93 protein-coding genes, 8 tRNA genes, 1 pseudogene and 1 riboswitch are annotated in these 105,380 nt (G+C 74.0%); of the genes and pseudogenes, 42 read left to right on the top strand and 60 right to left on the bottom strand.

The window, feature by feature from the left end:
- Nucleotides 1-114: 114 nt before the first annotated feature.
- The gene (locus tag ABZ495_RS19790; RefSeq protein ID WP_329488994.1) at nt 115-474 is read right to left on the bottom strand and encodes a helix-turn-helix domain-containing protein; all 360 of its coding nucleotides are present in this window, start codon (nt 472-474) and stop codon (nt 115-117) included.
- A gap of 97 nt (nt 475-571) precedes the next feature.
- Here ABZ495_RS19790 and ABZ495_RS19785 point away from each other — a divergent pair, with 97 nt between their 5' ends.
- On the top strand, nt 572-1,474 hold the full coding sequence (locus ABZ495_RS19785; protein ID WP_359837172.1) for an NAD(P)-binding domain-containing protein: 903 nt from the start codon (nt 572-574) through the stop codon (nt 1,472-1,474).
- 34 nt (nt 1,475-1,508) lie between these two features.
- Here ABZ495_RS19785 and ABZ495_RS19780 read toward each other — a convergent pair whose 3' ends face one another.
- Nucleotides 1,509-2,564 carry an aldo/keto reductase gene (locus ABZ495_RS19780; protein ID WP_359837170.1) on the bottom strand — a complete coding sequence of 352 codons (1,056 nt, stop codon included), beginning with the start codon at nt 2,562-2,564 and terminating at the stop codon, nt 1,509-1,511.
- 404 nt (nt 2,565-2,968) lie between these two features.
- Here ABZ495_RS19780 and ABZ495_RS19775 point away from each other — a divergent pair, with 404 nt between their 5' ends.
- Nucleotides 2,969-3,919: a class I SAM-dependent methyltransferase gene (locus ABZ495_RS19775; protein ID WP_359837168.1), complete on the top strand. Its 951-nt coding sequence runs from the start codon at nt 2,969-2,971 to the stop codon at nt 3,917-3,919.
- 44 nt (nt 3,920-3,963) lie between these two features.
- Here ABZ495_RS19775 and ABZ495_RS19770 read toward each other — a convergent pair whose 3' ends face one another.
- Both ABZ495_RS19770 and ABZ495_RS19765 read right to left on the bottom strand, forming a co-directional pair.
- Nucleotides 3,964-4,284 (bottom strand): multidrug efflux SMR transporter, encoded by a 321-nt coding sequence (locus ABZ495_RS19770; RefSeq protein WP_359805496.1) that lies wholly within the window; start codon nt 4,282-4,284, stop codon nt 3,964-3,966.
- Between the two features lie 62 nt (nt 4,285-4,346).
- Nucleotides 4,347-4,757, bottom strand: a complete 411-nt coding sequence (locus ABZ495_RS19765; protein WP_329488999.1) for a multidrug efflux SMR transporter — start codon at nt 4,755-4,757, stop codon at nt 4,347-4,349.
- A 186-nt stretch (nt 4,758-4,943) separates the two neighbouring features.
- Between ABZ495_RS19765 and ABZ495_RS19760 the strand changes: the two genes are divergently transcribed.
- Together ABZ495_RS19760 and cutA are read left to right on the top strand one after the other, a co-directional pair.
- Nucleotides 4,944-5,351, top strand: coding sequence for a MarR family transcriptional regulator (locus tag ABZ495_RS19760; protein ID WP_329492191.1), 408 nt, complete (start codon nt 4,944-4,946; stop codon nt 5,349-5,351).
- 247 nt (nt 5,352-5,598) lie between these two features.
- Nucleotides 5,599-5,928 (top strand): divalent-cation tolerance protein CutA, encoded by a 330-nt coding sequence (cutA, locus tag ABZ495_RS19755; RefSeq protein WP_359837166.1) that lies wholly within the window; start codon nt 5,599-5,601, stop codon nt 5,926-5,928.
- 71 nt (nt 5,929-5,999) lie between these two features.
- Here cutA and metG read toward each other — a convergent pair whose 3' ends face one another.
- From metG to ABZ495_RS19690, 13 genes are all read right to left on the bottom strand, one after another.
- Nucleotides 6,000-7,730, bottom strand: coding sequence for a methionine--tRNA ligase (metG, locus tag ABZ495_RS19750; RefSeq protein WP_359837164.1), 1,731 nt, complete (start codon nt 7,728-7,730; stop codon nt 6,000-6,002).
- Nucleotides 7,731-7,940: 210 nt separating this feature from the next.
- Nucleotides 7,941-9,116 (bottom strand): damage-control phosphatase ARMT1 family protein, encoded by a 1,176-nt coding sequence (locus tag ABZ495_RS19745; RefSeq protein ID WP_359837163.1) that lies wholly within the window; start codon nt 9,114-9,116, stop codon nt 7,941-7,943.
- Nucleotides 9,117-9,140: 24 nt separating this feature from the next.
- Entirely contained in the window at nt 9,141-9,344 is a 204-nt protein-coding gene (locus ABZ495_RS19740) for a hypothetical protein (RefSeq protein ID WP_359805503.1), read from the bottom strand.
- A 284-nt stretch (nt 9,345-9,628) separates the two neighbouring features.
- Entirely contained in the window at nt 9,629-10,093 is a 465-nt protein-coding gene (locus tag ABZ495_RS19735; RefSeq protein WP_359805505.1) for a GNAT family N-acetyltransferase, read from the bottom strand.
- Nucleotides 10,090-10,935 carry a hypothetical protein gene (locus tag ABZ495_RS19730; RefSeq protein ID WP_359805508.1) on the bottom strand — a complete coding sequence of 282 codons (846 nt, stop codon included), beginning with the start codon at nt 10,933-10,935 and terminating at the stop codon, nt 10,090-10,092. The genes ABZ495_RS19735 and ABZ495_RS19730 overlap by 4 nt, the downstream gene beginning before the upstream one ends.
- Before the next feature lie 252 nt (nt 10,936-11,187).
- A complete protein-coding gene (locus ABZ495_RS19725) occupies nt 11,188-12,282 on the bottom strand; it encodes a methyltransferase domain-containing protein (protein ID WP_359805510.1) in 1,095 nt (364 codons plus the stop codon).
- Nucleotides 12,283-12,290: 8 nt separating this feature from the next.
- Nucleotides 12,291-13,235: an ATP-grasp ribosomal peptide maturase gene (gene tgmB, locus ABZ495_RS19720; RefSeq protein WP_359805512.1), complete on the bottom strand. Its 945-nt coding sequence runs from the start codon at nt 13,233-13,235 to the stop codon at nt 12,291-12,293.
- 26 nt (nt 13,236-13,261) lie between these two features.
- Nucleotides 13,262-13,444 carry a hypothetical protein gene (locus ABZ495_RS19715; RefSeq protein WP_359837161.1) on the bottom strand — a complete coding sequence of 61 codons (183 nt, stop codon included), beginning with the start codon at nt 13,442-13,444 and terminating at the stop codon, nt 13,262-13,264.
- A gap of 174 nt (nt 13,445-13,618) precedes the next feature.
- Nucleotides 13,619-14,449, bottom strand: coding sequence for a helix-turn-helix transcriptional regulator (locus ABZ495_RS19710; RefSeq protein ID WP_359805517.1), 831 nt, complete (start codon nt 14,447-14,449; stop codon nt 13,619-13,621).
- The gene (locus ABZ495_RS19705) at nt 14,446-14,967 is read right to left on the bottom strand and encodes a DUF6879 family protein (protein ID WP_359805519.1); all 522 of its coding nucleotides are present in this window, start codon (nt 14,965-14,967) and stop codon (nt 14,446-14,448) included. Before ABZ495_RS19705 ends, ABZ495_RS19710 begins: the two co-directional genes overlap by 4 nt.
- Nucleotides 14,968-15,395: 428 nt before the next feature.
- On the bottom strand, nt 15,396-15,584 hold the full coding sequence (locus ABZ495_RS19700; RefSeq protein WP_359805521.1) for a DUF397 domain-containing protein: 189 nt from the start codon (nt 15,582-15,584) through the stop codon (nt 15,396-15,398).
- A gap of 77 nt (nt 15,585-15,661) precedes the next feature.
- Nucleotides 15,662-15,853 carry a DUF397 domain-containing protein gene (locus ABZ495_RS19695; RefSeq protein WP_359805524.1) on the bottom strand — a complete coding sequence of 64 codons (192 nt, stop codon included), beginning with the start codon at nt 15,851-15,853 and terminating at the stop codon, nt 15,662-15,664.
- Nucleotides 15,854-15,859: 6 nt separating this feature from the next.
- Nucleotides 15,860-16,714, bottom strand: coding sequence for a helix-turn-helix transcriptional regulator (locus ABZ495_RS19690; protein ID WP_359837159.1), 855 nt, complete (start codon nt 16,712-16,714; stop codon nt 15,860-15,862).
- Between the two features lie 309 nt (nt 16,715-17,023).
- Here ABZ495_RS19690 and ABZ495_RS19685 point away from each other — a divergent pair, with 309 nt between their 5' ends.
- Nucleotides 17,024-17,440, top strand: coding sequence for an ATP-binding protein (locus ABZ495_RS19685; RefSeq protein WP_329489008.1), 417 nt, complete (start codon nt 17,024-17,026; stop codon nt 17,438-17,440).
- 76 nt (nt 17,441-17,516) lie between these two features.
- Here ABZ495_RS19685 and ABZ495_RS19680 read toward each other — a convergent pair whose 3' ends face one another.
- Together ABZ495_RS19680 and ABZ495_RS19675 are read right to left on the bottom strand one after the other, a co-directional pair.
- Nucleotides 17,517-18,119 carry a GNAT family protein gene (locus tag ABZ495_RS19680; protein ID WP_359805530.1) on the bottom strand — a complete coding sequence of 201 codons (603 nt, stop codon included), beginning with the start codon at nt 18,117-18,119 and terminating at the stop codon, nt 17,517-17,519.
- 122 nt (nt 18,120-18,241) lie between these two features.
- Nucleotides 18,242-19,525 carry an adenylosuccinate synthase gene (locus ABZ495_RS19675; RefSeq protein ID WP_359805533.1) on the bottom strand — a complete coding sequence of 428 codons (1,284 nt, stop codon included), beginning with the start codon at nt 19,523-19,525 and terminating at the stop codon, nt 18,242-18,244.
- Between the two features lie 126 nt (nt 19,526-19,651).
- On the opposite strand from ABZ495_RS19675, the gene ABZ495_RS19670 reads away from it, so the two are divergent.
- The 3 genes from ABZ495_RS19670 to purM all read left to right on the top strand — a co-directional run bounded on the left by ABZ495_RS19670 (nt 19,652) and on the right by purM (nt 23,608).
- A complete protein-coding gene (locus tag ABZ495_RS19670; protein WP_359837156.1) occupies nt 19,652-20,500 on the top strand; it encodes a diacylglycerol kinase in 849 nt (282 codons plus the stop codon).
- A 360-nt stretch (nt 20,501-20,860) separates the two neighbouring features.
- A complete protein-coding gene (gene purF / locus ABZ495_RS19665; RefSeq protein WP_329489013.1) occupies nt 20,861-22,444 on the top strand; it encodes an amidophosphoribosyltransferase in 1,584 nt (527 codons plus the stop codon).
- Nucleotides 22,445-22,522: 78 nt separating this feature from the next.
- Nucleotides 22,523-23,608, top strand: a complete 1,086-nt coding sequence (gene purM / locus ABZ495_RS19660) for a phosphoribosylformylglycinamidine cyclo-ligase (RefSeq protein WP_359837154.1) — start codon at nt 22,523-22,525, stop codon at nt 23,606-23,608.
- Between the two features lie 168 nt (nt 23,609-23,776).
- Here purM and ABZ495_RS19655 read toward each other — a convergent pair whose 3' ends face one another.
- Nucleotides 23,777-24,034 carry a DUF3073 domain-containing protein gene (locus ABZ495_RS19655; RefSeq protein ID WP_329489015.1) on the bottom strand — a complete coding sequence of 86 codons (258 nt, stop codon included), beginning with the start codon at nt 24,032-24,034 and terminating at the stop codon, nt 23,777-23,779.
- A gap of 471 nt (nt 24,035-24,505) precedes the next feature.
- On the bottom strand, nt 24,506-25,624 hold the full coding sequence (locus ABZ495_RS19650) for a Glu/Leu/Phe/Val dehydrogenase dimerization domain-containing protein (protein WP_359837179.1): 1,119 nt from the start codon (nt 25,622-25,624) through the stop codon (nt 24,506-24,508).
- Nucleotides 25,625-25,885: 261 nt separating this feature from the next.
- On the opposite strand from ABZ495_RS19650, the gene ABZ495_RS19645 reads away from it, so the two are divergent.
- Entirely contained in the window at nt 25,886-26,866 is a 981-nt protein-coding gene (locus ABZ495_RS19645; protein ID WP_359805538.1) for a hypothetical protein, read from the top strand.
- A gap of 615 nt (nt 26,867-27,481) precedes the next feature.
- Nucleotides 27,482-27,688 (top strand): developmental transcriptional regulator BldC, encoded by a 207-nt coding sequence (gene bldC, locus ABZ495_RS19640; protein WP_014137253.1) that lies wholly within the window; start codon nt 27,482-27,484, stop codon nt 27,686-27,688.
- Nucleotides 27,689-28,047: 359 nt separating this feature from the next.
- On the opposite strand, the gene ABZ495_RS19635 is transcribed toward bldC, so the two are convergent.
- From ABZ495_RS19635 to ABZ495_RS19625, 3 genes are all read right to left on the bottom strand, one after another.
- Nucleotides 28,048-28,121 (bottom strand) — tRNA-Asp (locus ABZ495_RS19635).
- A gap of 106 nt (nt 28,122-28,227) precedes the next feature.
- The gene (hrpA, locus tag ABZ495_RS19630) at nt 28,228-32,163 is read right to left on the bottom strand and encodes an ATP-dependent RNA helicase HrpA (RefSeq protein ID WP_359837177.1); all 3,936 of its coding nucleotides are present in this window, start codon (nt 32,161-32,163) and stop codon (nt 28,228-28,230) included.
- A 250-nt stretch (nt 32,164-32,413) separates the two neighbouring features.
- Nucleotides 32,414-33,385, bottom strand: coding sequence for a LysR family transcriptional regulator (locus ABZ495_RS19625; protein ID WP_359837152.1), 972 nt, complete (start codon nt 33,383-33,385; stop codon nt 32,414-32,416).
- Between the two features lie 182 nt (nt 33,386-33,567).
- On the opposite strand from ABZ495_RS19625, the gene ABZ495_RS19620 reads away from it, so the two are divergent.
- The 3 genes from ABZ495_RS19620 to ABZ495_RS19610 all read left to right on the top strand — a co-directional run bounded on the left by ABZ495_RS19620 (nt 33,568) and on the right by ABZ495_RS19610 (nt 37,693).
- Nucleotides 33,568-34,488 carry a zinc-binding dehydrogenase gene (locus ABZ495_RS19620; protein ID WP_359805543.1) on the top strand — a complete coding sequence of 307 codons (921 nt, stop codon included), beginning with the start codon at nt 33,568-33,570 and terminating at the stop codon, nt 34,486-34,488.
- A 98-nt stretch (nt 34,489-34,586) separates the two neighbouring features.
- Nucleotides 34,587-35,672 (top strand): alpha/beta fold hydrolase, encoded by a 1,086-nt coding sequence (locus ABZ495_RS19615; RefSeq protein ID WP_359837150.1) that lies wholly within the window; start codon nt 34,587-34,589, stop codon nt 35,670-35,672.
- Between the two features lie 710 nt (nt 35,673-36,382).
- Nucleotides 36,383-37,693 (top strand): hypothetical protein, encoded by a 1,311-nt coding sequence (locus ABZ495_RS19610; protein WP_359837148.1) that lies wholly within the window; start codon nt 36,383-36,385, stop codon nt 37,691-37,693.
- A 55-nt stretch (nt 37,694-37,748) separates the two neighbouring features.
- Here the strand turns inward: ABZ495_RS19610 and ABZ495_RS19605 are convergent, their stop codons facing one another.
- Both ABZ495_RS19605 and ABZ495_RS19600 read right to left on the bottom strand, forming a co-directional pair.
- On the bottom strand, nt 37,749-38,456 hold the full coding sequence (locus ABZ495_RS19605; protein WP_329489021.1) for a response regulator transcription factor: 708 nt from the start codon (nt 38,454-38,456) through the stop codon (nt 37,749-37,751).
- A complete protein-coding gene (locus ABZ495_RS19600; protein ID WP_359837146.1) occupies nt 38,453-39,742 on the bottom strand; it encodes a sensor histidine kinase in 1,290 nt (429 codons plus the stop codon). Before ABZ495_RS19600 ends, ABZ495_RS19605 begins: the two co-directional genes overlap by 4 nt.
- 266 nt (nt 39,743-40,008) lie before the next feature.
- Here ABZ495_RS19600 and ABZ495_RS19595 point away from each other — a divergent pair, with 266 nt between their 5' ends.
- The gene (locus ABZ495_RS19595) at nt 40,009-42,219 is read left to right on the top strand and encodes an MMPL family transporter (protein WP_359805552.1); all 2,211 of its coding nucleotides are present in this window, start codon (nt 40,009-40,011) and stop codon (nt 42,217-42,219) included.
- Nucleotides 42,220-42,400: 181 nt separating this feature from the next.
- On the opposite strand, the gene ABZ495_RS19590 is transcribed toward ABZ495_RS19595, so the two are convergent.
- The 4 genes from ABZ495_RS19590 to ABZ495_RS19575 form a co-directional block, all read right to left on the bottom strand.
- Nucleotides 42,401-42,474: transfer RNA gene (locus ABZ495_RS19590), tRNA-Phe, on the bottom strand.
- Nucleotides 42,475-42,501: 27 nt separating this feature from the next.
- Nucleotides 42,502-42,575: transfer RNA gene (locus ABZ495_RS19585), tRNA-Asp, on the bottom strand.
- A gap of 56 nt (nt 42,576-42,631) precedes the next feature.
- Nucleotides 42,632-42,704: transfer RNA gene (locus ABZ495_RS19580), tRNA-Glu, on the bottom strand.
- Between the two features lie 113 nt (nt 42,705-42,817).
- Nucleotides 42,818-43,159 carry a metallopeptidase family protein gene (locus tag ABZ495_RS19575; RefSeq protein ID WP_329489024.1) on the bottom strand — a complete coding sequence of 114 codons (342 nt, stop codon included), beginning with the start codon at nt 43,157-43,159 and terminating at the stop codon, nt 42,818-42,820.
- A 70-nt stretch (nt 43,160-43,229) separates the two neighbouring features.
- Here ABZ495_RS19575 and ABZ495_RS19570 point away from each other — a divergent pair, with 70 nt between their 5' ends.
- From ABZ495_RS19570 to ABZ495_RS19550, 5 genes are all read left to right on the top strand, one after another.
- Entirely contained in the window at nt 43,230-43,706 is a 477-nt protein-coding gene (locus ABZ495_RS19570) for a CrcB family protein (protein WP_359837144.1), read from the top strand.
- A 58-nt stretch (nt 43,707-43,764) separates the two neighbouring features.
- Nucleotides 43,765-44,139 carry a fluoride efflux transporter CrcB gene (crcB, locus tag ABZ495_RS19565; RefSeq protein WP_359837142.1) on the top strand — a complete coding sequence of 125 codons (375 nt, stop codon included), beginning with the start codon at nt 43,765-43,767 and terminating at the stop codon, nt 44,137-44,139.
- A 267-nt stretch (nt 44,140-44,406) separates the two neighbouring features.
- Entirely contained in the window at nt 44,407-45,228 is an 822-nt protein-coding gene (locus ABZ495_RS19560; protein WP_359837139.1) for a hypothetical protein, read from the top strand.
- Nucleotides 45,229-45,423: 195 nt separating this feature from the next.
- Entirely contained in the window at nt 45,424-47,793 is a 2,370-nt protein-coding gene (locus ABZ495_RS19555) for a DEAD/DEAH box helicase (protein ID WP_359837137.1), read from the top strand.
- 155 nt (nt 47,794-47,948) lie between these two features.
- Nucleotides 47,949-48,797: a TIGR02452 family protein gene (locus tag ABZ495_RS19550; protein ID WP_352291193.1), complete on the top strand. Its 849-nt coding sequence runs from the start codon at nt 47,949-47,951 to the stop codon at nt 48,795-48,797.
- A gap of 34 nt (nt 48,798-48,831) precedes the next feature.
- On the opposite strand, the gene ABZ495_RS19545 is transcribed toward ABZ495_RS19550, so the two are convergent.
- A complete protein-coding gene (locus tag ABZ495_RS19545) occupies nt 48,832-49,167 on the bottom strand; it encodes a hypothetical protein (RefSeq protein ID WP_359837136.1) in 336 nt (111 codons plus the stop codon).
- 159 nt (nt 49,168-49,326) lie between these two features.
- Nucleotides 49,327-50,448 carry a hypothetical protein gene (locus tag ABZ495_RS19540; RefSeq protein ID WP_359837134.1) on the bottom strand — a complete coding sequence of 374 codons (1,122 nt, stop codon included), beginning with the start codon at nt 50,446-50,448 and terminating at the stop codon, nt 49,327-49,329.
- A gap of 139 nt (nt 50,449-50,587) precedes the next feature.
- On the opposite strand from ABZ495_RS19540, the gene ABZ495_RS19535 reads away from it, so the two are divergent.
- Complete coding sequence (locus tag ABZ495_RS19535; RefSeq protein ID WP_359805566.1) at nt 50,588-51,034, top strand: RICIN domain-containing protein; 447 nt, start codon at nt 50,588-50,590, stop codon at nt 51,032-51,034.
- 42 nt (nt 51,035-51,076) lie between these two features.
- Here the strand turns inward: ABZ495_RS19535 and ABZ495_RS19530 are convergent, their stop codons facing one another.
- Together ABZ495_RS19530 and ABZ495_RS19525 are read right to left on the bottom strand one after the other, a co-directional pair.
- Complete coding sequence (locus tag ABZ495_RS19530) at nt 51,077-51,805, bottom strand: tyrosine-protein phosphatase (protein WP_359837132.1); 729 nt, start codon at nt 51,803-51,805, stop codon at nt 51,077-51,079.
- 56 nt (nt 51,806-51,861) lie between these two features.
- The gene (locus tag ABZ495_RS19525) at nt 51,862-52,641 is read right to left on the bottom strand and encodes an SDR family oxidoreductase (RefSeq protein WP_359837130.1); all 780 of its coding nucleotides are present in this window, start codon (nt 52,639-52,641) and stop codon (nt 51,862-51,864) included.
- 127 nt (nt 52,642-52,768) lie between these two features.
- Between ABZ495_RS19525 and ABZ495_RS19520 the strand changes: the two genes are divergently transcribed.
- The 9 genes from ABZ495_RS19520 (at nt 52,769) to ABZ495_RS19480 (ending at nt 63,029) form a co-directional block, all read left to right on the top strand.
- Nucleotides 52,769-53,503, top strand: a complete 735-nt coding sequence (locus tag ABZ495_RS19520) for a nucleotidyltransferase domain-containing protein (protein ID WP_359837128.1) — start codon at nt 52,769-52,771, stop codon at nt 53,501-53,503.
- A gap of 87 nt (nt 53,504-53,590) precedes the next feature.
- A tRNA-Lys gene (locus ABZ495_RS19515) sits at nt 53,591-53,663 on the top strand.
- Between the two features lie 436 nt (nt 53,664-54,099).
- A complete protein-coding gene (locus ABZ495_RS19510) occupies nt 54,100-55,866 on the top strand; it encodes an LCP family protein (protein WP_359837126.1) in 1,767 nt (588 codons plus the stop codon).
- 236 nt (nt 55,867-56,102) lie between these two features.
- Nucleotides 56,103-56,888 carry a VOC family protein gene (locus ABZ495_RS19505; protein ID WP_329489037.1) on the top strand — a complete coding sequence of 262 codons (786 nt, stop codon included), beginning with the start codon at nt 56,103-56,105 and terminating at the stop codon, nt 56,886-56,888.
- Between the two features lie 156 nt (nt 56,889-57,044).
- Nucleotides 57,045-57,794, top strand: coding sequence for a beta-phosphoglucomutase family hydrolase (locus ABZ495_RS19500; protein WP_329489038.1), 750 nt, complete (start codon nt 57,045-57,047; stop codon nt 57,792-57,794).
- On the top strand, nt 57,791-60,199 hold the full coding sequence (locus tag ABZ495_RS19495) for a glycosyl hydrolase family 65 protein (protein ID WP_359837124.1): 2,409 nt from the start codon (nt 57,791-57,793) through the stop codon (nt 60,197-60,199). The genes ABZ495_RS19500 and ABZ495_RS19495 overlap by 4 nt, the downstream gene beginning before the upstream one ends.
- 111 nt (nt 60,200-60,310) lie before the next feature.
- Nucleotides 60,311-62,044 (top strand): pyruvate dehydrogenase, encoded by a 1,734-nt coding sequence (locus tag ABZ495_RS19490; protein WP_329489040.1) that lies wholly within the window; start codon nt 60,311-60,313, stop codon nt 62,042-62,044.
- Between the two features lie 92 nt (nt 62,045-62,136).
- Nucleotides 62,137-62,772, top strand: a complete 636-nt coding sequence (locus tag ABZ495_RS19485; protein WP_359805705.1) for an XRE family transcriptional regulator — start codon at nt 62,137-62,139, stop codon at nt 62,770-62,772.
- Nucleotides 62,773-62,804: 32 nt separating this feature from the next.
- Nucleotides 62,805-63,029, top strand: coding sequence for a DUF6126 family protein (locus ABZ495_RS19480; RefSeq protein ID WP_359805706.1), 225 nt, complete (start codon nt 62,805-62,807; stop codon nt 63,027-63,029).
- A 40-nt stretch (nt 63,030-63,069) separates the two neighbouring features.
- On the opposite strand, the gene ABZ495_RS19475 is transcribed toward ABZ495_RS19480, so the two are convergent.
- Both ABZ495_RS19475 and ABZ495_RS19470 read right to left on the bottom strand, forming a co-directional pair.
- A complete protein-coding gene (locus ABZ495_RS19475) occupies nt 63,070-64,518 on the bottom strand; it encodes a PLP-dependent aminotransferase family protein (RefSeq protein ID WP_359837122.1) in 1,449 nt (482 codons plus the stop codon).
- 135 nt (nt 64,519-64,653) lie between these two features.
- A complete protein-coding gene (locus ABZ495_RS19470) occupies nt 64,654-65,115 on the bottom strand; it encodes a carboxymuconolactone decarboxylase family protein (protein ID WP_359837121.1) in 462 nt (153 codons plus the stop codon).
- A 99-nt stretch (nt 65,116-65,214) separates the two neighbouring features.
- Here ABZ495_RS19470 and ABZ495_RS19465 point away from each other — a divergent pair, with 99 nt between their 5' ends.
- Nucleotides 65,215-66,120 (top strand): sigma-70 family RNA polymerase sigma factor, encoded by a 906-nt coding sequence (locus tag ABZ495_RS19465; protein WP_329489044.1) that lies wholly within the window; start codon nt 65,215-65,217, stop codon nt 66,118-66,120.
- A 291-nt stretch (nt 66,121-66,411) separates the two neighbouring features.
- Nucleotides 66,412-66,942, top strand: coding sequence for a hypothetical protein (locus ABZ495_RS19460; RefSeq protein WP_352291178.1), 531 nt, complete (start codon nt 66,412-66,414; stop codon nt 66,940-66,942).
- A 49-nt stretch (nt 66,943-66,991) separates the two neighbouring features.
- On the opposite strand, the gene ABZ495_RS19455 is transcribed toward ABZ495_RS19460, so the two are convergent.
- Nucleotides 66,992-67,813 (bottom strand): NRDE family protein, encoded by an 822-nt coding sequence (locus ABZ495_RS19455; protein ID WP_359805714.1) that lies wholly within the window; start codon nt 67,811-67,813, stop codon nt 66,992-66,994.
- Nucleotides 67,814-68,044: 231 nt separating this feature from the next.
- Here ABZ495_RS19455 and ABZ495_RS19450 point away from each other — a divergent pair, with 231 nt between their 5' ends.
- Nucleotides 68,045-68,518 (top strand): carboxymuconolactone decarboxylase family protein, encoded by a 474-nt coding sequence (locus ABZ495_RS19450; RefSeq protein WP_359837119.1) that lies wholly within the window; start codon nt 68,045-68,047, stop codon nt 68,516-68,518.
- Nucleotides 68,519-68,528: 10 nt separating this feature from the next.
- Nucleotides 68,529-69,341, top strand: coding sequence for an isocitrate lyase/phosphoenolpyruvate mutase family protein (locus ABZ495_RS19445; protein WP_359837116.1), 813 nt, complete (start codon nt 68,529-68,531; stop codon nt 69,339-69,341).
- Between the two features lie 179 nt (nt 69,342-69,520).
- Here ABZ495_RS19445 and ABZ495_RS19440 read toward each other — a convergent pair whose 3' ends face one another.
- The 11 genes from ABZ495_RS19440 to ABZ495_RS19390 form a co-directional block, all read right to left on the bottom strand.
- The gene (locus ABZ495_RS19440) at nt 69,521-69,778 is read right to left on the bottom strand and encodes a hypothetical protein (RefSeq protein ID WP_359805719.1); all 258 of its coding nucleotides are present in this window, start codon (nt 69,776-69,778) and stop codon (nt 69,521-69,523) included.
- Between the two features lie 44 nt (nt 69,779-69,822).
- Nucleotides 69,823-70,929 carry a cytochrome P450 gene (locus ABZ495_RS19435; protein ID WP_359837114.1) on the bottom strand — a complete coding sequence of 369 codons (1,107 nt, stop codon included), beginning with the start codon at nt 70,927-70,929 and terminating at the stop codon, nt 69,823-69,825.
- Nucleotides 70,893-72,389 carry a cytochrome P450 gene (locus ABZ495_RS19430; protein WP_359837112.1) on the bottom strand — a complete coding sequence of 499 codons (1,497 nt, stop codon included), beginning with the start codon at nt 72,387-72,389 and terminating at the stop codon, nt 70,893-70,895. The genes ABZ495_RS19435 and ABZ495_RS19430 overlap by 37 nt, the downstream gene beginning before the upstream one ends.
- Nucleotides 72,386-73,018, bottom strand: a complete 633-nt coding sequence (locus ABZ495_RS19425) for an ATP/GTP-binding protein (RefSeq protein ID WP_329489052.1) — start codon at nt 73,016-73,018, stop codon at nt 72,386-72,388. The genes ABZ495_RS19430 and ABZ495_RS19425 overlap by 4 nt, the downstream gene beginning before the upstream one ends.
- Nucleotides 72,996-73,343 (bottom strand): DUF742 domain-containing protein, encoded by a 348-nt coding sequence (locus ABZ495_RS19420; protein ID WP_329489053.1) that lies wholly within the window; start codon nt 73,341-73,343, stop codon nt 72,996-72,998. The genes ABZ495_RS19425 and ABZ495_RS19420 overlap by 23 nt, the downstream gene beginning before the upstream one ends.
- Nucleotides 73,340-73,753, bottom strand: a complete 414-nt coding sequence (locus ABZ495_RS19415; RefSeq protein ID WP_329489055.1) for a roadblock/LC7 domain-containing protein — start codon at nt 73,751-73,753, stop codon at nt 73,340-73,342. The genes ABZ495_RS19420 and ABZ495_RS19415 overlap by 4 nt, the downstream gene beginning before the upstream one ends.
- A complete protein-coding gene (locus ABZ495_RS19410) occupies nt 73,737-75,017 on the bottom strand; it encodes a sensor histidine kinase (protein WP_359837175.1) in 1,281 nt (426 codons plus the stop codon). Before ABZ495_RS19410 ends, ABZ495_RS19415 begins: the two co-directional genes overlap by 17 nt.
- Before the next feature lie 161 nt (nt 75,018-75,178).
- Nucleotides 75,179-77,455, bottom strand: a complete 2,277-nt coding sequence (locus ABZ495_RS19405; RefSeq protein WP_359837110.1) for a SpoIIE family protein phosphatase — start codon at nt 77,453-77,455, stop codon at nt 75,179-75,181.
- Between the two features lie 242 nt (nt 77,456-77,697).
- Complete coding sequence (locus tag ABZ495_RS19400; protein ID WP_359837108.1) at nt 77,698-78,267, bottom strand: WHG domain-containing protein; 570 nt, start codon at nt 78,265-78,267, stop codon at nt 77,698-77,700.
- 63 nt (nt 78,268-78,330) lie between these two features.
- Complete coding sequence (locus ABZ495_RS19395) at nt 78,331-79,158, bottom strand: alpha/beta hydrolase (protein ID WP_359805735.1); 828 nt, start codon at nt 79,156-79,158, stop codon at nt 78,331-78,333.
- 123 nt (nt 79,159-79,281) lie between these two features.
- The gene (locus ABZ495_RS19390; RefSeq protein WP_329489059.1) at nt 79,282-79,572 is read right to left on the bottom strand and encodes a YiaA/YiaB family inner membrane protein; all 291 of its coding nucleotides are present in this window, start codon (nt 79,570-79,572) and stop codon (nt 79,282-79,284) included.
- A 244-nt stretch (nt 79,573-79,816) separates the two neighbouring features.
- A riboswitch (cyclic di-AMP (ydaO/yuaA leader) is annotated at nt 79,817-79,975 on the top strand.
- A 12-nt stretch (nt 79,976-79,987) separates the two neighbouring features.
- Between ABZ495_RS19390 and ABZ495_RS19385 the strand changes: the two genes are divergently transcribed.
- Nucleotides 79,988-80,848, top strand: a complete 861-nt coding sequence (locus ABZ495_RS19385) for a M23 family metallopeptidase (RefSeq protein ID WP_359805738.1) — start codon at nt 79,988-79,990, stop codon at nt 80,846-80,848.
- A gap of 71 nt (nt 80,849-80,919) precedes the next feature.
- Here ABZ495_RS19385 and ABZ495_RS19380 read toward each other — a convergent pair whose 3' ends face one another.
- Entirely contained in the window at nt 80,920-81,909 is a 990-nt protein-coding gene (locus tag ABZ495_RS19380) for a hypothetical protein (RefSeq protein WP_359837106.1), read from the bottom strand.
- Between the two features lie 42 nt (nt 81,910-81,951).
- On the opposite strand from ABZ495_RS19380, the gene ABZ495_RS19375 reads away from it, so the two are divergent.
- From ABZ495_RS19375 to ABZ495_RS19365, 3 genes are all read left to right on the top strand, one after another.
- Entirely contained in the window at nt 81,952-82,524 is a 573-nt protein-coding gene (locus ABZ495_RS19375) for a GNAT family protein (protein WP_359837104.1), read from the top strand.
- Between the two features lie 101 nt (nt 82,525-82,625).
- Nucleotides 82,626-83,339, top strand: coding sequence for a sensor domain-containing protein (locus tag ABZ495_RS19370; protein WP_359837102.1), 714 nt, complete (start codon nt 82,626-82,628; stop codon nt 83,337-83,339).
- Between the two features lie 98 nt (nt 83,340-83,437).
- Complete coding sequence (locus ABZ495_RS19365) at nt 83,438-84,160, top strand: class I SAM-dependent methyltransferase (RefSeq protein WP_359837099.1); 723 nt, start codon at nt 83,438-83,440, stop codon at nt 84,158-84,160.
- Here the strand turns inward: ABZ495_RS19365 and ABZ495_RS19360 are convergent.
- The 9 genes from ABZ495_RS19360 to ABZ495_RS19320 form a co-directional block, all read right to left on the bottom strand.
- Nucleotides 84,157-85,236, bottom strand: a complete 1,080-nt coding sequence (locus tag ABZ495_RS19360) for a hypothetical protein (RefSeq protein WP_359837097.1) — start codon at nt 85,234-85,236, stop codon at nt 84,157-84,159. The two genes, ABZ495_RS19365 and ABZ495_RS19360, sit on opposite strands and share 4 nt — an antisense overlap.
- A 587-nt stretch (nt 85,237-85,823) precedes the next feature.
- Nucleotides 85,824-85,897, bottom strand: a tRNA-Met gene (locus tag ABZ495_RS19355).
- A gap of 128 nt (nt 85,898-86,025) precedes the next feature.
- Nucleotides 86,026-86,099, bottom strand: a tRNA-Met gene (locus tag ABZ495_RS19350).
- A gap of 50 nt (nt 86,100-86,149) precedes the next feature.
- Nucleotides 86,150-87,427: a PrsW family intramembrane metalloprotease gene (locus ABZ495_RS19345; RefSeq protein WP_359805752.1), complete on the bottom strand. Its 1,278-nt coding sequence runs from the start codon at nt 87,425-87,427 to the stop codon at nt 86,150-86,152.
- 128 nt (nt 87,428-87,555) lie between these two features.
- The gene (gene trmB / locus ABZ495_RS19340) at nt 87,556-88,386 is read right to left on the bottom strand and encodes a tRNA (guanosine(46)-N7)-methyltransferase TrmB (protein WP_359837094.1); all 831 of its coding nucleotides are present in this window, start codon (nt 88,384-88,386) and stop codon (nt 87,556-87,558) included.
- 137 nt (nt 88,387-88,523) lie between these two features.
- Nucleotides 88,524-89,759 carry an L-2-hydroxyglutarate oxidase gene (gene lhgO / locus ABZ495_RS19335; RefSeq protein ID WP_359837092.1) on the bottom strand — a complete coding sequence of 412 codons (1,236 nt, stop codon included), beginning with the start codon at nt 89,757-89,759 and terminating at the stop codon, nt 88,524-88,526.
- Between the two features lie 71 nt (nt 89,760-89,830).
- Nucleotides 89,831-91,420 (bottom strand): TROVE domain-containing protein, encoded by a 1,590-nt coding sequence (locus tag ABZ495_RS19330; protein WP_359837091.1) that lies wholly within the window; start codon nt 91,418-91,420, stop codon nt 89,831-89,833.
- Nucleotides 91,421-91,836: 416 nt separating this feature from the next.
- Nucleotides 91,837-91,898, bottom strand: a tRNA-Ser gene (locus tag ABZ495_RS19325).
- A 67-nt stretch (nt 91,899-91,965) separates the two neighbouring features.
- Complete coding sequence (locus tag ABZ495_RS19320) at nt 91,966-93,393, bottom strand: MFS transporter (RefSeq protein ID WP_329489072.1); 1,428 nt, start codon at nt 93,391-93,393, stop codon at nt 91,966-91,968.
- Between the two features lie 739 nt (nt 93,394-94,132).
- Here ABZ495_RS19320 and ABZ495_RS19315 point away from each other — a divergent pair.
- The 3 genes from ABZ495_RS19315 to ABZ495_RS19305 all read left to right on the top strand — a co-directional run bounded on the left by ABZ495_RS19315 (nt 94,133) and on the right by ABZ495_RS19305 (nt 97,896).
- Entirely contained in the window at nt 94,133-96,304 is a 2,172-nt protein-coding gene (locus ABZ495_RS19315) for an asparagine synthase-related protein (RefSeq protein WP_359837089.1), read from the top strand.
- Between the two features lie 147 nt (nt 96,305-96,451).
- The gene (locus ABZ495_RS19310; RefSeq protein ID WP_329489074.1) at nt 96,452-96,973 is read left to right on the top strand and encodes a universal stress protein; all 522 of its coding nucleotides are present in this window, start codon (nt 96,452-96,454) and stop codon (nt 96,971-96,973) included.
- A gap of 218 nt (nt 96,974-97,191) precedes the next feature.
- Complete coding sequence (locus tag ABZ495_RS19305; RefSeq protein ID WP_329489075.1) at nt 97,192-97,896, top strand: DsbA family oxidoreductase; 705 nt, start codon at nt 97,192-97,194, stop codon at nt 97,894-97,896.
- Nucleotides 97,897-97,937: 41 nt separating this feature from the next.
- Here the strand turns inward: ABZ495_RS19305 and ABZ495_RS19300 are convergent, their stop codons facing one another.
- Both ABZ495_RS19300 and ABZ495_RS19295 read right to left on the bottom strand, forming a co-directional pair.
- Nucleotides 97,938-100,196, bottom strand: coding sequence for a sigma-70 family RNA polymerase sigma factor (locus tag ABZ495_RS19300; RefSeq protein WP_359805763.1), 2,259 nt, complete (start codon nt 100,194-100,196; stop codon nt 97,938-97,940).
- 334 nt (nt 100,197-100,530) lie between these two features.
- Nucleotides 100,531-101,448 (bottom strand): helix-turn-helix domain-containing protein, encoded by a 918-nt coding sequence (locus tag ABZ495_RS19295; RefSeq protein ID WP_359837087.1) that lies wholly within the window; start codon nt 101,446-101,448, stop codon nt 100,531-100,533.
- Nucleotides 101,449-102,047: 599 nt separating this feature from the next.
- On the opposite strand from ABZ495_RS19295, the gene ABZ495_RS19290 reads away from it, so the two are divergent.
- Entirely contained in the window at nt 102,048-103,415 is a 1,368-nt protein-coding gene (locus tag ABZ495_RS19290; RefSeq protein ID WP_359837173.1) for an FAD-dependent oxidoreductase, read from the top strand.
- A gap of 171 nt (nt 103,416-103,586) precedes the next feature.
- Nucleotides 103,587-104,930: pseudogene (locus ABZ495_RS19285) on the top strand (PP2C family protein-serine/threonine phosphatase); the annotation flags it as partial.
- Nucleotides 104,931-105,380: the final 450 nt, after the last annotated feature.

The following is a 105,380-nucleotide window of genomic DNA, read 5'->3' as shown; positions in this document are numbered from 1 at the left end:
GACCCGCGCGCCGTTCGACCCGCGCGCCGTTCGACCCGCGCGCCGTTCGACCCGCGCGCCGTTCGACCCGCGCGCCGTTCGACCCGCGCCGTACGGGCCCGCGCCGTCCGGGCCCTACGCGGCTCCCCCGCCGGGGTGCGGGGCCCCGCCGAGGACGTGCTCGCGGCCCCAGGCCCCCAGCGGTGCCAGCGCGGCGTTGAGCCGCGCCCCGACCGGCGTCAGCGAGTACTCGACGCGCGGCGGCACCTCGTCGTACGCCTCACGGCGCACGATTCCGTCGGCCTCCAACTCGCGCAGATGGGCGGCGAGCACCTTCTCGGTGATCCCCGGCACCAGGCGGCGCAGCTCGCCGAAGCGGCGGTTCGGCCGCTCGTCCAGCGCCCAGAGGATCAGTACCTTCCACTTGCCGCCGATCACGTCCATCGCCGCGTCGATCCCGCAGACGTACCCGCCCGGCCTCGGCACCGTCGCCATGCCCACCCCTTCCGACCTGCTCGCTCACCCCAGGGTAACCACCCACTTCGAGGTGCGTACTTGTCCGCCGGTGGCCCGGGCGACGAGCCTGATCGGCATGGCAGAGAACAGCGTTGACCCCGTGTCGAAGTCCACCCCCGCTCCCTCCCTCACCCTGCTCGGCCTCGGCGCGATGGGCACCGCGCTGGCCCGGACCTGGCTCGCCGCCGGGCATCCGCTGACCGTCTGGAACCGCACCGCCGCGCGGGCCGAACCGCTCGCCGCCCTGGGCGCCACCGTCGCCGCCACCCCCGCCGAGGCGGTCGCGGCCAACCGCCTGGTGGTCGTCTGCCTGCTCGACGACGCCTCCGTCGAGGCGGCGCTGGACGGCGTCGACCTGGCCGGCCGGGACGTGGTCGACCTCGTCACCGGCACCCCCGGCCTGGCCCGCGCCCGCGCCGCGTGGGTCGAGCAGCGCGGCGGCCGCTACCTGGACGGCGGGATCATGGCCGTCCCGCCGATGATCGGCGTTCCCGAAGCCGGTCCGTACGTCTTCTACAGCGGCTCGCAGGCGCTGTTCGAGGAGCACCGCGACACCCTGTCCGTCCCGGCCGGCACCCGCTTCGTCGGGGCGGACGCCGGGTTCGCCGCCCTGTACGACGTGGCGCTGCTGAGTGCCATGTACGGCATGTTCGCCGGGGTGGCGCACGCCTTCGCGCTGATCGGCGGGGAGGCGGTGGCCCCGAGCGACCTCGCGCCGCTGCTGACCTCCTGGCTCCGGGCGATGGCCGGCTCGGTGGCGCGGACCGCCCTGCAGCTGGAGAGCGGTGACTACACCGTGGGCGTGGTCTCCAACCTCGCGATGCAGGTCGCCGGCACGCCCACCTTCCTGCGCACCGCCGAGGAGCAGGGTGTCAGCGCCGAGCTGCTCGCCCCGTACTTCGCGCTGATGGCCCGCCGGCTCGCGGAGGGCGCCGGGGCGGAGGACCTGACCGGCGTGGTCGACCTGCTGCGCCGGTAGGCGGAGCGGGCGGGCGGGCCGGCGCTCGCCGCCCTCAGCCCGCCGCGCGGTCGGTCGCGGGGCGCCGGCGCAGCGCCGCGTCGGTGAGGGCGGGCGGCTGCCAGACGCCGTCCGGGTGGTAGACGTTCGTGCCGGGCGCCACGATGGCGTCGATCCGGTCGAGGGCGGCGTCGTCCAGGGTGAGGTCGGCGCCCTTGAGGGCCGCCGCCAGCTGCTCCCCGGTGCGCGGGCCGATGATCACCGAGGTGACGGCCGGGTGCGCCAGCGGGAAGGCGAGGGCCAGTTCGGGCAGGGTGCGGCCGAGGTCCTCGGCGAGCGCGGTCAGCTCCTCGACGGCGTCCAGCTTGGCCACGTTGACCGGCAGCGCGGGGTCGAAGCGGCCCGGGTGGAGGGCGGCCCGGCCGGTGCCGAGGTCGATCGGGAGGCCCTTGCGGTAGCGGCCGGTGAGGAAGCCGGAGGCGAGCGGGCTCCAGGTCAGCGCGCCCATGCCGAGCCGCTGGACGGTTGGCAGCACGTCCCGCTCGATGCCCCGGGCGAGCAGCGAGTACGGCGGCTGCTCGGTGCGGAAGCGGGGCAGGCCGCGCCGCTCGGCGACGTGGTACGCCTCGACGATCTCCGCGGCGGGGAAGGTCGAGCAGCCGAAGGCGCGGATCTTGCCGGCCGTGACGAGGTCGCCGAGTGCGGAGAGGGTCTCCTCGATGTCGGTGGTGTGGTCGGGCCGGTGGACCTGGTAGAGGTCGATCCGGTCGGTGCGCAGCCGGCGCAGGCTCTCCTCCACCTCGTGGATGATCCAGCGCCGCGAGTTGCCGCCCCGGTTGCGGCCCTCGCCCATCGGGAAGTGCACCTTGGTGGCGAGGACGACGTCGTCGCGGTTGCCGCGGCTCTGCAACGCCTTGCCGACGATCTCCTCGGACTCGCCCGCCGAGTACATGTCGGCGGTGTCGACGAAGTTGATGCCCTGGTCGAGGGCGGTGTGGATGATGCGGACGCAGTCGTCGTGGTCGGGGTTGCCGACCGCTCCGAACATCATGGTGCCGAGGCAGTAGGCGCTGACCTCGATGCCGGTGCCGCCGAGGATGCGGTAGCGCATGGTGCTGGTCCCCCTGCTGTGGTGGGTGGCCGTCCCCGGCCGGGAGCCGGGTCGCTCGCCCCCGACGGTAGATCTTGGAGTGCACTCCAGGGCAAGGGGCGGCGGCGTCCCGTCGGTGACCGGCTCCGGCGTGACCCCGGTGGTCGCCGCGCGTTCGTCCGGTGTCGCACCGGGGACCGGTCGGGGCACGGTTTGCGGAACCGGCAACAAAGCTTGCCGATGATGCGGGGCTCGTCGCAGGCTGGCGGTGCCGGAGACCGCACCGCCGGGGGCCGCCGCCGGGGCCCGCCACCGGGGCCCGCCACCGGACCCGCTGCCGGGCTCGCCGGACCCGCCGCCGCGCGGTGAAGCCGCCGGTCCGGATGCCGACGCCGAAGCCGCCACCGACCTGAACGGAGCACCCCATGCACCGCCCGCACCACCACGACGCCGCCGCTCCCGCCCCCGCTCCCGAGTCGGCGAACGCCGACGCGCACGGCCATGGCCACAGCCACGATCACGGCCACCACGGCTCCGGGTCCGAGCCGGACTGGGCGGCGCTCGTCACCTACCTGGAGCGCGAGGGCGAGTTGAACACCCCCGCGTTCGTCGGGGCCGCCGGGTGGCTGGGCGAGCTGATGGACGGCATCCCCGTGGGGCGGGTGCTCGACATCGGCAGCGGTCCGGGGGTCGTCGCGACCGTGCTCGCCGATGCCTTCCCGGCCGCCGAGGTGGTCGCCGTCGACCAGTCCGCCGCCCTGCTGGAGCGCGCGGTGGCCCGTTCGTCCGGCCGTGTCACCGCCCGGCAGGCCGAGCTGCCCGCCGAGTTCGGCGGGCTGGGCACGGCCGATCTGATCTGGTCCTCCCAGGCGATCCACCATCTCGGCGACCAGCAGGCGGCGTTGACCGAGCTGGCCGGTTCGCTGCGTCCGGGCGGTCTGCTCGCCGTCGCCGAGCGCGGCCTGCCGCTGCGCTTCCTGCCGCGTGACCTCGGCCTCGGCCGCCCCGGCCTGCAGGCCCGGTTGGACGCGGCCCATGAGGACGTCTTCGCCGCCATGCGCGCCCAACTCCCGGGCTCCGTCGCGGAGGTGGAGGACTGGCCGGGCATGCTGTCCCGCGCGGGCCTCACCCCGGCCGGCTCGCGCACCTTCCTGGTGGAGTGGCCGGCCCCGCTCACCGCCCCGGGGCGCGAGCACCTGTACGCCCATCTGGTGCGCCGCCGCGCCCAGGTGGACGCGGGCCTGGACGCGGAGGACCTGGCCACTCTGGACGCCCTGCTCGACCGCGAGGCGCCGACCGGCATCCTGAACCGCCCCGACGCCTTCTACCTCACCGCCATCACCGTCCACGCCGCCCGGGCGACCGGCACGGCCTGACGGGGACCGCCCGGCGGGCGCGCGGACGGCGCGCCCGCCGCCGGTCAGAGGCCGGAGGCCAGCTTCAGGGTGACGGCGCCGGCGATGATCGCGGCGAAGGAGAGCAGCTTGGGGAGCGTGATCCGCTCCTTGTAGAGCACGGCGCCGAAGACGACCGTGCCGATCGAGCCGAGGCCGGTCCAGATGGTGTAGCCGACGCTGACGTCCAGCGTCCTGAGCGCCAGGCTGAGTGTGAAGATGCCGCCCGCGGCGGCCACCAGGGTGAGGACGGACGGCCAGAGCTTGGTGAAGCCGTGGGTGGCGTTGGTGCCGAGGGCGAAGGCGATCTCGAAGACGACGGCGATCGCGAGGAAGATCCAGGCCATGACGGTGGGCTCCTTGGGTGGTGGGGCGGCGGGGGAGGGCGGGGTCGGTCGGCTGCGCGGGATCAGGCGGTGGCCGGCCGCTCGGCCTTCCCGGTCGGCCGGTCGCTGCCTCCGGTCGGCTGCCCGGCGCTCCCCGCCGGCTGCTCCGCGCCGCCGGGGCGGTCGGAGAGCTTGAGGCCGAGCACCCCGCCGATGATCAGGACGAAGGCCGCCGCCTTCCCGGGGTTCATCGACTCGTGGAAGATCACCGAGCCGAGGACGACGGTGCCGACCGAGCCGATCCCGGTCCACACCGTGTAGCCGACCCCGACGTCCAGGGTCTTCAGGGCGAGGCTGAGGAAGAAGATCCCGCCCGCCGCCGCCCCGGCGGTCAGCAGGGAGGGGCCCAGCACGGTGAAGCCGTGGGTGGCGTTGGTCGCGAGGGCGAAGACGACCTCGAAGAGCGAGGCGATCAGCAGGTAGATCCAGGCCATGGGAGAACCCCCGGGTTCGTCGCGGGTAAGTGATTGCATGTATGTGCAAATTGATGTCGACTGGGCAAGAGCATGCATGTACAAGTAACCTGTGTCAATCCGCCCCGTCTGTGCCAGGAGCAGCCCATGGACCCGGAACCCAGCCCCACCAGCGGCGACCCGGACGCCGGGCCGTCGGATTCCCGGATGTGGAGCCGGCTCACCGCCCTCCACGCCCATGTCGAGGGCCGGCTCGCCACCGCCCTCCAGCGCCGGCACGGGCTCGGCCTGTCCGAGTACCGCGCCCTCGGCTTCCTCTCCGAGGCCCCCAAGGGCGAGCTGCGCATGCAGGACCTCGCCGCCGTCCTCGGCCTCAACCAGAGTTCGGTCACCCGACTGGTCGCCCGCCTCCACACCGCGGACTTCACCTACCGGGACCTCTGTCCGGACGACAAGCGCGGCGTCTACACGGTGATCACCGCCGCCGGCCGCGCCCGTCATCAGGAGGCCCGCGCCACCTACGAGGAGACCCTCGGCGCCGCCCTGGACGAGGAGGCCGCCGCCGCCCCCGACCTCGCCCCGCTCCTCGGTACGGCCCGCCGCTCCCTCGGCTGAGCGCACCACCCGGCCGCTCCCGCACCTTCACCCCGCTCGCCCCCGCGCACAGGAAGTCGACCCGGCCGACTTCCTGCGCGGCCCGGTGCCGAATGCCGGGTACGACGGTGCCGAACGCCGGGCGGCCCGGTGCCGAATGCCGGGTACGACGGTGCCGAACGCCGGGTACGACGGTGCCGAACGCCGGGCGCGACGGTGCCGCACGCCGCGCGGCCCGGTGCCGAACGCCGGGCGGTACGGTCGCCGCATGGCAGCTTCGAACCCCGATGTCGTCGTGGTCACCACCACCCACGACGACGAGTCCAAGGCCCGCGCCCTGGCCGCCGCCGCGGTGCGCGAGCGGCTGGCCGCGTGCGCGCAGCTCTACCCGGTCCGGTCGGTCTACCGCTGGGACGGCGAGGTGCGGGAGAGCGCCGAGTGGTGCGTCGACCTCAAGACCCGCGCCGGGCTCACCGCCCGGCTCACCGCGTTCATCACCGAGCACCACGACTACGACACCCCCGAGGTCGTCGCCGTCCCGGTGGTCTCCGGCAGCGGCGACTACCTCGCCTGGGTGGCCGCCGAAACGGGCCCCTGACCGGCCGTCCTCGCAGGAGCGGCCCCCGTCGCCGACCGGGTGACGGGGGCCACCGCGCCTACGGTGTGCCGCTACTCACCGCCGCCGAAGCGGGCGGTCCAGGCGGCCAGGTCCTCTTCGGTGATCTTGGCGAACAGCACCGGCGGCACGGTGAACGCGGTGCCCGCCGGCACGAAGTCCAGCGCGCGCGCCTCCTCGGCGCTCACCCACGCCCGGGTGCGGGTCGGGGCGTCGTCCGCGAGCGCGAACGCCTCGCGCATGGCCTGCGCCGCCGCCGGGATGAACGGCTCGGAGACGACGGCGTAGAGGTGGATCAGGTTCATCGCCGTCCGCAGGGTCAGCGCGGCGGCCTCGGGGTCGGTCTTCACCTGGAGCCAGGGCGCCTTCTCGTCCAGGTAGGCGTTGCCGGCGCTCCACAGCGTGCGCAGGCTCTGCGCGGCCTTGCGGAAGTTCAGCGCCTCCAGCTGGGTCTCGTACTCGGCCAGCAGGTCGGCGATCTGCGCGCCCAGCCGCTGCTCCGCCTCGCCCGCCGCGTGCCCGGCCGGGACGTCGTCGCCGAACCGCTTGCGGCTGAAGGAGAGCACGCGGTTCACGAAGTTGCCGAGGGTGTCGGCGAGGTCCTTGTTGACGACCGAGGAGAAGAGGTCCCAGGTGAAGCTGGAGTCGTCCGACTCGGGGGCGTGCGCCATCAGGAAGTAGCGCCAGTAGTCGGCCGGCAGCAGCTCCAGCGCGACATCGGTGAAGATGCCCCGCTTCTGGCTGGTCGAGAACTTGCCGCCGTAGTACGTCAGCCAGTTGAAGGCCTTGACGTAGTCGACCTTCTTCCACGGCTTGCGCGAGCCGAGCAGGGTGGCCGGGAACATCACCGTGTGGAACGGGACGTTGTCCTTGGCCATGAACTCCGTGTACCGGACGGTGTCGTCGGCCTCGTACCACCAGGACTTCCAGTCCCGGGTCTCGCCGCCGGCCGCCGAGTCCGCCCACTCCTTGGTCGCGCCGATGTACTCGATCGGGGCGTCGAACCAGACGTAGAAGACCTTGCCCGCGGCCGCCAGCTCCGGCCACACGTCGGCCGGCACCGGAACGCCCCACTCCAGGTCACGGGTGATGGCGCGGTCCTGCAGCCCCTCGGTCAGCCACTTGCGGGCGATCGAGGACGCCAGGACGGGCCACTGGTCGCCGTGCGCGTCGACCCACTCCTCGACCTGGTCGGTCAGCTTCGACTGGAGCAGGAAGAGGTGCTTCGTCTCGCGCACCTCCAGGTCCGAGCTGCCGCTGATCGCCGAGCGCGGCTCCAGCAGGTCCGTCGGGTCGAGCACCCGGGTGCAGTTCTCGCACTGGTCGCCGCGCGCCTTGTCGTAGCCGCAGTGCGGGCAGGTGCCGACGATGTACCGGTCCGGCAGGAACCGCCCGTCGGTGACCGAGTACACCTGGCGGATCGCCCGCTCCTCGATGAACCCGTTGGCGTGCAGCTCGCGGGCGATCTCCTGGGTGATCTCCCGGTTCTGCTGCGAGGAGCTGCGCCCGAAGTGGTCGAACGACAGCCGGAACCCGTCGTAGACGGCCTTCTGCTGGTCGTGCGCCTGCGCGCAGAACTCGGCGACCGGCAGCCCGGCCTCCTGCGCGGCCAGCTCGGCCGGCGTCCCGTGCTCGTCGGTGGCGCAGATGTACAGCACCTCGTGCCCGCGCTGGCGCAGGTACCGGGAGTAGACGTCCGCCGGGAGCATGGACCCGACCATGTTGCCCAGGTGCTTGATCCCGTTGATGTACGGAAGGGCGCTGGTGATCAGGTGCCGAGCCATCCTCGGATGCTCCAATTTCTCCCGCACGCACCCCAGCCCGGAGTGCCGTGACAGGCGCAGGGTCTGGGGGCCGCAACGGAGTCCCGGCACGCGCGGCCGGACTCCGGGCTGCCACACAGAGCGAAGGTCCACTGTGGGCGTGCGCAGTGTATCGAAGCCCGGGCGGCCTCCTCCCGCCCTTTTCACCGCTCGGACGGCGCGTGGTCGCCGTCAGCCCGCGGCCGCCCGGCGGTGCACCTGGACGACCGCGTGCCGGCCGGTCGTGCGCCACGGAGCGCCGGTGGCCTCCAACCGGGCGAGGGTGGCGGGTTCGACGCCGACGACCACGTCCGACTTGAGGGTCCGCAGCGCCGCGACGGAGGACGGGAAGTGCGCCACCGCCGCCGCGAACGGGGTGGTCGGCGGCCAGAGCCGGTCGCCCACCAGGCGGCGGTAGTTGAGGTCGCCCTTGAAGACCGTCATGGCCGCCCCGGCGAACTCCGCCCGGAGGCCGGCGGGCAGGTCGTGGAAGGTCAGCGGCGCGCAGAAGAACGCGTCGGCGCGGACGGTGAGTTCACCCGTGCCGAGGGCCCGCCACAGCCGCCGGCCGATCGCCGCCGCCCGGGGCGTGGGCGCCGCCCGCAGGCGCTCGACGGTGGCGAGCAGGTCGGCCGGGGTCGCGTCCGACACGAAGTACGGCCGGGGCTTCACGTACAGCGCCACCTCGGCGGCCAGGCCGTCGTCGAGCAGGTGGTCGATCAGCACCAGGTCCGGCAGCAGCTCCCGGCCGGCGTTGTCCGCGACGACGCAGACCCGGCCGCCGCGGGTCCGCTCCAGCTCGGTCCAGAACAGTGCGCTGTCGTCGGCGACCAGCCCGGCGACGGGGCCGTCGTCGGCCGCCGTCAGCCCGAAGCTCAGGTCCGCGCGGTTGCCCCACAGGGCCGACGTCACCAGGGCGCGCGCCCGCTGCCGGGGTGGCAGTTCGCCCAGCGGCTCCAGCGCGGCCAGCTCGTCGTCCACCGCCGGGCCCGCCAGTTCGGCGGCCTTGAACGGGCCGAACGGGTCGATGCCCTGCCAGGCCCCGGGGCGGAAGTAGCCGGTGGCGTCGAGCAGACGGTGGTAGAACCAGTTCTCCGCCCACAGGAACGGCGCCTCGCCCCACGGCCGGCCCCAGAGCCCCTCGCCCCACGCCAGCCACCGCTCCCGGTCGTGGACGCCCGCGCCCGGCGGCGTCAGGACGCCCGCGGTGCTCTCCACCAGCAGCCGCTCCACCGCCGCCCGCTCGCCGGGACCGTACGGCAGCGCGTCGAGGACCTGGCCCAGGAGCTTCGGGTGGCGCTCGTGGAACACGCTCCAGGGGAAGGAGCCGGGGACGTCACTGCGGATCAGGGGCGCGCTGGTCGGCACGGGCGGCTCGTCTCTGTCGGTCGGTCAGCGCCACCCGGTCCGGTGGGCGATCCAGGTCCGTCCGACCGCCGCCATGCGGGCCTGGTAGTCGCGCAGGTACGGCACACCGGGCGGGGCCGGGAGGCGGGAGTTGCGCTCCCAGTATCCGGCCTGGGCGACCGCGAACGAGGTGACCGCCTCCGGCGGGGCGCCGTGCCAGGAGGCGGCGCGCCCGACCCTACGCCGCACCCGTAACCGGTTCCACCGACTTCTCAGCGATCGCGGGCGGAGGAGGCGACGGGCCTGGTCGCGTGCTCGACGCACCCTGCCGGTCCGCCCCCCAGCCGCCCCGGAGCATCCGGGGCGGCTGGACGAACACGCCGCACAGGAAGTGGACGACCCGCCCCTTTCCACCCTGCAACGGCCGAGCGTAGAAACCGAGTCGGCCTGACCTCCATCACCTGGACGGCCACCTCGGTCCCGCTCGACCTCCGGCACCCACGCCTCAGAGGGTCCGGCCACCTCGTGGCTGGTCACGGCCGAGACAACCGCACTTCGTAATACTCGAATCCGCCCTCGGCCCCTGTAAGGGAGAACCCGGCCTTGGTCAGTACGAGGCCGGAGACCGTGTTGTCCCGGTGATGCTTGGCTCGCACGACCGGAAGGCGTAGAGAGCCGAAGGCCATGACCAGGAGGCGGGTTGCCGCCTCGGTGGCGTAGCCCTGGCCCCAGGCATCCGGTTGCAGGATGTAGCTCAGTGTCCCGGCGTCACGGGCTATGCCCAGCTTGGCGATGCCCACCAGGCTGCCGGCCGCTTCGATGCCTAGGACGTAGTGCGTCCGAGGGGACTGTCCGGCCGTCACCACGGCTCGGCTGACATAGATCCCGGCTTCACGCTCACTCATGGGGCTTCGGGCCAGATACCTGACCGACTCGGGGCGGTAGATCTGCCGGAGAGCCTGCTCGTCTCCGGCCCGCAGCTCCCGCAGCCGGATCACGTGATCACCGCCGCCAAGGCGTCACCGAGGTCGGCGGCGGTCGGCCGATCAGCCGGCCCGGAGAGCAGCACGGGGCGGAGCACGTCCTGAAACTCCGGCCATGGCGTCGCCGGGGCAAGAGACAGCTTGCCCGTGGCGATGGCGTCGCGCAGCCCCTCGGGTCCGGCCTCCTTTCGCTCGATTCCGGCCGCCTGGTAGTCGAGCGGCCAGTCGCCGGTTACGCAGGTCCAGAGCACTCCCGCCAGGGCATACACCTCTGCGGCCGATGACGTTTTGACCGGCTGCGGCCCGGTGGAGATCCAGGCGGCCAGCTCCGGTGCCGTCAGGTGCACCATGGCCCCCTGGAAGGAGGTCCAGGGCGTTCTCCCTTCCTGCCATGACCAGGCGAAGTCGACCAGCTTCACCCCGCTGTCGGTGTGGATGCCGTGCGACGGCTGCAAATCGCCGTGCACCCAGCCGGCGGCGTGGAGGCCGGCGACCGAGCGACATAGATCGACTGCTCCGGCGAGCGCGATCGGACGGCCAGCAGCGCCTTCTCGGGCGGCTCGGAAGACCTCCCAGGTAGATCGCCCGGCCAGCCACGGCGTGACGAACCAAACGGCCTCACCAGCTCCCCCTGCTGTGACCGTGTAGCCGGGAAGCTGATCCAGAACCGACGCCTCGCGCGCTGTCACCTCTGCGGCCTCCCCGGTCCCGAGCTTGATGGCGACAGCAGCCATGGGGCCGGTGGCTTTCCAGACGGCAGAGCCGCGTCGGTCGGTGATCTCCTTCAGCTCGACCGGCCCGCACACAACTTCCGCGGCCCTTAGGGCTTCCGGGGGGCAGTAGGTGTACGTGCCCATGCTCGTACTGCCTTCCACTCAGAGGGAATGTGTGTGAACACGTCCCGCCCGTCGTCGGCGGCCAGCGCCGCCGCGCGACCTGGAGTGCCACGGACGAGTCGAGCACCGGGCGTCTGCACTCCCTGTACGGGCGGCCGGGATCTCGCTCCAGAAGGTGAGAAGAGATCGTTCGGGCGCACTGCGCCCCCGTAAGTTCAGGTGCTCCAGCCGAGCGAGCCTAGGCCGAGCCCTGGAACCGCCTCCACCGACTTCTCAGAGCACCCAACGGGACACCGAGCCGTCCGGGGCGGCGTACCGGACGATCTGGCCCTCGACGCCGACCTCGATGGTGAGCCACTCCCGCCGGGGACGGTTCCGGCGGAGCCACTCGCGGTGGGCGGTCTCGACGACCTCCCAGAGGTCGCGCGGGCCCGCGACCGTCACGGTGGACGAGCCGTCGGAGTGGTCGCGCACCAGTGCGGTTGAGCCATCGGCGGAATCGTGAAGCCTGCCCGCCTGCCGGACGACGTTCGGCGGCAGGTGGAGAGAGGCCCAGAAGGAGAAGCCGTAATCGTTGAGGGCACGGCTTCCGACCGATGTGGTTCGCTGCGCCGCCTCGATGCTCTCAGGGACGTCCGATGGGGCGGCAGCCCCCGACCGCAGGGGCATGAACGCGGCGGGCGCGGCCAGGAAGCGGCCCACCGCACGCCCGTCAGGCAGCTTGGTCAGGCAGGCGACGGCGCCGCCGTCCAGCGCGCCGCCGATCGGAGCGACGACGATTCCGCCGGGCGCGCACTGGTCCAGCCACGCCTGCGGGATGCGCCGGACGGAGCAGGTGGCGACGATCCGGTCGAACGGGGCGCCGCCGGGGTGCCCGGCGGCGCCGTCGGCGGCGCGGATGGTCGGTTCGAATCCGACGTCGCGTAGGCGCGTCCGGGCTGCCGCGACCAACTGCTCGGTACAGTCGACGGTGGTGACGTTCGCCGCGCCGGCGAGATGGCAGAGCAGCGCGGCGTTGTAGCCGGTACCGGTGCCGATCTCCAGTACTCGGTCGCCCGTGCGGACATCTAGGGCGTCGAGCATGTCGGCCATCAGACTCGGCAGTGTCGATGAGGACGTCGCTGCCCCGATGGCCTCGTCCACCTCGGTGACCAGCACCCGGTTCGCGTAGACCTCGCACAGCCAGGCCTCACCGTCCGCACTCGTGAGGCGAGCCGCGCGGTCGGAGGAAAGGACCGCTGGCACGAACGGGTGCCGAGGCACGTTCAGGAACGCTTCCACCACGCGGGAGGAGAGGATGGCACTGCCGCGCTCGATGTCGGAGACGAGTTCGAGGCGGGCGCGGAGGAGTCGCGTCTCGGCCGCCACGGCTTCGGTCATGCATCGGCTCCTTGCAGGTAGTCGCAGATGGCAGCGGTGATGGGCAGACCGGTCGCCTGCTCGATGAACCCGTACTGTCCGTTGGGATTCACCTCAAGAAATGTCCATCTGCCCGACGGTGTGACGACGAAGTCGAACGCGCCGTAGGGAAGGCCCAGGCGTCCGAGCATCCGTTGAACTCCCTGTGCCACAGCAGTTGGTGGCTCACAGGCACGATAGGAAAGACTGTCGTAGTCGCTGCGCCAGTCGGTGTGGGCGGCGGCTGATCCGGCATGGATTTCGACGGTGAACAGCCGACCTCCGATGGCCGTCAGCCGCACCTCGTACGCCTTGGGCACCCACTCCTGGAACAGGTGGGCCGTGGTGGCGATGGACGGGTGCCCGGCGTCGCCGGGCCGGAGCACGCTCGCGTAGACCGCCACCGACCGCCCGTCGATCGTTCCCCGGATGGGCGCGAACGGTTTGTAGATGACCGGCGCCGCTATCGCGTCTGCGAACTCCCGCGCGGCGTCAGGACTGTTGGTGATCAGCGTCCGGGGCACGTGCAGTCCGCATTCGGCCGCGATTCTGAGTTGGAGCGGCTTGTACTCGGCGTCCGAAGCCCGGCCCGGCGGCGGCAGCCACCGGGCCGGAAGCGCAGCCAGCAGGCCGCCGAACCCGCGCCCGGCCTCTGCCACGGCGACCGCGCGAGACTCCGGAGGCATGTCTTCGGGAAACCTGGAGGGCGTTGGACGGCGATAGTAGACGGCCTGGACAGTGGTGAGGTCCAGTGTGCGGCGGCCTGTGGCGAGCGTGCCACGCCAGCCTTCCCCGTCGAGGCCGGCTGCCAGCGCCAGCCTCGACGGGAACCAAGCCGTGTCGGCCCGGAAGACGGGCACCGCCCGCCGGTTCAGCTCCTCGATCACCAGGTCGGCCGTCGGGTCGAATGCGCCTGTGATCACCAGGACGGATCCGGGAGTCGGCCTCATCAGTCGTTGCTGCTTCCCGGGTCGTCCGGCGCGTCCAGCTGCCCGGTCGGCTGGGTGGGCCCGAAGGTCTTCGGAGGAGTGCTGGTCATGTAGACGCCGGGCGGCAGCCCCTCGTACGTGCAGGTCTGCGACTCCTCGTCGTACGCGATGTCGCTCGGCAGGATCCCCCCGGCTCCGGTCACCGGAGTGAGGAAGCGGAACGCGAACGGATCGGCCGACCCACGCAGGTCGTCCAGTACAGGCAAACACAGCTCGGGCAGACTGAGAACTTCGGTGGACACTGGTTCTCCCCTCTCTTAAAACACTCGAAATTCCATCGGGTGGGAGACCAATTTAGGAAGTATTGGCGGGCCCGTCTAGCCGCTTTCCTGTTGCTGCAAGAAATCGTCTCGCATGCCCTCGATCATGTGGCGCATGCCGTCGCCGGTGACCGCCAGGCGTTCGAATTCGGTAAACTTCTTGACGTACTGCTCGACGTCTCTCGGATCGCTGGTGCTGATCTCTGCATGGGCGATCTCCACGATCACCAGACGCTTGTCGAACATGACGAATGAGCAGGTTGGAATCTCCGTCTTCGGAGCTGACTGAGGCACCACACCGATCGTGACATTCGGCATCCTCGACATGGTGGCCAGTTTATCCAGCTGTGCCGCCATCATGGTCGGTCGGACGAGTTCCCAGCGGAGCGCCGACTCCGTGATCAGGAACTGAAAAGAATGCTGCTGGTCGTAGAGAGCTTCCTGCCTGCGAAGTCGCGCGCCGATCATCTTCTCAAGCGCCTCGTCGGACAACTCCGAGTTCTGCTGGACAGCGCGCACATATTCTGCGGGCTGGAGCAGACCTGGGATGCAGGACGCCTGGAAGACTCTCAGGCATCGGGTCTGTGCCTCTATCGCCCGGATGTCTTCCTGATGTTTGTGCAGGCCGATTCGACGATATATACGCCAGGCTGTCGCCTCTGTGGCGACAGCCCGTGCAGCGTCGGTCAACTGGGCCTTGATGTCCTCAGGTACATCCATGGCAGTCAGGATGCGCTCGACATCCATGATGCTGGGTGCGAGGTGCCCGTTCTCGATCTTGCTGAGCTTGCTCGGAGACATGGCAGCACTGCGGGCAACTGCTTTGGCCTCTCTCCCGCCGGCCTGCCGCAGTTCCCGCAGTGCCTTCCCGAGGTCCGTGCTGTTCACTCGCTGCCGTACCGCTCCCACCACTCGGCGAATGGCACCGCTTGACCGAGCGCAATGTCACGGAGCTGGAGCCACTCGGCCACACTCGGCTGCTTCTCGGCGCCGATGAAGGAGCCGCCATCGCCGTACTGCATCGTCACCACAATGGACTCGTCGAATGCCCAGTAGTCCGGAACCCCTTCGAGTGGATTAGGTTTGTCGGTGACGTCGAGGATGAAGAACTCCTCGCCGGCTGTGGCGTTCTTCCGGTATCCCCAACCGAGTTCGAATCGAAGATACGGTGTCAAGGGGCGTGAAAGGACGTGGACCCGATACATGCGCTTGCCGTTGTTGACGCCGGATCGCACCTCCTCCACCCATTCCTGGTTGTAGTCGGCGGGCTGAGGTTCGCCCGCCAGGAAGGCCCGGATGCTCTCGGCGTTCGACGACTTGGTGTAGTCGTCGAACGTTTCCAGTCGGAAGGCTTCCCTCTGGTAATCAGAGAAGAGGCGCTCGAACTCTTCATCCGAGATTCTCACTGGCGATCCTCCGAAGCAGGGAAGCAGGGATGCGGACAGCCGTCTCTCCGACAGGGAGTCGGATAGTGCTCAACGCCTCCGTGTCGGTCACCAGGTAGCCCTGCACGATCAGGTCTCCTGTACCGTCCACGGCGTACACGGTAGGGCAGGTGCCCTTCTCGCACTCACCAGCGAGTCGCGTCAGCTTCACCATCGTTCCTCTCCTGGCGGCCGGTGTGTCGGTTCGATGCTCCCGACACTTTGATGGCGCAGTCAAGAAGCGGTAGTTGAGAGAACAGGAAACCCGTGCGCGACCGCCTTGAAATGTCGAACGGCTGCCCGAAATAGCCTTGAGTGGAGGCAAGTCGGTCTGTACACCGGGTTCTGTCCCCCGAACGACGGACCCTGGTGGCCCCCTTGCGCGGCGCGGGGGCCACCGGGGTGGGACGTCAGGCGACGAAGTGATCGAACTCGCCGGCCTTCACGCCGAGGAGGAAGGCGGCCCACTTGCGGGGGGTGGTGCGGACGATGATGTCGCCGGTGTCGGGATCGCGGATCTCGACCATGTCGTCGACGGTGCGGACTTCCAGGGACTCGTGGGCCTCGCCGCCGAGGGAGGCCTTCTTCCAGTCGTTCATGCTCCTCAACCCTTCAGATCGGTGGACTTGACCCGGCGGCCCCTCGCGGCCTGCGAGGGGCCGCCGGAACGATTCCGCTAGGCGCCGAAGTGGTCGAACTCGCCGCGCTTGACGCCTTCGAGCCAGAGGGCGAACTTCCTGGGCGTGGTGACGACGATCGAGTCGGGGTCGTCGGACTCGCGGATCTCGATCAGGCCGTTGCCTGTCACGCGGACCTCGACACACTGGTTGCTGTTCCCGCTTGCGGAGGACTTCTGCCAGTCGCTCATGGCCCGCTAGCCCTTCAGGTCGGTCATTATGTGGCGGATGAACTCGCTGGTCTCCGACGGGCCGAGCGCGATGGTCTCGGATTCGGCGACGATGGCGCGGTACGAGTCCAACTCTGCCTCCGCGTGAATGAATTGCGGACCCTGTGTGAGGTCGATCTGTACCGTGTCCAGTTCGGGTACCGCGCCCTGCGCGAAGAACAGGTCCTCGCCCGATCCGGGGTAGGTGTCGACGCTGAAGGGGATCGCCCGGATGGTGATTCCGGGGCGGTCGGCGTCAGCGAGCAGCCTCGCGAGCTGGCCGCGGAGGACAGCGGGCCCGCCGAACTGCATCCGGAGAGCGGCCTCATGGATGAAGGCGGTGAACGGGCTGGCACCGTCGGCGAGGATCCGCTGGCGCTGGGCGCGGAAGGCCGTCCGTACCTCGGCGTCGTGGGGGGGAAGTGGCGGACGGAGCCGGGTGAACATGGCGGCGGAGTATCGGTCGGTCTGAAGCAGTCCTGGAATCGAGACCGTGTTCAGCACCAGCAAGGACTCGGCGTGGTGCTCAAGTTCGGCGATGTCGAGCATGCCATTGGGTACCCGGCCGCGGAAGCTGTGCCACCAGTGCCTGCCGCGATCGTGGGTCATCAGCGTCAATGCCTCAATGAGCGCGGTGTTGCTGCACTTGCTGTTGGCAGCCCAGGAGTTGAGGCGGTCCGCGCTGATCCCGGACTTGCCGTTCTCTATCTGGGAGATCTTGGGTACGTCGGTGCCGAGGGCTGCTGCCATGGCTTTGGGGGTCATGCCCGCGTGCTCGCGCATCTTGCGCAACTCGATTCCGAGCCGCTGCTGGCGCACGGTCGGGGACAGGCGGGGTGGCACGCTTTTCTCCCCTCGGTCGCTGCTTCCGGTGCAGTCTGCCGCCCCACTCTCAGCGGGTCCACCTGTGGGGATGTCGGGCCAAGGAGGGTCCCTCGTTGGAGTGAAGAGAGCGAGCTTCAGTAGCAAATCTTGACCCTCTGAGCCTACCTTCACTCCTACAGGGCCTGACGAACCAACAGGAACCCCGAAGTGCACCCCGGGTGGGCGTGCAGGCTGCCGACGCCTGCCCTCCTCATCGTCGGCGGGGGCAAGCCACGGGGGGTGGCCCTCTCCTCCGCACCCTCACCTCAACTGGACTGGAGACAGTCGATGTTGCTCCCGCTCCTTCGCCCGCCGGCCTCCGACCCGGCTGTCGAGTTCAGGCTCGACCTCTTCCCGCCGGCCCTGCCGGAGATCGTCGGGGCGCTCCGCCGCCTCCTGCGCGACACCCTCCGCAGCATCGGCCTCGACTCCGACGCCCCCTGCCTCGTCCTCTCCGAGCTGGTCACCAATGCCCTGGTCCACGGTGACGGCCCGCCGACCGTCGTGCTCGAACTCCGGTGCGGCAGGCTCTACATCGCCGTCTCGGATGCCTCCGCCGCCCCCGTCGTCCGCCCGGATCCGAACGACTCCCGTACAAGCGGACGGGGGCTTGACCTCGTGGCCGGGCTTGCCGATGAGTGGGGTGTGAAACTCATCGGGTCGTACGGCAAAGCGGTGTGGGCCGTGGTGGCGGTCGGCGGCTGATGGGCGTCGTCCTGCTGGCCGGACTGCTGGCGTCGGTGCTCTTCGTCGGCGTCGTCGCGCAGCTCATCGCGCACCGTCAGCCGCGGGAAAGGCGCTCCACCAGGCGGGACTTGGCCGCCGGCCACTCGTCCGCCAGCATCGAGAAGTAGGCGCTGTCGCGCCAGACCCCGTTGGCCCGCAGCTTCTCCCGGCGGTGAATGCCCTCGTACTGGGCCCCCAGCCGCAGGATCGCGTTGCGGGAGCGGTCGTTGAGCGCGTCCGTCTTCCAGAACACCCGGCCCATGCCCAGGTCCTCGAAGGCGTGGACGAGCAGCAGCAGCTTGGCCTCGGTGTTGATCGCCGTCCGCCAGGCCGACCGGGCGTACCAGGTGCCGCCGATCTCGACCAGCTCGTTCTGGGCGCTGAAGTCGTAGTACCCGGTGATGCCGACGGCCCGCTCGCTCGCGAGGTCGATCACGGCGAACTTCACGGCGGTGCCGGCCGCCACCTCGGCCAGGCGGACGTCGAGGACCTCGCCCAGCTCCTCCTCCGTCGTCGGCGGGTGGAACGGGATCCAGCGCCAGACGTCCGGATCGGGGCCGACGGTGGCCCACAGGTCGGACGCGTGGTCCCGGCTCAGCGGCTCCAGGCGGACGTGGCGGCCGGTCAGGGTGACGGGGGCAGGCAGTTTCGCAGTCATGATCCCGAAAGTAGCCAAACTCTGCACTAGATGCAAGAGATTATTGCACTAGTGCAGATCGGAAATGCCAAGAAGAAGGCCCTGCGGGACGCAGTGTCCCGCAGGGCCTCACATGCTCAGGCTCAGACGAACGAGTTGATCTGGATCGTCTCGTACCGGCCCGGGCCGACGCCGATGGCGGAGATCGGGGCGCCCGACATCTCCTCCAGCGCCTTCACGTAGGCCTGCGCGTTCTTCGGCAGGTCGGCGAAGGTCTGGGCCTTGCTGAGGTCCTCGGTCCAGCCCGGCAGCGTCTCGTAGATCGGCTTGGCGTGGTGGAAGTCGGACTGGTTGTACGGGAGCTCCTCGACGCGCTTGCCGTCGATCTCGTACGCGACGCAGACCGGGATCTGCTCCCAGCCGGTCAGCACGTCCAGCTTGGTGAGGAAGAAGTCGGTCAGGCCGTTGACCCGGGTCGCGTAGCGCGCGATCACGGCGTCGAACCAGCCACAGCGCCGGTCGCGGCCGGTGGTCACACCGCGCTCGCCGCCGATCCGGCGCAGCGCCTCGCCGTCGGCGTCCAGCAGCTCGGTCGGGAACGGGCCCGAGCCGACGCGGGTGGTGTACGCCTTCAGGATGCCGATGACCCGGTCGATCTTGGTCGGACCGATGCCGGCGCCGGTGCAGGCACCGCCGGCGGTCGGGTTCGACGAGGTCACGAAGGGGTACGTGCCGTGGTCGACGTCGAGCAGGGTGCCCTGGCCGCCCTCCAGCAGGACGACCTTGTTGGCCTTCAGCGCCTCGTCGAGCACCAGGGTGGTGTCGGCCAGGAACGGCTTGATCTTGTCCGCGTAGCCGAGGTACTCCTCCAGGACCAGCTCGGCCGGGATGGCGCGGCGGTTGTAGAGCTTCACCAGCAGCTGGTTCTTGTCGTGCAGCGCGGCTTCGATCTTCTGCTGCAGGATCGACTCGTCGAAGAGGTCCTGGACCCGGATGCCGACGCGGTTGATCTTGTCCGCGTAGGTCGGGCCGATGCCGCGGCCGGTGGTGCCGATCCGGCGCTTGCCGAGGAAGCGCTCGGTGACCTTGTCCAGGGTGCGGTGGTACGGCGTGATCAGGTGGGCGTTGCCCGAGATCAGCAGCTTGGAGGTGTCGATGCCGCGCTCGTTCAGCCCGCTGAGCTCGGAGAGCAGCACGCCCGGGTCGATGACGACGCCGTTGCCGATCACCGGCGTCACATTCGGGCTGAGGATGCCGGAAGGCAGCAGGTGCAGGGCATACTTCTGGTCGCCGATGACCACCGTGTGACCGGCGTTGTTGCCGCCCTGGTAGCGAACGACGTAGTCGACGGAGCCGCCGAGGAGGTCGGTCGCCTTCCCCTTGCCCTCGTCCCCCCACTGAGCGCCAACGAGCACGAGTGCCGGCACAGGCGTACACCCCTTCCGGTTGGGGCATCCTGCGAAGGCCGCAGTCTGCCCCGAGATAGACGAAGCCCCTGGCGCAATAGCGCAAGGGGCTCTTGCACCGAGAGATTACCTGAGGAAGGACCGGTCGTGTCGTCCCTGTCCACGCCCGCAACCGGCGGCCCCGAACCGCTCCTCCTGCTCCTCGACCCGGCGGCCCGGCAGACCGACGGCGAGTCGGTGCGGATCGCGAGGGACGTCCTGTGCGGAGGGGCGGACGCCAAGGTGGCCTACCCGGAGAGCCCTTCCGAACTCGACCGGGTGCTTTCGCACCGGGGCCGCCGCCGACCGGTGGTGATCGGCTCCGACCTGGCGATGCAACGGGTGCTCCAAGCCCTCTACCGCCAGCGTGAGCTGGGTGCGGACCCGGTCGGCATGGTCCCGGTGGGCCGGGCCGACGAGCTGGTGGCGGCCCGCGCGCTCGGTGTGCCGGGCGAGCCGGTGCCGGCCGCGCGGGCGGTGCTCGGCGGCGTGCCGCGCAAGCTGGACCTGCTGGTGGACGACGGTGGCGGAGTGGCGCTCGGCACGGTGCGGATCTCCGGCAGCGGAGCGCGCCGGATAGCGGGCCGTACGGGTGGCTGGCGTTCGCTATGGGCGAAACTGGCTGCGGCCGAGCAGGGGACCTCACTCACGGTCGAGGCCGGCCGGGGCGAGCACAGCGCGCTGCTCCGGGTCGAGGCGGACGGTCGGCTGCTGGCCGACGTCCACCAGCCGGTCCGGGTGGTCGAGGTGACCCTGCCGGGCGGGGCGGCGATCGGCGGCGTGATGGAGATCGTGGTCCGCACGCCCGGCGCACTCGTGCGCGCCCGGGCGGCGACCCTCGCGGTGACGGGGCGCGGGTTCGGCTACGAGGCGGACGGCCAGCCGGTGGGTCCGGTCCGGGACCGGACCTGGACGGTGCACCCGGGCGCCTGGGGGCTCCTGCTCCCGAGCACCTGAGGCCGGGGGAGGCCAGGGGAGAGCCGAACCGCGGACTGAACCGCGGACTGAACCGAGGCCCGAAGGGGTCGAAGCGGAGGGCCGAAGACGGCCCCGCGAGGCCCGGCGGCCCCGCCCGGCCCCCGTCGGCCCCTGGGTGAGCAGGCTCACGTTGCCCGCCGTTAACCTCCGGGCCGTCCGCGGGCGGAAAGGCCCCAACGGGCGCGACCCACAAGGCCAAGCGCCCCTCGACCGAATTCCGCGCCCTCGAAATCCGCCCCCGGTAAGGGGTTTTGTCTACGCGCGTTGCCGAGCGATCGCCCAAGAATCCGCGCCGCCCTGGTTCCGGAAGCCTGTGCCAACTGCCCTAGACTCGAAGGCGTGCCACGTGGTGACGGAAGACTCAACCACGATCTTCTTCCCGGCGAGAAAGGCCCCCAGGACGCTTGCGGCGTCTTCGGTGTCTGGGCTCCCGGCGAGGAGGTCGCCAAGCTCACGTTCTTCGGCCTTTACGCCCTGCAGCACCGCGGTCAGGAATCCGCGGGCATCGCAGTGAGCAACGGCTCCCAGATTCTCGTCTTCAAGGACATGGGACTCGTCTCCCAGGTCTTCGACGAGGCCTCCCTGGGGTCGTTGCACGGGCATATCGCCGTCGGACACGCCCGCTACTCGACCACCGGTTCCTCGGTCTGGGAGAACGCCCAGCCGACCTTCCGCGCGACCGTTCACGGTTCGCTGGCCCTCGGGCACAACGGAAACCTGGTGAACACCGCCGAACTGGCGGCCATGGTCGCCGAACTGCCCGGTGAGGAGCACGTCTCCCGCTCGGGCCGGTCCGCCGCGACCAACGACACCGACCTGGTGACCGCCCTCCTCGCGGGCCACCCGGACCTCTCCATCGAGGAGACGGCCAAGCTCGTCCTGCCCAAGGTCAAGGGCGCGTTCTCGCTCGTCTTCATGGACGAGCACACGCTCTACGCCGCCCGCGACCCGCAGGGCATCCGCCCGCTGGTGCTCGGCCGGCTGGAGCGCGGCTGGGTGGTCGCCTCCGAGACGGCGGCGCTGGACATCTGCGGCGCCTCCTTCATCCGCGAGGTCGAGCCCGGCGAACTCATCGCCATCGACGAGAACGGCATGCGGACCTCCCGCTTCGCCGAGGCCAAGCCCAAGGGCTGCGTCTTCGAGTACGTCTACCTGGCCCGCCCCGACACCTCCATCGCCGGCCGCAACGTGCACCTCTCCCGCGTGGAGATGGGTCGCAGGCTGGCCGCCGAGGCGCCCGTCGAGGCCGACCTGGTGATAGCGACCCCGGAGTCCGGCACCCCGGCCGCCATCGGCTACGCCGAGGCCAGCGGGATCCCGTACGGCTCGGGCCTGGTGAAGAACGCCTACGTGGGCCGCACCTTCATCCAGCCCAGCCAGACCATCCGCCAGCTCGGCATCCGGCTGAAGCTCAACCCGCTGCGCGAGGTCATCCAGGGCAAGCGCCTGGTGGTCGTGGACGACTCGATCGTCCGCGGCAACACCCAGCGCGCGCTGGTGAAGATGCTCCGCGAGGCCGGCGCGGCCGAGGTCCACATCCGGATCTCCTCGCCGCCGGTCAAGTGGCCCTGCTTCTTCGGCATCGACTTCGCCACCCGCGCGGAGCTGATCGCCAACGGCATGACCATCGAGGAGATCGGCCGCACGCTCGGTGCGGACTCGCTCTCCTACATCTCGATCGACGGCATGATCGAGGCCACCAAGCAGCCGAAGGACCGGCTCTGCCGGGCCTGCTTCGACGGCGAGTACCCGATGGAGCTGCCCGACCCGGCGCTGCTCGGGAAGCTCCTGCTGGAGGCCGAGATCAAGGGCGGCCAGCAGCCGCCCGCGGTCCGCGGCAAGCCGACCAGCGGCAGCGACCTGGACGGCGTCCAGTCCCTGCTCGGCGGAGCGGGCGCGGCCGACGCCCTGCGCCGCCCGTAACGACCTGACGGTGGGGTCCCGGAACCCGGGGCCCCACCGCTGTTCCAACCCCCACTGACCCGAAAGGGCCGCACCGCAGTGACCACGAACCAGAACGGCGCCACCTACGCCGCCGCCGGCGTCGACATCGAGGCGGGCGACCGCGCCGTCGAGCTCATGAAGCAGTGGGTGAAGAAGGCCAGCCGCCCCGAGGTGGTCGGCGGCATCGGCGGTTTCGCCGGGCTCTTCGACGCGTCCGCCTTCAAGCGCTACGAGCGGCCGCTGCTGGCCTCGGCCACCGACGGCGTGGGGACGAAGGTCGCCATCGCCGCCGCCATGGACAAGCACGACACCATCGGCCACGACCTGGTCGGCATGGTGGTGGACGACCTGGTGGTCTGCGGCGCCGAGCCGCTGTTCATGACCGACTACATCTGCGTCGGCAAGGTCGTGCCGGAGCGGGTCGCCGCGATCGTCAAGGGCATCGCGGAGGGCTGCGCGCTGGCCGGCTGCGCCCTGGTCGGCGGCGAGACGGCCGAGCACCCGGGCCTGCTCGGCCCGGACGAGTACGACGTGGCGGGCGCCGGCACCGGTGTGGTCGAGGCGGACGCCCTGCTGGGCGCCGACCGCGTCCGCGCGGGCGACGTGGTGATCGCGATGGCCGCCTCCGGCCTGCACTCCAACGGCTACTCGCTGGTGCGCCACGTGCTGCTGAACGAGGCTGGCTGGAAGCTGGACCGCAAGGTCGAGGAGTTCGGCCGCACGCTCGGCGAGGAGCTGCTGGAGCCGACCCGGATCTACTCGCTGGACTGCCTGGCGCTCACCCGGGCCACCGAGGTGCACGCCTTCTCGCACGTGACCGGCGGCGGCCTGGCGGCCAACCTGGCACGGGTGATCCCGGACGGCCTGCACGCCCGCCTGGACCGCGGTACCTGGACGCCGCTGCCGGTGTTCCAGACCGTCGCCGAGGTCGGCAAGGTGGCCACCCTGGAGATCGAGAAGACCCTGAACATGGGCGTCGGCATGGTCGCGGTCGTCCCGCCGCACTCGGTGGACGTCGTGCTGTCGATCCTGGAGGACCGCGGCGTCGAGTCCTGGCTGCTCGGCGACATCGTCGAGCGCTCCGGCGAGCACGCGGGCGGCGCGGCGCTCTACAACGCCTACGAGGCCTTCACCGCGGGCTGAGCGGCATGACGAAGGGCCCCTTCCGGCGGGAGACCGCGGGAGGGGCCCTTCACGTGTCTGGAGAGCCGTGACGGGACCGATGGAGTCGGCGCGGAGCGCCCGCACTCGGGGAACGCCGAAAACCGGCCCGGCGCTCTGGGCGCGCGGGCCGGTCAGGCCAGACTGTGACTACGCGCGGCGGCGGGCCTGCGAAGGCCCGGTCCCCGACGTGCTGTCATCGTCCTCGTCGTCGTCGGCGTACCGAGCCGCGTATTCCGCGTAGGGGTCGTCGTCCTCTTCTTCCTCGATCGGCTCAGGCTCGATCGAGGCGGTAGAGGGCGATACGCCCAGCTCGTTGGACAGACGATTGGCGTCGAACCCGCCGCTGTTGTACTTCAGCTCGCGGGCGACCTTCGTCTGCTTGGCCTTGGCCCGGCCGCGCCCCATGGGTCGACCCCCTCAACGATGGGGCTCACGGCCCCGAGTCTGACACGTGTTCATGATCAAGAGCGGCCTGCCCGAATGGGGAGAACCGTCCCTTGGAGCATTAACGGTACCTGTTTCTGCCGCTGGACGGTACGTCGTCGGTGTGACGTGGCGCGCACCGGCCGCACCCAAGACCAGGTCTTCCCAGGTCACGGGAGGTTTTGCGGCAGTTTGCGCGCTGTCCGGAGGTAGCTGAGGTCCGTCGTTCCGGGATCGATTATCCCCCCAAGGGGGGTGGTGGATCACCCGATCGGGCGCAGAAGTGAGAATCCGGTTCCACATCGTGATGCGCGCGGGACGAGTCGGCCCGGGCCCCCGCGGCGGGGCCGGGAGGGCCCTCGGGGCCCCGCGGCGGGCCGGAGACGGAGGAGCCGCCCCCCGGCGCGTCACGGACTCCGCGACGCGCCGGGGAGCGGCTCCGGCCGCTCGGGGTCAGCCCCGGCGGGCACCCGGCAGCAGCACCGAGCGGAGCGCGCTGATCTCGCGCATCCGCTTCTCGGCGAGCCGGTCGGCGGCGACGGCCGGCGGCACGCCGTCGGCGGCGGCCCGGGTGAAGATCTCCAGGGTGGTGTCGAAGATCCGGGTGGCCTTGTTCTTGGCCCGGTCGAAGTTGAAGCCCTCGATCTCGTCGGCGACCTGGATCACGCCACCGGAGTTCACCAGGTAGTCCGGGGCGTAGAGGATGCCGCGGTCGGCCAGGTCCTTCTCGACGCCGGGGTGGGCGAGCTGGTTGTTGGCCGCGCCGCACACGACGGAGGTGCCGAACTCGCCGAGGGCGCCCACGGTGTCGTCGGTGAGGGCGCCGCCGAGGGCGCAGGGGGCGTAGACGTCCAGCTTGCTCTGGAGCAGGGCGGCGCTGTCGGCCACCACCTCGACCTCCGGGTGAGCGGCGCGCACGCGGTTCACGGCGGCCTCGGAGACGTCGGTGATGACGACGGTGGCGCCGTCCGCGACCAGGTGGCCGACCAGGTAGTGGCCGACCTTGCCGACGCCGGCCACACCGACCCGCTTGCCGCGCAGGGTGGGCTGGCCCCAGCGGGCCTGGGCGCTGGCGCGCATGCCCTGGAAGACGCCGAAGGCGGTCAGGATGGAGGAGTCGCCGGCGCCGCCGTTCTCGGGCGAGCGGCCGGTGACGAACCCGGTCTCGCGGGCGATGACGTCCATGTCCTGCACGTAGGTGCCGACGTCGCAGGCGGTGATGTAGCGCCCGCGCAGGGACTCGACGAAGCGGCCGTAGGCCCGCAGCATCGCCTCGTTCTTGTCCTTGTTCGGGTCGCCGATGATGACGGCCTTGCCGCCGCCGAGGTCGAGCCCGGCCAGCGCGTTCTTGTACGACATGCCGCGCGAGAGGTTCAGCGCGTCCTCCAGGGCCGCTTCCTCCGAGGCGTACGGGAAGAAGCGGGTGCCGCCGAGGGCCGGGCCCAGGGCGGTGGAGTGGATGGCGATGATGGCCTTGAGGCCGGAGCTGCGGTCGTGGCAGAGGACGACCTGCTCGTGGCCGTCGCCGGGAGCGGCGCCGTCCTGTTCGGTACGGAAGATCCTGCTGAGCACTCCGGGTGCGGGGTACGCGGCGGATGCGGTCTGTACGTCGGTCACTGTGGTGACTCCAGTATCCGAGGCCCGCTGCTGTGGTGCGGGCGCCTAAGGCGAAGCGTAGTCGCACGGTCGTCCTCGATCTGCCCTCTTGTACGAGCTTGCGCGGGTTGTCCGCGTACTGAGACGGGGGCGGGCGGAGCGCGTTCCCCAACGGCTCCCGGCCGAAGGCCTCCCGGGCGGGGGCCGGTGCGTGCGACGATGCAGAACGTGACCGTCGTGCGCACTTCCGTACTGCCGCCCTACGCCGCCCACCTGCGGGTCTACGAGCCGCTGGCCGCCTACCCGGAGCCCGAGCGCGCGCGCTGGCAGGCCTACGCCGCGGCGCACGGGCCGGATGCCGCGGAGGCCGGCCGTCCGGTCGCGGTGGCGGCGCTGGAGGAGCAGCGGGCGGCACTGGCGGAGCTGGTCGGCCGCACCCCCCGCGCCCTGCCGGAGCGGGAGAGCGAGCGGGCCTTCGTGCGGTCGGTGGACGGGGTGCTGTACGTCTGCCCCTGGGCGACCCGGCTGCGCACCTGGCAGGCGCTGGACGAACTGCGGGCGGCGGCGCCGGTGGCGCTGCTGGACACCGCGCTGCCGCCGGCCACCCGGGCGGCCGCCGAGGCGGACCGGGAGCGCTGGCGGGCCGAGCACCCGGACGCCCGGCCGTGGATCGTGACCAGCCGATGGGAGGTGCCGGTGCGCTGGTTCCTGCCGTTCGGGGAGGAGGACCGCTGCTTCGTGCCGGCGGGCGGCCCGGGCGGGACGGGCGATCAGGAGCCGGCCGGGGGCGCGGCGGAGCCCGGTGGCGCGGCCGGGCGGCCGGGTGCGGCCTCGGCGGGCGGCGCCGGGTTCGACCGCGGGGAGAAGGGGGAGCAGGCGGCGCTGTTCTACCTGACGCCGATGGCGCAGGCGCGCCGCCGGGTGGCCCGGGCCTACCGGGCGCTGCGCGAGGCCGTGCCGGAGGGGGACCTGGTGCGCGGGGCGGAGCTGGTGGGGCGGTGGCTGGAGGAGTTCCACCCGCGTTCCCTGGTGGAGCTGGACTACGGGGGGCTGGTGCACCTGCTGGGGCCGGAGCAGTTGCTGGCGGACCGTTCGGCGGGGGAGCTGGAGGACGGGCTGCGGGCGCTGCGGGCCGGCGAGGCGGCGGAGGCGCTGCGGGTGTACGAGGAACTGACGGTGCGCTGGCGGCGGGTCCTGGCACTGCGGTACGCGAACTGAGTCAGCGGGTAGGGGAGGGGGGTCGGTCCGCCCCGGGGGAGGCGTCGGAGGGCCGCGGGGAGGGGTGCGGGGAGGGGTGCGCGGTGCCGCGTGGGCCCGGTCGACGGGGCGTCAGTGCTGGCGGGGCGGGGTGTCGGTGGTACTTGTAAGACTGGAAGAGTCCTACGGCCCGAGCCGTATGACCAAGGTCCTGGTTCGGGTCAATAGCTATCGAACGTGACACTACTCACCGTTGACGCGAACTTACCCCTATGTGCAAAAATGGGACAACCAGCCCAACTTCACATGAGCGTGCCCACTTTTGGGTGGTTCTGGAACCGATGCGTACCTTGCGAGGAAACAGCGGGTCTGGTCTCCTCGTAACCGGATGTCACTATAAGGTGACTGCCCGTTATGGGGTGGTCCATCGCCATCCGTCAGCCTTGAACCCGTGAGGGGTCAATTTTGGCGGTTTGGTCGATAGGGCTGGACGGATGGTGTAGTTGTAGACACCAGGACAAGCCGTTCGTCCTATAACCGACTCGGCCCGTCTATGCCATTTCGGGCATCGCGGGCCAAGGTGCAGAATTTGAAGGATAGAACCGCCCTGGTTCGGTTCTCCCGAGGAGGCCGCTCATGACCGCTCGTACCCCTGATGCTGAACCCCTGCTGACGCCGGCAGAGGTCGCCACCATGTTCCGCGTGGACCCGAAGACGGTTACCCGCTGGGCCAAGGCAGGCAAGCTCACGTCCATTCGCACGCTTGGCGGGCACCGTCGTTACCGCGAGGCGGAGGTGCGCGCCCTGCTGGCCGGTATTCCCGCCCAGCGAACCGAGGCCTGATAGGCCGAAGGCTCTTTCAAAGGGGCTGCTTACCGGACTCCGCCGGGTCCGGTAAGCAGCCCCTTTGCATGCCCGCGGGCGCTCCCGGAGATCGTGCCGGGCGGCCGGAATGTTGAACTCCGGATAACGATTTGAGGCACCTGGGGCGGGGGGGATATACAGTTCATAGCTGTGCAATTTTACATATTAAATCGGCACCCCTGGGGAAGGGGTGCCATGTGTCCGGTCTCGGGAAAAGATAAGTGACGACGATCACGCGGGTCGTTGCTTGTGGTCTAGACCTAGTCCGGGGTAGGGATCCCTCCCGGGGCAAACGCGAGAGGCCCGGAACCAAACGGTTCCGGGCCTCTCGGCTACGGCGATCCTGACGGGACTTGAACCCGCGACCTCCACCTTGACAGGGTGGCGAGCTAACCAACTGCTCCACAGGACCAGAGTGTTCTGATCTTGTTCACTCGCTTTGCTGCGCTGCGAACAAGACAGACTGTAGCCCATGGTGGGCCCCCAGGTCGAACTGGCTCCTGAGGGCCCCTCCCAGCTCAGAGCGTGGCCCTGGCCGCCTCCATCGCCTTGGAGATCCGCTTCTCCGAGACCGGGGTCGGCGTACCCAGTGACTGGGCGAAGAAGCTGACCCGCAGCTCCTCGATCATCCAGCGGATCGCCAGCACCGCCGGGGACGGCTGCTGCCCGGCCGGCACGGCCGCCAGCAGCTCCCCGTACTCCTGCTGCACCTGCTGCACCTTCAGCAGCTGCTGGGCGTCCCGCTGCGGGTGGTTGGGCAGCGCCTCCAGCCGGCGGTCCACCGCCAGCAGGTAGCGCTTGAGGTCCGGCAGCCGCTGCCAGCCGGCCTCGGTGACGAACCCCGGGTGCACCAGCGAGGCCAGGTGCAGCCGGATGTCGTTGACCGCCGTCAGCAGCACCGGGCTGCTCACCGCCTTCAGCCGGGTCGAGGCCCGGTGGAAGGCGATCAGCGCGGTGGCCGTCTTCAGCGTGGTGTCCGCCGACAGTTCGTAGAGGTCGGTGCGGACCTTCTCGTGCAGCTTGCCGAAGGCGGCCTCGTCCCAGGCCGGCCCGCCGGCCGAGGTCATCAGCCGGTCGGTGGCGCAGGCCACCACGTCCTCGAACAGGGCCGGGATCGACCCGTGCGGGTTGTACGACAGGGCGAGCTTCGCCTGGTTGCCCAGCCGCCCCTGGATCGACTTGGCGGGCGAGTTGGTGGTCAGCATCAGCAGCCGCCGGGTGCCCTCCCACATCGCCTGGGCCTGCGCCTGCGGGGTGTCGAAGAGCTTGATCCCGACCGTGTCCCGCTCGTCCACCAGGGCCGGGTAGGCGCGCAGCGAATGGCCGCGCGAGCGCTGCTCGAAGGTGCGCTGGAGCACCGGCAGCGAGGCCGGCCAGGCGGTCAGCCCGGACTGCTCGATGCCCTGGCCCGAGGCGGCCGAGGAGAGGGTCTCCTTGAGCTTGGGCTTCAGCTGCAGCCGGAGGTCCTCCAGGTCCTTGGACTCGGCGAGCTTCTTGCGGCCGTCGACCACCCGGAAGGTGACCTTGAGGTGGTCCGGCACCCGCTCGTCGTCCCAGGCCTCCGGCGGGACGGTGATCGCCGTCATCCGCTTCAGGACGTGCTCCAGGGTGGGCAGCAGGGGCTCCTGGCGGTCCTTCACCTGGCGCAGGGCCGCCTTGGCGTAGTCCGGGGCCGGGACGAAGTTGCGGCGGATCGCCTTCGGCAGCGCCCGGATGTAGGCGGTGACCAGCTCCTCGCGCAGGCCGGGGATCTGCCAGTCGAAGCCCTCGGCGGTGACCTGGTTGAGCACCGGGAGCGGGATGTGGACGGTCACGCCGTCCGCGTCGCTGCCCGGCTCGAACTGGTAGGTCAGCTTGAAGCGGAGCTTGCCCTGCTGCCAGTAGTCCGGGTAGTCCGCCTCGGTGACGCCGTCCGCCGAGTCGTTGATCAGCATCGACTTCTCGAAGCTGAGCAGGTCCGGCTGGTCGTGCCGGGTCTTCTTCCACCAGGAGTCGAAGTGCCGGGTGGAGACGATGTCCTCGGGCAGCCGGCTGTCGTAGAAGTCGAACAGGGTCTGGTCGTCGACCATGATGTCCCGGCGGCGGGCCCGGTTCTCCAGCTCCTCGACCTCGCTGAGCAGCTTGCGGTTCTCGGCGAAGAAGCGGTGGTGGGTCTCCCAGTCGCCCTCGACCAGGGCGTTGCGGATGAACAGCTCGCGGCAGAGCTCCGCGTCGATCCGGCCGTAGTTGACCTTGCGCTGGGCGACGATCGGCATCCCGTAGAGGGTCACCTTCTCGTAGGCCAGCACCGCGCCGGCCTTCTTCTCCCAGTGCGGCTCGCTGTAGCTGCGCTTGATCAGGTGGCCGGCCAGCGGCTCCACCCACTCGGGCTCGATCTTCGCGTTGATCCGCGCCCAGAGCCGGGACGTCTCGACCAGCTCGGCGGACATCACCCAGCGCGGCGGCTTCTTGAACAGGCCGGAGCCGGGGAAGACCGCGAACCGGGCGCCGCGGGCGCCGCCGTACTCGCGCTTCTCGACGTCGTAGAGGCCCAGGTGCGAGAGCAGGCCGGCCAGCAGCGACTGGTGGATCCGGTCGGCGTCCGGTTCGGCGTCGGGATGGGGCTCCTCGATGGTGACGCCGAGCTGTTTGGCGACCGTGCGGAGCTGCGAGTAGATGTCCTGCCACTCCCGTATCCGCAGGTAGTTGAGGAACTCGGCCTTGCACATCCGGCGGAAGGCCGAGGAGGAGAGCTCCTTCTGCTGCTCCCGCACGTAGCGCCACATGGCGAGGTAGGAGAGGAAGTCGGAGGTCTCGGACTGGAAGCGGCGGTGCCGGTCGTCGGCGGCCTGGCGCTTCTCGGTGGGGCGTTCGCGCGGGTCCTGGATGGAGAGCGCGGCGGCGATCACCATGACGTCGCGGACACAGCCGTTCTTGTCGGCCTCCAGGACCATCCGGGCCATCCGCGGGTCCACCGGGAGCTGCGCCAGCTGGCGGCCGAGCGGGGTGAGGCGCTTGCGGACGTCCTTCTCGTCGGGGTCGAGGGCGCCGAGTTCGTGGAGGAGGTTGACGCCGTCCTTGATGTTGCGGGAGTCCGGCGGGTCCAGGAACGGGAAGGCGGCGATGTCGCCGAGACCGGCGGCGGTCATCTGGAGGATGACCGAGGCCAGGTTGGTGCGCAGGATCTCGGCGTCGGTGAACTCGGGGCGGGAGAGGAAGTCCTCCTCCGAGTACAGCCGGATGCAGATGCCGTCCGAGGTACGGCCGCAGCGGCCCTTGCGCTGGTTGGCGCTGGCCTGGCTGATCGCCTCGATCGGCAGCCGCTGCACCTTGGTGCGGTGGCTGTAGCGGGAGATGCGCGCGGTGCCCGGGTCGATCACGTACTTGATGCCCGGGACGGTGAGGCTGGTCTCGGCGACGTTGGTCGCCAGGACGATCCGGCGGGAGCTGGAGCGCTGGAAGACCTTGTGCTGCTCCGCCGAACTCAGCCGCGCGTAGAGCGGGAGGACCTCGGTGAACTTCAGCTTCAGCTTGTTGAGGGCGTCGGCGGTGTCGCGGATCTCGCGCTCGCCGGAGAGGAAGACCAGGATGTCGCCGGGGCCCTCGGCCTGGAGCTCCTCGGCGGCCTCGCAGATCGCCTGGATCTGGTCGCGGTCCCGGTCGGCGTCGCTGGGGCCGTGGTCGCCGTCCGCGTCGTCGGCGTCCTCGACGATCGGCCGGTAGCGGACCTCGACCGGGTAGGTGCGGCCGGAGACCTCGACGATCGGGGCGTCGCCGAAGTGGTGGGCGAAGCGCTCGGGGTCGATGGTCGCCGAGGTGATGACGACCTTGAGGTCGGGCCGGCGGGGCAGCAGCTGCTTGATGTAGCCGAGGATGAAGTCGATGTTGAGGCTGCGCTCGTGCGCCTCGTCGATGATCAGGGTGTCGTACTGGCGCAGCTCACGGTCGGTCTGGATCTCGGCGAGCAGGATGCCGTCGGTCATCAGCTTGACCAGGGTGTCCGGGCCGACCTGGTCGGTGAACCGGACCTTCCAGCCGACCGCCTCGCCGAGCGGCGTGCGCATCTCCTCCGCGACGCGCTCGGCCACCGTCCGGGCGGCGATCCGGCGGGGCTGGGTGTGCCCGACCAGGCCGCGGACCCCGCGGCCCAGCTCCAGACAGATCTTCGGGATCTGGGTGGTCTTGCCGGAGCCGGTCTCACCCGCCACGATCACCACCTGGTGGTCGCGGATGGCGGCGAGGATCTCGTCCTTCTTCTGGCTGACCGGCAGCTCGGCGGGATAGGTGATCTCGGGGACGGCGGCCCGGCGCTGCGCGACCAGCAGCTCGGCGCGCTCGACGTCGCGGGCGATCTCGGCGGCGACCTTCTGCCGGGCCTCGGGCTTGCGGACCCTCCGGGCGCCCTCCAGCCGCCGCCCGATCCGCACCTGGTCGCGCAGGGTCAGTTCGGGCAGACGGGCGGCCAGCTCGCCGATACCGGGGCCGCCGCCCTCCGTGGACGCGTCGGCGGACTGGACTGCGGGAGAACTCACTGCGGGCATCCCTCTAGGTTCGCAAGGAGATGCGGCGGCGCGCACCTCGGTTTTCGAGCCCCTCCAGTGTCACAGCCGCCACGGCCTCCGGGCGAACCCCGCCCGGGGCGGCGCCCGGAGAACCGCGGCGGACCGGGGCGGCGGTCGGTGCTCCGGGCGCCGGGGGCGCCGAGGACGGCCCGCCCGGAGGCCGTCAGCCCTCCAGGGCCGCCGCGTCCGGGCCGGGCAGCCAGTCACGGGCCGGGTCGTACTCCAGCCAGCGGCTGCGCCGGGCCGCCTCGGTGAACGCCCCGAGCAGCGGGTCCAGCCGGGCCGCCGGTTCGTCGCCGTCGCGCCAGAGCAGCGACCAGGCGTAGAGCGGGGTGGGGTCGACCAGCGGGACGGTCCGGATGCCGGGGCGGCCGGGGCCGCCCGCGGGGCCGGGCAGCGGGCAGTCGGCGGGGAGCAGCGAGAAGCAGGACGGGTCGGTGCGGATCCGTTCGGCGAAGCTCTCCAGGCCCAGATTGGTCGAGCCGGCCCGCTCCGCGATGCCGAAGCGGTCCGCGAACCGGGTCAGGAAGTCCAGCCGGTCCACCGCGGCCGGGTAGCGCAGCACGCCGGAGCGCAGGTCCTCCGGGCGCAGCACGCCGCGGTCGGCCAGCGGGTGGTCGGTGCTCAGCAGCACGTCCACCGGCTCCAGCCGGACCAGCCGGTGCGCCAGCCCCGCGTCCCGGCCGTCGGGCAGCGGGTGCACCCGGCCGAAGCCCGCGTCCGACTCGCCGCGCAGCAGGGCCGCCGCCACCGAGGGGAGGTCCCTCCCCGGGACGGGCTCCACCTCCAGCCCGGGCACCCCGTCGACGGCCCGGGCGACCGTCCGCATCGGCGCGTACAGGTGCCCCCAGACGTCGACGCGCAGCGGGCGCCGGGTACGGGCCACCGCCGCCACGGCGCGGTCGCCCTGGGCGAGCAGCCGCCGGGCGGGCTCCAGGAACCGGTGCCCGGCCCCGGTGAGCCCGACGCCGCGCGGGTCGCGGTCGAGCAGCCGGGCGCCGAGCGCCGTCTCCAGCCGGGCGATCCGCTTGGACAGGGCCTGCTGGCTGATCGCCAGCCGGGCGGCGGCGCGGCCGAAGTGCAGTTCCTCGGCCGCCGTGGTGAAGGCGCGGACCTGGGAGAGATCGAGATCCATGGCCGCCCACCCTAGGGCCTCCCCGGCCTGCCCACGGCCTGCCGCTGCCCGGAGGGCGCCGACAACGGTCGGTTGTCGGGATCGCCGGGCGGTTGTTGGACCGGCTCCGGGCGGTCGCGGTCTGCTGGGACCACGAGCTCGGCCGGACCGGCCGGCGAGGGGGAGACGGAGGGCCGAGGGCCATGAGGGCGCTGACACCGACCGGACGGGCGGACGCGACGGTGGCGTTCGCGGAGGTGACGCAGCCGCGACCGGGACCGGGCGAGGCCCTGGTGAAGGTCGAGGCGTTCGCGGTGAACCGCGGCGAGACGTTCCAGCTGGAGGCGCCCCGGCCGGGCTGGCGCCCCGGCAAGGACATCGCGGGCCTGGTCGTGCAGGCCGCCGCCGACGGCTCCGGGCCGGCCGTCTGCCGCCGCGTCGTCGGCCACCCGCCGGCCGGCGGCTGGGCCGAGTACGTGTGCGTGCCGGTCGGCTCGCTCGCCGAGATCCCGGACGGGCTGGACGCCGTCCGCGCCGCCGCCCTGCCGCTGGCCGGTCTCACCGCGCTGCGGCTGCTGCGCACCGCCGGTGCGCTGGCCGGCCGCCGGGTGCTGCTCACCGGCGCCTCCGGGGGCGTCGGCCACTACGTCACCGAGCTGGCCTCGGCGGCGGGTGCGGAGCTGACCGCGGTCACCGCCTCGGCGGAGCGCGGGCGGCGGCTGGTCGAGCTGGGTGCGGCGGAGGTGGTCCACTCGGTGGGCGCGGCCCGCGGCCCGTACGACCTGGTGCTGGAGTCGACGGGCGGCGCCGACCTGCCGCTCGCGCTCGCCCGGCTGGCCCGCCGGGGCACGCTGATCTGGTTCGGCCAGGCCTCCCGGACCCCGGTGACGCTCGACTTCTTCGACTTCTTCGCCGGGCCGGAGTCCGCCACGCTCCGGCACTTCCACTACACGGACTCCGACGTACCCGACGGTGAGGACCTCGCCACCCTGGTCCGCCTGGTGGGGGAGGGGCGGCTGACCCCGGAGGTCGGCCGGGTCGCGCCCTGGACGCGGACCGCCGCCGTGCTCACCGATCTGCGGGAGCGGCGGATCCGGGGCAAGGCCGTCCTCACCCTGCCCTGAGCGCCCTGAGCGCCCTGAGCGCGCCCCGAGAGCCCTGACCGCCCGTCCTGACTCCGCCCGACCGTGCACCACCGACCATGAGATGAGCGTGCTCCCCGATGACCGGCTCCCCCGACCTGTCCTTCCTCGACCACCCCGACCTGCCGGCCGCCCTCGTCGAGGAGAACCGCCCGCGGGCCACCGGCGCCGGCCTGGACCCGCACGAGTACACCCGGGTCACCTCGGCGCTGCGCTCCGCACAGGAGTGGCCCGAGGCGTTCCGGGCGGCCGGCCGGCGGCACCGCGCCGCCGCCGACCGCGCCGCCACCGAGGGCCGGTCGGTCTCGGCCGGCGAGGCCTACCGGTGGGCCGCCCGCTGGTTCCACTTCGCCGGCCTGCTCCCGCACCCCGACCGCGCGGCGGCCGGCGCGACCGCCACCGAGGCGGACGAGGCGATGCGGGCCGCGCTGGCCCACCTCGAACCGACGGCCGAGCGGATCGAGGGCGAGTCCTTCGTGGGCTGGCTCCGCCGCCCGGCCGGGCCCGGCCCCGCACCGCTGGTGATCGTCGTCCCGGGGATGGACTCCGGCAAGGAGGAGTTCCACGCGGTCGCCGAGGCGCTGCTGGCGCGCGGTACGGCCGTCCTCGCCCTGGACGGCCCGGGGCAGGGCGTCCTGGCCGGGGCCGCCGCACCGGAGCCGGACTACCACCGGGTGGTCGGCCGGGCGATCGACGCGGTCACCGGCCGGGAGGGCGTGGACACCGGGCGGATCGGCGTGACCGGGCTCAGCCTGGGCGGCTACTACGCGGCGGTGACGGCCGCCCGCGAACCGCGGATCCGGGCGGCCGCCGTGGTCAGCGGCCCCTGGCGGCTGGACTGGGACGCCCTGGTCCCGTTCGTCACCGCGACCCTGATCCAGCGCTGCGGGAGCACCGACGCGGCCCGGGCCTTCGCCCGCCGGGTCGACCTGACCGCCCTGGCCCCGGAGATCACCGTCCCGCTGCTGGTCGTCGAGGGCGGCGAGGACCGGATCCCCGGTGTCACCAACGCCGAGGCACTGGCCCACCGGGCACCCCGGGGCGAACTCCTGCACGTCCCGCACGGCAACCACCTGCTCGGCAACGCCCTCGCCGACTGGCTCCCCGCCACCGCGGACTGGCTCACCACGGAGCTGACCCGTCCGACGGAGACCCGGACAGCCTGACGGGCGGCGCGGGCCCCGGCGCCGGGGCCCGCTCAGTACGGCAGCAGGTCGCCCGTGACTAGGTCGAAGCCGAAGGGCTCGGGGATGTGCAGCGTCTCACCGGCTCCAGCGGGGCGTGCGCGTCGAACTGGCGGCGGATCAGCAGCAGGTTCCGCTGGTGGATGCCCGAGCGGCCGACCGTCATCACGATGGTGTCACCGGAGAGTTCGACCTTGAAGCCTGCGGGCTTCGTCGAGGAGGGCGAAACGCGTCGGGTTCATGGGTGCGGTCTCCTGGAGTGTGCCGGGCAGCCTCCTCAGGCTAGTTCCCGGAGCGTCGGGCGGTGGCGCCGTGCGGGCGGTGGTGCCTTGCGGGCGGTGGGTGTCGGGTGGGCCGTGGCCCGGTGGGGTGGGGCCGGTCGCTCGGGGCGTCGCGTGCTCCGGACGCCGATCGGCCGGGGCCGTCGAAGGGCCGTTGACCTGCGGTGGAACCGGTGGAGCGGGACGGCCCGAAGATTCTTCGAATCCACCTGCAACCCGGGCGGGGGTCACACGTCTAGTTCAGTGAGAGACACGGAAGGTGGGCCACCTTCCGAAGGCGGGGGGATCCTTCGCCCGTGACCCGGTGGTTCACCGGCCCCGTCCCGGCCACTCACTCACACATCCAGTCTTCGCCGGCGTCGCCGGGCCTGTCCTCGGCATGCCCGCAACCGGCACGTTCCAGGGGGAACCATGTCCAGCACCGCCCGCGTCAGCCGTTCGCGCCGCACCGCCGCCGTCGCCGCCACGCTCGCAGTCGTCGCACTCGGCGGCTCGCTGGCCCTGCCGACGCAGGCGTTCGCCGACGAGGTGAAGGGCGCGAAGCTGTCGGTCCAGGCGCCGGCGTCGGTCGGCTTCGCCGGGCAGCCGGTCGCGTTCACCGAGACCATCACCAACACCGGCGAGAAGACCACCGACTTCCTGCTCGAACTGGGCACCACCAGCGACCTCGGCACCCCCTCGGACGCCATCACCATCGACTACCGGAACCCCACGACCGGCAGCTGGGAGTCCGTCCCGCTGTCGTTCCAGTCCGGCCCCGGGTCGGCCAGCTACGAGGGCAGCGTGCCCGGCATCACCGTCGCGGCCGGCCGGACGGTCACCGTGGACCTGCGCATCGGCGCGCCCATGGGTCTGCCGCACCACGGGGCGTCCAACGGCGGCTTCGACTCCATCGGCCTGCGCTCCGTCGTGACCGCGCCCGGCGGCTGGGTCACGCTCGCCGAGCAGACCAGGACGATCGGGGTCGACTCCATCCGCACCTCCCTCGCCTCCGTCCCCGACACCGCGGTCGCCGGCGGTGCGCCGATCGAGTTCGACGCCGTCCTCACCAATGCCACCGCGTCGGGCTACGTCAACCTCGGCAACGTGCTCTTCAGTGACCCCCACGCCACCGTTCAGATCCGCAAGGCCGACGGCACCTGGGACACCCTCGCCAAGGTCGCCGGCGGAGTCGGCGACGAACTGTCCGGCGTCTACCTCCAGGGCCGCGACTCCGGCATCGCCGCCGGCCGGACCGAGACCACCCGGGTGCGGGTCGCCTACGACGTGAACACCCCGCTCGGGGCCACCCGGCTCAGCCCCTGCCTCTTCGTCAACGAGGGCGACACCCCGTTCGAGGGCACCACCATGTGCGAGACGGGCAGCACCGTCACCGTCCTCGCACCGGCCCCGACGCCGACCGCGGCGCCCACCACGGCGAAGCCCGCCGCAGCGAAGCCGGCCACGAGGAAGCCCACCGCCCCGGCCGCGGTCAAGCCCGCCGCCGAGGTCAAGCCGGCCGCCGCCCCCGCCGCCCCGGCCCCGGCCGCCGCCCCCGCGGTCGCCGCCCCGGCCCCGCAGGCCCCCGCCCCCGCCGCGGCCGCCCCGGCCGCCCAGACCACCGGTGAACTCGCCGCCACCGGCTCCGGGTCCGGCACCGCCCCCGCGATCGCCGCCGCCGTCCTCGCCACCCTCGGCGCCGGCGCCGTCCTCCTCGGCCGCCGCCTGCGCCGCCGCTCCTGAGGCGTCGACGCGCCGGTGCCTCCCCGACCCGCGGCCGGGGAGGCACCCGCGCGTGCTACCCGGGCTGGTCCCCGGCCGTCGCCCGCGCGGTGACCAGTCCGGACTCGTAGGCCGCGATGACCGCCTGGGCGCGGTCCCGGACGGCGAGCTTGTCGAAGATGCTGGTGATGTAGTTCTTGACCGTGGAGACGCTGATGTCCAGCGCGCGGGAGATCCCGCCGTTGTCGAGGCCGGTGGCCATCAGGCGCCACACCTCGACCTCGCGCGGGGTCAGGTCGCCCAGACCGGTGGGCGCCGGCTGCGGACCGCCGGGGGCCCGGACGTAGGTGGAGATCAGCCGGGTGAGCAGGCGCGGCGCGACGGCGGCCTCGCCCGCGTGGACGGTGTGGATCGCCGCGGCGAGGTCCTCCGGGGAGCTGTCCTTGGGCAGGAACCCGTAGGCGCCGGCGCGCAGGGCGCCCACCACGTACTCGTCGAGGTCGAAGGTGCTGAGGGCCAGGACGCGGCAGCCGGGCACGGTGGCGGCGAGTTCGCCGGTCGCGCCGACCCCGTCGAGGACGGGCATCCGGATGTCCATCACCACGACGTCCGGGCGCAGCCGTTGGGCGAGGGTGACGGCCTCGGCGCCGTTCTCGGCCTCCCCCACCACCTCGAAGGACGGGTCGGGGGAGAGGATCAGTGACAGGCCGCGCCGGACCAGCGGCTGGTCGTCCACGATCAGCACCCTGATCCTCGGCGGTGTCGTCGGCCCCGTCCCGGTCATCGGTACGCCCCTTCCTGTCGGACGGCCGCCCCGGCCGTCCGGTCCGTGTCAGCCGTGTCGGCCGTGTCAGCTGTGTCGGCCGCTTCGGCCGCGTCGGCCGTGTCGTTGCCGGTCAGCGGCAGGTCGGCCAGCACCGCGAAGCCGCCGCCGGCCTGCGGACCGACGGTGAGGGTGCCGCCGTGCAGGGCGACCCGCTCGCGCATGCCGATCAGGCCGTAACCGCCCGGACCCGTCGCCGGCGTCCGCTCCGCCGGCGCAGCGCCCCCGCCGTCGTCCCGCACCTCGACGGTGACCCCGTCCCGGCGGTACGTCAGGTGCACGGAGGCACGGGCCGGCCCGGCGTACTTGCGGGTGTTGGTGAGGGCCTCCTGGACGATCCGGAACACCGTGAGGCCGACGGTCGGCGGCAGCGGACGCTGCGGCCCGCGGACGACGAACTCGGTCGGCAGCCCGCCGAGCCGGGCCTCGCCCACCAGGCGGTCGAGGTCGTCGGCGCCGGGCTGGGGCGGCGACGGCGCGGCCTCCGGTTCGTCGCCGGCCCGCAGCACGTCGAGCAGCTGGCGCATCTCGCGCAGCGCGAGCCGCCCGGAGGACTCCAGGGTGACCAGGGCCTCCCGGACCACCTCCGGACGGCCGAGGTTGGCCCGGGCGCCACCGGCCATCAGCTGCATGGTGGTGATGTGGTGGGCCACGATGTCGTGCAGCTCCCGGGCGATGCGGCGCCGTTCGTCCGCCACCGCGCGGTCGGCGAGGAGCTGCCGGTTGGCCGCCACCTGCTGCTGCCACTGGTTCACCGCCAGCGCGGTGCCGACCACGATCAGGGTGGAGAGGACCGCGCTGACGGTGGCCTCCCAGGTCGGCGTCCGGCCGTGGCTCTGGCTCAGCAGCGTCAGCGTCACCGTCGCGGCGGCCGCGACCGCCGTCACCCGGCCGGTGCAGGCCCGGGCCGCCGAGAACAGGGCGACCACCAGCACGGACCCGAAGTGGACGGGCAGTGAGGCCGTCAGGGAGGAGGCCGCGTCGAGCACCAGGACGGCGGTCAGCACCGCCCCCGGGTGGCTGCGCCGGGCGAGCAGCGGCAGGGCCGCCAGCGCGACGAGGAGGAACCCGAGCACGCTCACGGCGTGCCGGCCGTCGGGGTAGGCGAAGAACACGTAGCTGAGCAGGTTCATCGCGCAGGCCCCGCCGGTCACCAGCGCGTCGTTGCGGGTCCACGGCGGCTCGAAGCCGTCGGCGTCCAGCGGCTCCCGGGCATCGCCGGTCCCGCTCCGTCGGTTCCTGGGCATCTGGGTACTCCCCCTGCGTCCGGCCTCCTGTCCCCCCCGACAGCCTCGCACAGCCGCCGCCGTGCGCGGACCCGCCCGACGGCCGGGGACGGGGCCCTGACCAGGACCAGGGTCCTGGGTGCGGGCCCGGGCGGGAGCGCGGGCCCCGGTGCGGATCATCCGCCGCCACGACGCCCGGAGGGCCCGCGCGGTGATGGTCTTGAGACCGGTCGGGGAGTCCGTCCCCGGCAGGCATCCGCACTCAAGTCCGTCCGTCGGAGGACATCGTGATCCGCGCCCTGACCGGGTACTCCACCAGACATCCCTGGAAGGTCGTCGCCCTCTGGGGCGTGCTGGCCGTCGTCCTGACCGCCCTGGCCCCGATGCTGATGTCCCGCGTCACGCAGAGCCAGACCGCCGACTTCCTGCCCCGCAGCTACGACTCGGCCGCCGCGATGCGGATCGCCGAGGAGCAGTTCGGGCTGAACCCCGACGCCACCGTCGTCACGGTGCTGGTCGCCCGGTCCGACGGCAAGGCCCTCAGCGCGGCGGACCAGACGCGGGTCGAGGCCGAGGCGGAGAAGCTGGGCAAGCGGCGGGTCGCCATGCCCAGGGCGGACGACGAGCCGACGTTCCTGCTCCCCGACCGTTCCCAGACGCCCCGGATCGCCCCGGCGATGGTGGCGCCCGACCGGAGCTTCGAGCTGCTCTCGGTCGAGCTGGTCGGGAACGCCGCCGACCAGGGCGTCCAGGGCGTCTACCGGGCCTTCCGGGACGGCACCCGGACGCAGTTCGCCGAGGCGGGGATGCGCACCGGCTTCACCGGCGGCCTCGCCGACGCCGTCGACTCCGCCGACTCCCACAAGACCGCGTCCACGGTCGGGGGCGCCGTGGTGATGGGGCTCATCGTCCTGCTCAACGTGCTGGTGTTCCGCAGCGCGCTGGCCGCGGTGCTGCCGCTGCTCGCGGTCGCGCTGATCGGCGGCGTGGCGGGCGGGGCCGTCGCGGGGGCCGCCCTGCTCACCGGGCTCAAGCTGGACGCGGGCACCCCGGGGCTGATCAGCGTCGTCCTGCTCGGCATCGGCATCGACTACATGCTGTTCCTGCTGTTCCGCTTCCGCGAGCACCTGCGCGCCCGGCCCGAGCAGCCGGCCCGGGAGGCGGCCGCGCAGGTCTCCGCCCGGGTGGGTACCGCGATCACCTCGGCGGCGCTGACCATCGTGGCCGCGTTCGCCACGTTGGGCCTGGCCACCTTCGGGCAGTTCCGCTCGATGGGCCCCGCGATAGCCGTCGCGGTCCTGGTGATGCTGCTGGGCAGCCTCACCCTGCTGCCGGCGCTGCTCGCCGTCGCCGGGCGCAAGATGTTCTGGCCCTCCAAGGCGCTGCTCCGCGAGCCGCGCGACCGCCGCGCCGCCCGCTTCGGCGAACTGGTCGCCCGGCGGCCGCTGCTGATGCTGGCCGCCTCCGTCACGCTGCTCGCCGCACTGGCGGCCGGGACGATCGGCCTGCGGATGGACTACGGCCGGGGCGACTCCGGCCCGCAGACCGCGGCGGCGGCCACCGCGGTCGAGATCTCCCACGCGCTGCCGGCCGGCGTGTCGGACCCGACGAGCGTCTACGTCACCGTCACGGACGGGGGCACCCTCAGCACGGACCGGCTGACCGGCCTCTCCGGGGCCCTCGCCCGGGTCGACGGCGTGGGCCAGGTCGCGGCCACCGTGCTGAACCAGGACCACCGCGCCGCCCGGATCGACCTCTACCCGACCGTCGACCCGCAGAGCCCGGAGGCCCGTGACCTGGCCTCCGGCCCGATCCGGGCCGCGGTCGCCCAGCACACGCCCGCCGGGACGACGGCCCACGTCGGCGGCACACCGGCGATCTTCGCCGACGTCTCGGCCGCCGTCGACCACGACCTCAGGATCGTCTTCCCGGTCGCGGCCGCGCTGATCGCGCTGATCCTGCTGCTGCTCCTGCGCAGCCTGCTCGCCCCGGTGGTCCTGATGCTCTCGGTCGGCCTCGGTTTCGTCGCCACCCTCGGCGCGGCGACCCTGCTCTTCCAGCACGCCCTCGGCGAGCCGGGCATCAGCTTCACCCTCCCCCTGGTGCTGTTCCTGTTCGTGGTGGCACTGGGCACCGACTACAACATCCTGATCACGGACCGGATCCGCGAGGAGATGCAGCGCCCGGGCCCGGCCCGGGGCGCCGTGGCCCGAGCGGTCCGGCACACCACACCCGCCATCGCGATGGCCGGACTGGTGCTCGCCGGCTCCTTCGCCACCCTCGCCACCACCCCGGGCAGCGAACAGGTCGCCTTCGCGATGGCGCTCGGCATCATGCTCTCGGCACTCGTGCTGTCCCTGGTCCTGGTCCCCGCCCTGGCCGCCCTCCTGGGCCGCTCCCTCTGGTGGCCGGTCCGGCCCCGCCCCGCGGCGGTCGCCCACCCCCGGCACGCGGCGGCCGGCGCCGCGCGGGAACCCGAGCGGATCTCGGCCTACTGAGGCCCCTCGCGGCCGGGAGCCGGAGGACCGGCGCGCACACCGCCCAGCACACCGCCGACGGGGCGGGAACTCGGATCGAGTACCCGCCCCGCCGGCGTGCCCCGGCGCCCGGTGGACGCGGCAGGCACGCAAAAGGCCCCGGAGAGCGAACTCTCCGGGGCCTTTCTGCTGTTCGCAACTGTGGCCAGGGCCGGGGTCGAACCGGCGACCTTCCGCTTTTCAGGCGGACGCTCGTACCAACTGAGCTACCTGGCCGTACTGCACCGTCTCTTGCGAGACGAGCGATCCCGACGGGACTTGAACCCGCGACCTCCACCTTGACAGGGTGGCGAGCTAACCAACTGCTCCACGGGACCTGGTGTGGATTGCTCCACATAGGTCTTGCGCACTGCACTTTACTACGGTACTGCTGTGCCCCCAACGGGATTCGAACCCGTGCTACCGCCTTGAAAGGGCGGCGTCCTGGGCCACTAGACGATGAGGGCTTGCGGCCTGTCCGGCTGTTTCCAGCGTTCGGGGACGTCGAGAAGCATATGGGATGTCGGGCGGATCGCCAAAACGACTTCGGCCCGGCCGGGTGGCGGGCCCGGCGGGCCGGTCAGGACCAGCCGAGCTCGTCGAGCTCGTGGTCGTCGAAGCCGAAGTGGTGGGCGACCTCGTGGATGACCGTGGTGCGGACCTCCTCGACCGCCTGCTCGTGGGTCTCGCAGTGCCGCAGGGTCGGGCCCCGGTAGATGATGATCCGGTCGGGGAGCACGCCGGCGTACCACTCGCCGCGCTCGGTGAGCGGGGTGCCCTCGTAGAGGCCGAGGAGCTCCGGGTCGGCGGGGTCGGGCTCCTCCTCGACGAACACCGCGACGTTGTCCATCATGGCCGCGAGTTTCGGGGGGATCCGGTCGAGGGCGTCGCTGACGAGCGTCTCGAAGTCTTCCCGGGTCATCTCCACCGGATCATTGTCGGGTCTGCGGTGACGGTGTGCCAGGCGGTGGGGGCCGGTGTTTCATGGGCCCATGACGACATCGGAGAGCGGGGCGGGCGCGGCGGCCGACGCGGTGCCCCCGCGCCGGGAGCCGGTGCTGCGCGGGCAGGGGCCCGCGGTGGCGGCGGTCGCGCTGGGCGGCGCGATCGGGGCGTCGGCGCGGTACGGGGCCGGCCTGCTCTGGCCGACCGGGCCGGCCGGCTTCCCGTGGACCACGCTGGTCGTGAACGGGACCGGCTGCGCGGTGATCGGGGTCTTCCTGGTGGTGGTCACCGAGGGGCGGCCCGCGCACCCGTTGCTCCGGCCGTTCTTCGGCACGGGGGTGCTGGGCGGGTTCACCACCTTCTCCACGTACGCGCTGGACATCCGGCAGCTGCTGGCGCACGGGCGGCCCGGGGCCGGGGCGGCCTACCTGGGGCTGACGCTGCTGGTGGCGCTGGCCGCGGTCCGGGTGGCGGCGGGGATGACGCGCCGTCTGCTCCCGGGCACAGTCCGGAGGCCGGGTTGAGGCGGTCGGCGGGGTCGGCCGGGGCGCCCGCCGTTCAGGCGGCGGAGGGGGCGGGGCGGTGAACTGGTTGCTGGTGGTGGCCGGGGCGGTGGTCGGCGCGCCGCTGCGGTACCTGACCGACCGGGCGGTGCGGGCCCGGCACGACTCGGCGTTCCCGTGGGGCACCTTCACCGTGAACGTGGCCGGCTGCCTGGTGCTCGGGCTGGTGACCGGGGCGGTGGCGGCCGGCGCGGCCTCCTCGCACCTCCAACTCCTGCTCGGGACGGGCTTCTGCGGGGCGCTGACGACCTATTCGACCTTCTCCTGGGAGACCCTGCGGCTGGCCGAGGGCGCGGCCGGACGGTACGCGCTGGCCAACGTGGCGGGCAGCGTGGCGGCGGGGCTCGCCGCGGTGTACGCGGGGGCGGAGGCGGCCTCGGCGCTCTGGGGCTGAGCGGGCCGGGCGGGTCCGGGCGGGCCGGGCGGGTCCGGCGCGGTGGTCGGGGCTTCCGCCGGCGCTCGTACCGGTGTTCGGCGCTGTGGCGAGCGCCGTGGTGAGCGCCGGGGTTCGCGCCGGTGGTGTTGCGCCGGGTGGATGGCGCCGGGCGCTTCCTGTCGGGCGGCCCGTGTCCCGGTGCCCGGGGCGCGCGTTGGGCACCGAAAGTGCCGCGCGCGACGGCGGCGGCCCGGGCCCGGGTGGGGCAGTGGAAGAGGGAGCTCGGTGGCGGCGATGCGTTCGGTGCGCGAGGTGGGTGCTCAGGAGGAACGTTCGGCCGGTCGGGCGCCGGTGGTCCGTCCGGCGGTCGACCGGCCGGTCGTGGTGCGGGCCGTGGTGGTCCGGCAGGCGCCGGAGCGCAAGCCCAGGGCGGTGGCGGTGCGCGACGGTGTGGTGCGCGCGGCGGCGGTACTGGCGGTGGCCGGGTTGGGCCTGACCGGGTGCATGTCGGTCGGACCGGGCGCGGACGAGAAGCACGGCACCGTCCCGGTCGGGCAGGCCGGGACGGTGGGCAAGCCCGCGGGCGGCGCGTCGGCCACGCCGGCCGGCGTCCGCCAGGGTGGCGCGTCCGGGCGGCCGGAGCGTTCCGGGAGCGCGCAGCCCGGGGGCACGCCGGGAGCGGGCCAGACCGCGGCGGCGGGCGGGGCGTCCTCGGGCGCGAACGGTGCGGCCGCCGGTGCGGAGGAGGCCCCGGGAGCCGTCCCCGGGCAGGACGCGCCGGGCGCGAACGGTGATGCCGGGGGCGTGAACGCCAGTAGCGCACCCCAACCGGGTACCTCGGTCGGCGGGACGGCGGCCGGTACGGGTGGCACAGGCGGTGCGGGGGCGGCCGGAGGCGCCGGCAGCGGCGGTTCCACCGGCGGCACCGGGGACGGGCGCTCCGGCGGCGGCGCCGCGACCCCGCCGGCGGCGAGCCCGACCGTCCGGCCGTCGGCCTCCCCCGATCCGAGCCCGGTCACCCCCGCCCCGCCCGTCACGCCGGCGCCCGAGCCCACGCCCGGCAACTCCGGATCTTCGGCCCCGAGCGCCGCTTCGGGCGGCCACTAGCGCGCTGGCCAGTGCATTTGCCTTTGATCCCGAGGTTCCCCTATGGTGGTAGATCGTTCGTTTGATTCATTTGACTGGCGCCCTAATTCCCATCTGGCGCCCTTGGCGCGTACCGGCGATCCGTGGCTGACCGCATAGAGGCGGTTGTGAAACAGAACCCGGACTTTGGCGCGTGCCACTTCCGGAAGGTTTTGCATGTCTCTCGTTGACGACGCCCGCTTCGCCATGCCCGCGAGCGAGTCCGCCGCCGATGTCACCCTCGTCGATGCCCCCGAGGTCGAGCTGTTCGACGCCGACCAGGACATCGACCCCACCGCCGACCAGGACGCCGCCGACGAGGCCGCGACCGAGGAGAGCGCCGAGGCCGCCGAGCCCACCATCACCTTCGGCGACCTGGGCCTGCACGACGACGTCGTGCGCGCCCTCGCCAAGCGCGGTGTCACCACCCCGTTCCCGATCCAGGCCGCGACCATCCCGGACGCGCTGGCCGGCAAGGACGTGCTGGGCCGCGGCCGTACCGGCTCCGGCAAGACCCTCAGCTTCGGCCTGCCGCTGCTGACCCGCCTCGCCGGCGGCGAGCGCACCAAGCCCAAGCACCCGCGCGGCCTGATCCTCGTCCCGACCCGCGAGCTGGCCATGCAGGTCGCCGACGCGCTGGAGCCGTTCGGCTCGGTGCTCGGCCTCAAGCTCAAGGTCGTCTGCGGCGGCACCTCGATGTCGAACCAGATCTACGCGCTGGAGCGCGGCGTCGACGTCCTCGTCGCCACCCCCGGCCGCCTGCGCGACCTGCTGAACCGCGGCAGCGCCAAGCTGGGCGAGGTCAAGACCGTCGTGCTCGACGAGGCCGACCAGATGGCCGACATGGGCTTCCTGCCCGAGGTCACCGAGATCCTCGACCAGGTGCCGGCCGGCGGCCAGCGCCTGCTGTTCTCCGCCACCCTGGAGAACGAGATCGACAGCCTGGTCAAGCGCTACCTGAAGAACCCGGTCACCCACGAGGTCGACCCGTCGGCCGGCGCGGTCACCACCATGACCCACCACATCCTCGTGGTGAAGCCCAAGGACAAGGCGCCGATCACCAACGCGATCGCCGCCCGCAAGGGCCGCACGATCATCTTCGTCCGCACCCAGATGGGCGCCGACCGCGTCGCCGAGCAGCTCATCGAGGCCGGCGTGAAGGCCGACGCGCTGCACGGCGGCATGACCCAGGGCGCCCGTACCCGCGTCCTCGGCGACTTCAAGGACGGCTACGTCAACGTCGTCGTCGCGACCGACGTCGCCGCCCGCGGCATCCACGTCGACGGCATCGACCTGGTCCTGAACGTGGACCCGGCCGGTGACCACAAGGACTACCTGCACCGCTCCGGCCGCACCGCCCGCGCCGGCCGCTCCGGCGCCGTCGTCACCCTGGTGCTGCCGCACCAGCGCCGTGGCGTGTTCCGCCTGATGGAGGACGCGGGCGTCGACGCCTCGCGCCACATCCTCGACCACGCCTTCGACGCCGAGGTCGCCAAGATCACCGGCGCCCGTTCGCTGATCGAGGTCCAGGCCGAGAGCGCCGCCGGCATCGCCGGTGCCGCCGAGCGCGAGCTCGCCGACATGACCCGCCAGCTGGAGCGCGCGCAGCGCCGCGCCACCGAGCTGCGCGAGGAGGCCGACCGCCTGGCCGCCCGCGCCGCGCGCGAGCGGGCCGACCTGGGCATCGAGGACGAGGCGCCCGCCGCCGAGGCCGAGACCGCCGAGACCGCCGAGACCGCCGAGACCGCCGAGGTTCCCGCGGAGACGGCCGCCCCGGCCGCCGCCGTGACCGAGGAGCGGGCCCCGTCCTACCGCGAGGCGCGCACCGAGCGCACCGAGCGCCCGGCGTACAACCGTGACCGTGACGACCGCGGTGGCCGTTCCTTCGGTGACCGTGACAACCGCGGCGGTGGCTTCAACCGTGACCGCGACGACCGCGGCGGCCGCTCCGGTGGCTTCAACCGTGACGACCGTGGCGGCCGTTCCTTCGGTGACCGTGACAACCGTGGCGGTGGCTCCGGTGGGTTCAACCGTGACGACCGCGGTGGCCGTTCCTTCGGTGACCGTGACAACCGCGGCGGTGGCTTCAACCGTGACCGCGACGACCGCGGCGGCCGCTCCGGTGGCTTCAACCGTGACGACCGTGGCGGCCGTTCCTTCGGTGACCGTGACAACCGTGGCGGTGGCTCCGGTGGGTTCAACCGTGACGACCGCGGTGGCCGTTCCTTCGGTGACCGTGACAACCGCGGCGGTGGCTCCGGTGGCTTCAACCGTGACCGCGACGACCGCGGCGGCCGCTCCTTCGGCGACCGTCCGGCCCGCACCTTCGGTGACCGCCCGGCCTTCGGCCGCGACCGCGACGAGCGTGGCGCCGCCGGCAGCAGCAGCCGTCCGTTCTCCCGCCGTGACGACCACCGCTCCGGTGGCCGCCCGCAGGCCTCCGGCGGCTTCAACCGTGACCGCGGCGACGACCGCGGTGGCCGCTCCGGCGGCTTCAACTCCGGTGGCTTCAACCGCGACGACCGCAAGCCGCGCTGGAAGAACTGACCCCGCGTAGCGCATCCGCGCCGACGCCCGACGGGCCCGCTCCACTTCGGTGGGGCGGGCCCGTCCGCGTTCCCCCGCCCGCCGGTCGCCGCGTTGTTCTGCCGGTGAGAATAACCTGTGGCGCGCGGGCGGCCCCGTCCCTTACGGTCACGGACATGAGCAGCAGACTGCATGGCGTGGCGGTGGTGAACGAGGAGATCGCCGAGCGGGGGAGCTACCGGGCAGCCGGGGGCGAGCTCGTCCAGGTGACGGAGCGACTGGCGGCGGCCAGGGCGGGGACGGTGTCGTACCGGCCGCAGACGCTGGACGAGCTACTGCGGGCGGCGGCGCCCGGGCCCGGTCCGGCCCCGGCGGCGTCGGGAGCGGCGGCCGTCGAGGTGACGGCCGAGGGCAGCATCGCGGCCGCCCGGCGCCTGGTGGCGGCCGGGGCGGGCCGGGTCGGGGTGCTCAACTTCGCCTCGGCGCGCAACCCGGGCGGCGGCTATCTGCGCGGCGCCCGGGCCCAGGAGGAGGACCTCTGCCGCAGCGCCCTGCTGTACACCTGCCTGCGCGAGGCCCCGGACTACTACGCGGCGCACCGCGCCAGTGACGACCTGCGGTACAGCCACCGGGTGATCGTCTCGCCCGACGTGCCGGTGATCCGGGGCGGGGACGGCGAGCTGCTGGCAGAGCCCTACCCGGTGACGTTCCTGACCTCGCCGGCGCCCAACGCCGGCCAGTTGGCACGGCGTTCGGCGGAGGTGGACGTCCGGGGGGTGCTCGCCGAGCGGGCGGTCCGGGTGCTCGCGGCGGCGGCCCGGCACGAGGTGCGCGCGCTGGTGCTGGGGGCCTGGGGCTGCGGGGTGTTCGGCAACGACCCGGCACAGGTGGCGGAGGCCTTCGAGGGGGCGCTGGCGCAGTACGGCGCGGCCTTCGAGCGGGTCGTGTTCGCGGTCTGGGACCGCACGCCCGTCTCGCCGAACAGGGCCGCTTTCGAGGCCAGGTTCGGCGCGGTGGCCGGCTGACGGGCGGTCGCCACCGGGGGCCGGGCAGGCCGGCTCAGCTCCGGCGGGCGCCCAGCACGCTCGCGGCGGTCGAGGCGGCGGCGACCACGCCGGTGACGGCGAGGACGGACGGCCAGGCGCCGATCCCCTTCGCCAGCGGATGCGAGCCGCCGAAGGCCGCCACGTAGAGGCCGGTCAGGGCGGCGGCGGTGGCCGCGCCCGAGCTGCGGTGCCACTGCGCGGCGGCGCCCGCCCCGGCCACGGCCAGGACGGCACCGCCCAGTTCGCGCCGGCCGGTCCACCGGGCGACGCCGTAGCCGCCGACCAGGCCGCTCGCCGCGGTCAGCGCGGCGGGCGCGGCGGTCGAGAGCACGTTCGGGATCCTCGCCATCGTCGACTCCACTCCTCGGCATCCTCGGATCGTCCGACCCTAACCCGCCGGACTCCCGGCCCCGCCTCCAACCCGGCCCGGCTCCGACCCGGTCCGCCTCCGACCCGGCCCGGCTTCGGGCCGACGGGCGCCCCCTACCGGGTGGGGCCGCCCGAACGGCTACCGGAAGGCCTCCTCGAACGGCAGTGCCCGCGCCGCCCGGGCGAGCCGGTCCGCGGCCTCGGCCGGTGCCAGCACCCGCTCCAGCCGGAGATCCCCCGGCACCTGCTGGATGTACCGGCCCGCCGACCAACTGCGCTCGTACGCCTGCGGCTCCAGCACCAGGGTGCGGAAGCCGTCCACCACCGGGATGTCGCTCGGCGTGCCCTCGTTCCAGATCCACGTCCCGTCGGGCGCGACCAGGTTGAACGAGCCGTACGCGGTGACCCGGCGGCGCCCGTCCAGCTCCTCGGTCCGGCTGAGCGCGACGGCCTCCGGGTCCGGCGGGGAGCCGGGCAGGTGTCCGCCGCCGATCAGCACGTCGGCGAGCAGCGTGTGCAACTGGAAGTTGTCGGTCAGACCGTCCATCCGCAGCAGGTAGCCGGTACCGCTCGGGCGGTCCAGCACCAGCAGCGGCTCGTCGTCGAGCGTCTTCGCCAGGTAGGTCAGGCCCTTGAGGTCGTGCTGCCCCTCGCCGTAGCGGTCGATCAGTTCGAGCAGGACGTCTGTCACGCCGTCGGCCCGGGCCGCGGTGCGGACGGCCGCATGGGTGCAGACCGCGAACGAGGCCATCTGCCACAGGTGGAGCGTCCACCAGCCGATCACCGCCCGGTGGGCGTGCCACTCGGCCAGCCGGTCCGGGTCCTCGATCCGGGCGTGCGCCAGGGCCGGGTCGTCCTCGTCCGGGTCGGGCAGGTCGCCGCCGCCGGTCTCGGCCCAGCGCTCGACCAGCAGCAGCGCGCCGCTCAGCGCTCCGCGCAGGCCCGCCAGCACCTGTCCGGCGCAGGCCACCGGGTCGGCGCCGCGCTCGACGCAGGCGCCCACCATCATCGCCAGCCGCGCCCGGGGGAACGGCGGCAGCTCCGGGAGCAGCGCCGCCAGCCGGGGGCCGACCGCCGCCGACTCGGCCTCGCCGGCCGGGCCCAGCAGCCCGCCGAGCCGTTGGAACGCGGCCGCCACCCGCTCGTCGTCGCCGGCCGCGACGGCCGCCTCCAGTTCGGCCGTCGCCCGGTCGAGGGCGGGTTGCTGACGGTCCGACGGATCCGGGGAGCCGTCGTGCGGGGGAATGCGGTCGGACACCATTCGCCGCAGCATAGGCGCCCGCCCGGCGGTGGCCCGCTACCGGGGGGCGACGATCCGCCCACCGGCCCGGTCGGCCGTCGGGACTGCCCGGCCGAGCCGTCGGGCACGGGGGCGGCCGCCCCGGTGAGAGACTGCCGGCGTGACTGACCACGTGATCACGGACGGCCTCTACCGGGTGCGCAACGTCGGCAGCGGGCTGCTGCTGGAGGTCGCCGACGGGAGCCGCCGCAGCGGTGCCAAGGTCGTCCTCGGAGCGGAGAGCGGCTCCGAGGCCCAGCTCTGGCGGTTCGGCGCCGTCCACCCGGGTGGCGCCCTGTACCACGTCGAGAACGCCGCCAGCGGGAAGCGCCTGGACGTCACCGGTGCCTCGCCGGAGGACGGCGTCCTGATCCAGCAGTGGTCGCCCAACGCCTTCGGGGCGCAGGAATGGCTCCTCGAACACCACCTCGACGCTCCGGGCACCTACACCCTGACCAGCTTCATCAGCGGCAAGCCGCTCACCGCCACCACCCCCGGCAGTCCGGTCGAACAGCGCGAGGACGACGACTCGCCCGCGCAGTGGTGGCGCCTGGAGCGCCAGAGGTAGGGGGTGCCCCGCGGGCCGCGGCGGGGCGGCCCGCGGGCCCGGTCAGGCCGAGAGGTTGGTCCGGAGGGCGGTCAGCTCCTCGTCGGTGGTGCCGTGGGCGCGCAGGTAGTCGGCGACGGAGCCGTGCCGGGCCCGGATCCAGCTGAGGGACGAGGCCAGGAGCGGGGTGGAGATCGGGCGGGAGACGCGTTCGGTGCCGGTCTCGTCGAGGTAGGGGGTCGGGCCGTCGAGCAGGCCGAGGCCGGCGTTGGAGAGCAGGAAGTCGGCCATCAGCTCGGCGTCGGAGGCGCCCAGCAGGGACTGCACGACCGCGATGGTCAGACCGGTGCGGTCCTTGCCGACGGCGCAGTGCACGACGGCCGGTACGCCGCCGGGGATACCGAGCCGGCGGATCGCGGCGACCAGCGAGGGGCCGGCGGTCTCGGCCATGAAGGGGTAGAGCTCGGCCTGGTCCTCGGGCCACGGACGGTCGATGTCCTCGCGGTTCGCCGGGAGGGTGGGGAGGCTGAGCGCCTCGTGGTCGAGCCCGAACCGCAGGTCGGGCCAGGTCGCCAGCTCGAAGGGGCTGCGCAGGTCGATCACGGTGCGCAGGCCGAGGTCCTTGAGCCGCTGGGCGCCCTCCGGCGTGAGGTTGTGGAAGGAGCCGGAGCGGTAGAGCACGCCCGTGCGCAGGGCACCGACGCCCCCGGCGTCGCGGAAGTTGCGCACACCGGGGATGTCGAGGAACGCGGACGGCAGGTCGGGTTCACGGTCCGGCAGGTCGTCGGTCATGGCCTCCACCGTACGGGCGGGAGAGGCGGCCGGGGAAGGAAACGGACGGCGTCGTCTCAGCGGCCGCCGGAGACGTCCAGGAAGGTGCCCGTGCTGTACGAGGCGGCGGGGGAGAGCAGGTAGAGGATCGCCTCGGCGACCTCCTCCGGCCGTCCGCCCCGCCGCATCGGCAGCCCGGGCGCGACCCGGTCCACCCGGCCGGGCTCACCGCCCAGGGCGTGGATGTCGGTGTGGATAAGGCCGGGGCGCACGGCGTTGACCCGGATGCCCTCGGCGGCGACCTCCAAGGCGAGTCCGCGGGTCATCGAGTCGACGGCGCCCTTGGCGGCCGCGTAGTCCACGTACTCGTTCGGCGAGCCGAGCCGGGAGGCGGCGGAGGAGACGTTGACGATGGCGCCGCCGCGCCCGCCGTACCGGGTGGACATCCGGCGGACGGCCTGCTTCGCGCAGAGGAACGGGCCGGTGATGTTGGAGGCCCAGATCCGGTTCAGCCGGTCCTCGTCGATCTCCTCCAGCCGGCACTGCTTCTCCAGCGTGCCGGCGTTGTTCACCAGGGCGGTGAGCAGGCCCAGTTCGGCGTCCACGGTGGCGAACAGCCGCTCCACCTCGGCGGTCCGGGTGACGTCGGCCCGGACGGCGAGAGCGGTACCGCCCCCGGCCCGGACGGCGTCCACCACGGCGGTGGCGGCGGCCTCGTCGGCGCGGTAGTTGACGCAGACCCGGTAGCCGCGCCGCCCGGCCAGCAGGGCGGTGGCCGCGCCGATGCCGCGCCCGGCACCGGTGACCAGGAGGACCTCGGGGCGGTCGGCGGCGGCGGGAGGAAGGGAGGAGTCCATGGTCCGCACGCTACCCCGGTGGCCGGCGGGAGCGGCCGACACCGGTTCGGTGCACCGGAATTCGTTCGCCCCGAGCGGCCCGGGCGGGGCACACTCCTCGGACCGCCGCGACCCCCGAGGAGACCTCATGCCCCCCGCACCCGGCACCGTCCTGCTCGCGGGCGTGGTCGGCTCGACCGCGTACGGCTTCGCGCACGCCGGCTCGGACGTCGACCGGCTCGGCCTGTTCGCCGCGCCGACCGAGGACTTCCACGGCCTGCACCGCCCGGCGGAGTCCCAGGTCACCACCGAGCCCGACACCACCCTGCACGAGGCCGCCAAGTGGTGCCGCCTGGCGCTCACCTGCAACCCGACCGCCTCCGAACTGGTCTGGCTGCCGGCGGACCTGTACGAAGTGCGCAGCCCGCTGGGCGAGGAGCTGATCGCGATCCGCGGCTCCTTCCTGAGCGCCCCGGCCGTCCGGAACTCCTATCTCGGCTACGCCGACCAGCAGTTCCGCAAGCTGCTCGGCCGCGACACGGCGGACCCGGCCGGTCTCCGCCGGGCCGCCAAGCACGCCCGCCACCTGGTCCGGCTCACCGAGCAGGGCGTCCGGCTCCACGAGACGGGCGAGAACGTCGTCCGGCTGCCCGACCCGGAGCGGGTGCGCGCGCTCGGCGACCGCATCGCCGAACACCCCGCCGCCGCCGAGCCGCTGCTCGCCGCCGCCGCCGAACGCTTCGCCCGCCCCGGCGCCCTCCCCCCGGCGCCGGACCCGCGCCCCGCCGAGGCCTGGCTCCGCCGCGTCCGCGCCGCCCACTACGCCCCGCCCGCCCAGGACACCCCGCCCGTCCGCACCCCACCCGTCCCGGCCGCCCGCTGAGCCCGGCGCGTCCGCACAATCCACTGGCGGAGGCGTGGGCGCCAACGGGTAGGATCGCCCTGGCCCGCCCCGCACGGGGCGGCCGACGGGCCGCTAGCTCAATTGGCAGAGCTGCGGACTTTTAATCCGTAGGTTCAGGGTTCGAGCCCCTGGCGGCCCACCCGTGAAGGCCCCGGTCAGACACCGTCTGACCGGGGCCTTTCGGGATTCCGGCAGCGGGCCGCCGGGCGGACGGGGCGGCTCGCCGCCCGGTGCGCGGGTGAGTGTGCGTCAGGGGTTCGCGGTCCAGCGCGGACGGCTGGTGGGGGTCGGGCGTTCGGCCGAAGTGCCGTGGGGGCCGGGGGAGATGGGGGTGGGGTCCTGGCCGGGGGACGGGGGCGGGCGAGGCGGCTGGAATAATACGACCGGCTTGTATGCTCCGACAGGGGCTTGTGGTGCCTGCGGGGGCTCCGGGGGACGGGGTGGGAAGGGTCGCGGGGGCGTTCGTCGGTCATTACGACCTTCGTATGTGCAACCTGGGGGCGGCCCGGACCGTCCTTCTTGTATGCGGAGTGCCCGGTCGTGGGGCGTCGCGTCGGCCGGTGAAAGGTACACGGATGTCAGGTCAGTGGGGCGAGGGCCCGGCTCGTGGTGACGACGCGCCCGGCGCGCTCACGGCCGAGGGCGGCGACGGCGGGGTGCCGCAGCCGCGGGCCGGGGGCCGGGCGCAGGCGCGGCGCGCGGCGCAGGGCAAGGGGGGCCGGGCGGCCGGCGCGGCCGGTGCCGGTGGGGCCGCGGCCGGCGGTGGCCGGGCGGCGGCCCGCAACAGCCGCAAGCCGAAGAAGAACGTGAAGAAGATCGTCGCCTGGTCGGCGGCCGGTGTGCTGGTGCTGATGGCCGGCGCGGGCGGCGCGATCTACCTCAAGCTCAACGCCAACATCAAGACCTTCGACGCGGACGCGATAGCCGGCGACCGGCCGCCGGAGGCGCAGCCCGACGCGGACGGCAACAAGCCGGTCAACGTCCTGCTGATCGGCTCGGACAGCCGCGGCAAGAACAACGCCGACCTGGGCGGCGGCGAGGACGGCGGCGCCCGCTCGGACACCACGATCCTGCTGCACGTCTACGCGGACCACAAGCACGCCGTCGGGATCTCCATCCCCCGCAACGCCATGGTGGCGATCCCGTCCTGCAAGCTCCCGGACGGCAAGTGGACCAAGGCCGCCACCAGCGACCTGTTCAACGCGGCGTTCTCGAAGGGCGAGAGCGACGACGGCAACCCCGCCTGCACCCAGAACACGGTGGAGAAGCTCACCGGCATCCGGGTGGACCACACCATCGTGGTGGACTTCCAGGGCTTCTCCGCGATGACGAAGGCCGTCAACGGGGTCGACGTCTGCCTGCCGAAGCCGATCTACGAGAACGACATCAACCCCAAGCTCCCCAAGAAGGGCGCCGTCGTCCTGCCCCAGGGCAAGCAGAAGGTCGAGGGCCAGCAGGCGCTGAACTTCGTCCGGCTGCGGTACGGCATCGGGGACGGCTCCGACATCGGCCGGATGAAGCGGCAGCAGGCCTTCCTCGGCTCGCTCGCCTCCAGCATCAAGAGCCAGGGCCTCAACCCCACCACGCTGCTCCCGCTCGCGGACGCCGCCACCAAGTCGATGACCGTGGACCCGGGCCTCGGCTCCGCCGACAAGCTGCTCTCCTTCGGCCTCTCGCTGAAGAACATCGACATGCACGAGCTCAAGTTCGTGACGCTGCCCTGGCGCTACCGCACCCAGGACAAGAACATCGACATCATCCAGCCGGACGCCAACAAGCTCTGGGACGCCCTCAAGGCCGACCGGACCATCGACGGTCAGAACGCCACCGGCCAGCAGACCGACGCGCCGGCCGCACCGACCGACGCCGGCTCGCCGAGCGCTCCGGCGGCGCCGACCACGCCGCCCGCCGCGGCCTCCGACCCGGGCAACGCCGCGGTCAAGGTGTCCGTCTACAACGGCACCACCACCACCGGGCTGGACGGCAAGGCGAGCGAGGCGCTCAAGGCGGCCAAGTTCACCGCCACCAAGGCCGGCCCGGCGGCCAGCACCAAGTACGCGACCACGATGATCGAGTACGGCTCCGGGCAGAAGGCCAACGCCGAGAAGGTCGCCGAGCTGTTCCCGGGGGCCACCGTCGAGGCGGCCAAGTCGGCCGGCATCACCGTGATCGTCGGCAAGGACTTCGCGGCGGCGAACGGCGGTGGCGCGGCCGCCCCCGGTACCGCCGCGGCCCCCGGCGCCGCGGCCGCCCCCTCGGTGCCGGCCCCGCTGCCCACCAGCGTGACCAACGACGCCCGCTCGGCGGACGAGGACATCTGCGCCGACGTCTCCTACGGCTGACCCGACCGGCGGGAGAGCGCCCGCGGCGGCCCCGTCCGCCGCCCGCGTCCGGGCCGCCCGCCGGGTCGCCGTCCGGTGGCGGGATCGCGGTGGCCCGGTGAAGGTGGGCGGTGTACCGCCCGCCGGTCGCGCCGCCGCCCGGGCCTCCGCCCGCGTCGCGGCCCGGGGCCCGGGCCCCGGGCACCCCGGCCGGTCGTGGCGGAGGACGAGGAACCCGTACTCCCGGAGGCCCAGCAATGCCCGAAGTGACCGCTCCGTACGCGCCCGGCACCCCGTGCTGGATCGACCTGATGGCGAGCGACCAGCAGGCCGCCCTCGACTTCTACCGCGACCTGTTCGGCTGGCAGGGGGAGGTCGGCCCACCCGAGTTCGGCGGCTACGCCGTGTGCGCGCTGAACGGGAAGCCGGTGGCCGGGATCATGGCGCAGATGGCGCCCGAGGGCCAGCCCCTCCCGCCCGTCGGCTGGACCACCTACCTGGCCTCGGACGACGCCGACGCCGCCGCCCGGTCCGTCGCCGAGAGCGGCGGCACGATCCTGTACCCGGTGATGGACGTCGGCACCGTCGGCCGGATGCTGGTCGCGGCGGACCCGACCGGCGGGGTGTTCGGCGTCTGGCAGAAGGTCGACTTCATCGGCGCGGGCGTCGTGAACGAGCCCGGCGCGCTGGTCTGGAACGAGCTCAACACCACCGACACCGACGCGGCCGGGGCGTTCTACCAGCGGGCGCTGGGCCTGAGCCCGGCCGCCCTGGAGAGCGTGGAGGGGTACTACTCGCTGAGTGTCGGCGACCGCTCGGTGGGCGGCATGCAGCGGCTCCCGGACTACCTGCCGCCCGGCACGCCCCCGCACTGGCTGACCTACTTCTCGGTGGACGACACCGACTCCACCGTGGACGCCCTGGTCCGGGGCGGCGGTTCGGTGCTCCAGCCGCCGTTCGACATGGCGGCCGGGCGGATGGCCGTCGTCCAGGACCCGCAGGGCGCCGTCTTCGCGGTGATCGCCTCGCCCACCGCGCCGTAGCCCGTCACGCCGTAGCCCGTCATGTCGTAGCCCCCGCGCCGCACACCGTAATCACGCCGTAGCGCCCCGTAGCCGCGGCCCCCGGAAGCCTCCCGTTCCCGCGACGCGCCGCCGGGAATGGGAGGCTTCCCCGGTTTCGCGGGTAAGACTGCACCCATGCTGGGGCTTCCGGACGACATCCGCGCTTTCCTCTTCGACCTCGACGGGGTGCTCACTCAGACCGCCAAGGTGCACGCGGCGGCCTGGAAGGACACCTTCGACGCCTTCCTGCGCGCCGAAGCGGCCCGCACCGGTGGGCAGTTCGTCCCCTTCGACGCCGTGACCGACTACGACACCCACGTCGACGGCCGCCCGAGACTCGACGGCACCCGGGCCTTCCTGCACAGCCGGGGCATCGACCTCCCCGAGGGCACCGACGCCGACCCGCCCGGTGCCCGCACCGTGCACGGCGTCAGCCTGGCCAAGAACGAGACCGTGCTGCGGATGATCCGCGAGCAGGGCGTCCAGCCGTACGACGGTTCGGTCGCCTACGTGCGGCGGCTGCGCGGGCTCGGGCTGCCCGCCGCGGTGGTCTCCTCCAGCGCCAACTGCCGGGACGTGTTGCGCGCCGCCGGCATCGAGGAGCTGTTCGAGGTGGTCGTGGACGGCGTGGTGGCGAAGCGGGACGGCCTGCCGGGCAAGCCCGCGCCGGACACCTACCTGGCCGCCGCCCGGGCCCTGGGCGTCGAGCCCGCGCACGCCGCGGTCTTCGAGGACGCGCTCGCCGGGGTCGCCTCCGGCCGGGCCGGCGGCTTCGGCACGGTGGTGGGCGTGGACCGCACCGGCCAGGCCGACGAACTGCGCCGCCACGGCGCCACCGTGGTCGTCGCCGACCTCGCCGAGCTGCTCGAAGGAGGTGCGGCATGACCGGGCTGGACAACTTCGCCGTCGATCCCTGGCGGATCACCGAACAGGGCCTCGACCTGGGTGCGATGGCCCGCGCCGAGTCCGTCTTCGCGCTTTCCAACGGCCACATCGGCCTGCGCGCCAACCTGGACGAGGGCGAGCCGCACGGCCTCCCCGGCACCTATCTGAACGGCGTCTTCGAGCTGCGGCCGCTGCCGTACGGCGAGGGCGGCTACGGCTACCCGGAGTCCAGCCAGAGCGTCATCAACGTGACCAACGGCAAGATCATCCGGCTGCTGGTGGACGACGAGCCCTTCGACCTGCGCTACGGCGAACTGCTCAGCCACCGGCGCTGGTTGGACTTCCGGACCGGGCTGCTGCGGCGCGAGGCGGAGTGGACCTCCCCGGCCGGTCGGACCATCAAGGTGCACTCGACCCGGCTGGTCTCCCTCACCCAGCGGGCGATCGCCGCCGTGGAGTACACCGTGGAGGCGGTGGACGGTCCGGTCCGGATCGTCCTGCAGTCGGAGCTGGTCGCCAACGAGCAGCTGCCCGGCGGCGCCGAGAGCGACCCGCGGGCCTCCGCCGTGCTGGAGGCGCCGCTGCTCGCCGAGGCGCACCACGCGGGCGGCACCAAGGCCGTCCTGGTGCACCGGACCCGCTACAGCGGCATCCGGGTCGCGGCCGGGATGGACCACATCATCGACGGCCCGGACCGGCTGGACACCGTCGCCGAGGCCGAGGCGGACAACTGCCGGATCAGCGTCACCACCCTGCTCGAACCGGGCGAGAAGCTGCGGCTGGTGAAGTTCATGTCCTACGGCTGGTCCGCGACCCGCTCGCTGCCCGCCGTGCGGGACCAGGTGGAGGCCGCGCTGACCGCCGCCCGGTACACCGGCTGGGACGGCCTGGTGACCGAACAGGCCGGGTTCCTGGAGGAGTTCTGGGAGACCAGCGACATCGAGGTCGAGGGCGACGTCGAGCTCCAGCAGGCCGTCCGGTTCGCCGTCTTCCACGTCCTCCAGGCGGGCGCCCGCAGCGAGGAACGGGCCATCCCCGCCAAGGGGCTGACCGGCCCGGGCTACGACGGGCACAGCTTCTGGGACACCGAGACCTTCGTCCTGCCGGTGCTCACCTACTGCCTGCCGAGCGCCGTCAACCAGGCGCTGCGCTGGCGGCACACCACGCTGCCGCTGGCCCGCGAGCGCGCGGTCCAACTCGGCCTCGCCGGAGCGGTGTTCCCCTGGCGGACGATCCGCGGCGAGGAGTGCTCCGGCTACTGGCCGGCCGGTACGGCGGCGTTCCACATCGGCGCGGACATCGCGGCCGCCGTCGCCCGCTACGTGCGGGCCACCGGGGACGTCGAGTTCGAGCGCGAGTACGGGCTGGAGCTGCTGGTCGAGACGGCCCGGATGTGGCGCTCGCTCGGCCACCACGACGCGGCCGGCAACTTCCGCATCGAGGGCGTCACCGGTCCGGACGAGTACAGCGCCGTCGCCGACAACAACGTGTTCACCAACCTGATGGCGCAGAGCAACCTGCGTGCCGCCGCCGAGGCCGCCGCCCGGCACCCGCACGAGGCGGCCGCGCTCGGGGTGGACACCGAGGAGACCGCCGCCTGGCGGGACGCCGCCGCCGCGATGTTCGTCCCCTACGACGAGAACCTCGGCGTCCACCCGCAGGCCGACGGCTTCACCGACCACCAGGTCTGGGACTTCGAGCACACCCCGGCGCAGAACTACCCGCTGCTGCTGCACTATCCGTACTTCGACCTGTACCGCAAGCAGGTGGTGAAGCAGGCCGACCTGGTGCTCGCCATGCAGGTGCGCGGGGACGCGTTCACCGACGAGCAGAAGGCCCGCAACTTCGCCTACTACGAGCGGCTGACCGTCCGCGACTCCTCGCTGTCCGCCTGCACCCAGGCGGTGATCGCGGCCGAGGTCGGACAGCTGGACCTCGCGTTCGACTACACCGCCGAAGCCGCCCTGATGGACCTGCACGACCTCGGCGGCAACACCGGCGACGGTCTGCACATGGCCTCGCTGGCCGGGGCCTGCATCGCCCTGGTGGCCGGGTTCGGCGGGTTGCGGGACCACGGCGAGGCACTCTCCTTCCGGCCCCGGCTGCCACCCGGGCTGATGCGGCTGAGCTTCTCGCTGATGGTGCGGGGCCAGCTGCTCGGGGTGCGGATCACCCACGCGGGCACGACGTACACGCTGCGCCGCGGCGAGGTGATCCACCTGCGCCACGACGGCGAGGGGGTGCAGGTGAAGGTCGGGTCGCCGGTCACCCTGCCGACCACCGTGCCGCCCGCCCAGGAGCGGTGCAGCCAGCCGCCGGGCCGCGAGCCGGCCCGGCGCCAGCCGCAGGCCGGGGTGATCGGCGGCACCCTCGGCCCCGGGCCGGAGCACCTCGCGGCCGAGTGACGCCCGGCCCCGCCCGTCACCCCTTCGGCCCCGGCCGGGGTGCGGCGCGGGGCGCTCCGCCGGAGGGTGCAGGTGTCCCGTGGCAACCGGCGGCCGGTGAAGGAGCGCCCCGTGGTGAGTGTGGCCGAGCAGATGGTCGAGGTGCTCCGGCAGGCCGGGGTGGAGCGGGTCTACGGCGTGGTGGGGGACAGCCTCAACCCGGTGGTGGACGCCATCCGCCGGGCCGAGGGGATCAGCTGGGTGCACGTCCGCAACGAGGAGGCCGGCGCCTTCGCGGCGGCCGCCGAGGCCGAGCTGAGCGGGCGGCTGGCCGTCTGCGCGGGCTCCTGCGGGCCCGGCAACACCCATCTGATCCAGGGCCTGTACGACGCCCAACGCAGCGGCCTGCCGGTGCTGGCGCTGGCCTCGCACATCCCGTCCGGGCAGATCGGCACCGGCTTCTTCCAGGAGACCCACCCCGAGCGGGTGTTCACCGACTGCAGCAGCTGGTGCGAGACGGTGTCCACGCCCGCGCAGCTGCCCCGGCTGCTGCGGATCGCGATCCAGCACGCGCTGGGCGCGCACGGCGTCTCCGTCCTGGCCTTCCCCGGCGACATCGCCGCGCTGCCGGCCGCCGGGCCGACCGGCAGCAGCCACTTCCTCACCGAGCAGGCGGTCGCGGCGCCGCCCTGGGACCAGGTCCGGGCGCTCGCCCGCGCCCTCAACGGGGCCCGCAAGGTCACCCTGTTCTGCGGCGCGGGCGTCCGCGGGGCGCACGCCGAGGTGATGGCGGTCGCGCAGGCCCTGAACGCGCCGGTCGGGCACTCCCTGCGCGGCAAGGAATGGATCCAGTTCGACAATCCGTTCGACGTCGGCATGAGCGGCCTGCTCGGCTACGGCGCCTGCCACGAGGCGCTGCACTCCGCCGACCTGGTCGTGCTGCTCGGCACCGACTTCCCCTACGACTCCTTCCTCCCGCAGGCCCGCACCGTCCAGGTGGACCACGACGCCACCCGGCTCGGCCGCCGCACCCCGCTGGAGCTGGCCGTCCACGGCGACGTCTCGGCCACCCTGCGCGCGGTCCTGCCGCTGCTGGAGCCCAGGGACGACCGCGCCTTCCTGGACGAGTTGCTGGACAAGCACTGCCGCTCGCTGGAGGACGTCGTCGGCGCCTACACCCGGGACATCGAGAAGCACCTGCCGATCCACCCCGAGTACGTCGCCTCGGTGCTGGACGAAGTCGCCGCCGACGACGCGGTGTTCACCGTGGACACCGGGATGAACAACGTCTGGGCCGCCCGTTATCTCCAGCCCAACGGCCGCCGCCGGGTGATCGGCTCCTTCCTGCACGGCTCGATGGCCAACGCGCTGCCGCACGCGATCGGCGCCCAGCTGGCCTGCCCCGGCCGGCAGGTCGTCTCGATGTCCGGGGACGGCGGGCTCTCGATGCTGCTCGGCGAACTGCTCACGGTGGTGCGCCACCGGCTGCCGGTGAAGACGGTGGTCTTCAACAACGGCGCGCTCGGCATGATCAAGCTGGAGATGCTGGTCTCCGGCTACCCCGAGGCGGAGATCGACAACGGGGACGTGGACTACGCGGGGATCGCCCGGGCGATGGGCATCCCGGCCAAGCGCGTGACCGACCCGGCGCGGGTGCGGGAGGTGCTCACGGAGGCGCTGGAGCGGCCCGGTCCGGCGCTGGTGGACGTGGTCACCGACCCCAACGCGCTCTCCATCCCGCCGCGCATCACGGCCGCCCAGCTGAAGGGCTTCGCGCTGGCCGCCGGGCGGACGGTGCTCTCCGGCGGGGTCGGCCGCATGATCGACCTGGCCCGGAGCAACCTGCGGAACATCCCCCGCCCGTAGGGCCGGTCCAGCCCCGTCGAGGGGGACGCGCGGTGGTTTGCCTCTGAGGCAAGTTTCTTGCCCGTACGGCAGGCGGGGTGTCCACTGGTCACATGACCACCAGCCCAGCCGGCCCCTCCACCCCCGGCGACCGGACCGACGACCTGGAGGTCGCCGGCCTCGCCGCGAGGCTGCGCGAGCACCGGCTCGGCAGCCGCCTCACCCTGGAGGTCGCCGCCTCCCGGGTCGGACTCTCCCCAGCTTATCTGTCCCGGCTGGAGACCGGCCGGCGCCAGCCCTCACTGCCCGTCCTGCTCGGACTCGCCCGCGCCTACGGCACCTCCGTCTCCGGCCTCCTCGGCGAGGCCCCGGCCGAGGCGGACCCGGTGGTGCGCGGCGGCGCGATCGACCCCGGTCGCGCGGGCGGCTGGGGCTACCGCCGGGCCGGCGCGCCCGGGCGGGCGATGCAGGCGCTGCGGGTGCACGTCCCCCCGGGCGTGCAGGACGCGGTGGTCCGGGTCCACCCCGGTGAGGAGTGGCTGTACGTCCTGCAGGGCCGGCTGCGGCTGACCCTCGGCGACCGCACCCACCTGCTCGACGAGGGCGACTCCGCGCACTTCGACTCGCTCACCCCGCACTGCATCGCCGCCGACTCGGCGGACGGGGTGGAGCTGCTCTTCGTGCACACCCTGCTGCAGAGCCCCGGCGGCGAACTCTGCCTCGGCGGCGGCCCCGCAGCCCCGCACTGACCCACCGTCGGACCTCCTGGAGGAGATCTCCCATGGCTGATCCCACCACCGTCACCACCGCCACCACCGCCACCACCGTTACCGCCGACGCCGCCGCGGCTCCCGTCGCGGCCGCCGCCGACGCGCCGAAGACCGTCGACGCCGGCAAGTGGGCCAACCGCCGGGTCGGCATCCGGGTGCTGATCTACATGGTCGCCACGCACGCCTTCGCCGGCTTCATCATGCTGCTCTTCGAGCTGGGCAACCGGAACAAGTAGCCGGTGGGATAAGGCTGCTCAACGACCCGGACCGGCCCGGTCAGGCCGTCCGCAGCAGCTCGCACAGCGCGTCCAGGGCGGCCGGGAAGAGCCGGTCGGGCGGCGTGGCGTAGCCGACCACCAGGGCCGGCGAGGCGTCCGGGGCGAGCGCCGGGTCGGCCAGGTGCCAGGAGAGGCCGGTGACGGCCAGGTCGAGCGCCCCGGCGCGGGCCAGCAGTTCGGCCTCCGTCGGCGCCCCGGACGGCAGTTGCAGCACGGCGTGGAGCCCGGCGGCGATGCCCGTCACCCGGACGTGCGGGGCGCGTTCGGCCAGTGCCGCCACGAGCGCGTCGCGGCGCCGCCGGTAGTGCAGCCGGCAGCGGCGCACGTGCCGGTCGTAGGTGCCGGAGGTGATCAGCTCGGCGAGGGTCAGCTGGTCCAGCACGGGGGACATGGTGTCCGCCAGCTGCTTCCGCCGGGCCACCGGCTCGACCAGGGCGTCCGGCAGGGCGAGCCAGGCCAGCCGCAGGCCGGGTGCCAGGCTCTTGGCCGCGGTGCCCGCGTACACCACCCGTTCCGGGTCGAGCGCCTGCATCGCCCCGAGCGGCTGCCGGTCGTAGCGGAACTCGCCGTCGTAGTCGTCCTCGATCACGTACCCGTCCTGCTCGCGGGCCCAGCCGACGGCCGCCGACCGGCGTTCGGCGGCCAGCGCGGCGCCGGTCGGGTACTGGTGGGCGGGGGTGAGCAGGACGGCCGCGTCCCGCCGGGCGCCGAGCAGGTCCGTCCGGGCCCCCGCGCAGTCCACCGGCAGCGGCGCCGGGGTCAGCCCCGCGGCCCGGACCATCTCGCGCTGCGGGGGCAGCCCGTACCCCTCGACCGCCAGGGTGCGGGTCCCGCGCGTCCGGGCCGGACCGCGCTCGCGCAGGGCGGCGCAGAGCAGGCCGATGCCCTGGGTGAAGCCGGAGCAGATCAGCAGGTGGTCCGGGTCGGTCCGGACGCCGCGCACCCGGGCGAGGTAGTCGGTGAGCGCCTGCCGCAGCTCGATCCGCCCGAGCGGGCTGCCGTAGCCGAAGGCCTCGTGCGGCGCGGTGGCGAGCGCCCGCCGCGCGGCGGTCAGCCAGGCGGTGCGCGGGAAGAGCGAGACGTCCGGCCGCCCGGGCGTCAGGTCGTGGCGGGCGGTCCGGCGCTCGGGCGGCGCCTCGGCCGGGCGACGGCCGGACCGCGGGGCGGTCCGCCCGGCCACCGTGGTGCCCGAGCCCTGCCGCGAGGCGAGCCACCCCTCGGCGGTCAGCTGCCCGTACGCCTCGACCACGGTGTTGCGGGCGATCCCGAGGTCCTCGCCGAGCGCCCGGGAGGAGGGCAGGCGCGTCCCTGGGGCCAGCCGGCCGTCCTGCACGGCCTCCCGCAGCGCGTCCTCCAGGGCCGCCCGCAGGCCGACCCCGGCGGCCCGCCGGCCACTGAGGTCGAGGTGCAGATCGCCGCCGAACGCGGTCCAGGAGGTGGTGCTCATGGGGAGGGCCGATCCGTGCGGGGCGCTGTGCCGTCCGGGTTGTGTCCGTAGGGGATTATCGCGTGGCCGCGGGCGGCCGGGCGGCCCCGGCCCCCGCGCCGCCGGTCGGTGCCGGTGCGCGGGCCCGCGCCGCGGTCAGCCCCAGGTCGCGCCGGCGGGCTCCTGGATGGTGGCGTTCAGCCGGTTGAAGAGGTTAGTCAGGCCGATCATCAGAATGATCGCGGAGAGCTGCTCCTCGTTGAAGTGGTCGGCGGCCTCGTCCCAGACCGCGTCCGGCACGGCCGGGCCGGAACGGTCGGCCAGCCGGGTGGCCGCCTCGGTCAGGGCGAGGGCCGCGCGCTCCTCCCCGGTGAAGAAGGGGGCCTCGCGCCAGGCGGCGACGGCGTGCAGGCGCTCGTCGGTCTCACCGGCCTTCCTCGCGTTGGTCACGCCGGCGAAGACGCACGCGGAGCAGCCGTTGATCTGGCTGGCCCGCAGGTGCACCAGCTCCAGGATCTGGGGCGGGACGCCGCCCTGGTACATGGCCTTGTAGATGTTCTGGATGCCCTTCATCGCGTCGGGCAGGACCATCGCGGGGTTCTTCATCCGAGCGGTCACGGCGTTTCCTCCGTCGCGTCAGGAGCCCGAGTGCCTTGCGCGCCGGGCCGGTTATCGTCCTTCACTGCACCGACGGATCGCGGAACGGGGATGTGACAGGTGAGCGGGAACGAATGTCTGGCCGGGCAGTTCGAGGAGCACCGGCTCCAACTGAGGGCGGTCGCCTACCGGATGCTGGGCTCGCTCAGCGAGGCCGAGGACGCCGTCCAGGAGACGTGGTTGAAGCTGGACCGCTCGGACGTCAGCGCCGTGCAGAACCTCGGCGCCTGGCTGACCACCGTGGTCGGCCGGGTCTGCCTGGACCTGCTGCGCTCGCGCACCGCGCGGCGCGAGGACCCGCTGGACGGACCGGACGGGCAGGAGGGCGCGGTCCGGCTGCCCGATCCGGTGGTCGGCGCCTTCGGCGTCGTGGACCCGGAGCAGGAGCTCCTGATGGCCGACTCGGTCGGGATCGCGCTGATGATCGTGCTGGACACGCTCGCCCCGGCGGAGCGGCTCGCCTTCGTCCTGCACGACCTGTTCGCCGTCCCGTTCGACGAGATCGCGCCGATCCTCGGCCGCACCTCCGCCTCCACCCGCCAACTGGCCAGCCGGGCCCGCCGCCGCGTCCAGGGCGCCGCGCCCGCCCAGGACGGCGACCTGAACCGCCGCCGCGAGGTGGTGGACGCCTTCCTCAGCGCCGCGCGCGGCGGCGACTTCGACGCCCTCCTCGCGCTGCTCGACCCCGGGATCGTGGCCCGCTCGGACGGCGGCGCCCTGCGGCCGAGCACGCTGCGCCGCGGCGCGGCCGAGGTCGCCTCGCAGGCGATCACCTTCGCCCGCTTCGCCGAGAACGCCCGCCCGGTGCTCGTCAACGGCGCGCCCGGGGTGCTGTCCTTCGCGGACGGCAAGCCGCTGTCGCTCATGGCGTTCACCATCCGGGACGGCCGGGTCACCGCGCTCGACATCCTCACCGATCCGGAGCGGCTGGCCCGGATCGACCTGGGGCCGATCCTCGGCGGCTGAGCGGCTGAGCGGCTGAGCGGCTGAGCGGCTGAGCGGGGCGGCGGGCGCACCTACGCGCCCGCCGCCCCGACCGGAACGTCCACCGGCCACCGAAGGGGTGCGTTCCCCTTCGTCCCGGGAAGCGGCTCACTGGGGCGACCGGTGGGACCGAATCGATGGAGTAGCCGGGAGAGGAAGCGAGATAGGCCGGAAGTAACTGGCAGTAAAGGCTGGACAAGGTGACTGGCGGTCTGTCAGGATCAGGGCTGTCGCCAGGGAACAGGGCCGGCGGCCACACCAGGGGAGGACCACATGTCGCAGGACGACCAGCCGCAGTTCGTCTCGGTACCGGTGCCGAGTCAGTACGTCACACAGGTGTACGCCTACCTGGCCGGGCTGACCGGCGCCACGGCGAGTGCCCCGACGGCCGCCGGGGCGGGCGGCGCTCCTCCGGCGCCCCCGGCCGCGCCGGAGGAGGGGGCGGCCGGGGAGCCCGGCAAGCTCCCGGTCGTCGAGTGGACCGTCGAGGACTTCCGCCGGCTGATGATCGAGCCGCTGGGATCGGTGCAGGTGGTGGCCCGGGTGCTGGACGTGCTGGCCACCCAGCCCGACGCGCGGGTGAGCTACACCGAACTGGCCACCCGGCTGGGCCTGGAGAAGAAGAGCCTGCAGGGCAACCTCGCCGCCTTCACCCGGGCGGTGCACCGGCACTACCACCGCCGCAACTGGCCGATGACCTGGGTGGAGGCGCTCACCAGCGAGCCGGGGCTCAAGTCGGAGTTCTTCTACACCGTCAACGCGACCCTCGCGAGGCGCTGGCTGGAGGCCCGGGCGCAGGGCTGAACGACTCGCCCCGGCCGGGACGGGGGAGTCTGCCAGTTACTCCACTCGTCTATCCGATCCGGCGCCAGCCGCCGGGCGTGCCCGGCTCCGTCACCGGGGCCGGGCCGAAGTCGTACCGCGGCCCGTCGGGCCCGAAGGCGAGCAGCGAGATCGAGGACGAGCCCCAGATCCGCCCGTCGCCGAACTCCCGCCGCTGGACCAGCGCGGCCGGATCGTCGAGCGCCAGGCCGTCGCCGGAGACGATCGGCAGCCAGGCGCCCCAGGCCTGCTCGGTCGTGGCGGGGCCGGGCCGCGGCGCGGGCCGGACGGCGGCCCGGAAACGGGCCCGGAAGTGCGCGGCGCGGGCGGCCATCAGCGAGCGGACCAGTTCGGACGCGGTCCGGTCCGCCGCCAGCCCCTCCGGTCCGTCGTTGAGCACCACGCTCAGCCCGACCGGCAGGTCGCGTTCCGCCAGGATGCTGCCGCCCCAGCTCAGTACCCGTGCGCCGGCCCGGCCGGCGAGGACGAGGTGGAACGGGTCGTACCGCTCCAGGTCGACGCCGGCGAGGCCGCCGTCCCGCAGGGCGATCAGCGGCAGCTCCCCGCGCGAGAGCCGGGCCCGGGCGGGTGCCATGGCCCCGAAGCCGTTCAGCAGACAGGCCGCGGCCGGCCCCGCGGTGCCCGGCTCCGTGGCCCCGGGCACCGCGGCCCCCGGTTCGATGGCGAGCCACGTCCCGCCCGCCGCCAGGTCGAGCCCGCCGACGGCCGCCGGGTGCGCGGGCCAGTGGTGGTCCGGCGGGGACCACCGCCGCCCGGCGTACTCGTCCCGCACCGACAGCAGCAGCACGGGCACCGATGCCGACGGTTCGATGCTGACGAACGCGGTACACACGATCCTGGCCCCCTGACCTCGCCCACCCCGGGCGGCCCGGCTGTACCACCCTCCCCGCGATCCTCGCACGGTCGTTCGGATCCGGGCAGGTCCGGGCCCTCGCCCTCCGGCGCCCGCCGTGCCACACTCGGGCGAGCCGCCCGAGGGCCTGCCCTGACCGTGAAGTGGCCCACGATCTCTCGGCCCGAATGTGCCAGGGAGCCAGTCCAGTCGAACCCTAGGCTGGCCGGTATGACGACGAACGACAACGCCACCGTGTCCGCCCCCGAGCAGCGGATCTCCCTCCCCGACCTCGCCCCCGAGTTCTACCGGGCCATGGTCGCCCTGGACCGCGCCGCCCGGCAGGGCGTCGACCCCGTCCTCGCCGAGCTGGTCAAGGTGCACGCGTCGATGCTCAACGGCTGCTCCTTCTGCATCGACATGCACGCCACGGACGCCCTGAAGAACGGCGAGCAGAACCACCGGCTGCTCTCCCTGCCGGCCTGGCGGGAGACGTCCTGGTTCACCGCCAAGGAGCGGGCCGCCCTCGCGCTGACCGAGTCGGTCACCCTGCTGACCCAGGGGCACGTGCCGGACGCCGTCTACCAGGAGGCCGCCGAGCACTTCGAGCAGGCCGAGCTGGCCCAGCTGATCGCGCTGATCATCGCCATCAACTCCTGGAACCGGATCGGCGTCACCTCCCGCCTCAGCCCCGCCGCGAAGTAGGGTGCCCGGCATGACGACCACTCAGCACGAGCTGGCCCGAGCCCTCCACGCCCTGCACCGCCCCGGCGAGCCCCTGGTGCTCGCCAACGTGTGGGACGCGGTGGGCGCCCGGCTGGTCGCCGCCGCCGGTGCCCGGGCGGTCGCGACGGCCAGCGCGAGCGTCTCCTGGACGCTCGGCAGCGCGGACGGCGACGCGGCCGACCGCGCCGAGGTGCTGGCCCAGACCGCGCTGATCGTGCGCTCGGTCGCGCTGCCGGTGACGGCGGACCTGGAGAGCGGCTTCGGCGCGACGGCCGCCGAGGTCGGCGAGACCGTCACCGCGCTGCTCGGCACCGGCGCGGTCGGGGTGAACCTGGAGGACGGGGGGCGCCCCGCCGCCGAGGCGGCCGAACGGATCGCGGCCGCCCGGGCCGCCGCCGACACGGCCGGCGTCCCGCTCTTCGTCAACGGCCGCACCGATGTGTTCCTGAAGCAGCTCGGCGACCCGGCCGGCCGGCTGGACGAGGCCGTCGACCGCCTGCGGGCGTACGTCGCGGCCGGCGCGGACGGCGTGTTCGTGCCCGGGGTCGCGGACCCGGACACGATCGCCGCCCTGGTGGCCGCGGTCCCGGCGCCGCTGAACGTCCTGGCCGGGCCGGGCTCACCGTCGGTACCGGAGCTGGCGAAGCTCGGCGTGGCCCGGGTCAGCCTCGGGCCGGGCCTGGCCAGGGCGGCGTACGCGGCGGTGCGCCGCGCCGCCGAGGAGGTGTACTCCGAGGGGACGTACACCGCGCTCGACGGCGGGCTCACCTACCAGGAGCTGAACGCCCTCGCGCAGGGCTGACCCGGAGCCGGCGTCCGGACCCGACCGCGAAGTCGGCGACGGACGCCGGCCGCTGTGCGCCCCGAGCGGCGCGCAGCGGTGGCGGCCGCTTCGGAAGGAGAGCCGGGAGATCAGGGAGACCACGGGGCCCGGGAGCCACAGGGGAGCTCCCGGACCGCCGGGTCCCCGCGCCGGACCGCTCAGCCGATCTGCCCGCTGAGACCCGGGTGGGTCAACTGGTTGGTGCCGATCGCCTCCACCTCCTGCGCGGCGTGACCGACCAGCGGGAGCTTGCCGGCCTCCTTCAGGGCGAGGTCGCCCGGGGAGAGGGTGAGGCCGCTGGAGAGCCCGTCCAGGGCGTCCGGCGACGTGGCGGTGGAGGTCGTGGCCGACGCGGCCGGGGCGGCCAGGGCGAGGCCTGCCATGGTGAGGGCGGCCAGGGTGGCGAGTTTCTTCATGGAACCCCCAACGACCCGGCCGCCCTCAGGTCACCGCGGCGGCGTCAGACCGTCACCCGCAGCGTCCGCACGCTGTTGCTGATGAACGACCCGATCGGCTCCGGCGCGGGCCCCTCGGCCAGGGCGATCCCCGGGAAGCGGTCGAACAGGTACCGCAGCGCGGTCTCCGCCTCCATCCGGGCGAGTCCGGAGCCGAGGCAGAAGTGCGGGCCGTGGCCGAGCGACAGATGCCGGTTCGGCTGCCGGGTGATGTCGAAGCGGTCGGCGTCCGGGTAGTGCGCGGCGTCCCGGCCGGCGGACGCGTAGGAGGCGAGCAGCGCCTCGCCGCGCCGGATCACCACGTCGCCCACCGGGATGTCCTCGGTCGCGTACCGCAGCGGGAACTGCCCGACCGGCGAGTCGTACCGCAGCGTCTCCTCGACCACCGCGGACCACGGCTGCTCCCCGTCGAGCACCAGCCGCAGCTGCTCGGGGTGCGAGAGCAGGGCGCGGACGGCGTTGGTGATCAGGTTGAGGGTGGTCTCGTGCCCGGCCACCAGCATCAGGAGCAGCGTGCCGACGAGCTCCTGCTCGCTGAGCCGGTCCCCGGACTCGCGGGCGGCGATCAGGTCGGTGGTCAGGTCGTCGCCGGGTTCGGCGCGCTTGGCCTCGACCACGGAGGCGAGCAGCGCCTGGAGCCCCCGCTGGGCGGCGATCGCGGCGGCCGGGGTGGCGGAGCTGGAGACCAGGGTGTCGGAGAGCTCGTGCAGTTCGTCCTGCTGCTTGGGCGGCAGGCCCAGCAGTTCGCCGATGACCTGCATCGGCAGCGGGTAGGCGAAGTGCTCGCGCAGGTCGAACGGGCCCTCCAGCCTTGCGAGGTCGTCGAGCAGCGCCCGTGTGCGGGACTCGACGGCGGGCCGCAGTTCGGCGACCCGGCGCGGGGTGAAGGCCTGGGTGACCAGGCCGCGCAGCCGCCGGTGGTCCTCGCCGTCCACGGTGATCATGCCCGGCACGGTGACGAAGTTCAGCAGCGGCCAGCCCTCGGGCAGCCGGCCCTCGGTGAAGGCGGTCCAGAGCTGCGGGTTCTTGCCCACCCGGGGGTCGGCGAGCAGCTCCTGGAGGGTGTCGTGCCGGGCTATCGCCCAGACCACCACCCCGCCAGGGAGTTCCACCAGGACCGCCGGGCCGGCCTCCCGGAGCCGGGCGTTCTCTCCGTGCTGGTCCCGTCCGAAGGGGTCGAGCCGGATGGGCTCGGGTCGGTGGCCGGGTCGGTCGAGCTCAGGGGCGGCGGTGTCCATGACGGCCTCTCGGGGGCTGGCGGGCGGGGCGGGGTGAAGGCGCTGTAGAGCACCGGCAGGCTGACCAGGGCGCGTGACCAGGGCGACCGGCGCCAGGCCAACTCGCTTGGCGGTACGGCCAGTTGGAGATCGGGAAGGCGGTGCAGCAGGGTCTCGACGGCGGTCTCGACGATGATCCGGGCCGGGTGCTGGGCCGGGCAGACGTGCTTGCCGGCGCCCCAGGCCAGGTGCGCCCGGTTGCCGCCGAGCGAGCCGTGCGCGGCGGCCGAGGCGCCCTGGGCGGCCGGGTCGGCGTTGGCCGCGGCCAGGCCGAGCACGAGCATGTCGCCGGCGCTGATGTACTGGCCGCCGAGGACGGTGTCGCCGGTCGCCCACCGGCCGGGGAAGTTCTGCGTCGGCGGGTCGCGCCAGAGCACCTCCTCCAGCGCGTCGGAGACGGTGAGCCGGCCGCCGGTCAGGGTGGCCCGGAACCGGCGGTCGGTGAGCAGCAGCCGCAGGGTGTTGCCGGTCCAGTTGATGGTGGTCTCGTTGCCCGCGACCATCATCACCACCAGGTGGTGCACCGCCTCCTCGTCGCTGAGCGCGGCCGGGTGGGCCAGCAGCCAGGAGGTGAGGTCGGCCCCGGGCGTGGCGCGGCGGCGCCGGACGAGGTCGACCAGGATCGCCTGGAACTCCGCGCTGGCGCGCACGGAGTCCTTGCTGCTGTCGACGAAGTGGCTGATCAGCCCGACCAGGTGCGGTCCGGCCTCGGCGGGCAGTCCGATCAGCTGGGTGAAGACCAGCAGCGGCAGCCGGCGGGCGTACTGCGCGATCAGGTCGGCGGTGCCGTCCGGGCCCCAGCTGTCGATCAGCGCGTCGGCGGCGGCCTCGGTGGTCTCGCGCAGCTGGCGGTGGTCGATCTCGGCCAGCGTGTCGGCGACGGCGGCGCGCAGCCGCTGGTGCTCGGCGCCGTCCAGGTTGAGCAGGGTGGGACGCCAGGCGGTCATCGGCAGCAGCCGGGAGTCGGCGGCCAGCCGGCCCTCGGCGGGGACCCTCCAGCGGCGCGAGTCCTTGGAGAACAGCGCCTCGTTGCGGGTGAGTTCGAGCAGTTCGGGGTAGCCGAGCACGAGCCAGGCCTCGACCCCCGGCTCCAGCTCGATCGGCGCGACCGGGCCGTACTGGGCCCGCAGCCGGGCGTACAGGCCGTGCGGGTCGTCGGCGACGGCGGCGCCGTACAGCCGGGGCAGCGGCACCCCGGCGGGCAGGGTCCCGGCGGCGTGCGCCGGGCAGCCGGGGGGCGCGGACAGCTGCCCGGCGGACGGCGGAACGGCCGTGCCCGGGTCGGGGGTCGTCATCGCTGGAGCTCCAGTACGGCGGTGGAGTGCAGATGGTCGACGAAGTCGATCAGCAGGTCGTACGCGGCCCGGCGGTCCCGGGCGTCGCAGTACAGGATCGGTACGTCGGGCAGCAGGTCGAGGGCGGAGCGCAGCTCCTCCTCGGGGTAACTCGGGGTGTCCGGGAAGGTGTTGACGGCGACCGCGAACGGGATCCGCTGCTCCTCCAGCCGGCCGAGCACGTCGAAGCTCTCGTCCGGGCGGCGCAGGTCGACCATCGCGATGGCGCCGAGCGCGCCGCGCGACAGGTCGTCCCAGAGCGGCCAGAACCGCTGCTGCCCGGGGGTGCCGAAGAGGTAGAGGGCGAGCCGGGGGTTGAGCGTGATCCGGCCGAAGTCCAGCGCGACCGTGGTGGTGGTCTTGCCCGGCCGCCCGGTGAGGTCGTCGATGCCGCTGCTGGCGGCCGTCATGGTCTCCTCGGTGCGCAGCGGCGTGATCTCGCTCAGTGCGCCGACCAGGGTGGTCTTGCCGACCCCGAACGGGCCGGTGACCAGGATCTTCACCGCGCCCTGGACGGACGGCGGCAGGTACTGGGGCTCCGGCGCCGAGGGCTCGGCGGTGCGCGGGTCAGCGGAGTTGGCGGAGGCCAACGAGCACCTCTTCCAAGAGGGTTGCGGGCAGGCGTTCGGCCTGCGGGACGGGCGGGAGCACCTGGACGGCGCCGAGGTCCCAGAGGTCGCCGACCAGCACCTTGACGACGCCGAGCGGCAGCCCGAGGTAGGCGGCCACCTCGGCGACCGACAGCAGGCTGCGGCAGAGGTCCAGGATGCGCTGGTGCTCGCGGTTGAGCAGGGCGTCCTCGGGGAGGTCGGGCCGGTCGGGTAAGGCGCTGACCAGGCTCTCGACGGCGAGCGCGGACCGGGTGGGCCGGCTGCGGCCGCCGGTGATCACATAGGGCCGGACCGGCCCGTTCACCGCCGGCCCCCCGCCGCGTGATCGACGCGCGGCGGGCTGGTGAGGTGGCTGCCGATCCGCTCGACGAGGACCTGCATCTGGTAGGCGACCAGGCCGGCGTCGACCGCCTCGCCGGTCACCACGGCCAGGTGGGCCCCGGCCCCGGCGGCGACCACGAAGAGGTAGCCGCCGCCGTACTCGATGACGATCTGGCGGGTGGCGCTGCCGTGGCCGCCGAAGCCCTGGGCGACGCCGCGGGCCAGCGACTGCAGGCCCGAGCAGGCGGCGGCGAGCCGCTCGGCGTCCTCGCGCAGGATGCCCGCGCTGCGGCCGATCTCCAGGCCGTCGTTGGACACCACGACGGCGTGCTGGACCTCGGGGACAGAGATGATGTCGGCGAGCAGCCAGCCGAGGTCAGGGGTGGTGGTCATGGAACTCTCCGAAGCGCTGGGGGAGCTGGGGGGAAGCGGGCAGGGAACGGTGGGGCTGGGCCTGCGTCCGGGCGGCCGACCGGCCGTCGGCGGTGCCGGCCTGGAACATCGCCATGAACGCCCGGGCATCCTGCGCCGACCGGTAGGGCGGGGCGGGCGCCGGCGGGGGAGCGGCCGGCGAGGCGTGGCGGTTGGAGCGGTCGCGCCGGTGGCTCCGGCGGGGCAGCGGCGGCGGAGCGGCGGGGCCGGCCGGCGGGGTCTCCACCAGGGGGTGTGCGGTGGTCCGCGAATGTCCGCCCAGGTAGGGGGAGGCCGGGTTCCGGTGGGGGTCGGCCGGGAACGCCGGGTCGTCGGGGCCGAGGCCCGGGACGGTCGGCGGGAGCGGCTCGGTGAGCAGCGCGTTCGGCAGCAGCACCACGACCCGGACCCCGCCGTACGGGGAGGGCGCCGAACTGAGGGTGACCCGGAACCCGTACTGCTCGGCGAGCCGGCCGACCGCGGCCAGGCCCAGCTGCGGTACCTCGCCGAGGCGGGACACCTCCAGCGAGGTGCCGCCGGCCAGCGCCGAGGCCGCCTTGGTGACGGCCGGCTCGGGCATCCCGACGCCGCCGTCGTCGATCTCGACGACGGCGCCGTTGTGGACGGGCATCAGCGTGACGAACACCTGGGTGCTGGGCGGTGAGTAGCGGGTGGCGTTGTCCAGCAGCTCGGCCACGGCGTGGATGAGCGCCTCGGCGGCGGCGCCGACCACGGCGGTCTCGATCCGGCTGCGGACCACCACCCGCTGGAAGGGCAGGATGCGCGACTGGGCACCGCGCACCACGTCCTCCAGCGAGACCGGTTCGGGCCAGTGCCGCCCGGCCCGGGCGCCGCACAGGACGGCCAGGGTCTGGGCGAGGCGGGCCTGTTGGGCGGCGGCGTGGTCGGCCTTGAGCAGGCCCTCCAGCAGCGCCGGGTCGTCGTGGGTGCGCTCCATCTCGTCGAGCAGGGCCTGCTGGTCGTGGGCCATCACGAGGATCCGGCGGGCCACGCTGAGGAAGGCCCGCTGGGTGGAGGCGTTGAGTTCCTGCTCCTGCTGGACGGCGGCCAGTTCGCTGCCCCGGCGGGCGAGTTCGACGGCGAGCTGCTCCTGGAGGCGGGCGTTCTCGCGCTGCTGCCGGTCGGCCCGGCGGCGCTGGGTGACGGAGACGGCGCGGTAGCGGGCGGCGGCCACGAGGGCGAGGGCGGCGAGAACGCCGGTTGCCGTTGCACACCACTGAGTCATCGTCACGCCGCGAATTCTAGGGTGATGATCCTACGAAGGTGTGAACGGATCTCGCCAAGTGACCGGATCTCGTCAATATCCCGTCCATACGACGTCAATCCGACCTGCTTCCGGCCCGGCCGCGCCCCGCCCGGGGCCGCTCCCCCGGCCCCGTCGGAGGCTCACTGAACCGGCGAACTCCGGTGCAGCAACAGCAGAGCGACGTCGTCCGGCCGGGAGCGGCGCTCGGTCACGTTGAGGGTCAGCAGGTCGGCGAGGCGCTCCAGGGCGGCAGCCGGGCCGAGCCGGACCGGACCGGCCTGCCGGGCCCACAGCTCCAGCCCGCCGAGCATCCGCTGCACCGACTCGTCGTAGTCCTCCTCGCGGTCCTCGACCAGCCCGTCCGTGTAGACCAGCAGCGTCTCGCCGACCGCCAGGTGCCCGACCGTCAGGTGGTACGGCTGCCCCGGGTCCACGCCCAGCGGTGGGCCGCCCGGCAGGTCCAGCTCGACGGCCGGGGCGTCCGGCGCGATCCGGACCGGCGAGGGGTGACCGGCCCGGGCCGCCCGGACCGTCCCGTCTGCGGGGTCGAGGGTGAGGTAGAGGCAGGTGGCGAAGAGGTCGGTGTCGAGTTCGGACAGCAGCCGGCTGGTCCGGGCCAGGGTGGCGGCCGGGTCGTGGCCGTCGGTGGCGTACGCGCGCAGACCGCTGCGCAGCTGGCCCATCACGGCGGTGGCCTCGGCGTTGTGGCCCTGGACGTCGCCGATCACCAGGCCGATCCGGCCGTCCGGCAGCCGCAGCAGGTCGTACCAGTCGCCGCCGATCTGCATGCCCTCGGTGCTGGGCAGGTAGCGTGCGGCGCTGGCGATCCCGGGCAGCCGGGGCAGGGTGCGCGGCAGCATGGCGCGCTGCAGCTCGGTGGCCCGGTGGTGGTGGGTGTCGTAGAGCCGGGCGCGCTCCAGGGACTGCGCCAGGATGCCGGCGAAGGCGGAGTAGAGGGTGCGGTCCTCGCGGCCGAAGACCCGCTCGGTGGAGAAGGTGATCAGGCAGGAGCCGACCTGTCGCCCGGAGGCGACCAGCGGCAGCACCGCCCAGGACGCCGGGGTCAGTGGCCCGCCGCCGGGCCGGGTGGTGGCGGGCTCGCTGAACAGCGGGGCGGAGCGGGCCAGCGAGTGCTGCATCACGCCCTCGGAGAGGTCGGCCAGCCGGGTCAGCTCGGTCCGGCGCGGGCCGCCGTACACGGTGTGCGAGACGGGCAGCAGCCGACCCTCGTCGACCAGGTCGAGCACGATGCTGGCGGCGCCGAACGCCGGCCGGGCGACGTCGGTCACCGCGGTGGTCACGTCCCGGACGGTGACCGCGCGGGACAGCGCGCGGGTGAGCGCAAGCAGCAGTGCCGAGCGGGCGCCGGCCGCCGGGGCGCCGCCGCCCGCTCCGCCGCCGGCCGCCTCCTCCGCGGGGGCGCCCCCGCGGTCCCGGTCGGCCAGCAGCCCGGCGACCCGGACCGGCCGGCGGTGCACGTCCAGCATCACCTCGCCGGTCTCCTCGATCCGGATCACACCGCCGTCGCGGCGCGGCACCCGGTACTCGATCCGGTACGGGCCGCCGGTGGCGAGTGCCTCGGCGAGGGCGGCCTGGACGTCCGGGAGGTCCTCGGGATGGACCAGCCCGTCCAGGTCGGGTGCGGTGGGCGGGCCGTCGGGCGGCACGGGGCGGTCGACCACACGGTAGGCGGTGGCGTCCCAGAAGGTCTCGCCGGTCACCAGATCGCGCTCGAAGGCGCCGTGCCCGGCGGACCGGACGGCGAGCGAGAGCATCGGGTGGGCCAGTGCGGCGGACCGCCCGTCCGTACCGGCCTCGCCGCCGGGCCCCGGGTGGGCCGTCCCGGCCGGGCGGGTCTCCGCCCGCGCGCTGTCGAGCAGATGGGCGAGCCGGTGGGCGCAGGCGTCGCCGAGCGTCTCCAGCACGTCCAGATCGCGGCGGGGGACGGTGCCCCGGTGGGCGAGGGCGAGGGCGAGCACGCCGACCGGCCGTTCGTCGACGATCATCGGCAGGGCGATCAGCGCGACCATTCCGGTGCCCATACCGGCATTGCGGTTGGGATAGTCGACGCTGGTGCGCTCCGGGCTGAGCAGGTACGGGCGGCGCAGTCGCAGGGCCATCGCGGCGGGCAGCTCGCTCGCCGGATCGATGACGCCGTAGCGCTCGTGGACCCAGTCGGGCAGGCCGTGCGAGGCGGTGAGCCGGAGCATTCCGGCGCTGTCCAGCAGGTAGAGCGCGGAGCCCTCACCGGTGATCCAGCCCGGGCCCTCGGCGAGCACGGTCCCGAGGAGTTCGGCGGCGGTGGTGCAGCCGAGCAGTAACCGGACACAGCGCATCGCGCTGCGCGCGGTGGGGCTGCTGCGCGGGGCCCGGCTCTCGTCCTCGGAGGGGGGAAGCCACGGTGAGGTCAGGTCCATGGGATTTCCCGGCCTTTCCGTCGCCTTGTCGGGCACCCAATTCTTCATACCTCATTTCCGATGCCGGTGAAGGGTGACCCGGACGGCGCACCGGTGCCGGGGTGCGGACGCCGGTGGTGCCCTGCCCGGCCGCTCCGACCGGGTGGTCCGCCGTGGTCCGGCCGACCCGCCGCGCGGGGTGCGCCGGGTGCGGCGCCCGGCCGGGGGAACTCACGGAGCCGGGCGCGCGGTGGGGGCGGGGCTCAGGCCCCGGGCCAGTTCCGGAGGCCGCCGGTGAGGAGGGTGATCAGGCGGTCCTGGGTGTCGGAGAGGTTCTCGGCGAGCTGGAACCCGCCGCCGATCGACAGCGAGGCGAAGCCGTGGGCGACCGAGCGGACGGTCCGGGCGGCGTGGACGGCCTCGGAGCCCTCCAGCCCGTAGCCGCGGAGCACCGCGAGGATCACCCCGACCAGCCGGCCGCCCGCCCTGGCCAGGTCGTCGTCCGGCTGCGGGGCCTGCGGCAGCGCGGTGTACCGGTGCGGGTACTCGGTGGCGTAGCCGTGGTAGGCCCGCAGGACGGCGGCGACGGCGTCGTCCCCGCCGCGGCCGAGGGCGGCCTCGGCGAGCCGGTCGGCGAGTTCCTCGGTGACCCGGACGGCGATCAGCCGGCGCAGCTCGGCGAGTCCGCCGCTGACGTGCTTGTACAGCGAGGGGGTGGCCACCTTGGCCCGTCCGGCGACGGCGGCCAGGGTGAGGGCCTCGGGGCCCTGTGCGTCGATGAGGGCGAGGGCGTGGTCGACGACCTGCTCGGGGGTCAGTCCGACTCGGGGCATGGTGCGGTCTCCGTGGGCGAGGTAGCGGGCGGGCTCGGGCCGGCGCGGCGCGGAAGGGCGGGCTCAGGCCAGCTCGGCGAGGAAGGGCAGCAGGGCGTCGGCGGTGGCCTGCGGCCGGTCGGCCATCGGGTAGTGCCCGGAGCCCTCGATCATCACCTTGCGGCCGTTCAGCGCGGCGGCCTGCCGGTCGGCGACCAGCTGGGGGTCGGGGAAGTCGGGGTCCTTGGTGCCCATCAGGACCAGCGCCGGGCAGCTCACGGCGGCGGTCCAGCCGTTCGGCGCGGAGTCCCCGCGCACGTAGCCCCGGGTGGCCTGCTTGCGGCCCGGCGTGCGCATCGCGGCGACCAGTCCGTCCACGTAGGCGTCGAAGTCGGCCGGCTTGGGGCCGGGGTACGCCATCTTGCGGTGGTAGAGGCCCCAGGACGCGGGCGAGTGCACCAGCAGGACGCCCATCACGCCGAACATCGCGCGCTGCAGCGCGTTCGGCGGCGGGTTCTCGACGAAGGCGTCCACCAGGACGATCCCGGCGACCCGTTCCGGCGCGTCCCCGGCCACCTTGACCACCGTCGCACCGGCGTAGGAGTTGCCGACCAGCGTGGCGCGGTCGATGCCGAGGTGGTCCAGCAGGGCGAGGACGTCGGTGGCGATCGCGGCCGGCGTGTAGTCGTCCCAGGCGATCGAGGACTCGCCGAAGCCGCGCAGGTCCAGGGTGATCACCCGGTGGCCCGCGGCCACCAGCAGCGGGCGCAGGTGCCGGTACGCGGCACGGCTGTCGAGCATCCCGGGGAGCAGGACGAGGGGGGCGCCGTCGCCCTGCTCGGTGTCGTCGAAGGCCAGCCGGCCGCCGGGGAGGTCGAGGTACTGGGTGCTGGGGGTGAAGGTGCCGGGCATGGGGGCCTCCTCGGTCCGCGGGGCTGCCGGCGTTGCGCCGATAGCCATAAAGCTAAGGCTAATAGCCTTAGCCGTCAAGCCCTCGACCGGTCGGACCCCCGGGGGCGGCCCCGGTACCGCGGCTCAGACCCCCTCCACCTTGAACGGGTCGTGCTCGGCGAGCAGCTTCTCCAGCCGCGCCTGGTCCACCCGGGTGACGATCTCGTTGGTCTCCTGCCGGTCCCGGATCACCTTGGCCAGGGTGAAGGCGGAGGTGACGGTGTAGAGCAGGCCGACCGCGAGGAAGGCGCGGGTCCAGCCGCCGACCGGCAGATAGGCGATGCCGACGGCGAGGGCGCCGCCGGAGAGGGCGAAGGAGAGGACGGCCTGGAGGTGGTACGCGGCCGTGGTGCGTGACTGCATCGGTGCGTTCATGGCGCCAGGATGGCCGCGCCGGGAGTGCCGCACATGAGTAGGAGTACTCAAGTGGGGGACCGTTCGTTGACGTCCCCTCACGTTCGGTGGTGTCAGTTGCCGTCGATCCGCCCAAATCGCCCATCAGGTCACGTACCGCCCGGGTAGTATCCGGTTGTCCCGAACGGACGGCTTGGAATCAGAGGCTCCTAGGATTAACGTTTGATAACGCAGCGCGGTTCGTAACGCCGTACCCAGACGGCACCGTGCGCCGTCGCCTAATCCCGCCGGCCGGCCTCCGGGCAGGCCAGGGAGCCGGGGAACCATGTTCCTTGGGGTGAATCGGCCGGGCCCAGGCCCAGCCGTAGGAGACCTTCCTGCTCCGAACCCGTCAGCTAACCCGGTAGGCGCGAAGGAAGGAAAGGAGCGCGCCTCCGTGGCGTCGTCGCACTCTCCGGCACACCTGCCCGGCTCCCCCGCCGGCACCCAGCTGCTCGACCACCCCTGGCCGCCCGCCCACCCGGGCGAGTTCGGCGGGTCCGGCGCCGAGACCGGGCCGCAGGCCCCCGACAGCAACCGGCACCGGATGCCCCGTCAGACCCGCGGCACCGCCCCGCTGCTCGGCGTCACCGCCGTGGCCGCCACCCTCGGTGCGACCGGCTTCGCCTCCGCCACCCCGGCCGCCGCCCCCGCCGTCGAGGTCCCGGACGAGACCCCGGTCGCGCTCGCCGCGGACCCGGGCCTCGCGCTCGCCGCCCGGATCCAGCAGCAGGCCGACAGCCAGCGCACCGCCGCCGAGGAGGGCGCCCGCCTGCAGGCCGCCAAGGAGGCCGAGGTCAAGCGCGCGGCCCAGCAGCAGGAGGCCAAGCGGGCCGCGGAGGAGGCCGAAAAGGCCAAGCTCGCCGCCATCGAGCTGCCGGTGCGCGACTACCACCTCTCGGCCCACTACGGCCAGAGCGCCTCCTACTGGGCCCACCTGCACACCGGCCTGGACTTCGCCGCCGACACCGGCACCCCGGTCTACGCGGTCGGCCAGGGCACCATCACCTCGGCCGGCTGGGCCGGGTCGTACGGCTACCGGATCGTCGAGACGCTGCCCGACGGCACCGAGATCTGGTACTGCCACCTCTCCTCGATCATCAAGGGCTCCGGCAAGGTCGTCCCCGGCCAGCAGCTCGGCAAGGTGGGGGCCACCGGCAACGTCACCGGCCCGCACCTGCACCTGGAGGTCCGCCCCGGCGGCGGTGCCCCGGTCGACCCGGAGAGCTGGTTCGAGCAGCGCGGCGTGACCCCCTGACCGGCGTCACCTTCTGACAGCCCGCCGCGGTGCCCCGGTCGTCGTCACGACGGCCGGGGCACCGTCGCGTCTCAGGCCCCGGCGGCCGCGCCGGCCCCGTCCGGCCGGTCGGCGGACCCGTGCACGTGCCCGTCCCCGGGCGCGTAGCCGTACTCGTCCCCGTACTCCCCGGCCTCCTCCGCCTCGCCGGGTGCCCCGGGCAGCTGCGCCAGGTACGCGTCGATCTCCTCCTGGCCCGGCTCCGGGGCCAGCTCCGGGAACTCCTCCACCAGCAGCCGCGGCAGCCCCGGCACCGTCCACTCGCCGAAGAGGTCCAGCGCGGCCTCGACGGCGGCCTCCTCGAACGCCCCGAAGTCCCCGGCCAGCTCGTCGGGCATCGGCCGGCCCTGCGCGGTGAGCTCCTCCAGGTTGCGGTAGCTGCGCCGCATCAGCCCCTGCTCCAGCAGCCGCCGGGCACCGTCGGTGGCCATCCCGACGCTGAGCGGCCGGGCGCCGTCCCAGCCCCCGTCGTCCACCGGGTCCAGCGCACCCGTCGCCTCCAGCCGCTCGTAGGCGGCCGCCCGGTCCTCCGGCGCCAGCTCCCGGAACGCCTCCAGCCAGGCCCGGACCGCCGCCCCGTCGGCCGGGTCCACCCCGTCCGCGCGCAGCAGCAGCGTGTACAGCCGGGGCCAGGTCACCAGGTCGGCGCGGCGCAGCAGCCCGGCGGCCACCTCGCCCTGCCACTCGGCCTCCGCGTGCAGCCGCTCCTGCCGCTTGGCGTTCAGCCGCTTCGCCGCCCGCTGGTGGTCGATCAGCAGCCGCACCGCGGCGCCGTACGCCAGCGGGTCCTGCTCCGGCGCGGGCTGGACGTACAGGTAGAGCCGCTCGTACAGCAGTTGTTCCACGGCGTCCGAGGTCAGCTCCGGCCAGCCGTCACGCATCCTGCCCTCACCCAGCTCCAGCAGCGCCAGCACCGCCCGCACCGGCGCCTCGGCCACCGGCGGGTGGCCGTGCGCCTGCGCCCAGGCGAGCAGTTCGGCGGCTTTGGTGCGCGGGGCGAGCCGCAGGTCTTCTTCTTCCATGTCACGTAAGGTAACCGGAAAGCCCGGGTAGGGTCGGCAGGCATGGTCCCCGTCCGACTCACCGGCCCCCGCCTGGCCATCCGCGAGTTCCACCACAGCGCCGCCGACGTCGACGCCCTGTACGCGGTGTTCGGCGACCGGGAGGCCACCCGCTACCTCCCGTTCGAGCCGCGTGACCGCGAGGACTGCGCCGACCAGATCGAGCAGTACCTGGAGGAGGCGCAGCAGGACGAGCGGACGGTCTACCGGCTGGCCGTCACCCGCCGCGCCGACGCGGACGCCCCGTCCCGCGCCGTCCCGATCGGCAACGCCGCCCTCACGCTCGGCGGCCACCGCAGCGCCGACCTCGGCTACGCGCTGCGCCCCGACACCTGGGGCAACGGCTACGCGGGCGAGATCACCGGGCTGCTCTGCGACTTCGCCTTCGGCCCGCTCGGGCTGCACCGGCTGGTCGCCCGGGTGGACGTGGAGAACACGGCCTCGGTCCGGGTGCTCACCCGGGCCGGCTTCCGTCTGGAGGGCCGGATCCGGCACGACGTGCACCTGCGCGGCGGGTGGCGCGACTCCTTCCAGTACTCGCTGCTCGCCCACGAGTGGCCCCGGGCGGGGGGTTAACCCCCGGCCCGCTTCACGGGGGAGCCGGATGTCCGCCCGGCCCGGCCTTTGACAGGGTTGTGACGTCAGCCCGGCACGCCACCGAGAAGGACCCGAGGGCCATGAGCAGCAGCCTCAGCACGCAGCGCAGCGAGTACGACCGCGACGACGCGGTACGGCGCACCGAGGAGCCGCCGTACGCCTGGCGGGCGCCGTTCTCGTCCTACTACTACCGGGAGCTCGGCTTCACCCTCACCGCGGTGCCGGTGGCCCTCGCCGGGTTCGCCTTCGCCACCACGCTGTTCGCCTTCGGTGTCGGCACCCTCGTCACCGTGCTCGGCATGCCGGTGCTGGCCGCTCTGACCGCCGGGGCCCGGGGCTTCGGCCGGCTGGAGCGGGCCCGGGTCCGCGGCATGCTGGCGCTGGACGTGCCCGGCCCGAAGCCGGTCCGGGTGCGTCGGCCGGGCAGCTGGGGCGCGATCACCGCGCGGCTGGTGGACGCGGCGGGCTGGAAGGCCGTGCTCTACCAGGTGGTGATGCTCCCGTGGGCGCTCTTCAGCTTCGTGATGTCGCTGACGTTCCTGCTGGTCGGCTGGACGCTGGCGCTCTACCCGCTCTACCACTGGGTCTACCCGAAGTACGTCGGCTGGCGGGGCTTCCGGGTGTTCGACTACTACGACGGCAACGGCGTCGAGCACGTCTACTACGTCGAGGGGCCGCTGCAGATCGCCGGGCTCTCGCTGCTGGGCTTCGTGTTCGTCTTCCTGACCCCGCAGCTGGTGCGCGGCCTGACCAACGTCAACCGGCTCGCCGCCCGGGCCCTGCTCGGCCGCTGACAAGCCCACCCGCCGCCCCACCGCCCGGCCCCACCGGCCCCGCCAGGCCCCGGACGCTCCGGGGTGCGGGCGGGGCCGGCCCGTGGTCCGATGACCGCATGGCCGCCCCGACCGACCTCGCCGCCGACGTCCCGGTCACCTCCCGCCCGCTGGACGAGTACTGCGCGCTGTTCGACCTGACCCGGGCCGGGCTCGCGGCCCTCCCCGGGCCGGTCCTCGACTGCCCGGGCGGCGCCGCCGGGCTCGCCGCCGAGGCACGCGAGCTGGGCTGCCGGGTGATCGCCACCGATCCCGCGTACGCCTGGCCGGCCCCCGAGCTCGCGGCCCGCGCGCTGGCCGCCCGCGCCGCCATGGCGGCCGCGATGGCCGCCCGCCCCGAGCTGTACCCGGCGTCCCACCACCGCCCGGCCGACCGCTACCTGCGCAGCTGGGACCGGGCCCGCCGGCTGTTCGCCGCGGACGCCGCCGCCCACCCGCAGCGGTACGTGGCCGCCGCGCTGCCCCGGCTGCCGTTCGCGGACGACACCTTCGCGCTCACCCTCAGCGGGTTCCTGCTGTTCGTCTACCCCGAACTCTTCGGCCCCGCGCAGCAGTTGGCCGCGCTGACCGAGCTGGTCCGGGTGACCGCCCCCGGCGGCGAGGTCCGGGTCCACCCGCTGAACGACGCCGCGGGCCGGCGCTGCCGGCACCTCGACGGGCTGCGCCGCGCGCTGGGCGAGCGCCGGATCGCCAGCGAGGTCCGCCCGCTCCCGGCCGGTGCGGGGCGACTCGGCCGGGTCCTGGTCCTGCGGGCCGCCGACCGCCGGCGCCGGGGCGGCTAGCCCGGCTGCCGCTCCGGCCGGTCGGTCTCGGGCGGGCCGGCCGGCTGCCCGGCCGGCGGGCCGACCGGACCGGTCTGCTGCGGGAGGGTGACCTGCGGGGGGAGCGGAGCCGGTGACTCCAGCCGGGAGAGGATCTTCTCCGCCAGCCAGCTCCGGTCGGAGCCGTACGGGATGCCGTCCGGCGCCACCAGCCGGCCGGCCACCGCGTCCCGCAGCCGCTGCGCCTGCGCGGCCGGCAGCCAGGAGAGCAGGCCCCGGGCGGCCAGCAGGGCGTGGTACTGCTCGAAGCCGGAGCGCGGGTGCTCGATCGCCTCCAGCACGCTGGTCAGGTCGGCCAGCGCGGGATCGCCCTGCATCAGGGCGAGCGCCTGGATCCGCCGGTCGTCGGCGCCGTCCGCGAACAGCTCCCGGACCCGGTCCGCGGTGAGCGCCGAGCGCCGGGCCGTCGACCGGACCTCGGCCATCACGCTCTCCGGCCCGGTCGTCGCGTTCGACGGCGGCAGGCGGGCCGGGTCGTCCGCCCGGCCGGTGCTGCCGCCCAGCAGGCCCAGGTGCTGCATCGCGCGGACCCGCAGGTCGTCCGCGCCCACCTTGTCGCCCCGGAGGTCGCGGTCCTGGCCGGCCAGGAAGAGGTCGAGCGCCTGGTCGGCGCCGGAGAGCACCCGGGGCAGGGCGAGCCGGGTCACCAGCCAGCCGGTCAGGAAGCCGAGAACGAGGAAGTAGAGGACCAGCGCGGCCGCGAAGGGGGCCGCGCCCTCGCCGCCGCCCAGCGCGGGGGCCAGCGCCGCGCCGAGCTGGTGCAGCCGCTCGCCGAGCGAGCCGAGCTGGGTCAGGCCGACGCCGAGCAGGACCTTGGTCAGCCAGTCGGAGACCTGCTCCAGATTGGTGTTCGGGGCGTAGGAGCCGTGCGGCTCACCGGCCGGGCCACCGCGCGCCCGGGGCACGCCGAACAGGAAGCCGAGCGCGCCGCCGAGCACCGCCGAGGCCCCGGTCACCACCAACCCGCCGCCCAGCGCCTGCCAGCTGTGCGCCCGGTCGAGGGAGAACAGCACCAGGCCGAGCGCTCCCACCCCCACGAGCGCTCCGGCCGCTCCCCGTTGTGCCGTTCGCAGGGCCGTCGTGCCCCCGGTCCGCCGCGTCCTCGCCATCGCCTACCCCCTGTGGCCGCCCCGCTCCGCTCCGGAACCCGCGCCGACTCTAGCGTCGGAGCGGTGGGAGGCAAACGCTCCGGGGCGCCGTCCGGGCCGATCGGTGCCGGAACAGCAGACAGCCCGTGGGCTGCTCCTCGCTGCAGCGAGGCACCGGGGATGTTCCGGTGAGCCCACGGGCCGGGTGACTGCTTGGAATTCGCCTGCCGGAGGCACGGGGCCTCGTCCTGCGCAGGCAGGGGCGGCTCTAGCGAGCAGCCACCTCACGCATCCTGATGGAACTCAATTCAGGATCACCTCCCTTCAGTGTGCAGCCAGCTTAGGCAGCTCCTCGGAACGGGGGCAACGGATTAATTCGCGGCCGCCGCACCGGTTCCGGGGCGGCTCCGGGGCGGCTCCGGGAACGCTTCCGAACCGGCCCGGGAGCGGCGGGGAGCCGGGGCCCCCGGGGCCCCCGGACCCCGGACATGCGAGAGGCCCGGAGGACGAATCCTCCGGGCCTCTGTGCTACTGAGTAGCGGGGACAGGATTTGAACCTGCGACCTCTGGGTTATGAGCCCAGCGAGCTACCGAGCTGCTCCACCCCGCGTCGGTGAACGCAACCCTACGGGGAAGTCGCCCGGATGGGAAATCAGTTCGTCGCCGGACCCCGGACCTCGGACCCCGGACATGCGAGAGGCCCGGAGGACGAATCCTCCGGGCCTCTGTGCTACTGAGTAGCGGGGACAGGATTTGAACCTGCGACCTCTGGGTTATGAGCCCAGCGAGCTACCGAGCTGCTCCACCCCGCGTCGGTGAACGCAACCCTACGGGGAAGTCGCCCGGATGGGAAATCAGTTCGTCACCGGACCGCGGCGGGCGCCCGGGCACGGCGAGCGGCGTGCCGCGCCGTTCTGCTCCTGGCCCAGGCGGCGAAGCAGACCAGGGCGGCGAAGCACGGCACCATCAGCACCGCGTACACCAGCAGGAAGCCGTGCGTGCCGAGGTCGGCGGCGGCGTTCCAGGTGCCGTGCAGGACCATCGACAGCAGCAGTCCGGCCGGGGCGGCGATCCTGGCCAGCCGGCGCCGGCCGGTGGTGAGGGTGATGGCCAGGCCGAGCCCGGTCAGCGCGGTGAACAGCGGATGGGCGAAGGGCGAGAGCAGCCCGCGCAGGACGAAGGTCTGCACCGTGCTGTCGAAGTCCCGCAGGCTGGGCGGTTCCCCGAGGCCGATGCTGTCCAGCCGCTGCTGCTGGTCGTCGGTGAAGGCCCGCCCCAGGTAGAGCGCGTTCTCGGTGAAGGCGAAGCCGCAGGCGGTGATCCCGCCGAGGACGACCCCGGCCGCCAGGGTGCGCGGGCGGGCCCGGGCGCGCGGGCGGTCGGGCGTCGGCGGGTAGGGCCGCAGGTAGGGCAGCGGGCGCAGGTAGGGGCGCGGCCGCGGCCGGCCCCGGGCGTGCGGCAGGGCGGGTCCGCGGCCGTGGCCGAGGGGCAGGCCGGGGCCGGGCAGCCGGCGCAGCACGCTCGCGCACGGGCGGCCGGTGCGGTGGCCGTGGCACCGGATCCGGGTGCCCAGCGGCAGCAGCAGGAGGAGCAGGGCGGCGCCCTTGGCACTCTCCTCGATCACCGGGGTGACCAGGTCGGCGCCCAGCACCTCGCCCAGACTGCCCTGGTGGGCCGTGAGGTAGGTGCTGGTCCAGCCGTTGGCGAGGATCGCGACGGTGGTCGCCGCGAAGGCGCCCCAGCCCAGGCAGAACACGATGTGGCGCAGCGGCACCCGGGCGGTCTGGTTGAGCCAGGCGAGGCCGCCGAGCACGAAGGGCAGCGGGACGAGCGCCAGGCCGAGCCCGACCAGCAGCCCGGTGGTCCCGGTCTGGCGGCGGACCAGCTGGAGGATCAGCACGCCGCAGCCGGCCAGCGCCAGGACGGCGGTGGTGGTGACCGAGGAGAGCACGACCGAGCGGGCGGGGCGCGGCCCCGGTCCGGCGGTGGCCGGCGGGGCGGCGGTGGGCCAGGGCGTGAGCCGGTGGCCCCGGCGCGTCCTGGGCCCCGGGATGGCGCGGGTGCCGGCGGTGCGCGTGGGCATCTCTCGGTCGCCGACGGTCCGGGCGGTGGCCCGGTAGCCGCCGGACGGGCTGCTCACCCGGCACAGGGTAGGCCACGGCACCGGCCCGCCGGGAGGACTCGGGACGAATCCACCCCTGCGGACCGGGCGGCCGGGGCCGGCGGTGAGGCCGGGCGGTCAGGCCGAGTGGTCAGCCCGGCGGCGGGTCAGCGGCGGCGGAAGAGCAGGTCGTGCACCACGTGGCCCTTGGCGATGCCGGCCCGCTCGAACTTGGTGACCGGCCGCCAGTCGGGCCGGGGAGCGTAGCCGGGCACGCTGCCGGCCGGGTGGTCGGCGGGCTCCAGCCAGCCGGTGCCGTCACCCTCGGGGTGCAGGTTCTCCAGCTCGGGCGAGGCGGAGAGCACCTCCAGCATCTGCTCGGCGTACGGCTCCCAGTCGGTGGCGCAGTGCACCAGCGCGCCGGGGGCCAGCCGGGGCAGCACCAGCTCCAGGAAGGAGGCCTGGACCAGCCGGCGCTTGTGGTGCTTCGGCTTCGGCCACGGGTCGGCGAAGTAGACCCGCAGGCCGGCCAGCGAGGCGTCGGGCAGCATGTCGCGCAGCAGGATGACGGCGTCGCCGGCGGCCGGGCGGACGTTGCGCGAGCCGTCCCGCTCCAGCAGGCCGAGCAGGTTGCCGTGGCCGGGGGTGTGGACGTCGGCGGCGAGGATGCCCGTCGCCGGGTCGGCGGCGGCCATCGCGGCGGTCGTCTCGCCCATCCCGAAGCCGATCTCCAGGGTGACCGGCAGACCGCCGAAGAGCTCCGACAGGTCCAGCGGGCTGCCGTCGATCGCGATGCCGTACGTCTCCCAGCCCCGGTCCAGCGCGCCCGCCTGGGCGTTGGTCATCCGGCCCCGGCGCGGCTGGAAGCTGCGGATGCGTCGCTCGCTGTGCTGGGCCTCGGTGGCCCGGTGCGGGTACATCGGCGCGGGGTAGCCGGCCGGCGCGGCGGAGAGCCGGGCGGACGGCGATTGCTGGGGGATCGGGGCGGTGGCAGTCACAATCACCCGATTCTACGGGGCCGCCGGGTGCGGCCCCAGGGGCTGTGACGCACCTGACGCGGGGCCGGGCCGAGTCCGCCCCGCTCCGTCCCGGCCAGGGCGCGCCGGTCGGGACGGGCCGGTCGGGACGGGCCGGCTCAGCCGCCCGCTGCGAGGGCGGCCAGCGCCCGGCGGGCCACTTCGCGGCCGATCGGCAGCGAGGCGGTGGCGGCCGGGGAGGGGGCGTTCAGGACGTGCACCAGACGGCGGGTGGAGCGCGGGTCGTCCGGGTCGAAGCCGGCGAAGGCGAAGTCGTCCAGCAGCGCGCCGTCCCGGGCCACCGCCTGGGCCCGGACCCCGGCGACGGCCGGCACCAGGTCCTCGGCGGTGACGGCGGGCAGCAGCCGCCGGACGGCCGCGGTGAAGGCCCGCTTGGAGAGCGAGCGGTGCAGCTCGCCGAGCTCGTACCGCCAGTGCCGGCGGGCGATCTGCCAGGTGCCGGGGAAGGCGAGCGTCCCGGCGAGGTCGCGCGGGCGGACGGTGCGCCAGTCGTACCCTTCGCGGGCCAGCGCGGGCACCGCGTTCGGGCCGACGTGCACGTCGCCGTGGATGCCCCGGGTCAGGTGCACGCCGAGGAAGGGGAAGGCCGGGTCGGGGACGGGGTAGACCAGGCCGCGTACCAGGTCCCTTCGCTCGTGGGCGAGTTCGTAGTACTCGCCGCGGAACGGCACGATCCGCACACCGGGGTCGTCGCCGGCCAGCCGGGCGATCCGGTCGCTGTGCAGTCCCGCGCAGTTCACCAGTACCTGGCCGCGCAGCTCGCCGGTGGAGGTCTGCACGGTCACGCCGTCGGCCCGGCGGGCGACCGCCCGCAGCTCGGTGCCGGTGCGCAGCTCCGCGCCCGCCTCGCGGGCCAGCCGGGCGTAGGCGGCGGCCACGGCGGGGAAGTCGCAGATGCCGGTGGTGCCGATGTGCAGCCCGGCGATACCGGTCACCTGCGGCTCGTACGCGGTGATGCCGGCCCGGTCCAGCTCGGCGACCGGGATGCGGTTCTCCCGGCCGCGCTCGGCGAGGGCCCGCAGCCGGGGCAGCTCGGCGGGGTCGGTGGCGACGATCAGCTTGCCCGTCACCTCGTACGGGACGCCGTGGGCGCGGCAGAACTCCACCATCTCGGTGGCCCCGGCGACGGCGTACCGGGCCTTGAGCGAGCCGGGGCGGTAGTAGACGCCGCTGTGGATCACCCCGCTGTTGCGGCCGGTCTGGTGGGCGGCGAAGCCGGGCTCCTTCTCCAGCAGCGCCAGCCGCAACCCGGGCCGGGCCCGGGTCAGCGCGTACGCCGTGGAGAGCCCGACGATCCCGCCGCCCACCACCAGCACGTCGAAGTCGTACGCCACCGCTCGCTCCTCGTTCGGCCCGGCCCCGCCCGCCGATGCTGTCACGGTGGGCGGGGCCGGTCGAGGGCGCCTCAGCGGGCGTCCGGCTCCAGCCACGGCCAGGTCGCGTCCCGGCCCGCTTCGAGCAGCGGGATCAGCCGGAACGCGGCGTCGCCCAGCCCGCCGAAGGTGTGCCGGTTCGCCGCGCCGCTCGGGCCGTGGCCGGGCGCGTAGCCCGCCAGGTTCCAGGTGTAGACGGGGACGTGGGCCGGCACGGCGGCCAGGGCGTCGCCGCCCCAGTGGTCGCGGCCGGTCTGCTCGTCGGTGACGACGACCACCCGGTCGTGGCCCCGGTAGTGGGTGCGGACGGCCTGGGCGGTGTCGGTGCCGCCGAGGTCGGTGAAGCGGTCCAGGACCCGCAGCACGGCCTCGCCCGGGGCGACCCGGACGACCCGGCTGGTGGTGCCGAACTCGACCAGGTCGGCGTCGGCGGCCCGGACCTTGAGGGCCGTGCCGAAGATCGCCGCCGAGTCGGCCCGGTTGAGCTGGGTCTGCGCGCTCGGCCGGTCGAACATCGAGCCCGAGCGGTCGACCAGGATCAGCGTCCGGCCGGGCAGCGCGGGCACGTTGCCGAGCGAGTGGGAGAGCGCGGTCTCCAGCGCGTGCCCCCAGCGCAGCGACGGCGCGTGCCGGTGCGCGGCGAGGTAGCGGAACGGGAACTGGCGGGAGCGGCGCACCTCGTCCGGGTCGGCGATCCGCCGCGCGACCTCGGCCGCGACCTCGTCCGGGACGCCGGCCTGGTCGAAGTTGCGCAGGTTGCGCACCAGCGCCATCGGGCCCATGGACGGGATGACCGCCGACCAGACGGCCGCGTCCAGCGGGCCCCGTAGCCAGCCGGCCAGTGCCTCCCAGGTCAGCCCGGCCGCGGCGAGCCGCTCGGCCCCGCCCTCGGCCGTCACCGCCGCCCGCCGCTGCTCGACGGGCAGGGCGAGCAGTTCGCGGTTGGCCGCGAGCAGCCGGTCGGAGGCGGACGGGACGGCCTCGTCCGGCCGGTGCCGGCGGTCCAGCGCGTAGCGGAACAGCTCGCCCTGCCACGGCTTGGCCGGGTCGGGCGAGGGGTGGGTCAGCTCCAGCACGTCACCGAAGCGGTAGCCCTTGGACGCGGTGTCGTACTTGAGCAGCGAGCGGGCGTGGTACAGCCGGCGGACGGCGTCCGCGACCCCGCGCTTGAGCGGCTTGGGCAGCGCCCGACCGTAGCGGGACGTCCAGTAGGCGAGCAGTTCGCCGGGCTCGTCCGCGCGCTGCAGGACGGCGTCGACGGCCTGCCGCGAGTGGCCGGGCGCCCCGGCGTCCAGCCGGGCCCGGGTGAACTCGGCGGCGCCGACCAGCGCGGCCGTGCGCAGGTGCGCGTCGGACCGCAGCCAGCGCAGCAGGCCCGTGGTCCACTCCGGGTCGGTGACGGCGAGTCCGCGCACCAGCGCGGTGTAGCGGTCGTCCCGCGCGCCGCCCTTCTCGTAGAAGGTGTCCTGGCCGACCAGGTTCGCCACCGCCAGCAGGAAGAGTTCGGACCTGGCGTCGCGCTGGAACCCGGTGCCGCCGTTGTGGTTCACGGTGCGCTTCCCGGTGCTGCGTACCGGCGAGGCCGGACTCGGCCGGGCCGTACGGGTGTTGAAACGCGACATGGTGGATGCTGCCCCCTGCTGGCTGGTGGAACGCGAAGGAGGCACGGCGGAGGAAGGGGTGCCCGAGATCGTGCCGGCCCGGCGGCCGGCGTCGGCGGAGGTGTATGCCTTGTGCTCTACCGGATTGAGCTAACGGCCGCGCTCGCGCGCGGCACGCCCGGGACTCGAACCCGGAACCGCAAGATCCGAAGTAACCCCCGCCTGCGCACCGGGCACCCCCGGCGCTGTGCCTCCCGAGATCGAGGTGGCGGCAGTGGTGTTGTCCGGTTCACCGCGCCCCGCTGGGGGCGCTCCACGAAGTAACCGCTGCCGTCGCACCGGGAGGTGCGGAAAACCTATTGAGGTATGGGTGTCCAGAGATCGATGGCGGCTGAGGTGACGAAGCTGCTCTGCCGACTGAGCTACACCGGCACGAGTGCCGGCGGCGGGACTCGAACCCGCGACCTGCCCATGAGGAGTGGAAGTAACCTCTGCCTGCGCACCTGGACGAGAGAGACGATAGCCAGGCCTCTCCCGCCGGTGCATCCGAATTACCGCCGGGCCCGCTACGCCGGGGCGACGATCACCGCGCGCGCCCGTTCCGTCAGTTCCCTCACCCGGCGCTCCCCCTGGAAGGGTTCGAGGCGGCGCAGCATCTCGACCACGTACTCGCGGCTGCGCTGCGAGGAGATCCGGCCGGCGACCTCGACGGCCCGCTCCCCGGCCGCGACCGCCGCGTCCAGGTCGCCCGCCTCGGCCTCGGCCATCGCCGAGACGACCAGCCGCAGCCCGTGCGAGCGGACGAACCCCTCGGTGGGCCGGGCCAGCGCCTCCCGGGTGAACTGGCGGACCTTGGAGGGCACTCCGAGGTCGCGGAAGCACTCGGCGGCGTCGGCGGCGAGGCGGTCGTAGGCGTAGAAGTCGATCCAGGCCGGATCGGGATCCCCCGCGCGCGCCCGTTCCAGTGCGTTCTCCGCGGCGCCGAGCGCCGTCGCGCACGCGGCGGCGTTGCGGGCCTTGGCCTGGGCCCGGGCCTCGACCAGGTGGAAGAAGCTCATGGTGCGGGCGGTGGCCAGCCCGCGGTTGCGCTCCAGCGCGGCCTGCGCGAGGTCGACCGCCTCCTCGGCGAAGCCCCGGTAGCCGGCCTGCAGGCTCATCGAGGCCAGCACGTAGCCGCCGAGCGGAACGTCGGCGGCGGCGCGGGCGAGCCGAAGCGCCTGGATGTAGTACCGCTGGGCGGCCTCGTGCTGGCCGGTGTCGAAGGCCATCCACCCGGCCAGCCGGGTGAGTTCGGCCGTGGCACCGAACAGTGCCCGGCCCACCGCGTCGCTGTAGGAGGCCAGCAGCAGCGGCGCCGCCTCCACCCGCAGGCACTCCGGCACCATCGACGAACGCCAGTCCCCGCCGCCGTACTTGGAGTCCCAGCGGCGGGCCTCCTGGGCGGCCTCGCGGAGCTTGGCGGCGTCCGAGTGGCCGACCCGGTACGAGCCCGCCTCGGCAGGCGTGCGCGGCGCCTCGCGGGCCACCGAGCCGTCCGCCGGGTTGATCAGCCAGCGGGAGACGGGCGTCGCGTACGCGGCGACCGAGAAGGTGCCGGCCAGGCTGTCGCTCCAGCGGCCGCCGCCGGGGCCGCGCCGCAGGTCGAGGTCGACCCGCCAGAGGTCGGTGGCCGAGCGGACCGCCTCGGACACCTCGCGCGGGAAGGCCAGGCCGAGTTCGGGCGCCGGGTCGGTGTCGCCGAGGCCGATCTCCTCCAGCGGCACCGGCCGGCCGAGCTTGCCGCCGATCGCGGTGGCGATCAGGTGCGGGACCGGGCCCTGCGGGACCATGCCCTTGCTGACCCACCGGGCCACCGAGGTCTTGTCGTAGCGCAGCGTCAAACCCCGTTGCGCGCCCAGGTCGTTGACCCTCCGGGCCAGGCCGGCGTTGCTGATCTGGGCGAGGGTCAGGAGCGTGCCGAGCCGTTCGTTCGGTCCTCGTGGGCTGATGGTCATGGTGGCGGCGGCACCTCCTGCGGCCTTGTGCGCGGAGCCCGGGCGGCACCGGGCCGTAGCTGCTGTACCTAGAGTAGTCGGACGCGTTCCGAGGGTTAAGAGGCCGCATTCCGGATGGCGGGATCGCGCACCCGCCGATCGGCGGCGGGCGCTCCGGCGGGCCCGGGCGGACCGCGCGGACATGGCCGGGGGCGATCGGGCCGGCCGCGCGCCGGAGCGTTGTGCTCCGGTCCCGTGTCGATGTGCGCCCGGCCGTGCCCCCTGGCCCGACCGGCTGGTCGGCGATTCGCTGGTGGTCGTGGGTCGGCCCGCCGTCGAGGACCCGGCGGGCCGGGGGATGCCGCCGTCTCAATCCCCGCGGACGGCGGCGAAGTCCGGGAGGGCATGCGGATGCCCTCCCGGGCCGGACGACGCCTTTCGGCCATATCGCGATGGCCATGACAAAGGCGGCGAAAGGGCGGTCCGGGCCGGGGAGGGGAAGGCCCGGCCCGCCCGGCCGAGACGCGGCCCGCGCGGCCGCTCCGGCCGGACCGTCCGGTGTGCCCGCCGCACCCCCGGGGGCCCCGCCCGGCGAATCGGAAACGACAACTCCGGTCACGGGACGGACGAGCGGTGGCACGATGTCTCCTGACGGCGCGCCCGATCGCGGCGGCCGGTCGCCGCGGCGCGCCACGGCCCGGCCGGGCCGCCCGCCGGCGGACGCGCCGCACGGTGCTGGTCCTCGTCCGGTGGAGGCGCGATGCGGTGGCTGACGGGCTGGAGCACGGGTGCGCCCCGAGCGGGCGCCCCGGCGCACGAGCCGCCCGGAGCGGTGGCACCGATCGCCGCGCGCCCCCTGTGGACCGGCCCCAACCCCCTCTGGGCGGTCGGCGACTGGCGCCCCGAGGAGATCCGGCTGGTCACCCTGCGCCCCGGCGCCCCCGCCGTCGTCACCACCGGTGCCGGCGCGCCCGACCCGGTCGAGGACACCCCCGCGACCACCCGGCTCGCCGTCATCGGCCACTGCGGCGCCACCGACGCCGAACTGGCCGCCGGCCTCGCCGCCGCCCGCGGCGGCGCCGTCCGCCACCTCACCACCTGGCCCGGCAGCTACACCGTCGTCCTGCGCACCGGCACCCGGTCCACCGCGCTGCTCACCGACCTGGCCGGCGCCCGGCCCGTCTTCCACACCCCCTGGGCCGACGGCACCGCGTACGCCACCGCCGCCCTCCCGCTCGCCGATCTGATCGGCGCCCCGCTGGACACCGGCCACCTCGCCGCCCGGCTCGCCTGCCCGGAGTCCCCGGAGGCGCTCGGCACCGGCACCCCGTACCTCGGCGTGCAGCGGGTACCGCCCGGGCACACCCTGGCCATCCGCGGCGGCCGCCCCTACCTCGCGGCGTACGACGAGCCCGGCGGCGGGCCGCGGCCGCGCGGCGAGGCACCGGCCGTCCGCGAACTCACCCGCGCCCTGCTGGAGTCCGTCCGGTCCCGGGTCCGCACCCCCGCCGCCGGCGCCGCCGGCCCCGGCCGGGCCCGGCTGGGGGTCGACCTCTCGTACGGGACGGCCTCGGCCACCGTCGCCCTGCTCGCCGCCGCCGTCCCGCCCGCACCCGTCGCCGGACCCGCCCCCGCACCCGTGCCCGCCGTCGCCGGACCGGCCGCGGTACCCGGAGCGCGGGCCAGGAACGGCGCGGTCAAGGGCTCCTGGGCCCGGGCGTCCGCCCCGGGCCGGTCCGCTCCCGAGCCACTGGCCGCCGTCACCCTGGGCGAGAGCGAGGGCCCGGCCACCCTGGCGATCGCCCCCCACACGCCCCGGCTGCGGCACACGGTGCTCGCCCCCGGGCCGGACACCCTCCCGTACGCCGACCTGGTGGCCGACCCGCGGGCCGGACGCCTCACCGACGAGCCCGGTCCGGAGCTGATCGCCGCCGCCCGCGCCGCGGCCCGCTTCGACGCCGGCGGCACCGACCACCTCACCGGGTACGGGGCCCGCCAGGTCCTGGACGGCCACCCGGCCCGGCTGGCCGACCTCGTCCGGGCCGGCCGCCCGCGCGAGCTGCTGCCCCCGGTCGCCGCCCTGGCCGGCGCCGACCGGGTGACGGCGGGCGTCCTGGCGGGCGCGCTGCGCACCCCGCTCACCGTGGTGCGCGCGGCCCACCGGCTCTCCCGGATCCGCTACGCCGACGCGCTCGACGACGCCGCCGTCCGGCTGACGCTGCGGCACGTCCCGGACGGCGGCGGTACGGCGGGCGCCCGCTCGGCCGACGACCTGCTCTGGTGCGTCCCCGGACCGGCGGCCCGCTGGCTCTCCGACGAGGCGCTCTCCGCGGTCGCGCTGCGGCTGCGGCTGGCAGCGCGCGGACCGGCGCCCGCCGAGCCACCGGGCGTGCGCCGGGCCCGGTACGCCCTGCACCGGCACGCGCGCGGATTCCGCACGCTGGTGCACGCCGCCGAGCAGCCCGGCCAGCGGCTGCACGCGCCGTTCCTGGACAACCAGGTGGTCCGGGCGAGCCGGCTGCTGCCCGACGACGTCCGGCTCCAGCCCGGCGCCCGGCACGCCCTGCTGCACGCCGTCCTCACCGGGGCCGGCCGGACGGACCTGCCGCTCGACTGGGGCCGCGGCCCCCGCCCCGACCGCACCGCCCCCGCCCGGGCGGGCCTGCGGCTCGCCGCCGACGGCATCGCCGAGCTCTTCGACGCCCCGCTGCTCGCCGAGGCCGGGCTGATCGACCTCCCCGCCGTCCGGGCGGGGCTGGCCCGCTGCGCCGACCCCGACGCGCCGCTCGCACCCGGCACCCTGGCCGGGCTCGCCGAGCTGGTCTCCACCGAACTCTGGCTCCGCCGGGTCCGCGCCCGGCGGCACGGCGCCTGCTGGACCGGCCTGCCCCTCGCCCGGCGCACCGCCCTCCCCGCCGCCCGCTTCGCCTGACCCCGACGCGTGCGACCGCGGTGGCCCGACCCCGGTGGCCGGGCCGGGGCGGCCGGGCGGCGGCGCCCGGTTCGGCGCGGCTCGCGGGCGCCGTCCCCCGGGCGGGTGATCATGACGCCATCCCGTCCCGTCCCCGTGGAGGCCGTGGTGACCAGCGCCAGCCCGGATCCGTCCGTCCCCGTCCTGCTCTCGGTGCTCGGCCGGCCGCCGACGGGCCGTCCGCCGGGGGTGCTGGCCGCGTGCGACGGCTCGGACGGTTCGCTCTGGGCGCTGGACCGGGCGATGACCGAGGCCGAGCGGTTCGAACTGCCGCTGTACGTGCTCGCGGTGGTCAACCCGGCCCCGACCGGGTACCCGCCGGGGATGGCCGAACTGGTCCAGGAGAGCGTCGAGACGCTGGTCGAGAGCATGGCGGACGGCCTGCGCCGTGCGGTGGCGGCGGTGCAGCGGGCCCGGCTCCGCCCGTACGCGGGGGAGCTGTCGCTGCACGTGGTGCTCGGCAACGTGATCGAGGTGCTGCTGGCGGCCTCGGCCCGGCAGCACACGCTGGTGCTCGGCACCCGGGGCAACGGCGGCTTCGGCCGGCTGCTGCTGGGCTCGGTCGGCTCGGCCGCCGTCCACCACGCGGCCTGTCCGGTCCTGATCGTCCCCGCGCCCCCGGACCGCTGAGCCAGCCGCTGAGCCGACCCCCGGCCGGCCGCCGGGCCACGGAGGCCGGCCGGGGGCGCCCGGGCACGGTCCCGCGCCGGTCTGGCACGCTCCGCGCCGGAGTGCGCGGCCCGCCGGGAGGTGGGAGGGGAGCGCTCGCGCGCCGGGAATGTCCCGAGATGGTTCATCGTTCACCTATCCCGGAACCCCGCCCTCCCCACCCCTGGAGAACCGCCGCCATGAAGGTCGAGATCTACTCCGACATCGCCTGCCCCTGGTGCTACATCGGCAAGCGCCGCTTCGAGCAGGCGCTGGACGGCTTCGCGGGCAAGGAGGACGTCGAGGTGGTCTACCGGCCGTACCAGCTGGTGCCGGACGCCCCGGCCACCGCGAGCCCGCACCGCGCGTGGCTGGCCGAGCGCTACGGCCCGCAGTCCGTCGCGATGGACGCCCGGGTGGCCGAGCTGGGCCGCGCCGAGGGCATCAGCTACGACTTCGACGCCGCGCTGCACGCCAACACCTTCCTCGGCCACCGGCTGCTCCACCTCGCCGGGACCGAGTACGGCGCGGCGGCGCAGGGCCGGCTGAAGGAGGCACTGCTCAAGGCCCACTTCAGCGACGGGGTGGACGTCGGCGACCGCGCCGCGCTGACCCGGCTGGCGGTGTCCGCGGGCCTGGACGGCGACCGGGTGGCGGCCTACCTCGCGGGCGACGAGGGCGCCGCCGAGGTGAGCGCCCAGCTCGCCGAGGCCCGCGAGCTGGGCATCACCGCCGTGCCGACCTTCGTCTTCGAGGGCAAGTGGGCCGTCCAGGGCGGCCAGGACGCCGAGACCTTCCGCAAGGTGCTGGAGCAGGTCGCCGAGGAGATCGGCGAGCGCCGGCCCGCGCCGGTGCCGGTCGTCGCGGCCGGCGAGGCCTGCGCGGACGGCTCCTGCGCCGTCTGACCGGCCCTACCGGGACCGCCGGCACCCTCCCGGGGCCCGCTTCAGGCACACCTGAAGCGGGCCTCGGCCCAGTCGGACACGTTCAGTGCCGACCAGACGCCGTGCGCCGGTGTGACCACCAGCCGGATCGACGTCTGCCCGGCCAGCGGCACGTGCACCGGCACCGCGTCGTCCCCGGTGGCCAGCGGCGGCGAGCGCCACAGGGTACGGCCGTCGCCGCCCTGCACCGAGAAGACCACGCCGCCGATCGAGGCGGCGATGTCGTCCACCCCGGCCACCGCGTCGAAGGCCGTGCAGCCGCGGTTGAGGTCGATCACCGTGGTCGCGGGTGCGTGCACGGTGATGCCGTGGGCCCGGGGGGTGCCGCCGATCGAGACGCTGTCGCGCTGCCAGAACCAGTCGCTGCCGCGCTGCCGGATGCTCGGGGCCGACGCCGGCACCCGGTTGTTGCCGGGCTTCAGCACGGGCAGGTGGTCGGCCCAGAAGTCGGTCGGAGCCGGCGGTGTGACGGTCGGGGTCGGCAGCGGCGGGGGAGTCGGGGTGGGCAGGACCGGCACCTCGGGGGTGGGTACCGGGGGCGGCGTCGGGGTCGGCACCACGGGTACCGGCGGCAGCGGCGGAGGGGTCGGCCGGGTCGGCCGCGGCGAGGGCGGGGCCGGTGCGGGGGAGGACGCGGCCGGGCTGCTCGGCGCGGGCGGCGGCACGGCCTTCGGCGCCGGGCGCGGTGCGACGGAGGGCGCCGGCGTCGGTGACGGGGTGGCGGAGGGGCTCGGCGCGGGTTCCACCACCGGGACCGGATCGGGGGTGCGCGGCGCCGCGCTCGGTACCGGTGCCACCGGCGGCGGCGCCGGTAGGGCCGGGGAGGAGGCCGGCGGCGCGGCCAGCGGGGGCTTCGGCTCGGGCGAGCCGGTCAGCGCGTAGGCGGCGACGGCGGCCGCCGCCACGGCGACCGCGGCCGCGATGCCCGCCTTGGCCGCCATGCCCAGGCCCTCGCCCGCCGCCGCGGCGGCGCCACCGCTTCCGCCGGCCGCGCCACCCGCGGACCCGGCCGCGGCGCCTGCCGTCGCCCCGGAGGTCCCGCCGGCCGCGCCGCCCGCGGCGGCCGCCGCCGTTCCCGCGGCCGCGCCGCCGACCGCCGCCGCACCGCCCACGGCGGCAGCGGCGGCGCTGAAGCCGCCCACCCCCACCCAGACCAGGACGCCGCCGGGCAGCAGCGCCCGCAGGCTGTGGTTGATCTCGGACAGCTCCAGGCAGGCGGCCGTGCACCGGTCGCACTCCCGCAGGTGCCGGCCGACCTCCGCGGACGCCCGCTTGCGCAGCGAGCCGCGCGCGTAGGCGCCGAGCCGGTTGGCGTACGCCTCGCAGGCCCTGGCCTGGCTGCCCGAGACATGGGCCTGGAGGAAGGCCGCGGCCAGCCGGTCGCGGGCCCGGTGCGCCTGGACGGCGGTGGCGTTGGCGGTCTTGCCGAGCATCACCGCGACGGTCTTGGGAGACTCCCGTTCGACCTCGGTGTGCCAGAGCACCATCCGGTCGTCCTCGGGCAGTTCGGCGTAGGCCTGCATCACCATGCGCTGGTCGGCCAGCGCCATCGCCCAGGCGTCGGCCCCCGGGTCGGCCAGGTCCAGGTCGACGGTGGCGGCCGAGGTCTGCGCGAACGTGCTGAAGTCGTCGACGAGTTGCTCGCGCCGCTCACTGCGGGTCCAGGCCGCTGCGACGTTGCGGACGGCGGTCAGCAGATAGGCGCGGACGGCGAACTCCGGCCCCTTGCCCGCCCGCAGCGCCTGCAGCGTGCGGGCGAACACCTCGCCTGCCAGGTCCTCGGCGGTGAAGCTGTCCCGGCAGCAGGTCCGCGCGTAGCGGCGCACCGAGTCGGCGTGCCGGCGGTAGATCTCCTCGTACGCGGCGTCGTCGCCGGCCCGCACCCGGGCGGTCAACTCGGCGTCGGAGGCCGGGCGCTCGCCGTCCACCGGGTCGGCGGGGGCCGGTACGGTCGGCCGGGCGCGGGAGCCGTCGTCGACGAAGGCCTCCGGGGCCACCCCGCCGCGGCCGGCCGGCGCCTGGCCGGGGACGCGGGTCTGCGGGTACGCGTCGGAGGCGGAGAGGGTCTCGCGGCTGGGCATCCCGGCCTGGTCAGGCACCTGCCCCGACGCGCTCGGCACCGCGCCGGGCGCCTGCCCCGGCCCGTGCCCCGCCCTGCCGGGGCCCCCGTCCGCGCCACCCGTCCCGCCGTTCGGTCCGCCCGGGCCGGAGCGGCCGAAGTCGAGGCCGTAGCCGTAGTCGTTCTGTTCCTCGGCGCTCACAACGGACCCCAGATTCCACGACAGCCCCCGTAGTGCGGCAGAGCGCACGGGAGTGCGTGAGCGCACGGTTCCCCGCTGTACGGCGCCGAGGGCGCGCGAACGGCGCGCATCGGGACATTGGCTCCAACCACGGGCAAAGGATGGCATAGCGCAGAGTTGGGCGGTAGCCGGACCGCCGCGACCCACTCTTCCGAGGGGCCGTCGAGGATGTGTTCGCCCCGTCCGGTGCACCGGCGCGGCGGCGGCCGCACCCGGCGCGCGGCTGAGCCGCTCACGCCGGGTTGATCCTCAACTCCCTTGCCCTCCGGGGCCCGCGGCCACCAGAGTGGTGGGATCAGCGCGCCCGGAGGCCGTCCAGCAGGATCCGCAGCAGCCGGTCGGCCGGTCCTTCGACGGGTTGACCGTCCGTCTGCTGGCCGCCCGCCGCCGGGAACGCGCCGCCGAACGCGGCCGACACGGGCGCCGTGTACGGGTCCGCCCCCGGTACGCCGCGCGAGGCGTGCACCGGAACCGAAGCGGTCAGCACCAGCACCACGTCCGCGACCGTCACCCCCGGCCGCAGCTCCCCGGCCGCGCCCGCGCGCGCCACCAGGGCGGCGAGCAGTTGCAGCAACTGCCGCGGGTCCGCGTCGGCCGCGGGCTCTCCGCCGCCCTCCGGCAGCCCGCCGGGCCTCGGCTCGAACCGGTTGCCGAGCAGGGCACCCGCGCCGGCCGGATCCCCCGAGCGCTGCTCGGGCACCCTGCCCAGCTCCTCCGCGTACCGGAAGGCCTCCGGCGGCAGCAGCCGCCCGGCCCCCGTACTCACCGCCCGCGCCAGGTAGCCGGCCAGCGACTCCCAGGCACCACCGCCGCCGTACAGCGACTCCCGCGCCTGGGCGGTCAGCCACGCCACCTCCTCGGCGGCGATCCGCTGGACCAGCACCTCCTTGCTCGGGAAGCGCCGGTACACCGTGCCCACCCCGACCCCGGCCCGGCGCGCGACCTCCTCCATCGGCGCGCCGTAGCCGAACTCGCCGAACACCTCGCGGGCCGCGCGCAGCACGCTCTCCAGGTTCCGCCGGGCGTCCACCCGCAGCCGGGCACCGGACACCGGTCCGCCACCGCCCTGCGGCGGTTCGGCCGGGTAGCGGACCGCCGCGTACGCCACCGCGGCCTGCGGTGGCAGGTCCGCGGGGCTGCGTTGCTCCGGCACCACGCCCTGGCCGACGCGCGGTACCGCCGCCCGGCCCAACAGTCGCTCCTGCTCCATCATCCCAACTCTCCCCCGCAGGTGCCCGATCCCGGACCCTGCCGTCGCCCGCCCCTGCACCCCCCGGTGCAGCTCCGCCTGTCAGAAATGACCCGATGACCCATCGCTCGTAGTCGGTTGTGACGCAAGCCGCGTCCGGGTGACGCCAGACCGCACGCGCACGACGACCGCGCACGCAAGGCCATGCGGACTCCGCCACGACCGGTGCCACCGGGCCGGGACCGCACATCCGGCCTGGCGCGTCGGCACCCCACGGGGCCTCGTCCGGGAACTACCCTTCCCCGGAACACCGTCCCGCAGTCGGGTTTACGCGCCAACACTGGAACTGGCCGTAATGGCCGCTCCACGGTGCGTCGCCGCCAGTTGTCATGGCGATGGCCGCCCCGATGCACAATCCGACCATAGTTCACGGCCGTTCGAAGCCGAAAGTGCGTCAGAAACTCACCCAGGCAGCACATCTGGCACCACGGGGCAACTCCCGCCCCAACCGACCCGGCACGGACTGTGGACAAGAGGCCCTCCGACGGTCCTTCATTGAGGGCGTGGTGGGGGGCACCCCCGGCCGAGGGCCGGGGACAGGTCGCATCGGCAGGAGGTTCGCCATCAGAATTCTGATCGTCGGCGGCGGCTGCGCCGGGATGTCCACCGCGCTGCACCTCCAGCGCGGCCTGCGCGAACGGCTGCGCCGGGGCGAGGCGGAGATCACCGTGGTCGAACCGCAGTCCTACTTGACGTACCACCCCTTGCTCGCCGAGGTCGCGGCCGGCTCGATCGACCCCCGCCACGTGGTCGTCCCGCTGCGCCGGGCCCTGCCGGACTGCCGGGTGCTCACCGCCCGGATCACCCGGATCGAGCACGGCACCCGCCGCGCCTGGGCCGACGCCGCCGCCCGCGGGGAACCGCCCGCCCTGGTCGAGCTCGACTACGACGTCCTGGTGGTGGCCCCCGGCTCGGTCTCCCGGACGGCGCCGGTGCCAGGGCTGGCCGAGCACGGGTTGGGGTTCTCCACCGTCGGCGAGGCGGTGAGCCTGCGCAACCACGTCCTGGAACAGCTCGACCTGGCCTCCGCGACCCGTGACCCGGCCCTGCGCCAGGCCGCGCTCACCTTCGTCTTCGTCGGCGCGGGCTACGCCGGCGTCGGCGCGCTCGCCGAACTGGAGGACATGGCGCGCACCGCCGTCCGCGGCTACCACAACATCAGCCCCGGGGACCTGCGCTGGGTCCTGGTCGAGGCCACCGACCGGATCCTCGCCGAGGAGTCGCCCGAGCTGGCCGCGCACACCCTGGCCGAACTGCGCGAGCGCAGCGTCGACGTCCGCCTGGGCACCAGGCTGGAGTCGGCCGCCGACCGGGTGATGGCGCTCTCCGACGGCAGCCGGTTCGCCGCCCGGACCCTGGTCTGGACGGCCGGGGTGCGCCCGTCCCCGCTGCTGCGCGACACCGACCTGCCGCTGGACACCGCCGGCCGGATCCGCTGTCTGGCCACCCTCCAGGCGGTCGGCCCGGACGGGCGGGCACTGCCCGGGGTCTGGGCCGCCGGGGACTGCGCCGCCGTTCCCGACCCGCACGCGGACGGGGCGCCCTGCGCGCCCAACGCCCAGCACGCCTTCGCCCAGGCCGAGCTGCTCGCCGCCAACGTGCTCGTCGCCCTGGAGGGCGGCCCGCGCGCCGAGGGCATCGTCGAGTACCGGCCGGACCGCGCGGCCTGCTCGACCTCGCTGGGCCTGGGCCGCGCGGTCGCCCACACCAGCGGGGGCGGCCGGCTCACCGGCCGTCGCGCCTGGTGGCTGCACCGGGCCCGGCACCTGCGTCGGCTGCCGAGCGCGGACCGGCGGGTGCGGGTGCTGATGGACTGGGTGCTCGGCGGGCTGTTCTCCCGGGAGGTGGTCTCGCTCGGGACGGTGGAGCACCCGCGTTCGGAGTTCGAGGCCGGCTTCGGCAAGGGCGGCGCCGACGACCGGCCGACCTGAGGGCGGCGCCGGCGGCCGGCTGTGACCGACAAGACGGCCGCGCCCAGCGCGCGCGACTTCCGGAATCGGGCCTCCGCCTGACAGGATCGGCCCGACCGAGTCATTACCCGGTGTGGCAGTCCGCACACAAAAAGTGATGATATGCCTGGTAAACGAGGAAGCGGCCGTCGTTTGAACCTCATGCGCTGGAGCGCCCGGCTCACCGGAGCCCCGTGGCGGACCGCCCCGCCCGCTGGGCGCGGCACCGACCAGGGCACGCCGTCCGGCGACGGCGTGGTCGTCCCCAGCCCCCGCGACCCCACCAGCCTCGTCAGCCCCACCGAGGTACTCGACCCGCAGCGGCCCCAAGACCTGCGCGAGGTGCTGAACCGCATCCCCGCCCCGGTCGCCGTCACCTACGGCCCGCTGCACCAGCTCGGCTACGCCAACCGCGCCTACCGCGAACTCTTCGGCGACCGGCCCACCGGCCTGCCCGCCTGCGAGGCACTTCCCGAGCTCGGCACCATGGGCGTCCTGCCGCTGATGGACCAGGTCATCCGCGGCGGCAGCCCGCGCAGCGTCAAGGCCCGTTGCATCCTCGGGCTCACCGGCAACCGCTACTACAACGTCTCCTGCGTCCCGCTCAGCCGGCACGAGAGCCGGGCCGAGAGCCGGGTGGACGGCCGGCGCGAGAACAGGGCCGAGGGCCGGACCGAGATGGTGGAGGGCGAGGAGCCGAGGGACGCGCTGCCCGCCGGCGTCCTCATCTTCGCCGCCGAGGTCACCGACCAGGTGCTCGCCGCCACCCGGCTGCGCGAGGCCGAACGCCGCCAGCGCGAGGCCGCCGTCACCCTCCAGCGGAGCCTGCTCCCCCAGAAGCTCGACCAGCCAGCCGACCTCCGGGTCGCCGCCACCTACCAGCCCGGTGGCGCGGAGGCCGCGGTCGGCGGTGACTGGTACGACGTCATCGCCATCGACGGCGGCCGCACCGCGCTGGTCATCGGCGACGTGATGGGGCGCGGCCTGCGCGCCGCCGCCGTGATGGGCCAGCTCCGCACCGCCGTCCGGGCCTACGCCCGGCTCGACCTGCCGCCGCACGAGGTGATGCGCCTGCTCGACGGCCTCGCGATGGAGATCGACGCCAACCAGATCGCCACCTGCACCTACGCGGTCTGGGACCCGGAGCGCCACGCCCTCACCTACGCCTCCGCGGGACACCTGCCGATGCTGCTCCGCTGCCCCGACGGCACCATCCTGCGCAGCGAGGAGCAGAACGGCCCGCCCCTGGGCACCGGCGGCGGCGTCCACCTCTCCCACACCCTGCGGCTGCTCCCCGGCACCACCGGCGTCCTCTATACGGACGGTCTGGTGGAGCGCCGGGACGAGGACATCGACCAGGGCCTCGACCTGCTCGCCCGGACGCTCGCCGGGGCCGCCGGCGCTCCCGAGGTGATCTGCGCCCGGCTGCTCCGGGCCATGGGCGTCAGTTCGGACCACGACGATGACGTCGCCATCCTGGCCTTCCAGCTGCCGGCCGAGGAGAGCCTGTCCGCCCTCCCGGAGCTGGGAGCGGCGCTTGACTCGACCCCCTGACAGGTCTAGTGTTCTTCGAGCTGCCTGGCTGGGAGCACCGGACACGTATCAACGCGGACGGTCCCGAGGCGGCCAATCCCTGGAAACACCATTTCGGCTCGGTCTGGGCTGTGCGCTGTCATATTGACGGTGTAGCTCATGCCTTATTCGTCATGCCTGTTTATATGGATTGCGGCCGGATTCGCCTTTCGGGGCGGGGATCGGCTAGAGTTTGAAACGTCGGACAGGGCGTCAAGCCCGAGAAGACACCAGCGAGTTGGATGAACGAAGCGCCGGAAACGGAGCGGAAAACATCTGGTAAGCTGGGAACACGAAAGAACGAAGCGCCCGGAGGGCCCGCTGGAAGGCGGTCCGAAGGAAGTGTCCGTTCCTTGAGAACTCAACAGCGTGCCA

The sequence above is a fragment of the Kitasatospora sp. NPDC005748 genome, from assembly GCF_040630735.1.
Lineage (GTDB): Bacteria > Actinomycetota > Actinomycetes > Streptomycetales > Streptomycetaceae > Kitasatospora.
The sequence above is the reverse complement of the archived record's forward strand: the minus strand, read 5'-3'. Positions and strand labels throughout refer to the sequence as shown.

Coding starts and splice junctions, on each gene's coding strand:
- ABZ495_RS19790 (WP_329488994.1), bottom strand. CDS start 474: ATGGCGACGGTGCCGAGGCCGGGCGGGTACGTCTGCGGGATCGACGCG.
- ABZ495_RS19785 (WP_359837172.1), top strand. CDS start 572: ATGGCAGAGAACAGCGTTGACCCCGTGTCGAAGTCCACCCCCGCTCCC.
- ABZ495_RS19780 (WP_359837170.1), bottom strand. CDS start 2,564: ATGCGCTACCGCATCCTCGGCGGCACCGGCATCGAGGTCAGCGCCTAC.
- ABZ495_RS19775 (WP_359837168.1), top strand. CDS start 2,969: ATGCACCGCCCGCACCACCACGACGCCGCCGCTCCCGCCCCCGCTCCC.
- ABZ495_RS19770 (WP_359805496.1), bottom strand. CDS start 4,284: ATGGCCTGGATCTTCCTCGCGATCGCCGTCGTCTTCGAGATCGCCTTC.
- ABZ495_RS19765 (WP_329488999.1), bottom strand. CDS start 4,757: ATGGCCTGGATCTACCTGCTGATCGCCTCGCTCTTCGAGGTCGTCTTC.
- ABZ495_RS19760 (WP_329492191.1), top strand. CDS start 4,944: ATGTGGAGCCGGCTCACCGCCCTCCACGCCCATGTCGAGGGCCGGCTC.
- cutA (WP_359837166.1), top strand. CDS start 5,599: ATGGCAGCTTCGAACCCCGATGTCGTCGTGGTCACCACCACCCACGAC.
- metG (WP_359837164.1), bottom strand. CDS start 7,730: ATGGCTCGGCACCTGATCACCAGCGCCCTTCCGTACATCAACGGGATC.
- ABZ495_RS19730 (WP_359805508.1), bottom strand. CDS start 10,935: ATGGGCACGTACACCTACTGCCCCCCGGAAGCCCTAAGGGCCGCGGAA.
- ABZ495_RS19700 (WP_359805521.1), bottom strand. CDS start 15,584: ATGAACGACTGGAAGAAGGCCTCCCTCGGCGGCGAGGCCCACGAGTCC.
- ABZ495_RS19695 (WP_359805524.1), bottom strand. CDS start 15,853: ATGAGCGACTGGCAGAAGTCCTCCGCAAGCGGGAACAGCAACCAGTGT.
- ABZ495_RS19685 (WP_329489008.1), top strand. CDS start 17,024: ATGTTGCTCCCGCTCCTTCGCCCGCCGGCCTCCGACCCGGCTGTCGAG.
- ABZ495_RS19680 (WP_359805530.1), bottom strand. CDS start 18,119: ATGACTGCGAAACTGCCTGCCCCCGTCACCCTGACCGGCCGCCACGTC.
- ABZ495_RS19655 (WP_329489015.1), bottom strand. CDS start 24,034: ATGGGGCGCGGCCGGGCCAAGGCCAAGCAGACGAAGGTCGCCCGCGAG.
- bldC (WP_014137253.1), top strand. CDS start 27,482: ATGACCGCTCGTACCCCTGATGCTGAACCCCTGCTGACGCCGGCAGAG.
- ABZ495_RS19625 (WP_359837152.1), bottom strand. CDS start 33,385: ATGGATCTCGATCTCTCCCAGGTCCGCGCCTTCACCACGGCGGCCGAG.
- ABZ495_RS19620 (WP_359805543.1), top strand. CDS start 33,568: ATGAGGGCGCTGACACCGACCGGACGGGCGGACGCGACGGTGGCGTTC.
- ABZ495_RS19615 (WP_359837150.1), top strand. CDS start 34,587: ATGACCGGCTCCCCCGACCTGTCCTTCCTCGACCACCCCGACCTGCCG.
- ABZ495_RS19610 (WP_359837148.1), top strand. CDS start 36,383: ATGTCCAGCACCGCCCGCGTCAGCCGTTCGCGCCGCACCGCCGCCGTC.
- ABZ495_RS19605 (WP_329489021.1), bottom strand. CDS start 38,456: ATGACCGGGACGGGGCCGACGACACCGCCGAGGATCAGGGTGCTGATC.
- ABZ495_RS19600 (WP_359837146.1), bottom strand. CDS start 39,742: ATGCCCAGGAACCGACGGAGCGGGACCGGCGATGCCCGGGAGCCGCTG.
- ABZ495_RS19575 (WP_329489024.1), bottom strand. CDS start 43,159: ATGACCCGGGAAGACTTCGAGACGCTCGTCAGCGACGCCCTCGACCGG.
- ABZ495_RS19570 (WP_359837144.1), top strand. CDS start 43,230: ATGACGACATCGGAGAGCGGGGCGGGCGCGGCGGCCGACGCGGTGCCC.
- ABZ495_RS19555 (WP_359837137.1), top strand. CDS start 45,424: ATGTCTCTCGTTGACGACGCCCGCTTCGCCATGCCCGCGAGCGAGTCC.
- ABZ495_RS19550 (WP_352291193.1), top strand. CDS start 47,949: ATGAGCAGCAGACTGCATGGCGTGGCGGTGGTGAACGAGGAGATCGCC.
- ABZ495_RS19545 (WP_359837136.1), bottom strand. CDS start 49,167: ATGGCGAGGATCCCGAACGTGCTCTCGACCGCCGCGCCCGCCGCGCTG.
- ABZ495_RS19540 (WP_359837134.1), bottom strand. CDS start 50,448: ATGGTGTCCGACCGCATTCCCCCGCACGACGGCTCCCCGGATCCGTCG.
- ABZ495_RS19530 (WP_359837132.1), bottom strand. CDS start 51,805: ATGACCGACGACCTGCCGGACCGTGAACCCGACCTGCCGTCCGCGTTC.
- ABZ495_RS19525 (WP_359837130.1), bottom strand. CDS start 52,641: ATGGACTCCTCCCTTCCTCCCGCCGCCGCCGACCGCCCCGAGGTCCTC.
- ABZ495_RS19520 (WP_359837128.1), top strand. CDS start 52,769: ATGCCCCCCGCACCCGGCACCGTCCTGCTCGCGGGCGTGGTCGGCTCG.
- ABZ495_RS19510 (WP_359837126.1), top strand. CDS start 54,100: ATGTCAGGTCAGTGGGGCGAGGGCCCGGCTCGTGGTGACGACGCGCCC.
- ABZ495_RS19505 (WP_329489037.1), top strand. CDS start 56,103: ATGCCCGAAGTGACCGCTCCGTACGCGCCCGGCACCCCGTGCTGGATC.
- ABZ495_RS19500 (WP_329489038.1), top strand. CDS start 57,045: ATGCTGGGGCTTCCGGACGACATCCGCGCTTTCCTCTTCGACCTCGAC.
- ABZ495_RS19495 (WP_359837124.1), top strand. CDS start 57,791: ATGACCGGGCTGGACAACTTCGCCGTCGATCCCTGGCGGATCACCGAA.
- ABZ495_RS19485 (WP_359805705.1), top strand. CDS start 62,137: ATGACCACCAGCCCAGCCGGCCCCTCCACCCCCGGCGACCGGACCGAC.
- ABZ495_RS19480 (WP_359805706.1), top strand. CDS start 62,805: ATGGCTGATCCCACCACCGTCACCACCGCCACCACCGCCACCACCGTT.
- ABZ495_RS19475 (WP_359837122.1), bottom strand. CDS start 64,518: ATGAGCACCACCTCCTGGACCGCGTTCGGCGGCGATCTGCACCTCGAC.
- ABZ495_RS19460 (WP_352291178.1), top strand. CDS start 66,412: ATGTCGCAGGACGACCAGCCGCAGTTCGTCTCGGTACCGGTGCCGAGT.
- ABZ495_RS19450 (WP_359837119.1), top strand. CDS start 68,045: ATGACGACGAACGACAACGCCACCGTGTCCGCCCCCGAGCAGCGGATC.
- ABZ495_RS19445 (WP_359837116.1), top strand. CDS start 68,529: ATGACGACCACTCAGCACGAGCTGGCCCGAGCCCTCCACGCCCTGCAC.
- ABZ495_RS19440 (WP_359805719.1), bottom strand. CDS start 69,778: ATGAAGAAACTCGCCACCCTGGCCGCCCTCACCATGGCAGGCCTCGCC.
- ABZ495_RS19430 (WP_359837112.1), bottom strand. CDS start 72,389: ATGACGACCCCCGACCCGGGCACGGCCGTTCCGCCGTCCGCCGGGCAG.
- ABZ495_RS19415 (WP_329489055.1), bottom strand. CDS start 73,753: ATGACCACCACCCCTGACCTCGGCTGGCTGCTCGCCGACATCATCTCT.
- ABZ495_RS19410 (WP_359837175.1), bottom strand. CDS start 75,017: ATGACTCAGTGGTGTGCAACGGCAACCGGCGTTCTCGCCGCCCTCGCC.
- ABZ495_RS19405 (WP_359837110.1), bottom strand. CDS start 77,455: ATGGACCTGACCTCACCGTGGCTTCCCCCCTCCGAGGACGAGAGCCGG.
- ABZ495_RS19400 (WP_359837108.1), bottom strand. CDS start 78,267: ATGCCCCGAGTCGGACTGACCCCCGAGCAGGTCGTCGACCACGCCCTC.
- ABZ495_RS19395 (WP_359805735.1), bottom strand. CDS start 79,158: ATGCCCGGCACCTTCACCCCCAGCACCCAGTACCTCGACCTCCCCGGC.
- ABZ495_RS19390 (WP_329489059.1), bottom strand. CDS start 79,572: ATGAACGCACCGATGCAGTCACGCACCACGGCCGCGTACCACCTCCAG.
- ABZ495_RS19380 (WP_359837106.1), bottom strand. CDS start 81,909: ATGGAAGAAGAAGACCTGCGGCTCGCCCCGCGCACCAAAGCCGCCGAA.
- ABZ495_RS19375 (WP_359837104.1), top strand. CDS start 81,952: ATGGTCCCCGTCCGACTCACCGGCCCCCGCCTGGCCATCCGCGAGTTC.
- ABZ495_RS19370 (WP_359837102.1), top strand. CDS start 82,626: ATGAGCAGCAGCCTCAGCACGCAGCGCAGCGAGTACGACCGCGACGAC.
- ABZ495_RS19365 (WP_359837099.1), top strand. CDS start 83,438: ATGGCCGCCCCGACCGACCTCGCCGCCGACGTCCCGGTCACCTCCCGC.
- ABZ495_RS19330 (WP_359837091.1), bottom strand. CDS start 91,420: ATGTCGCGTTTCAACACCCGTACGGCCCGGCCGAGTCCGGCCTCGCCG.
- ABZ495_RS19320 (WP_329489072.1), bottom strand. CDS start 93,393: ATGACCATCAGCCCACGAGGACCGAACGAACGGCTCGGCACGCTCCTG.
- ABZ495_RS19315 (WP_359837089.1), top strand. CDS start 94,133: ATGCGGTGGCTGACGGGCTGGAGCACGGGTGCGCCCCGAGCGGGCGCC.
- ABZ495_RS19305 (WP_329489075.1), top strand. CDS start 97,192: ATGAAGGTCGAGATCTACTCCGACATCGCCTGCCCCTGGTGCTACATC.
- ABZ495_RS19295 (WP_359837087.1), bottom strand. CDS start 101,448: ATGATGGAGCAGGAGCGACTGTTGGGCCGGGCGGCGGTACCGCGCGTC.